The sequence below is a fragment of the Alteromonas sp. MMG017 genome, from assembly GCF_018100795.1.
In the GTDB taxonomy this organism is placed as follows: Bacteria; Pseudomonadota; Gammaproteobacteria; order Enterobacterales; family Alteromonadaceae; genus Alteromonas.
This window is the reverse complement of the sequence record NZ_JAGJDY010000003.1, coordinates 403,701-519,043: the sequence shown is the minus strand read 5'-3', so window position 1 is coordinate 519,043 and position 115,343 is coordinate 403,701. Positions and strand designations below refer to the sequence as shown.

The following is a 115,343-nucleotide window of genomic DNA, read 5'->3' as shown; positions in this document are numbered from 1 at the left end:
ATCAACACCAGGGTTGCGCTCAAGTAACGCGGTCATTAGCGCGGCAGACATCGTCTCTGCACGAACATTTCTAAATACACCGGCTTTCGAGCGTCCCATAGGGGTACGAACACAATCGATAACTACGACTTCTTTCATTATTAGTCTCCTTGGGAATTAAGCGAAGTAAGATTTACCTTCAGCGGCCATCTTGCGAACGCCATCTGAAATTTGGTAAATCGGGCCAAGACTGGCGTATTTGTCGGCTAGTTCGACAAAGTTCGCTAATCCCATTGTTTCAATCCAGCGGAATACACCACCGCGGAATGGAGGGAAGCCTAAACCGTAAAGTAAGGCCATATCTGCTTCAGCTGCAGTACCTACAATGCCTTCTTCTAGGCAACGAATTGCTTCGTTAGCCATAGGGATCATCAAGCGTGCAATAATATCTTGCGCGTCGAAGTCTTTGGTATCGGCAGTAATAGGAGCAAGCAAGCTATACGCTTCTTCAGCGGCCACTTTGGTAGGCTTGCCGCGCTTGTCTTTACCGTAGTTATAAAAGCCTTTGCCATTTTTCTGGCCTAAGCGTTTTTCTTTATAAAGCACAGTTACTGGGTCGTCGCCAATACGTGCCATACGCTCTGGAATACCCGCAGCCATAACGTCTGCAGCATGGTCGCCAGTATCAATACCAACAACATCCATTAGGTAAGCAGGGCCCATTGGCCAGCCGAACTGTTTCTCCATTACTTTATCAACGGCAACAAAATCAGCGCCATCTATTAGCAACTTACTAAAGCCTGCAAAGTAAGGGAACAATACGCGGTTCACTAAGAACCCTGGGCAATCGTTAACTACGATAGGGGTTTTACCCATGCGAAGTGTGGTTGCCACTACGGCATTGATAGTGTCTTCCGAGGTGTTTTCACCCCGAATAATTTCTACCAATGGCATGCGGTGTACTGGGTTAAAGAAGTGCATACCACAGAAGCGTTCTGGCTTGTCTAAGCTTTTCGCTAGTTGGTTAATTGAAATAGTAGAGGTGTTAGAACAGATGATAGCGTCATCGGCCACTACGTCTTCTACTTCTTTAAGCACTATGCCTTTTACTTTCGGGTTTTCAACAACCGCTTCAATCACAAGGTCTGCGTCTTTAAGCGTGTTGTAGTCAAGGGTAGGCGTAATAGCGTTAAGGGTTTTTGCCATGGTTTTGGCATCAACTTTACCGCGCTGCATACCTTTACCAAGAATATTGGCGGCTTCGTTTAAGCCTAGGTCTAGTGCATCAGTGTTAATGTCTTTCATTATCACTGGCATGCCTTTAACGGCACTTTGATACGCAATACCGCCACCCATAATACCTGCACCCAGTACGGCATTAAGTTTTACATCTTTTGTGGCAGCTTTAGCTTGTTTCTTACCTTTACCTTTTACTAGCTGGTCGGCTAGGAAAATACCAATTTGCGCTTGCGCTGCATCGGTTTTAGTTAGGGCTACAAAGCCTTCGTTCTCAAGCTTAAGTGCGCCGTCGCGGTCAAGGCCAGCGGCTTTTTGAACGGTTTCTACCATTTTGTGCGGAGCAGGGTAGTGTTTACCTGCTTGGGCAAATACCATAGCTTGCGCCGTAGAAAAGCTCATCATGGCTTCGTTTTTGTTCAGTTGTAATGGGGCTTTTTTCTGAGCACGACGTGCTTCCCATTTAAACTTACCATCTACTGCATCTTTCAGCATAGAAAGCGCGCTGTCACGTAATGACTCAGGTGCAACTACGGCGTCAACGGCGCCTTCAGCAAGGGCTTTCGCACCTTTGCGATCTTTACCCGTAGTCATCCACTCTAGTGCGTTATCAGCACCAATCAAACGAGGTAAACGTACTGTGCCACCAAAGCCAGGCATTATGCCTAGTTTAACTTCTGGTAGGCCAATAGAAGCTGTTGTATCTGCAACGCGAAGGTCACAGGCTAGTGTCATTTCACAGCCGCCGCCCAGTGCGAAACCGTTAATGGCAGCAACGGTAGGGAAAGGCAAATCTTCGAAGCGGTCAAACACTTGAGATGTGTTTGCTACCCAGTTTAGTACTTCGGCTTCATCCATCGCGAATAAGCCGGTAAATTCGGTGATATCAGCACCTACAATAAATGCAGATTTTGCGCTGCGTACTACTAAGCCTTTAACACCGCTTTCTTTAAGCAGTGCTTGGGTTGCTTCATCAAGCTCGGTCACGGTTTGGCGATCGAACTTGTTTACTGAACCTTCGGCATCAAATACCAGTTCAGCAAAGCCGTCATCTAACAGACTGACGGATAGACTCTTGCCTGTGTATATCATTATCATCTCCTTCGGCGTTGGCCGGGATATTAGTGAAGCAATCTAACCATTCGCTATAAGCGTATAAACCAATCATACATTCTGGTCGTACCACAACACTAATGCATTAGGGTGGCTAGCTTTTTAACTAAACTTAAACAAAATATCAATGAAAAATTCAAACGAGTGTTTCAATTGTTAAAAATGGTGGCCATTCATTGAAAATCAAGCTCGATTTCAATAATAGTGTTTGTATAATGGGCACTATTGACGCAAAGCGCCAATCCAGCATAAGAATAATCTACAATCATGGCATTAATGTTTGTAAGGTATAACTAACAGCGCTGGCACTTTTTTACTTCTGTGGCATGGAGCCACGCCGATAATTTATCGGCTTTCAAGCAAGCATCGTTCTATAATTACACCAACTCTGGTGTGTTTGAATGCAACAAGGGGTAGGAGTTCACATTGTGTCGAATAAAGTAGGTATAAGTTTTCTTTTAAAAGCGATAATGCGCTTAAAACGATTACCCGTGCATAAGTCGTTTCACGTTTTCACGTTGGTGGCTATATCAAGCTGCTTTCAACACAGTCATGCGCAAGTTTCACCGCTATTCCCTGATGACATCTACGCCGATGAGCGAGCTCGCTTCTTAATGTTAGAAAAGAGCCTGCGTACATTACCGAAAAGACGTTTAGAAGATTTAGACGCAGAAATTTACGGGTTGGCGAATTACCCTCTTTATCCGTACCTACTTCGTTTGCGATTAGAACGTACCATGTCGCTTAAAACCCAGCGTGAAGTAGAACAATTCTTAGAGGATTACGCGGGGCAACCGGTTAGTTATGGTTTGCGCTATCGCTGGTTAAATTACCTAGCCTCTCGTGGTCACGAAAATGCGTTTTTAGACAGCTATCGAAATGGCATGGGGGCCAAACTTACCTGCCAAGCGTTAGGTTACAAGTTAAAACGTACCGACGATCCTAAACCTGTGCTAACCGATGTAGACCCACTTTGGTATAGCGGTCAATCACAGCCCGATGAATGCGACCCATTATTTGCAAAGTGGCGAAGTAATGGCCTCATGACGCCAGACAAAGTAGTTAAGCGTATAGCCATTGCAGCGAAAGAAGATAACCGCCGTATTATTCCTTATTTAAAACGCCAATTGCCCACCAGTCATCAGTATTTAGCTGATGCGTGGTCATCGGTATCACGTGATGTAAGTTTAGTTAATCGAACTCGTCTGTTTCCTATGAAGCATAAGCATAACGAAGCTGAAATTCTAACCTGGGGAATTGAAAAGCTGGCGTGGAGAAACCCTAAAGCGGCGATGAAGGCATACAATACTTATGCCCCGAAAAACATTTTTTCCGTGCCTGAACTACATATTATACAGCGTGCTATCGCGCTAAGTGCCACGCTCGACTTTTTGCCTGAAGCCCATGAATGGTTAGATAAGGCCGATATCGCAGGTGCTAGCGATGATGTGAAATTATGGCATGTGTCGTTTTTGCTTCGCGCCAAGCAATGGCAGCGTGTAGTGGATGTCATCGATGCCGCCAGCCCTGAACTTCAGCAAGAAGAAAACTACCGGTACTGGAAAGCGCGCGCCCTCGAAGAACTAGGGAATGTGATGCAGGCCACGGTGATGTATCAGCAGCTAGCCAATGAGCGCAATTATTATGGCTTTATGGCCAGTGCCCGTATTAATAGCCAGCCAAATTTGTCTCATACGCCAGCACCTCGGGTACAAAGTGCGGTGCAAGCCATTGCCAATACCCCAGCTACCCAACGAGCGATGGAGTTTTACCGTTTAGAACGTTCAACCGAAGCGCGTCGAGAGTGGCGCTATTTATTGTCGAATTTACCCGACTCACAAGTAACAGACGCCGGTGTGTTGGCTTACGAGTGGGGGATATACGACCAAGCCATCATCAGTTTCGCTAAAAGTGGTTATTGGGACGATGTTGAACGTCGCTTCCCCTTGGCGTTCGAGTCACAGTTCAGTGAAAAGAGTGAAACCTACGACGTATCAAAAGCGTTTGCTATGGCAATTGCCCGTCGTGAAAGTTCGTTCATGGTAGATGCGGTATCGCCGGTGGGCGCGGCAGGGTTAATGCAACTTATGCCAGGTACAGCGCAGTATTTGGCTAAAGAGAAAGTGAGTCGAAATACCTTGTTTCAAGTTGAGAATAACCTCGACTACGGCGTGCAATATTTGCGTTATTTAGGCGATAAGCTAGATAATAATCCGGTATTGGTGTCAGCATCGTATAACGCTGGTTGGCGTAAAGTGTTGGAATGGTTACCTGCCGGCGAAGCGTTGCCTGTGGATATTTGGATTGAGAATATTCCTTACAAAGAAACCCGTAGTTATGTGAAAGCGGTGTTGGCTTATCAGTATATTTACGAGCATCAGTTGGGGGAAAATAAAAATGTGTTTCCGCAGCTTACTCGAGATGTTATTCCTTCTTCAAGTGCAGTGAGCACCCATCCTGTAACGGGAACCTTGCAATTGGCGCCTCGCTAGCGCCGATGAATAACTAGTTATACAAGCCGCTCGGTGAAAGCCGAGCGGCTATCGTGGTACACTCTTTGCCTTAAACATAAGCGCACGTAAGAGCAAGCGCACTTAACGACAATGGCTAATATTTTTCTCTTCTCGCGTAGTAGCGACGCTAGCTTGGTACCAGCGCAATTGAAATGGCTGGTAACCCCTTGCTAATTGAAGAAGACCAATTAGCCATGCAAATCAAAAAACTTAAATGAGGTGTTATGTCAAAACATCAGGCAAGCTATCAGCAACATATCGAGGAACTTCAATCTCGCACTCGCGAAGCACTTCAGCGTGAAGGGCTAGAAGGGTTAGTCATCCATTCAGGGCAAGGCAAGCGCTTGTTCTTAGACGACAACCATTATCCGTTTAAGGTAAACCCACAATTTAAAGCATGGGTGCCGGTTATCGATAACCCCAATTGCTGGTTAGTGGTTAATGGTGAAGATAAGCCCACCCTTATTTTTTACCGCCCTGAAGATTTTTGGCACAAAGTACCGCCAGAGCCACAAGATTTTTGGACCGACAGCTTTAACATCATTCTGCTTCAACAAGCCGACGCTGTTGAAAAGCACCTGCCTTACGATAAGCGCGGTTTTGCTTATATTGGTGAATACATTGAAGTAGCCAAAGCGCTAGGGTTTGAGAACGTAAACCCAGATAGAGTGCTGCATTATTTGCATTACCAGCGGGCGTATAAAACCGATTACGAACTAGAATGTATGCGTGAAGCAAACAAGCTAGCGGTAGCGGGGCATAAAGCGGCAGAGCAAGCCTTTATTGAAGGTAAAAGCGAATTCGATATTAATTTAGCGTACAGCGCAGCGTGCCGCCAAGGCGATAACGATGTGCCTTACACCAGTATTATTGCGCTGAACGAACATGCAGCCATTTTGCACTACATGCAATGCGATACCACTGCGCCTAAGCAGTCGCGTTCATTCTTGATTGATGCAGGCGCGAATTATCACGGCTATGCTGCCGATATCACGCGTACTTACAGCCAAAACTCAACGTTGTTTTCCGATCTTATTCAGGCCGTTGATAAAGTAACGCTAACTTTGGTTGATTCTTTAAAGCCAAGTGTGGCTTATACCGATATTCATTTGCTAGCCCATGCGGGTATCGCCCAAATTCTACAAGACACTGGCATTGTGAATCTTCCTGCGGCAGATATTGTAGAGCAGGGCATTACACGAACCTTTTTCCCACATGGCATTGGGCACTTCTTAGGGCTACAAGTGCATGATGTAGGTGGTTTGGTCAATGACGACAGAGGTATACCTAAACCTGCCCCTGAAGATCATCCATTCTTACGCTGTACGCGCATGATTGAAGCGCGTCAGGTATTTACTATTGAGCCTGGTTTGTACTTTATCGACAGCTTGTTACGAGATTTAAAAGCAACCCCAGCGTCGAAATACATCAACTGGGATACTGTAGATACTTACCGCCCATTCGGCGGAATACGCATTGAAGACAATATCATTGTGCACCGCGACAAAAATGAGAACATGACCCGAGACCTCAATTTAAAATGATCTCATCGCGGCGCATTACTCTATGATTAATAGCGTAAGGCTTAAAAATTTATAGATGCGCTAAGCAAAAAAAGACAGCCAATTTCGAGCTGTCTTTTTTTATGGATATTGAGCATTTTGCCAGTAGTGTTAGGCCAAGTAACGGAACAACTCAAGGCAGAGGGAGCCAACATGCAAGACCCCGATATTGTAAATTTGATTATTGTGGCCACGTTAGCTGGGCTAGCCATGCCAGCTGGTGCGCTATTATCTAAGATGAAAGGTTTGCGCCCTAAGTGGTTAGAACAAGAATTACGACACGGTATTCTTGCGTTGGGCGCTGGCGCATTAATTTCAGCGGTTGCTTTAGTATTAGTGCCTGAGGGTATTGAAGACGTATCGGTACTAATGGCGTGTAGCTGCTTTATCGGCGGGGCACTTGCCTTCATGGCGTTGGATATCTATTTGGCTAAGAAGAAAACCGCAGGCAGCCAACTTGCCGCCATGTTAAGTGATTTTGTGCCAGAGTCTGTGGCACTAGGCACCACTGCTGCATTAGGTGGCGGTACTATGTTGTTAGGTGTGTTAATTGCGGTACAGAATTTACCGGAAGGGTTTAATGCTTATCGTGAAATGACCCCAACGAATAAAAACCGCAGCACTAAGCTTATTTGGATTTTTGTACTAATGAGCTTGCTTGGGCCGCTCATGAGTGTGATAGGGTTTTATTATTTGGCAGATTTTCCCGTCATCATGAGTGGCATTATGCTATTTGCTGCGGGGGGAATTTTGTATTCTGTATTTCAAGACATCGCCCCAGGTATTCGTATGGAAAACCATTGGTTACCGCCACTAGGCGCTATACTCGGCTTCTTGGTGGGGCTGGTGGGCGCGATGCTTGAAGGGGGCTAACGAACGCACTAGCTAGTGCGTTCTACCGAAATATGAGCAAGGGCAATCAATGCCTCTTTATAAGGTGAATCTGGAATAATAGACAAACTATCAATAGCCATTTTCACTTCGTTGTTGGCACACGAACGGGTATAATCTAATGCCCCAGTGCTTTCCATGATTTTTTGAATACGAGTGAGGTGAGGTAAACCGTTGCTTTGCTCTATCGCATCGCGAATAAGCGCTTTATCTTCTTCACTGTCGGTATTCCACATTGCGTATAGCAAAGGTAGTGTTGGCTTTCCTTCCGCTAAATCATCGCCCGCGTTCTTACCCATTTCATCACTGTCGGCCATGTAATCTAGAATATCATCGGCTAACTGAAAGGCGGTCCCTAAGTGCTTGCCGTATTCTTGCATGGCATGCTCTACGTTTTCTGGTTGGTCGGTTAATACCGCCGACAGTTGCGTAGCCGCTTCAAACAAACGAGCGGTTTTACCGTAAATTACGTCGAAATAGCGTGCTTCTGTGGTAGAGGCATCATTGCAGTTCATTAGCTGCAATACTTCACCCTCAGCAATTTGGTTGGTCGCTTCAGATAAAATGTCCATCACACGCATGCGTTTCAAACTTACCATCATCTGAAATGAGCGGGTATATAAGAAATCACCTACCAAAACCGATGCTTGATTGCCAAATACGGCGTTAGCGGTTTCACGTCCGCGTCGCATGGTCGATTCATCAACCACATCATCGTGCAACAAGGTCGCTGTATGTATAAATTCAACAATAGCGGCGAGGGTGTGATGGTCTGCATTTTCAATTCCCATTGCACGTGCACTTAGCACGGTAAGTAATGGGCGAAGGCGCTTACCGCCACTGTTAACAATGTAGAATCCCAATTGATTAATAAGCGCAACATCAGAGTCGACTTGCTGTTGAATCAATTGGTTAACCGCTTGCATATCATCATTTGATAGCGCGCGTATTTGATTTATATCCATCGGCATGGGCGTAAAAACTTATTTATTTCTTAGGCAATTATAGGGGCTGATTGTACCTGAATGCGCGGCACTATCCACCCAATTCAACGTATTGCCCACCGAATTAAACATATTGGTGACAGAATTGAACCGATTAACAGCCGATTTGTTTTTAAAAAACGACGGTTATTATATTTAACGGTAATTCACGGACCACTTATCGTTACTTTCATCGTAATGATATGTTCTATTATAGGCGCTATCGGTTAATATCGACCTGAAATGTGTATTTTCAGAAAAATTCTTTTTGCTAGCTGCGCAGGCTAGATCAAAATGCTACAATCTCGGATCTGTTATTCGATCGTTTTGATCATTGTGATTAAAAAGCGCGTTTTAGGTGCGTTTTTCATGATCAGATCGGCACGATTGGATCGTATTCGATTTTCCATCTACAGATATCGCATTCCATGCTTTTTTAGCAATAAATGCTTATCGAATTTGGCGGTTATCATCTTCAATTTTACCGTTTGTCATTCACTTAGTGTTGTTTTCTAAGTGTGACATCGTGCATTTTTGGGTGAATTCACGCAAAAATTCACCCATGTTGGAAAAATAATCTACTTTTATCAGAATCGGGGTTGTGATTTGCGGATGTTTCACGTACAATTCGCGCCCTGTTTTTTGAATTGATTGCGTCAGTGACGCAGAGCGGAGTTAACTATGTACGCGGTTTTCCAAAGTGGCGGTAAACAACACCGTGTGGCCGAAGGCCAAACCGTTCGTCTAGAAAAAATCGAAGTTGCCCCAGGTGACACGGTTGAATTCGACAAAGTTTTAATGGTCAGCAATGGTGACGATGTAAAAATCGGCACACCAAACGTTGCTGGTGGTAAGGTGACTGCTGAGGTGGTTACACACGGTCGTGGCGATAAAATTAAAATCGTTAAGTTCCGTCGTCGTAAGCATTCACGTAAGCAGATGGGTCACCGTCAGTGGTTCACGGAAGTGAAAATTACTGGCATTAACGCTTAATAGGAGCACGAACACATGGCACATAAAAAAGCTGGTGGTAGTACCAAAAACGGTCGTGATTCAGAGAGTAAACGCCTAGGTGTTAAACGCTTTGGTGGAGAATCTGTTCTTGCTGGTAACATCATTGTTCGTCAACGTGGTACTCGTTTCCACGCTGGTGACAACATGGGTATCGGTAAAGACCACACGTTGTTTGCATTAAAAAGCGGTAAAGTTCAGTTTGATGTTAAAGGACCGAACAACCGTAAATTTGTAAGCATCGTAGCAGAGTAAGCGCCTTAGCTACTCGCCGAACAGGCTTAGAAAAACCCCGCGCTTGCGGGGTTTTTTGTTTTATGGAAACCCGAGCTTTAGTATTCGGGCAGTACATAACAATTTGGTGTAAACTTAGTAGTTAAATACTGAGTGTAAATAACCCCTACGGCAACCATGCCCGGAGTGATAAATGAAATTTGTAGATGAAGCTGAAATTCGTGTTGAAGCCGGTGACGGCGGCAACGGCGTAATTGGCTTTAGACGGGAAAAATATGTTCCCAAAGGTGGCCCTGATGGTGGCGACGGGGGCGACGGCGGTAGTGTTTTTCTTCTTGCCGATGAAAACCTGAATACATTGATCGACTATCGTTTCGAGCGTTTTCACCGTGCAGAGCGCGGCCAAAATGGTCAAGGCGCTAACTGTATTGGCCGTGGCGGTAAAGATTTAACCGTAAGTGTTCCTGTAGGAACCCGCGCTACCGATAGCGATACCGGTGAAGTACTTGGCGACCTTACTCGTCACGGGCAACAGCTTAAAGTGGCACAAGGCGGATTTCACGGTTTAGGTAATGCGCGTTTCAAAAGCAGTACTAACCGTGCACCACGTCATAAGACCAATGGTACACCAGGCGAAATTCGTAATTTAAAACTCGAATTAATGCTTCTGGCCGATGTGGGTTTGCTAGGTATGCCGAATGCAGGTAAATCTACCTTTATCCGTTCTGTATCTGCCGCTAAACCTAAAGTGGCTGATTACCCGTTTACTACACTAGTGCCAAACCTAGGTGTAGTACGTCAAGACGCGCAGCGCAGCTTCGTAGTAGCCGACATTCCCGGGCTTATTGAAGGTGCAGCTGACGGTGCAGGTTTAGGAATTCGTTTCCTTAAGCATTTAGAGCGTTGTCGTATACTGCTTCATGTTGTAGACATTATGCCAGTGGATGAAAGCGATCCAGCTGAAAATGCTAAAGCTATTGTTGAAGAACTTGAAAAGTACAACCCTAAACTTGCAAGTAAGCCTCGCTGGTTAGTGTTTAACAAAGTTGATTTGATGCTCGAAGAAGAAGCCGACGAGCGCTGTAAAGAAATTGCCGCACAACTTGGCTGGGAAGGCCCGATTTATCAGATATCTGCTTTCCAGAAAATTGGCTTAGAACCGCTTTGTCGAGAAATTATGAACTTCATCGAAACGCTTCCCACCGAAGTTATCGAAGAAGAAGAAACGAAAGACGTTGAGTTTAAGTGGGATACTTATCATCGTAATACGTTAGAAGCACAAGACGCCGATTTAGGCGACGACTTCGAAGACGATTTAAGTGATGACTTAGACGATGATGAAGATTGGGACGATGATGACTACGATGTTGAAGTCGAGTACCGTCGCTAATTGAACAACATTAAAACCGCTAGTTTGCCAAAACTAGCGGTTTTTTGTTAAAAGCTTCTGATTTCTCGAAGACGAAGTAAATATAACCTTTCCAATAATGTCGCTTGGCTTTATCCAGCCCATTGCCAACGTGCTCACACTTTCTAGTGCATTATCACCTTGCAGCATAACGCCTTTAATAGCGCATACTTTGGTAATGCGCTTTACAATTACACCATATTTATCGCTTTTAACTACCACCACATGGCCAATTTGCAGCCACGCTTTTGGCCACTTGCAGGTTAAAATAAAGTCGCCAGCAAACAGCATGGGTTGCATACTGTTTCCTTCAATCGCTAATAATCGAAGCATGATTAAAGTTTAGGGTATACCACTTGTTCCGCAGGCGGATAAGGGCACGTGGCTGTCTTAGTTTCAACACCTTTAGTGGCCCAGAAACTTTCAGCGAACTCATTCACCAATGTGAGTAGTGCTTCTGCTTTCTCGCGTGAAACATGCTGCTTACACGCCGATCCGGTAAGCATAATATTGTGGACCAATTCGTTAGTATCTGGGTATTTCTCAAATTGAGGCGCTTTGAAGTAATCACCCCAAATAACCCTGACTTCATGTTTTACTTTTTCTGCATGGGTCTCTTTTTCGCTAATTAGGCGACTGAACTGGGCATGATCAGCAAACGAAAGGTTTTCTTTTTCACTTAACTCATTCAGTAAATCAACAAAACGAATAACACTTAATGCAGCGAGTTGGGCTGAAATAGGATCGTAGATTTTGCATGGAATATCGCAGTGAGCGCTCGCGGTAGTTAAGGGGTTTCTACGGTGAAGCGTCGTAAGTAAGCTGTTTAGCATGATAACTTCCCTATTTAGATGAAGATTGTTTGCGAGAATAGGCCTTGTAGCCTGCGAATAAGCATGCAGCACCTACCGCAGCAAGTGACAAATAGAAAAGCCCGTGCATGAACTGGCTGCTCCAGTGGTTATGATCGTGTCCAGCATGTGCAAAGGCGGGGGAAGAGGTTACAGCCACAGACGCGACGGCGTAAATGACATGGTTTATCGTATTTTTCATATAAACTCCTAGTTAATTGAAAATAGAATCAGTTAATGACTAACTTTGCCTGCGGTAGCAGCAAAGACAGTGAATGAATTGTCGATAGTGGGGGGATTATTTAGCGCCTTCTCCAACTCGGGATGCTGTTTTAATAATAACCATCGCTGTTGATGTGCAATTCGCCTAGCGCGCAGCACATCAGTGTTATCAGGCAACAGCATTGCTTGCGTATCAAAGCGTGTTTGTACTTCAGATAAAGTAGCAAGTGCCATGTGATAAATAGCCATTCTTTCTTCAGACGGCGCCTCACTGGCGTACTGCAAGTAGGTGTCGGAAAGATTGTGAAAGCTCACCAATAACGAAAATGTGGCTTCTTTGCGGTAGGGTGATATCGCTATTAACTGGTTGGCAAGCGCTATAGCTTGGTTGTACAACGCAAGTGTCGAGAGCCATTGCCTATTTGAAAATGCGTTATTGGCATTAAGAACTTGCCGCTCCCATTGACCTAATAATGCTTTAAAGTCACTAGTGTCGTGCTGCTTAACGTTGCGTTTATGATTTGCTGCAAGATAAGTATGCATAGTATTTTCAACTTATTGATGCACAGATTTAAGCAAAAAAGCTGACAACATTGCCGATTCTGTGGCGTGTAAGACGGAGCTAGCTCTATCTAAAATAGCGTTTCGATACTCTGGCAATTTCAAGTGGTAATAGGTTTCTTCAAGTAATCCAGCTAGGCTCTTAACTTTGCTTTTCATCGCTTCATTCTCGCCTCCATCTACTTCTAAAAGAATAACCGCAATATCAAAAGCGCAGCCTAAATAAGGAATGGCTTCTGTGTATTGGCCGCAATGCAGTAAAAGCGTGCCCTGCATCTCGTCTCTGGCCATAAAGTGAAGCGCTTGCTTCGGGTTGCTGTAAATCCAATCTTCGTGTTTTGCACACAAGTAAGTTATTTGCATTTGCTTGCCCTCCTGAATACACCCTAGTCGATATAAAACATAATCGCAAATGATAATTGTTATTATTTGCATGTGTAATTTAAGTCAATCAACTAACAGTGAACAGAAACAAGATAGGTAAACACAATGGGCATGGCGTTATGAGAAGAACAGTTTAGCCAGAAAGGTGAGGAATATTGGATTGTTACTAACGCAAGAGTTATCGCCATAGGCCTAATCAGTTATCATAGGCAAAATAACAACGCATTGGTTAAAATTAGTATGAAAATTGCCATGATTGCCGCAATGGCTAATAATCGCGTTATCGGTGCAGATAACGACATGCCCTGGCACTTGCCAGCAGATTTAAAACATTTTAAGCAAGTAACCATGGGCAAGCCTGTCATTATGGGGCGTAAAACCTATGAGTCAATTGGCCGCGCTTTGCCGGGAAGACCAAACATTGTAATCACTACAAACAGTGCTTACAGTTTGCCAGATGCAACTGTAGTATCGTCACCTGAAGCGGCTATAGAGCATGCTTCGGCGCTAGAGAGTCAGTCGGACGAGGTGATGATTATTGGCGGTGGGACAATTTATCAGGCGTTTTTGAAAAAGGCTGATACTTTGCACCTAACATTTATCGAACTAGCGGTGGAAGGTGATACACAGTTTCCTGATTATGAAGCCCAAGATCATTGGGAAGAGATAAGCCGGGAAGCGCATACCGCTGATGAGAAAAACCCACATAACTACACGTTCGTGAGCTTGGTTAGAGGGTAGTACTACAAATAAAAATGCCGAGGGCAAACTGCGCCTCGGCATGGTGTCATATCACTTCGCTATTAATTCATTTGATTAAATAAATTCTCTAACGATAGGCCTTGGTGGCCTAGAATGTCTCGCAATCGACGTAGTGCTTCTACTTGAATTTGACGAACTCGTTCACGAGTAAGACCAATTTCAGCACCCACATCTTCAAGCGTTGAGGGCTCATAACCCATTAATCCAAAGCGTCTTGCCAATACTTCACGTTGTTTAGGGTTGAGCTCTTCCAACCAGCCAACAATATTTGATTTGATGTCTGAGTCTTGCAAGTTCTCTTCAGGGCCGAATTCTTTTTCATCGGCTAGAATATCTAACAACGCTTTATCGTTTTCGCCACCAATTGGGGTATCTACCGACGTAATACGTTCATTAAGTCGCAGCATCTTGGTCACATCTTCGACAGGTTTGTCTAAGGCAAGGGCGATTTCTTCGGCAGTAGGTTCGTGGTCAAGTTTCTGAGATAACTCACGAGCTGCGCGTAAATATACATTAAGTTCTTTAACGACGTGGATTGGCAAGCGAATAGTGCGCGTTTGGTTCATAATTGCGCGTTCAATGGTTTGTCTTATCCACCACGTTGCGTACGTTGAAAATCGAAAACCCCGTTCGGGATCGAACTTTTCAACAGCACGTATAAGTCCTAGATTCCCTTCTTCGATTAGATCTAACAGGGCAAGACCGCGGTTGTTATATCGACGCGCTATTTTCACAACCAGGCGTAAATTACTAACAATCATGCGCTTGCGTGAGGCTTCACATCCACGTAGAGCCTTTCTGGCGAAAAATACTTCTTCTTCTGCACTGAGCAGAGGCGAGAAGCCGATTTCACCTAGATATAACTGTGTGGCATCTAGATTTTTTGGTTGGTCGTCTTGGCTTAACACTAATTCTTCTGAATCGGTGTCAGTGTCATCAGATATTGTTTTATCTGTTTTCAGATCGGCTGGCATATCAATGACGTTTAAGTCATCTTTCGTATTTGATTCTAGGCTTTTATTTATATGACCCACAATGAATCTCCTGCTTCAAGGTTTACCTTTCGACGTTTCTCCTTTATTCGTTTCTTATTGTTATTTATTATTATTATGGTCGTGTAGCTGGCAGATAACGCAGTGGATCTAAAGACTTTCCGCGATACCTAACTTCAAAATGAAGTTTTACCGAATTTGTTCCGCTGTCACCCATGGTGGCGATTTTCTGCCCCGCAGACACCCAGTCTCGTTCTTTGACGATAATGGTGTCGTTGTATGCGTAGGCACTTAAAAAGGTGTCGGTATGTTTGATGATGACCAATTTACCGTAGCCTCTTAAGGCGCTTCCTGAATAAACAACTTTTCCATCTGCTGCCGCGTGTATCGATGTACCTTTAGCGGCAGCGATATCAATTCCTTTATTGCCCGACTCCGATTTACTGAACGTTTCAACAACCTTGCCCTTCGTTGGCCAAACCCACTTTTTAACCTTGTCAGGAAAATGGTTGGGTGTCGTTATTTTGACGCTTTCTGACGGCCTCTTGACGCTCGTAACGTTTTGTCGCTTAACAACTTTTTCACCTTCACCATACCCCTGTGATATAGGGGGGTCAATCAAACTTTTGTCTACTGAGGTCGTGGTCGGATCTGCTGACCGAATGGTCTGCGGCTTAGATTTCGGCGCAATTTTTACCATTTTGGGCGGGGGAGAAATGCGTAATTCTTGACCGGGGAAAATGCGATAAGGCGCTGATAAGCTGTTAAATTTCGCGATATCCCGATAGTCATTGCCGGTGTACCAAGCAATGCCGAAAAGGGTATCGCCCGGTTGCACTTTATAAGTATCTGATGTGAATCCACCAGACTCTTGATCTGCTTGACTATTTAATAAAACAACAGGGGCAGGGGCGGTTCGGCTACTGCAACTTTGGAGTAGCAGTAGCACAACACTAATTAGAATGATGCGGTATGACATCGCTGCGCTATTACCGCAAGATGAGGTATGCGGCAACGGCCAGTAACACAACTCCCCAACCCAATATTTCTACATACTGACGAAGCTTAGCTTCCATAGGAGCACCGCCCCAACGCATAAGTCCTGCGACCAAGAAGAACCTTGCGCCACGGCCCACAGCAGAGGCAATAAGAAAGGGAAAGAAGGCCATTTGAAGAAAGCCAGCGCTAGTGGTGAAGACTTTATAGGGAATAGGGGAGAAGCCCGCAACAAACACCACCCATACGCCGTAGTCGGCAAACCACTGCGTGGCAGTTTCTATCTTGTGGGTATAACCCCAACTTTCGATAATAGGCGATAGCCAAGCATCAAATGCAAAATAACCTAGCCAATAACCGGCTATGCCCCCAAAAATTGATGCAAGTGTAGTAATTAGCGCAAAGCGCCACGCTTTGTCGGGTTGAGACAGCGACATGGGCGCAAGCATGACATCGGGCGGAATAGGGAAAAATACTGACTCAGCAAAGCTTAGCCCCCCTAGATATTTTACCGCATGGCGGTGTCTAGCCCATCGAAGTGCCATGTCATACATTGGCTCAAACAATTTCACAATAGCTCTCCTGCTACTAAGGGAACAAAACGCACCGCTTCTATGGTGGTGGTTTTTAATTCGCCTTCTATCCTGTCGATACACAACAGAGACTGCTGTTCATTTCCTACGGGAATGATCAGGCGGCCTCCTTCTTTTAATTGATCGCATAAATCTTGCGGTAAACTACTGGCCGCAGCCGTCACAATAATGGCATCGTAAGGACCTTTGGATGCCCACCCTTTCCACCCATCGCCATGTTTCATAGCGATATTGTGTAAATCGAGTTGGTTCATCCGTCTTTTAGCATGAAACTGTAGCGATTTGATTCGTTCTACGCTGAATACAGCCGAAAAAAGCTGTGCAAGAATAGCGGTCTGGTAACCAGAGCCTGTACCAATCTCTAAGACTTTTTCAGGCTTATTCGGACTATCTAGCAGCAGTTCAGTCATTTTCGCAACAATATAAGGTTGCGAAATAGTTTGTCCCTGCCCGATAGGCAACGCTGTATTCTGATAGGCTTTATGCTTAAGCGCATCAGGTAAGAATGTTTCCCGGGGTGTACCTGCAATGGCATTGAGCACCGGCTGCGAACGGATTCCTTCGTCATAAAGCAGCTGTGCTAGCGCATCCCCTTTTCTGGAGGCTCTCATGGTGGTGCTTGTTATCCTTATTATCGGCTGCGCACTATTGGATTACTTGGCTAACCATTCTTTCATATTGTCTAAGCTCTGGTATGCAGTCATATCAACGCTAAGTGGAGTCACGGAGCAATATCCGTTTGCCACTGCGTGAAAGTCTGTACCTGGGCCTGCATCTTGTTCTGAACCTGCTGGACCGTACCAATAGATGGTTTGACCAAACGGGTCTTTATCTTCAAACATAGGTTCAGCACGATGTCGGCGACCCTGTCTGGTAACTTCTATACCTTTAAGCTCATCATAGGGTATATCAGGAACATTTACGTTCAAAATTTGATTTGCAGGTAAAGGATGAGATTGAAGTTTACGGATAATATCTAGCACTACCCGCGCTGCCGTTTCAAAATTCTCACCTTTCTTACTGGCAAGCGACACGGCAATGGCAGGCAAGCCCATATATCTGCCCTCTGTCGCCGCGGCTACCGTACCAGAATAAACGACATCATCGCCTAAATTAGCACCATGATTAATACCAGATACCACCAGTTCGGGGTCATCTTTTAAAATTCGGCTGATACCCAAGTGTACACAATCTGAAGGGGTACCATTAACAGAATAAAAGCCACTGTCCATTCGTTGAATGCGAAGGGGTTGATGTAACGAAAGGGCGTTACTTGCGCCGCTACAGTTACGATCGGGGGCGATAACAGTAATATCGTGCTCGCTGGCAATGGTCTCGTGCAAAACAGCCAAGCCTTTTGCAAACACACCATCGTCATTACTCATTAGGATCTTCATGCAATCTCAACTAAATACTGTGAATGGGGGAAACGGTTTCAACACATTCCCTAAGTACGGATGTAGCAAAACAACCGCTAGGCAATGAAAACGATAGCGTTAATGTATCACCCTTACTTTGCCATTCAAGTTGCGATGGCCATATTTTTATAGCACGACGTTCTTGCTCGAAGCCACATTGCCCTAAAAAGTCGATAACTTCAGGGTGACTCGATGCAACCTGCTCTTCGGTGGCGTTTGCTTCTGACGTGGTGATTAAATCTCCCTTGCCCCATAGCGGTGCCGAAGGACATACATCTTTATCTTCATAACGTTGCTGACTGTCTTGCTGTTTATCATCGTCAATAAAGAAGCTGTTTGAGCCGGTTAATACCAGTGCGTCACCGGTAAGTACCTTATCGAAGGTCTCGTTTTCTAAACGAATAGAAATGACCTCATTAAATAACCAGCTACGCAAGGCTGACAGTGCCATAGAGCGCTTATTGCGGTGGCGAATGGTTTCACCGTTTATCATCCGTTCAGCCATAGCAAGGTTACCACCGCGCTGAACTTCGCCTTGCTCGTTCACCCGCATCACGCCAAATCGCTGTTCGCCATAATAATTCGGCACACCATGTTTGGCGATTTCCAGAAGGCGTTCTTCAATAGCTTCTGGATGCACAACTTGACGCAGCGTAATGGTGAAGGCATTGCCTTTTAATTGGCCTGTACGAAGTTTTCTATTGTGGCGAGTTTGCTTAATAACCCGTACACCTTCTAGCTCAAAATCGCTGAAGTCGAAATCAGCTTGTCCTGGTGCGTGTAAACCGAACCACTGACGAGTGAGGGCATATTTGTCTTTCCTACCTGCATACGTCACTTGGCGAAGGGGTAATTTGGTGTAGCGAGCAAGTTGCTCGGCAACAAATGCAGTATTGGTATTAATTTTTTCAACAAAGACAAACTGGTGCTCGCCTTCACCGCAGGGCTCGTAGCCTAAATCCTCAACCACTTGAAAGTCATCGGCTTGAAACTTAAATAAGCCGGTAGAAACGGGTTTACTGTAATAGTAATTCCAGTGTTGGGTATGTAATGGTTTCATATCTTTTCCAGTAACACTACCGCGTGAGCAGCAATGCCTTCCTTTCTGCCTGTATATCCTAATTTTTCTGTCGTGGTAGCTTTCACGTTGATAGCATCAAGCTCGCAATGACAGTCTTTGGCTATGATTTCTCGCATGGCTTGAATATGCGGTGCCATTTTTGGGGCTTGCGCCACTATGGTCATATCAGCGTTGCCTAAGGTATAGCCTTTTTCATTTACTACGTGCATAACATGCCTAAGCAGTACACGGCTATCGGCACCTGAATAGGCATCATCAGTATCCGGAAAATGCTTGCCTATATCACCTAAAGCCGCAGCGCCAAGTAATGCGTCGCATAAGGCATGTAGTAATACGTCGCCATCAGAATGGGCGACTAAGCCTTGTTCATAGTCAATATTTACACCACCAATAACAATGGGGCCGTCGCCACCAAATTTATGAACGTCGAAACCGTGTCCTATTCGCATTCTGCTTGTGCCTTCTGTCGTTGATGTAAGTAAAAATCTGCCAAGGGTAAGTCCCCAGGGTGGGTTATTTTAATATTCGCTGGGTCGCTATCAATAAGTGCAACCTTACGGCCGCTGTATTCTATGGCTGATGCTTCATCGGTAATGGTTGCGCCTGCAGCTAGGCCATCTTGCAGCGCGCTTTTAAGCACCGCTGTAGGAAACAACTGAGGCGTAAGGGCATGCCATAAATTTTCTCTGCTTTCAGTATGAAGCACAGTGGGGAAATTGATATCAGCCCCTTGGCTGGCAGCGCCTCGTTTCATAGTATCTCTAACCCGAGAGGCTAAGATGCCACCTGCGACCTGTTCATTATCCATCACCGTTAGTAGTTGAGTAATGTCATTGGTATTTACGCAAGGGCGCGCGGCATCATGCACTAACGCCCAAGTATTGTCTGGCAAGGTGTTTACAGCATTTAGCACAGAATCAGCCCGTTCATTGCCACCCTCTACCACTTTCACCTTAGGGTTATTGGCAATGGCAAGCGATGGGAAATAAGTATCGTGAGGACTAATGGCTATAACAAGGTAATCAATGGCGTGATGGTTAAGAAGTATTTCAACGGTGTGTTCAAGAATTGTTTTTCCTTGAAGGGTTAAATACTGCTTTGGGCGATCAGCCTGCATTCGGCTGCCAATTCCAGCTGCGGGAATAACCGCAACCACAGAGGAGGATGTCATGTTACTCACTTAGTTTCTGGCGGTAAAATCCGGTAAAAAGTTTCCCCTTGCTTAATCAGGCCTAGTTCATTGCGAGCGCGCTCTTCAATGGCTTCTAGACCTACTTTTAGGTCGGTGATGTCTGCGTTTAATAGGGCATTTCGCTGTGCAAGGTTTGCGTTTTGCTGCGCTTGAGTTTTCACTTCCTGCTCTCGACTTAGGTAGTCAGGAATACTGTTTTTTCCAAACCATAGCCGATACTGCAACAACCCTAATAGGGTGATGAGTACAATAGGAAGCCATTTATCTTGCCACACAAAATCACCTGAAAACTGGTAAGCGGAGGAAAATTTAAAAAGGGCAGTAAACTGCCCCTTACGTTATTACCTATTATGCCGCGAAGGGCTTAGGAATCAAAGGTGCTTTATTCACCTTGCCCTAATTTACCTTTTAGTTTGTCGAACAGTTTATTCTTTTGTTCTTCAACCACACTGCTTAGCTGGCTTTGCAGTAATTCTTGTAAGGCACTGCTATCACCCTGCGCTGCACTTAGCATTGAATTAATATCAACCAATTCACCAGAAAGGGCATCTTGTTCACTGGCAACCATCGCATTCAGCTTGGTATTAAGTTCATCAAGCTTATCTTGCTGAGATGCGGTGAGTTGAGAAATCGCGGCTTGGGCCAGTTTGTTGTCTAAATCTGACTTAATGTTAAACCCTGGGTTAGCTAAGGTGCCATCAAGTAGCATGGTCATCGATAAACTGCTTAACGATTGCAGTGCAGAGGCAATAGCGCTTGTTACGTCGCTGGTACCTGTGGCTTCCATCACTAGCTCTTGTAAGTTAACTTTACCGTTACCGCTTAACTGATTATCAACCACTTCCATTGAGCCTGTAGTGGCCATGAGTGCAGTTTTCATCACCGCGTTAAGGGTTTCATTACCGCTTACTGGAATATTCGACATATTCACCCCAGCTAGCTCCCAAACTTGGCTGGCATCTACGCCACTTTCATCAATCCAGAATTCACCGCTTGAGGTAAATTGCTTCAGCATGTCGCCAGCCGCTTCAATGGTAAAGGTTGTTGGGTCACCAAACACACTGTGGGTGTTGGTAATGTTCTGCCACGAACTGCTTATCGACTCGTTTTGCCAAAGTACAGACACGTTAGCTTGCTTCACCAAAATAGAAGGCATGTCGGCTGCAGGTTCTTCGGGCGTATCTCCGCCTTGCAGTAGTGGCATCACAATTTGCATGGCAGACATCAAGTACTCGGTGTATTCAGCGGCTTTGTCGCCAAATACGAAATAAGTCACCTGAGATAGTGCAGCTTCATCGCCCGCAATCACCCCTTTAAGTAACGCATAGTCTTCACTGGGGGCTTCTTTTAAGGCTTTTACCGATTGGCTTAATGCACTCTTAGCATTCGACGCTTTGTCGGTAAAACTGCTAATAAGCGCACGATCTGCACTCATCTCTTCTTTTAACTTATCTAACGACGATTTAGCTTGAATAAGAGCTTGAGGATCTTTGTAATTCGTTTCTTTAAGCGCAGCAACTTGGGTTTTGTAATAGTCGATGCGTTCTTTATCAGGCAAGTTTTCATAATCTTGCTTTAAGCCTTCTGAGTAGGTGGCATAGGCTTCTTTTGCTTCGGCAACGGCGGCGGTAGTTTTAAGGGGGTTACGAGCAAGCATTTCGTCAACAGAAGGCACGGCTTCTTTGGCTTTTGCTTTAATTTCATCGTAAGACAGTGAGCTTTCTGGCACCCGATAAACTTCACCTTCATGCTCTCGAACTTGGTCAAATTGCACATCAAGTAAATTGAGGTTGTTTACCACAACTTGATTAGACAACAGCGGCATAAGGGCAACGTCAGCATTTGCTTCGCCAACTAACACTTGATTATGCGAAGGCTTAGTGGCGTTGGTTAAGCCAATGCCTTTAAGGGTGACAGTGGTAGGGTATAAAGAGTGATCAAATTCGTCAATGTTGACTTCTGCGCCATAAGACTCGCCTAATTTCGACTCTAGTACGGCTTTAATAATGGTATTAGCAAATAGAACATACACTAAGATAAGTAGAACAAAAAAGCCCAATACCCAATATTTGATTGGGATCCCTTTACTATCACTGCTCATATATCACTCCTTGTAAACGACGTTTAGCTGGTTATCTAACGATGTAGATAACCAGTCTAAAGCACCGCTTTAAATACTTCCATACGCAGGAAGTAGTATAAACCTGTGAATACCTTCCTTTTTACGACTAATTTGGTTCACTAAAGTTTAAATTTGCTGGCAATTTCTTTTATAGCCACACAGCTTGCTTTGAGAGCCTGACTGGCACTAGCCAATTTTTCTGCCGTTTTTAAACTGCTATCAGCTGCACCAGACAAAGCGTTGATACGAATATTGGCCTCATTCGCGGCTTCAGCCTGCTGTTCTGTTGCCCGGGCTATTTGGCTACTCATACCTGAAATCTCATTCATAAGCCGGTCGGCTTCTTTTAAGCTTTCGTTCGCTTTAGTGGCATTGTCCACCGTACTTGCTGAAGCACTTTGACTCACTTGCACGGCGTCTACGGCGGCTTTTGCATTGCTCTGTAGCTTTTCAATCATAGCTTGAATTTCATCAGTACTTTGGCCTGTGCGACTGGCTAGGGTGCGCACTTCATCGGCCACCACGGCAAACCCTCTCCCTTGTTCTCCGGCACGAGCAGCCTCAATCGCAGCGTTAAGTGCAAGTAAGTTAGTCTGATCGGCAATGCCACGAATAACGTCTAGTACTGCGCCAATACTGTTGGTTTGTTCAGCAAGCTCGGTAACCACATGGCTCACGCTCTCAATATTCGACGTTAATGAGCGAATATCACTTACGGTACTTTCTACTACGCTGCTGCCTTGTTCTACATTGGCTCGTGCGCCGCTGGTGCTGGTTTCAGCCGTATCTGCATTTTCGCTCACTTGCTGGATTTGGGTGGTCATTTGTTCCATGGCCACGGCAACTTGCATCATATTTTCATTTTGGCTTTGCGCCTGACCGTTGCTGTCTTGGCTCACGCTTTCAACCAGTACGGCTTGCTGGGTAAGGGCGGTGATATTTTCGCGTATACCTAACAACGATTGGCGCATTTTATTGGTATATTCATTGAAGTAGCGAGCAAGTCGCGTTATTTCATCATGGCCCGACTCAGGAAGTGAACGGGTTAAATCCCCATCTCCCATGGCAATATCTTTCATTCGTTCTGTGACTTCCTGAACTGGCTTAACAATACTGCCGCCAATGTAGAAGATAAGCGCTACCACCAGTAGCACGCTAATAATACAAATAACGATAAGCAAATTACGTAAGTGGGCGTATTCAGCTTCAAGGGTAGATAAGTAGATACCTGAACCTACAGTCCAGCCCCATGGTTTGAACTCTTTAACATACGAAATTTTGTCGACCGGCGTTTCTTCTCCCGGAAGCGGCCATACGTAATCAACAAAGCCACTGCCTGTAGACTTTATCTTTTGCGCCATTTCCACAAAAAATGCTTTACCGTTGCCGTCTTTAAAGCTGCGTAAATCTTGCCCGTTAAGCGATGGTTTGATGGGGTGCATGACCATAGCGGGGGTGGCATCTTGAATCCAAAAATAGTTGCTCTCATCGTACCTAAGGCGGCTAACCGCGGTCAGCGCCATCTGTTTAGCAGCGTCTTCGTCTACCCCTTCCAAGGATTCAAAGCTTGCAAGCAAGGTATGAACAACTTCTACGAGGTGTTGATTTTCTTTATAGGACTTTTCTTTCAGTGCCTTGTAGTGCTGGTTTAATACCGCACCGGTTAGCACCAAAAATAGCAACGCCGTAAGCGCAACAATGATACTGAGCCTTTGAATTAAACTAAAATTGCGTAACCACATCAGCGTAAACCTCCACTTTTTATATTATCTAGTGTAGACCTTATATTGGAGATGTTGACCTCGATGCATGAATTTTTAAACATTTAATTAACATTTCCTGAAGCACCGCCTTATATAAAAATACTTAAGAAATGTTATTCACCCGCGTTCTTAGACGCCCTATCACAGTGGTGCAAAAAGTTGACAGCCAGGGCTTGGCGAAACAGGCAATTATGCTAGTATCCGCGCAATTTCGGCGATATCGTGATCTTCATTGAGAAGATCGAAGTTTAAATACTTAGATTCGCAAGCGCGGCACACTTTAGGTGGGGCGCATCAAGTAAAGCTAGGCTTTACTTGTTAATTCATTTTTTCCATGTAACGTTATTCTTGTATTCCGTTACCGGAACCATTTTCTACAGCTTTTCGAATAAAGGGTTGCAATGCTCATTAACGACACACTTCATACTACATCTCCCCTACGCCAGCGCATTCGTGACTACTATCGAATTAGTGAGTCTGTGGCTGTGGATCAAATTTTACCAATTGCTGAGGTAAATCCTCGTGCCAGAAGCCGTGCGTGGGAACGCGCTCGTAAAATGGTATTACAGATTCGTCGCGACCAAGAAGGTCATGGTGGTGTAGATGCATTGCTAAATGAGTATTCATTATCCACCTCTGAAGGTGTGGTACTGATGTGTTTAGCCGAAGCCTTACTACGTGTTCCCGATGGAGATACGCAAGACGAACTTATTCGCGACAAATTATCTAAAGGGCAGTGGACACCACACCTTGGCAATTCAGATTCTTTATTCGTGAACGCTTCGGCATGGGGCTTATTGTTTACCGGTAATATGGTGAATTATGCCGATAAGCGTAAGAAGGAACAGTTTGGCCTGTTGAAAAAAACTTTAGGTCGCTTAGGTGAGCCAGTTATTCGCCGCGCAATGAACATTGCCATGCGCGTAATGGGTCGTCAGTTCGTTATGGGTGAAACCATAAAAGATGCGGTAGAGCGTGCGAAGGAAAAAGAAACCAAAGGCTATGTATATTCCTACGACATGTTGGGTGAAGGCGCCCGTACAATGGAAGATGCAGATCGCTACTACGATGCTTACGTTAAAGCTATTGAAGTGATTGGTAAAGCGGCTAACGGCCGTGGGCCTAAGCGTTCGCCGGGTATTTCAGTTAAGTTGTCGGCAATACATCCACGTTTTGAGTTCTTACACAGAGAACGCGCAATGCGTGATATTCCGCCGCGCTTAAAAGCTTTGTGTATGCTGGCCAAAGAATACGATATTGGTTTAACGGTTGACGCTGAAGAAGCCGACCGTTTAGAGCTTTCCCTCGATATTATTGAAGCGGTATTCCGTGATGAAGATTTAAATGGCTGGACAGGCTTTGGTCTTGCGGTTCAAGCCTATCAAAAACGTGCTATTCATGTAATTGAACATTTACGCGTGCTTTCATTAGAAGTTGGCCGTTCGTTAATGGTGCGATTGGTAAAAGGCGCTTACTGGGATACGGAAATTAAGCTTACCCAACAAGCGGGCTTAGAAGAGTTCCCTGTGTTTACCCGTAAGTCATCTACTGATGTGTCTTACCATGCTTGTGCTAACCGCTTATTAGAATACCGCGATACCTTGTACCCGCAGTTTGCTACTCACAACGCCTACTCTGCATCAGTAATTATTGAACTTGCAGGCGATGATAAAGAAGGGTTTGAGTTCCAGTGCTTACACGGCATGGGTGATACGTTGTATGACAAAGTAGTGACGGAAGAGAAAATTCAGTGCCGTGTTTATGCGCCGGTAGGCGAACACGAAGACTTATTGGCTTATCTTGTACGCCGTTTGCTAGAAAATGGAGCTAACTCTTCATTTGTTAACGCGATTGTGGATGACGAAAAACCGGTTGAGTCATTACTTGAAGACCCAGTTGAAAAAACTCAGCGTCTTAAAGTTCGTTTCAACAAATTAATTAAAACCCCTCGTGGCTTATATGCCCCTGAACGTGACAACTCTCGAGGGTTAGATTTAACCGATGTGAATGCGGTTAGTGCACTTCAGCATGAACTTGAGCGCTGGCAAGAATATTACAGCGTGACTGACGGTGTACCGGAAGGGGCAACGGCGGTTCGTAATCCAATGAATCACAACGATGTGGTGGGTTACCATTATTACGCACAACCTGATGATATGCGCAAAGCACTAGATGATGCAGATGCGGGCTTCGACGCGTGGTCTAAGCGCGATGTGTCAGAACGTGCTGAAATTCTTAATCGTTCAGCCGATGCCCTAGAGCGCCACATGGCAGAGTTGATTGCTATTTGTATGCGTGAAGCGGGTAAAGTAGCGCAAGACAGCATCGATGAAGTACGTGAAGCGGTCGACTTTTGTCGTTACTACGCAGCCCGTGCTCAAGATTTGGCAGAAGATAAGCGCTTGTTACCTCGCGGTGTGGTGCTGTGTATTAGCCCGTGGAACTTCCCGCTAGCAATATTTTTAGGTCAGGTATCAGCAGCACTGGTTACTGGAAATACGGTTGTTGCTAAACCTGCTGAACAAACCAGTATGGTGGCTAAACGTGCTGTAGATATTATGCAGTCGGTAGGCTTACCTGAAGACGCGCTAAAACTTATTATTGCACCAGGTAAAGAAGTGGGCGAAACCTTACTTTCTGACGAACGTATTAAAGCAGTGATGTTTACCGGTTCTACCCAAACGGGCACGCTTATCTCGCAAGAACTTGCCAACCGTGGTGGCGAGCAAGTGCCGCTCATTGCCGAAACCGGCGGGCAAAACTGCATGATTGTGGACTCAACTGCCCTGCCAGAGCAGGTGGTTGATGATGTTATTCATTCTGGTTTCCAAAGTGCGGGGCAACGCTGTTCAGCCCTTCGCGTATTATTCGTGCAAGAGGAAATTGCAGACGATCTCATCAGTATGTTAACCGGAGCCATGAAAGAACTAACCATTGGCGACCCAACCCTGTTAGCAACTGACGTGGGCCCAGTGATTGACGAAAAAGCACTGAAGAGCCTTACCGATCATGTCGACTTTATGGAAGGAAAAGGAAAACTGCTTTATCGAAACGAGCTGCCGGAAGGTACTGAAAACGGCACTTTCTTCCCACCTACGCTTTATCAAATTGATAACTTAGATGTACTGGAAAAAGAAGTCTTTGGCCCAGTAGTGCATTTAGTACGCTTTAAATCGAAAGAGTTAGACAACGTTCTTGAGCAAATCAATGGTACAGGTTATGGCCTAACCATGGGTATTCATTCGCGTATTGAAGAACGTGCGTACGAACTTGCTGCGAAGAGCCGTGCAGGTAATGTGTATATTAACCGCAACATGATTGGCGCTATTGTTGGTGTACAACCATTTGGTGGTCGCGGGTTATCAGGTACGGGGCCAAAAGCCGGTGGGCCAAATTACTTGCCTCGCTTAATGATGGAACGTGCTACACCAAAACCCACGTTAATAGACGATGTAGATGGTACTGATAATGCGCTAATGGGTGATGATAAAATTGCCGAACGTGCCCATGTGGTGATGGATCAAGCTAAGGATGTTGAAGCCCAGTGGCGTCATATGGCCTTAAATGATCGTATTTCCATGGTGCGTCAGTTACTGGCTAAAATTGCTAAGGTCGACATTGTTGACGACCTAGCCGACGATTTAAACCGCACCTTAGCCACTGCCCGTCAGCAGTTAACCAGTGTTGAGCGTAAGTTAGCGAAACCCACAGAACTTCCTGGTCCTACAGGTGAATCTAACAAACTTTATCTTGAGCCTAGAGGCACCTTGGTATGTTTCGCAGATAAAGATGTATCGTTTGAGTACTGGATGCTTTCTATTGTGACTGCGCTTGCCACAGGTAACACGGTGGTGTCTGTTGTATCTGAAATCTTCTACGAAGAAGCCATCGAAATTCAAAACAAGTTTGAGTCTACTGGCGCACCTAAAGGGGTATTCCAAGTAGCACGATTAGGTCACTTTGATGCCTTGTTAATGGATGAAGACTTAGCGGGTGTGGTTGTTGATTCAAGCACAGAACGTACTGCGCGTATTACCGCAATGTTGTCATCACGTGAAGGGGCTATCTTGCCAGTGATCACCGCAGAATATAACGATAAGTTGATTCAGCGTTTAATGACGGAAAAAACCATTAGTATCGATACTACGGCGTCGGGAGGGAATACATCTCTTATGACGTTAGTGGAAGACGATGAGTAATACCACAAAGTAATTTAGTACAAAGTAATTTAGTACAAAGTAATTTAGTACAAAGCAACTTGCCTTATAGTAATTGGTAACGCTGAAAAGCCAGTCCTTGTGACTGGCTTTTTTTATGTTGTTTCATAGTGCATTAGGGATTCGCTTATTTGCGCGCGATAAAACAATTCAAACAAAATTAAGACCGTTAACCCTGCCTTAACCCTCGTTATGACATGCTAAATTCATGGTAGGCAATAATCGAATTTCAATGATCGGGTTACGTAAAACTTCATTCATACCACTTATGGCAATTGTACTCACGGGGTTGAGCGCTTGTGCTAGTCACCAAGACCCTTCGTTAAGCGAGACGGCTTCTGAGATGAAGGGAGACGGCATAATCTGGCAAGCACAATCAGATGAAGCTGTTTCAGCCACGGCATTAACCGATTTAGTTGCTGTGGAGGGGTTACAAAGTTACATTGATGAAGCACTTAAAAACAACGCCAACTTGCAACAAACCCTGATTACACTGCGAAAAGCGCAGGTCGCCATTGCTTCGGCAGAGGCTGCAGATAACCTTAATGTGGATGCAAATTTTTCAGGAAGTAAAACCGAAAACAGTGATGAAAATTACTCGGCAGGCGTTACCGTCAGTTGGGAGTTAGACCTGTGGCAAAAAATCAGTGATAGCGTAACGGCCGCCAGTTTTGATGCATCCAGCGCTCGCGCCGCTTACCAGTCATCCCGTGATGCGTTAGTAGCCAGTGTTATTCGAAGCTACTTAGATATTATTACCCAGCAACAACTTCTTGCCATTGAACATGAGCGCTTAAGCGTTTACGAAAATAGTGAAGGTATTATTTTAACACGCTATCGCACTGGGTTAGGTACGTTAGATGACTTAGACAATGCGCAAACTAGCAGCGCAACAACCCGAGCCTCAATCGCGCTTTATGAAAACAGTATAAGTACCGCAAAGCGCACTTTGGCGGTCTTGCTAGGCCGTCAAGATCAGTACTTGTCTGATTTCCCTTCAGTGACTGAGTTTCCAGAAGTGCTGGAGCCTTTAATCAACTTACCAGAACAAGATCTTGCCCGACGTCCAGATTTACAAGCCGCGTATTACAATATAAAGGCCAGTGAAGCGAACGTGAAAGTGGCTTATAAAGCGTTGTTGCCCAGCATTAGCCTATCTGCTGCTCTCACCGACAATGGCACTACACTGTCTCAGTCGTTATTAACAAATCCGTTGTGGAGCTTATTGGGTCAAATTACCGCTCCTTTGTTCCAAGGCGGCGCACTAAGAGCACAAATTGATGATGCCGAGTTAACCGCGTTAAATAGCTGGTGGCAATACCGTGAAACACTCTTAAACAGTGTTCAAGAAGTACAAGATGCTTTGGATAACGAGAAAGCGTTTACACAACGTCAGCACTACATCGATATTGCCTATCAGAAAGCGCTAAGTAGTGCGGATACTTTTTCCGGCCAATACCGCCAAGGATTGGTAGATATTTTAGATTTGTTGTCAGTTTACGACACCACTTTCAATTTGCAGGCGCAGCGCGTCGAGCTTCAATATTCTCAGCTAAGTAATCGTATTGATTTAGGCCTTGCCCTAGGCCTTGGAGTATCACAATGAATAAGAAAAAAGTTATCGTTACCTTCGCAGCAGCAATGACCATTGTTATTGCTGTCGTTTTTACCATGAGTCAAATGGGCGATGAGGGCCCTAGCATAGGTGGAAAACGCGGTAAGGGCCCAAGATATGGTGGTGGTGGCCAAGTTGTTCAAAGTGAAGAGCGTGGTGGCGAGCGCACTAAGACTGCTAACCGAGAGGGCGGCGCACCTACGGGTGATCGCACAACTGCGCGTCTTGAAAATCAAGGCGAAAGTGAAAGGCCAGCGAAAGGTTCGCAGAATACTTCTCAAGCTCAGCAAACTGTATCGAGTCGCAGCAGTGCAGTAGATATTGCAGAAGTGGGTGTGGTTAATGTCACGCCAGCCAGCTATCACGCAAAGGTAAAAGGCTATGGGCAAGCCAGCGCCACTCATGTATTGACCTTATCAGCGCAAGTGAGTGGTCAAATTACACGGTTGTCGTCACAATTTGAAACCGGAGCGTTGTTATCGCAAGGGGAGGTGTTGGCCTATGTAGACGATACCGATTATCAACAAGCATTAGCGTCAGCCGAAGCGACGTATGAAGCGGCCTATGTGGCACTTGAAGAAGAGCGCCTTCAGGGGGTACAAGCGCAAGATGAATGGATACGTTCAGGCTTATCCGGTGAACCTGAATCTGAATTAGTGCTACGTGCACCACAGCTAAAATTAGCTCAAGCAGCGCTGCGCGAAGCTCAGCAAAATGTAAAAGCAGCAAAGCGCGATTTAGCGTTTACTAACATAACTGCACCTTTTGATGCGCTAGTAGTCAGCCGCAGCATTCAGCCAGGAAGTTATGTACAGGTGGGGACAGAAGTTGCCAGCTTGTATTCTGCTAATTTAGCCGAAATATCTATTCCACTTTCACCCAGCCAATGGGCGCAACTGCCAGATGCGACAGTGGGTGAAAAGCCCGGTTGGAAGGTCACGCTAATCGACACAACAGGTGCCCATCAATGGCAAGCCAGTATCGAACGAATTGAGCTTCATCAAGATGAAGATACGCGTCAACGTAGAGCTATTGCGGTAGTTGAGAATCCGTTAACCCTAGCGAGTCCACTGTTTTTCGGTACATTCTTAGTCGCTGATATTGAGGGTAAAGCGCTAGATAACGTATGGAAAGTCCCGTCGTCAGCCATATCGCAAAAGCAAGAAGTATGGTTTGTTGTGCCAGAAAGAAATGTACTGAATAAATTTACCCCGACCGTATTGTTTGAGTATGAAGGATACGCTTACATTGAACCTTTAGCGGGTAAATCCCAGGCTCAAATTGTGGCACGTCCACTTAGCAATTACCTTGTGAACACCCCAGTAACGCCTGTTGTTGAGGAAAACGCCGATGAATAGTCACAAAGGCATAATTGCATGGTTTGCGCAAAATTCAGTGGCAGCAAACTTGTTGATGGTCGGTCTTATCGTGCTTGGTATGGTGTCATACGGCGATATTAGAAAAGAAGCCTTTCCCAGTATGGAGCCAAGGTTTGTCACTATCTCTATGGTTTATGATAGTGGTGATGCAGAGCAAGCCGAAGAAGGCATTGCGATTAAAATTGAAAACGCCTTGGAAGCGGTCCCAGGTATCAAGCGTATTACTTCTACGTCTAACTCGAACGGCGCCAGTGTTCAGTTAGAAAAAGAAACCGATTACGACTTAGATGTACTGTTTAATGATGTAAAAACAGAAGTCGATAGCATATCAAATTTACCTTCTGACGCCGAAAACGCCATTATCGATAAGGCCACCCGTGAAGAGCATGTGATTTGGGTACAGCTTTACGGTGATGCAACGCATGCACAGCTACAGTATTTAGGCGAGCAATTAGAGCGTGACTTGTTAGCCAAAGACGACATTCGTGATGTAAAAGCGGGAAGTTTTGTCGACCCCATGATGTCGATAGAAATTGATGAGGCGAAGCTGCAAGCTTACGGTTTAACCTTATCTGATGTTGCTTCTCGTATTAACGAAGAATCATCTACAGCATTAACCACCAGTTTACGTAACGAAGAAAAAGTCATTCGCTTAAAAGCGTCTGAGCAAGCTTATTATGCTGCAGACTTTGCCAAAATTCCCCTTGTTACTAGTGCAGGTGGTGCAGTGTTAACGGTGGGTGATGTTGCTGAAGTAACCGACACGTTCGCCGACGATAGCTACTCATTGGCTAGATACAATGGCCAAAATGGGTATGGCTTACAAATATTAATGGACAAATACGGTGATGTCACCGACATGGTGGCACAAGCGCATGCCGTGGTAGATGACTGGCATGAAAGAGGTGTGCTTCCCGAAGGTGTAGAGCTTGAAACCTGGTATGACAGAAGCACGCTTATTACTGAACGCTTAGACTTACTTACCAGTAACGCCCTAATGGGTATTGTGCTGGTGTTTATTACCCTAGCGATATTTCTTAATCTGCGGGTCGCGTTTTGGGTAGCGGCAGGTTTGCCGTTTATTTTCTTTGGCACGCTGTATTTCATGACCGACTCTTACACCGGCATGACGTTAAACGAAATGACAACCTTCGGCTTTATTATGGCGTTAGGTATTGTGGTGGATGATGCAGTCGTGGTGGGTGAGAGTGTGTATTCCACTCGGCAACGGTACGGCGACACCTTAGCCAATACTATTGAAGGCACACGTAAAGTGGCTGTGCCTACCATCTTTGGGGTACTGACCACGGTAGCAACCTTTTTCGCCTTGTCGAACGTATCAGGCGGCTTAGGCACGCTTTATTCGCAGTTTGGTACTATCGTCACCCTTTGCCTTTTATTGTCGGTCGTGGAATCTAAATTAATTTTACCGTCGCACTTAGCCCATTTACCGACGAAGAAAACACCTAAAAAAGGCATTGCTGGGTGGTGGGGCAAAGTACAAAACGGTGCCGATAGAGGACTAAATTGGTTTAATGAGAAGCTCTATCAGCCAGCATTAAGTGCGACAATTGCGTATCGCTATGCCGCGGTATTGTTATTTATAACACTGTTTATTGTGGTCATGAGTTTGCCGCTTACCGGTGTAGTGCGAGTCGGATTTTTCCCTAGCATGCAAGGGGATACGGTATCGGCCAATATGGCGCTTTTTAGCGATGCAAGTTTTGGTCAAACCGAACGTAATTTATTGCGTTTAGAAAATGCCGCGCTAGAGGCAGATAAGCAGCTAGTGGAAGAAAAGGGCGCTGATGAGAGCGGTTTAAAAAGCCTGCAAGTGACGGCTAATGGCGATCAAAGTGGCACTATTATTATTTCATTGGCCGAGGCTCAGCCATACACCCTTGACGAATTGGCAGCACGCTGGACTGCACTAAGTGGCAATTTAGAAGCCGTGAAAAAACTAAAAATTCAAGCCCGTCGCGAAATGGTGGATGCGTTTAAAGTAGAGTTGAAAAGCATTGATGATGCAACACTTACCGCTGCCAATATGGCCTTCCAAGAAGCGCTGGCTGACATTGATGGGGTATTTGGTGTTGAAAGCTCTCTCACCCCTGGTGAAGCCATGATGCGCTTCGAACTGACCCCAGAAGGCCGTGCCATGGGCATGGACACACAAAGTTTATCGCAACAGTTATTAAAAGCCTTTGGTGGTGAAATAGTACAGCGCTATTTACGCAACAAAAATGAAGTGAAAGTGCGTGTGCGTTATCCTGAAGAAGACCGCATGGACCCCTCTGATGTTATGAATACGCGGGTTCGTTTAGACGATGGCACGGTTGTCCCATTAAGTGTAATTGCGACCATGACCCCTGATGTGCAACAAAAGCAGGTGGTACGTATAGACGGGCTTAGGGCGTTAACCGTTAGTGCATCGGTAGATAGCGATGTGATAACCGCTACCGAATTAGTCAACCTCTTAAACGAAAGTTTTGTCCCTACTTTGTCTCGTCAATATCAAGATTTGTCGTTACATTTTGCCGGTGAAGCAGAGCAGCAAGAAGAAACACAAAGCTCAATGGAAAGTGTGTTTATATTGGCGCTCATCTCTATTTATGCCTTGCTTGCTATTCCGCTTAAGTCTTACATTCAGCCGCTTATTATTATGACGGCTATTCCGTTTGGTATTGTTGGCGCGGTGTTAGGACATTGGAGTAATGGCTTGATGCTGAGCATACTGTCACTAAACGGAATTTTGGCATTAAGCGGTGTAGTGGTGAATGATAGCTTATTGCTGGTATCGCGATACAATGCGTTAAAAGAAGCGGGTATGCGTGTGCAAGAAGCGGTAGTAGAGGCATGTTCTAGCCGCCTTCGCGCCGTTTTGCTGACCTCAATAACGACCTTTTTAGGTCTGTATCCCATATTGGGCGAAACCTCTATTCAAGCACAGTTTTTAATACCTGCAGCAGCATCGTTAGGCTATGGAATTTTGTTTGCTACCGCCATTACACTAGTATTAATTCCGGCATTGCTGTTAATTTATGAAGATGTAGCGAAGCTAGGCAAGAAAACCAAAGACGCTGCCATGCAAGTGACGGGTTAAACTTAGGTGAAAACAATGAATCGGGTGTTGTTAGTTGAAGATGATATTGGATTGGCTGGCAACGTCCTAGACTACTTGGAGTTAGAGGATATGCAGTGCGATCACGCCAGCAATGGGGTGGCTGCGTTGCAATTCATTAATCAGTATCAATACGATGTACTCGTGCTTGATATCAACTTGCCGCGTTTAGATGGTTTTAGCGTTTGCGAGCGTATGCGCAACGATGGTAACGACACGCCGGTTATTATGCTGACAGCGCGTGACCAGCTTGAAGATAAGCTCACTGGTTTTAAAAAAGGCGCTGACGATTATTTAATTAAGCCTTTTGCCATGGCTGAACTCGTCGCAAGGGTAACTGCTCTAGCAGGTCGGCGATCTGCGCAGGTAAATCAAACCGCTATGGGTAATGTGACACTTAACATGAATACGCAAGAGGCTCATGCAAATGGCAACCTTATTAAACTTAGCCCTATCACCTATGCACTGCTTAAAAAACTGTTGTTAGCCAAAGGGGAAGTGGTTAGCCGAGAACGGCTTATTGAAGCCGCTTGGAAAGATAGCGCGCCGGAAAGTAATGTGCTTAAAGTGCACATGCATCATTTACGAAAAAGTTTAGAACAGGTGAATGCCTCTATTTCGGTGCTAAGTAAGCCAAACAGTGGTTTTTACCTCACTGAGGACGGCTGATATGGTTAAAGGCTTACACCTGAGTTTACGTCGCTATGTGTTGTGGACCTTGCTTGCCGTGGGGAGTGTGCTGATCACCTTGTTTTCAATGTTTTCCTCTGAACGCTTTTTTCAAGGTATGGACGGTATGTTACGCGGTACCATGGTAAGGATGGCAAGCAACACCGAATTAGTTGGTAAGTCGCCACAGCGTGTTTTGAATTTCTATATCAGTACCGAATTTGACCAACAACCAGAAGAAATTCTTGCGTCATTCAAGCAAGATGAACTTATTCCTTTTGTTTTAGTTAAAGATTTAAAGCGTGATTGGTTTTTCACGCGCCCATACGCCGCACGATTTTTGGTGATGGTGCCACTTGAAAGCGGCGAGGTAAGGTATATTTCTCAAGTGTTTGGCGAGCCCAAAGGACGTGGTCATCGGCCGGTGTGGTTAAGCCATGAACTGGTAAGTATCATTATTGGAGTAGGTGCACTGGGCGTGTTCGCAATCGTATTGTTGCTTATCATGCGAAGCGTGACCAAGCCCGTAGAAATGCTTCAGGATTGGGCGGCGGCGCTAGATGAAAAGCAACTTGATGCACCTATCCCAAGGTTTCGCTACAAAGAGCTCAACGCGCTTGCGTCACTGATACACAACAGCCTGCAAAGCGTGAAACAAACCCTGGAGCGAGAGCGTACTTTTGTTAATCACGCCAGTCATGAGTTGCGTACTCCCATTGCGGTTATTCGAAGCAGCACGGAATTGCTACAGCGTGTTTTAGAAAAAGAGCAACTACAACATCAATCACATACAATTGGCAGTAAAGGAACAAATGCCTTAATGCGGATTGATAACGCCTCTAAAACAATGACCGATTTAACCGAAACTTTATTGTGGTTAGCACGCGAAGACAGTCAACCTTTGCCTCATCATCCCGTGGACATTGCTACCATGGTTGAGCAACTTTGTGATGACTTGAGATACTTATTAAAAGGAAAAACCGTCACCGTCGATGTGAATGTGCCAAGTACGACACTGTATCTGCCGGATACGGCGAGTAGAATAATTATTGGAAATGTTATCCGAAATGCCTTTCAACATACCGACAGCGGTGTAGTGTCTATTTCACTAAATGAGACTACCTTAACCATCGAGAACCATGAGTTAAAATACAGCCAGAACCAGAGCCTAAACGAGAATGACGCAGAGGCTTCGCCACTATCTAACGTTGAGGATAACGGTTACGGGTTGGGACTTAAGCTAATTACTAAATTAACAGAACGGTTGGGATGGCAGTTCCAGGCCGGTGCGGTCGTAAATGGTTATCACGTTACACTTACTCTTAATGAACCTGAAGATACCGAAGTGCAGTCGTGAGAGCCATTTTATATACCTAGATATAAAAGAAGCGGCTAACAAGCCGCTTTTTTTTAACATCGACAATTTTACCTTATCGATACAACAGTATCGGTAATTACATCCACTCTTTACTGCGATTACGCTTTTTCGGCATATAAGTCAGAAGTACGCCCAATAAAATACCTGCGCCGGCAACAATGCCGCCACGGGTGAACCAGGTGACCAGTTCATCTTTATCTGCACTTTCTACTTGCGCACTTAAGAGTTTAATATCGTTGCTTTGTTGTTCAGTATCCGTTGTGAGTTGCGTAATTTGCTGGCGCGCATCATTAAGCTGCTGGCGCAGGTTCGCATTCTCGCGTTGGGTAGTTTGTAAGCTGGTTTGGCTTTGTGCTAACTGCTCACTTAACATAGGTAGTTTTTCAGCTTGTGACATCTCTGTAGTCACATACTTTGATTCAACCCACCCCTTACGACCTTCATCATCGGTCACTTGCGTGAACTCTGCATCAGCATCACGGTCTAGCACAGTAATCGGTGTGCCTGCCTCTACAGACCCTAGAATACGGTAGTTTCGGCCTGGGCCCGTGTGTAAAAAGATAAATAAATCATCGCGAATATAGTGCGACGACGACGCTTCTAGCGTATCGCTCTCTTGAAGAGCCAGCGCTTGGCAAGAGCATGCAAAAAGGGCAACTGCTAACCACTTTCGAATCATAGGTAGTCCAAATACTCGTCTAAAACATGGAGATGGTATTGGTTGACCGCGATAAAGGCAAGTTTGTTCCACTTTTGTCTACTGGTTAATTTCATCGCAACCAGTTAACAGTGTCATTGCGAATTAGTTTGGACACAGGTAAGGTTGCATCATTATCACGTGTGCCACTGCGCAAATATGTCTGAAATTGAACTAAAATTTGTTACTCAAGATGGTGCGCATCAAGCATTTAAAGACCGCGTACTCCCTCTTTTCGAAAAAAATAATATTACCCTCATTTCCCACACCGAACTGCGGCTTGAAAACGATTATTACGATACGGTAAATCACGATTTTCAAGAAAGTAAGATGGGTTTTCGTGTACGCGGCAATAATGGCAGCTACGAGCAAACCTTAAAAACCAATGGGAAAGTCAGTGGTGGGTTACATCAGCGTGCAGAATACAACATTGATCTCAATGCACCTGACCCCGACTTAACCCTGTTTGATACCTCAGTGTGGCCTTCTAGCTGGAATATTCCCAGCATGAACAGCAAATTGGAAAAGCAATTTAGTACCCACTTTACTCGCCATGCTTATATTGTAGAGGTAGAGAAGAGTCGCGTAGAGGTAGTACTTGATTGTGGTGAAGCCGCCACTGATAAAGCGAGTTCACCGATTAATGAGATTGAACTTGAGCTTCAAAGCGGCGATCTAGATAGCCTATTCATATTGGCCACTCACATTAACAGTTGCATGGATGTGAGGCTAAGTGATGTGTCTAAAGCGGCGCAAGGGTATCAGCTTCTGCACGGTTTTAACGCCAAAGTAAAACCCTTGCCAGACTTTTTGCCGCTAAATCCAAAATCGTCTACCGAAGAAGCCTTTTCAAGTGCGCTTCAATTGGCTTTAGCTCATTGGCAGCACCATGAGCATGTGTTTATTGAAAGTGGCTCTATTAAAACCCTAGCAGAAGTGGCCAAGAGTGTGCGCTTGCTGTTACAAAGCGTGTCTTTGTATTTACCCGTACTACAATGCCCAGAAATGCTTGCGTTACATAAAAAGCTCATTGCTTATGCGCAGCAATGGGCTTGGCAAGACGATCTGCAAAGCTTACGGTATTTATTATCTAAAAAGAGCCTGTTTCACAAAACCTTAAGCAAACACCCTGCTATTGTCAGTTATTTGCAGGGGCGTAAAGCAGGACTGTTGCATGCCCATGACCCCGCCAGTTTATTTTTCGACAGCATGGCGACCGATATCAAGCTGCAAGCTATCGACTTAATTAACGCAAAACCATGGCGTAGAGAGGCCACAGGGTATGATTTGCTGGTTTTAGATCATGCCAAAGGGTGGTTATCTCAGGGATGGCAAACGGTGCAGCAAAGTATGCCAGCCAATAAAGCCATGGGCCCCGCCAACTACACCTTAGTAGAGGTAGTACTTCGACAAACTTTGTGGAGCGGTTTTCTACTTGGGGATTTGTTTTTAGAAGAGCGGGGTAACTTTAGAGCGCCTTGGTTAGATTTGTTAACCGGTATTGAGGAACTCAATGCGCTGTTAATGCTTCGCCAAGCCGTACAAGATTCCGAATTAGAAACGCAAGACGAACTTAGCAAGTGGACAAGCAGCAAGTTGACCGTGCTCGTAAAAGTGATGGAGCGAACCCGCGCTGTGGCATTAGAACGAGATATTTACTGGTAATGTTGCCAAGTAAATCGCGAACAAGGATGTAGTAAGGTGAAAGCAGATATGGTGTATGACTACGCCCTTTATGCGGCGCTGTTTTTCTATTTTATTGTGGTAGCCAGGTTTGTTTATTATCGTCAGCGCATACCTCAAGGGCGTTGGCTAGCGGCTGCCATTCTGTGTTGGCCTGTTTTCATGTTAGATGAATGGATGCGGTTATGGCAGTTAACCCAACTGGCGCCTCTGTATGGGTTGTCAGACGTATTTGCGGTACTGCTAATGACGTGTAGCTATAGAATGGTTAAACCCATGTTATTAGCTTACCCGTCTAAACGTTCTCGATTGTGGGTGCCTTTTTGGGTAATGGCCGTGCTGCAATTAACTATTTTGCTTATCCCCACCGAAGACAAGCTATTGTGGCTAGAAGCCTCTCCGAGTGGCGAGCCATTAATGCTATGGCCAGCTTATTTAGCCTCGTTAACAACGGGGTTCTGCGTGTTGCTCATTGGTATTCTCATCACTGAACACATTCAAATGTATCATAGGCATTTACCCGAACAGGCGGTTGATGTTCAAGAGTTTCGCGTACCAAGACTTGCCAGCGTCATGGCAAATACGGTTGTTGTGGCGTTTGCCAGTATTTTGCTGGTGACTGCTGCCACCTTTGGCTTTTTTACCGTGCCTTTTTGGGAAAGCCTACATCATACGGCCCTCGGCGTTTCTCTGCTTGTGGTGCTATTTAGCCTTACTTTTCCTAGGGTAACGTCACCGTCGCCTTTAGATTACGAGCGGCTGGATGAAGGCGCGGTAAAGCCAGCTGAATTGCGAGCGGTCATTGGTCAAGCTAAGCGCACCATGATTGATGGTAAAAACTACAAGAAGCTTGGGCTAACATTGAAAGACTTTAGCGATGAGGCAGGAGTCGAACCCACCACCCTGGCGATTGCCTTGCACTTAGAACTTAAGAAAAACTTTCGCGGCTTTGTGTATCAGTACCGGCTGGACTACGCCAAAAATGTACTGCTGCGAAGTGATGCCAAAATAGCGAAAGTGGCAAAACGCTTAGGTCTTAATTCTGAAAAGTTTTTAGGCGATGTGTTGGTAAAGCATTTCCGCAGCTCTCAAGAGACACGCTAGTTTAACAGCCTCTATTTATCCAACCGACATCACCATGCTAAACGTAAAGTTAGCTAAACGCGTTATAAAGCACCTGCTGGGTAAAGGTTTTACGCAAGTAGAACCCACGAGGGCGCGTTTTGATTCGCTCGCCTTGCGGACCTAAGGCATCAGTTAATACTTTGCCGCTGGCAGCCTTAGGGCGAAGGTGCAACGCCTCGCCTTGGCGAGAAGTGATTGATTCTACATGCCCTGTCAGTATTTGCTCTGTAAGCTCTTCCCAGTCTTGTTTTAATATCGCATCTTCTAGTGCACTCGGCTGCCAATAAAACGCACTGGCGACTCTGCGCTGCGCCAATGGAATGCGCCTGTCTCCCTCAATAGGTAACCACAGCACTTGTTGAATTTTGTTGCGTACATTGCTTGTTTCCCACGTTAACCCTGGCTGCATCAACAAGGGGGCATAGCAAACATAGGTGGTTTCAAGGGGCATAAAATTGGCATCGATGGGAATAGTTTTAAGTTCAATACCCAGCTCTGGGAAGTCTTGCTGAGGTTTAGATCCGGCACTGGCCCCTAACCAACGTTCAATCAACATACCTGGCCAGCCTTTATGACGCTGTAAATTTTCTGGTATGGCAACGTCAGCCATGTGGGCTAATTCTCCCAAGGTTAAGCCCGCAATGGCGTCACAGCGTGCTAATAACGCAGTTGAATTTTCAGGTGGAGACTCGGGTGGACGCATAGTTCAGCTCAGTAATTTTCTATAAGGAAAGCATGAATTTCGATTAATGCTTTGAATGGTGTATATATTATGGAAGAATGCAGAGATATAAAAGTATAGTGTGCCCGGGAGTCTATGTGATAGATGCCGATGGATTCCGTGCGAATGTGGGCATAGTGATTTGCAACAAAATGGGTCAAATATTTTGGGCAAGGCGTTATGGTCAACATTCATGGCAGTTCCCTCAAGGCGGAATTGATGAAGGGGAATCTGCCGAACAAGCTATGTACCGCGAGCTGCACGAAGAAGTGGGACTGACACCGAAAGATGTCACCATTTTAAGTGTTACACGTAACTGGCTTAGATATAAGCTTCCTAAGCGATTAATTCGTCAGGGAAGTAATCCGGTCTGTATAGGCCAAAAACAAAAGTGGTTCCTGCTGCAGCTTGACTGTAATGAGCGGGACGTGAATGTATTGAAAACAGGGCACCCAGAATTTGATGATTGGCGTTGGGTGAGCTATTGGTATCCAATTAGAAATGTCGTGTCGTTCAAGCGAGACGTCTACCGTCGGGTTATGAAGGAATTTTCCCCTGTTGTAATGGCTGCTCAACAGCGTCCACAACAGCGCCATAATACGTCGTCGCAAAAGCGCGGTAAAAAGCGCAGGCGAGGCTAGGCGAACGAGCAAAGTATAGGGAGTAGCGATTGGACACTCAGGGTCAAAAAGGCGCAATGTTAACCACGCTTAAACGTATCGTGCAGGAAATGAATCAAATTCCTGCGCTAGATACTGCCTTGTTTCGCCTGGCATCTCGCGTTAAACAAACGCTAGATGTCGACTCATGCTCCATATATCTAGCCGATTACGAGAAACAAACCTTTATTTTAAAGGCTACCGACGGTCTGCACCCTGATGCAGTAGAGCAAGTTCATATTGGCTTTTCTGAAGGCTTAATTGGCTTAGTCGGTCAGCGTGAAGAACCGCTCAACATTGTTAACGCCCAGCATCATCCTCGATTCAAACACTATCCTGAAGTTAAAGAAGAAAACTACAACGCTTTTTTGGGTACGCCCATTATTCACCAGCGTAAAGTGTTGGGGGTAATTACCCTGCAGCAAAGCGAAATGCGCCGCTTCAGTGAAGACGAAGAAGCTTTCTTAGTTACCTTAGCAGCACAGCTTGCGCTTGAAATTACCAATGCTGACATGCGCGGGGCACTAAACAATACCGCCAATGTGAACAGTATTGCACTGCAAAAAAATGTCTCTGGTATTGCGGGTTCGCCCGGCTTAGCTATCGGTAAAGGCTTTTCCCCTGATAAGTCACTTAATTTAAAAAACTGGGTTGTTAAACGCAGTAAAAATCCAAACGACGAAATCCAAACCTACCGCAAAGGCGTGGAAGTCACGCGCCAACACGTAGATGGATTATCGAAAAGTTTAGATGACGATATTCCTGATGACGTTAAATCCATCTTTCAGCTTTATCACCATTTGCTTGATGCCAATAGTTTAGGCCGCGAGGTAGAAGAGAAAATTAGGCAAGGGTGGGATGCTGCGTCGTCACTTAAGATGGTTGTCGAAAATTACGCCGCACGTTTTCGTGCGATGGACGACCCTTACATGCAAGAGCGTGCCATCGATATCGTCGACCTTTCAGATCGTATTCTGGCTAATATTCTTACCGAAGGCCAAGGCCAAGGGCAAAAGCTGGTAGAAAAACTCGCCACCGAAGACAGTATTTTGGTGGCCGATGAAGTATCGGCAACCATGCTGGCAGAGTTTCCAAGAGAAAAGCTCAAAGGCATCATCTCTATCCGTGGGTCGAACAACTCTCATGCCGCTATTCTAGCAAGGGCAATGGGGGTGCCTGCGGTGATGGGGTGTCAGAATGTGTCTCCTGCACTGCTTGAGGGTAAAGAGCTTTTACTCGATGGTTATGCAGGTGAGGTAATTGTTTCCCCCGAGCGGAACATTAAAACTGAATTTATTCAGCTTATTGAAGAAGAGTCGGCAATAACCGAGCGCATAGACGCCGAAGCCGGGCAGCCTTGTGAAAGCGTAGATGGCTGTCGCATGTCGCTATATATCAATGCGGGTTTGTCTGCTGAAGCCGAGCTTAATGCTGGCCATATTGGCTCGGGTATTGGTCTGTACCGTACTGAAATTCCCTTTATGCTACGGGAGCGTTTTCCTTCTGAGCAAGAGCAAGTCGAGCTTTATCGCCAAATCTTAGAGTCGGCACCCGATTTGCCGATTACCATGCGTACCCTTGATGTGGGGGGCGATAAGCCACTACCTTATTTTCCCATCAATGAAGAGAACCCGTTCTTAGGGTGGCGGGGCATACGATTAACACTCGATCACCCTGAGATATTCTTGGTACAAGTACGGGCCATGCTAAGAGCCAGTATTGGGCTTAAAAACCTACGCATTATGCTACCCATGATATCTACGGTGGCAGAAGTGCAAGAAGCCAAGCGCTTAGTTAACCAAGCCTACTTTGAGATATGTGACGAGGTTTGTGAGTCGGGTGAAGTACTTCAGCGACCTAAGTTAGGTATCATGTTAGAAGTACCCTCGGTATTGTATCAACTGCCGCAGCTTGCGAAACACGTAGATTTCTTCTCGGTGGGCAGTAACGATTTAACCCAATACTTGTTGGCGGTAGACAGAAACAACACCCGTGTGGCAGGGCTGTACAACAGCTACCATCCTGCGGTATTAGCTGCACTCTACGACATTGTGCAGCAATCAAACGAGAACCAAATCCCTGTTACCATCTGCGGCGAGATTGCCGGTGAACCGGCAGGTGCTATTTTATTAATGGGCATGGGGTATCGTCGTTTAAGTATGAATGCGTTCAATATTCGAAAAATTAATTGGCTTATTCGTAAGGTTTCGCTGGCGGAAAGCAAACAGCTTCTTTCTCTCGCGTTAACGTCGCAAAGCCATGAACAAGTATTCGGTCATTTAAACGAATATTTAGAGACAAAAGGCTTAGGTGGGTTAATACGGGCGGGTGCGTAAAATAGGCATGGCGCTAGCAGTGTAAATGCTAGATTCTGCTGTGTGATAAAGGATTTTGAATGGAACCGTTAACCATCATTTTTGTGAGCTGCTTAGTCCTTGGCGTGATCGTCGGGTTATTAGCAGGAATGTTAGGTATAGGTGGTGGTCTTATCATCGTTCCTGTACTCTCCTACTTACTGATTCACTTTGCTGGTATGACCGTTGAGACTGTGATGCCGGTGGCCATAGCTACCTCACTTTCTACCATTATTTTTACGGGCATGTCGTCTGCGTTCGCACACTATCGCTTAGGTAATATCCATAAACCAACAGTGCTTTATACTGGGTTTGGTATAGCAATAGGTGCTATCTTAGGGGCGCAAATTGCCAGTCATATTTCCGGTGCGCTATTAAAAGATATCTTTGCGGTTCTGGTTATTATTATTGCCGCACAAATGATATTCGGTAAGCAGAAAACATCAGACAGCGAAGCGTCACCATGGGTGCTAAGTTGCGTAGGTTGTGGCACAGGTTTAATTAGCGCTCTGATGGGTATTGGTGGTGGCGCTTTGTTAGTGCCAGCCTTAGTCTGGTTCAGAATTAATATAAGATTGGCGATTGGTTGCGCGGCATTTAGTGGCTTGTTAATCGCAATATTTGGCACCGCCAGTTTTGTTGCTGCAGGGTGGCAGCAAGCAGGTATGCCACAGTGGAGTTTAGGTTACGTATATTTGCCCGCCACAGCAGGTATTGTCACCACATCAATATTTACCGCAGGTATTGGCGCAAAGCTGGGCCAGCGGGTTAATACTCGAGTTTTAAAAGCAATGCTAGCGTGTTTGTTAGTGTTGGTAAGTATCAAAATGTTTGTAGGAATTAATTAAGCGTATGGCTGAAAGCAGTTATTTGGTTTTTCCCAGTATAGACCCTATTATTTTTAGCCTCGGGCCATTAAGTGTCCGTTGGTACGGCATGATGTACCTCGTTGGTTTTATTGCCGCATATTTGCTAGCGCAGAAGCGTTTGTCTCGTACTGAATGGACGCGAGATCAACTAAGTGATTTATTGTTCTGGAGCTTTGTTGGTGTGATTTTGGGTGGTCGCATTGGCTATGTGTTCTTCTATCAGTTTGGCATGTTTCTAGAAAATCCCCTCTACCTGTTTAAAATATGGGCCGGTGGTATGTCGTTCCATGGCGGACTTGTTGGCGTATTAGTGGCCTTAATGTGGCAGGCTAAGCGAATGAAAACCACGTTTTTACGTTTAGGTGATTTCGTGGCTCCCTTAGTGCCCATTGGCTTGGGCGCAGGACGCATTGGAAACTTCCTTAACGCTGAATTATGGGGCCGTACCACTGATGTGCCTTGGGCAATCATTTTCCCAAGTGCCGGTAATGTGCCTCGCCATCCTTCCCAGTTATATGAATTTGCCTTGGAAGGCGTATTATTGTTTGTTATTTTATGGCTTTATTCTGCTAAACCTCGACCGGTTGGCGCGGTAAGTGGTGTCTTTTTACTTGGCTATGGGAGTTTCCGTTTTATCGTGGAGTACTTTAGAGAGCCAGATGCTCACATTGGTTTATACCAAATGGGGCTAAGCCAAGGGCAGCTATTATGTTTACCTATGATTGCATTAGGCATAGGGCTATTAGTGCGCGCCTACACCCGCCAACAGCAACAAATTAAACAATAAATAAGAAGAAAGATGAAAGAATATCTCGCATTGATGCGCCATGTACGTGATACAGGTGTAAAAAAGGAAGACCGCACTGGAACCGGTACGTTAAGTGTATTTGGCTATCAAATGCGGTTTGATTTACAACAAGGCTTTCCGTTAGTTACCACTAAAAAATGCCACCTTAAATCTATTATTCACGAGCTGCTATGGTTCTTGAAAGGCGAAAGTAACATCGCTTATTTGAAAGAAAATGGCGTGAGCATTTGGGATGGTTGGGCAACAGAAGAGGGCGAATTAGGCCCTGTCTACGGTAAGCAGTGGCGCAGTTGGGACAATGGCGATGGTACAACTATCGATCAGATAGCCGATGTGATTGACCAAATCAAAACCAATCCAGATTCTCGCCGTCTTATTGTCAGTGCATGGAATCCGTCTGTATTGCCAGATACACAATATTCGCCAAGTGAAAATGCGAGTATGGGTAAGCAAGCATTGCCACCGTGTCATACCATGTTTCAATTCTATGTGCTTGATGGCAAATTGAGTTGTCAGCTATATCAGCGCAGTGGTGATATTTTCTTAGGTATTCCTTTTAATATTGCTAGCTATGCCTTACTCACTATGATGATCGCCCAAGTATGTGACCTAGCGCCGGGTGATTTCATTCTGACATTGGGTGATGCGCATTTATATAGTAATCATCTAGAGCAAGTTGACCTGCAATTAAGCCGAGAACCTTTCGCGCCGCCCGTTATGGAATTAAACGAAAGCGTGAAAGACATTTTTGATTTTTCATTTGAGGACTTTACGCTTAAAGGCTACCAGTCTCACCCTCACATAAAAGCACCCGTCGCAATATAAGGAGGTTTTGTGTCTACACCTATTCTTATATGTGATGATTCAGGCTTTGCGCGACGTCAGATGGCGCGCAGTATCCCAGATAGTTGGGACGTAGAGATTTCATTTGCCGGTAATGGACAAGAAGCCCTTGAGGTTATCCGTGCTGGTAAAGGCGATGTGGTCTTTCTTGACCTGAATATGCCCGTCATGGACGGCTATGAAACCATGGAGGCCATTCGTAAGGAAGACTTACCTTGTTTGGTTATTGTGGTATCAGGAGACGTACAAGCGCAAGCGCGAGATCGAATGTTGGCTTTAGGTGCTATCGATTTTATTCGTAAACCTATTGATAACGAAAAGCTCACTAACATTCTATCTTCTTACGGTATCTATAGTGGCGTTTCTACAGCAATACAGCGAGAAGCCGTTGCAAGAGACACCGATGCGTCCTCGTTGGACGATAAGCTAGATGCTTATCGAGAAATGGTGAATATCGCTATGGGCCGGGCTGGTGAAAGCCTAGCACAGCTTATGGGCGAGTTTGTCGACCTGCCTATTCCCAATGTAAATTTGCTAGAAAGTAATGAGTTGTCGATGGCCATCGCCGAGATAAATCGCAACGACTGTGTTTCAGCCGTGTCGAAAGGCTTTGTTAGTGCCGGAATTCGCGGCGAGGCGCTGGTTATTTTCAATGATACTAACTCGCAAAACATCGTTGAGTTACTAAAATACGATGCTCACCAGTCTACGGGAAGCTTAGAGCTTGAAGCATTAATGGATGTGTCGAATATTCTCATTGGTGCATGCTTAAATGGATTGTCTGAACAACTAAACGTGTCATTTAGTCATACGCTTCCTGTATTACTCGGTCGACATCAAGGGCTAGCTGCGTTACTTAACGACAATGTTAAGAAGTGGGGCAAGGTAATGGCAATCGAAATTGGTTACGCCATTAAAGCCAGAGATATTGCATTCGATTTGTTACTCCTATTTCCCGATGAAGCGATGAACCATATTTATGGGCGTTTAGTGGATGTCGAAAAGGAGGCTTCATAATGATTTCACTGACTGCAGGTGGAAATTTACCCGCTGAACTGCTCGACTCTATCGAAGTGGGTATTGTTGTACTAAACCGAGATTTCGTAGTGGAAGCGTGGAATAAATTCATGGAGAACCACTCTTCAATTCTACCCCACGATATTAAAGGTACCTCCTTATTTACCCATTTTTCAGAGATTGATGAAAATTGGCTGAGGCTTAAATCAGGACCGGTCTTTAACTTAAAAAGCCCAGTATTTATTATTTGGGAACAGCGCCAATACTTATTTAAATTTGGCGGCAATAGACCTATTACCTGCCAAGCCAGTTTCATGTATCAGAACGTGACCATGTTTCCACTAATTTCTGAAACCGGTGATGTTGAGAAGTTCTGTATCGTCGTTTATGACGTAACAGACCAAGCACTTAGCAAAATTGGTATGGAAAGGCTGAATGAAGAGCTTAAAACAGCCAGCCGAATTGATGGCTTAACGGGGCTGTTTAATCGTCGATACTGGCAGGAGCGTTTTGAGCAATCTTATAAGTTAGCCAAGCGCCAAGAAAAGGCGAGTACCGCAATGATGTTAGACATCGATCACTTTAAAAAAGTGAACGATACTTATGGTCACCAAGCAGGCGATAAAGTGATTCAGATGCTGTCCGCGCTTATCACGCGCTGCGTCCGGGAAACTGATTTAGCAGGCCGTTATGGCGGCGAAGAATTTGCCGTGATTCTTACCGACTCACCCGTTGAAAAGGCCGTTATAGTGGCTGAGCGTATTCGTCGTTTAGCGGAACGTTTGGTGGTAGAGCACGATGGTGAAGAAATTACTTTTACGGTGAGTTTGGGTTTAGCTGAATTCGACCCTCATAGTAAAAGCTCTATGGCTTGGCTTGAAAAAGCCGACCAAGCGCTTTACGAAGCTAAAGAAAGTGGGCGGAACAAATACTGTATTAGCGCGCTAGCCGGAGTGTAAGCAACTATTTGCAATGCAACTACATGCATAGTCTTTTTCGGTAGCTTCAAACAGAGTTGGTAGTGCGCTTATTACACCAACTCTGCGTTTACTCTTATAGTTTCAATAGGGTTAAATCTAAGGTGTTTTTCAACTCTTGGAAGGTAACAGGTTTAACTAAGTGGTAGCGAATACCAGCAAGTTCAGAGGCTTTTTTGTCGTCTTTATGTGCGTTAGCTGTAATAGCAACGATGGGAATGTTTGGCTTTTTCTCTTTAATAATTTTTGCCACCTCTAATCCGCTAATATCAGGTAAATTAATATCTAACAAAATAGCGTCGTAAGACTCTTCACTGGCTTGAATGATGGCATCGTTGCCAGTGGTGACAGTTTTAGGTGAGTGACCCATGCATATCAGCATGTTTTCCAGCATTTGGGCATTGATAGGCTCATCTTCTACCACCAACACTTTGGCATGATTCACTGTTTGGTAAGCTGATTTGTTCGGTTGCGCCAAATGATGGAGTGTATCCACAATACGGTTTTTATCAACCGGCTTAACAAACGATTGCCATACTTCAAGCTGACTGTTTGCAATAACATTGGCAATATCTGGTGTAGCCGATAACACCACAATAGGTGGTGTACGTTTTCCGTAAATAGCATGAAGTGTTCGAGTTAGCTCTAAACCATCGATGCCAGGCATGTAGAGGTCGGCGAAAATGGCGGTGTATTGTAGTAACTCATCATGCAAGCTTAGTAGGTCTGAACCTGAAGCAAAGCAACGGGCGGAAAACCCTTCGCTAGTAATAATGTTTTGTATATGCAGTCGAGAAATTTCTAAATCATCAACAATAGCGAAACGCGCATTGCTAGTATTAATTTTGGGTGTTTCGATATCGGATAAAGGCGTAATAGGAATATTGGCAACAAATTCAGTACCAATGCCCTCTTGGCTGGTAAACGAGAGGCTTCCACCTAGTTGATCAATGCTTTTTTGCACTACGGTAAGCCCGATACCAGCACCTGGAAACCGATGATCTAGCGGCTGTTCGCCACGAAAAAAACGTTCAAAAATTTTAGGCTTTATGTCATCTGCAATGCCGAGTCCTGAGTCTCTCACTTTTATGACCAAGCAAACCTTTTTGTTTTTCACCAAGGTGGTGACATTTACATCAATAATGCCATTGGGTGTGAACTTAACGGCATTGTCTAACGTGTTGCGGATGACTTTAGATAAGTTTGTGGCATCCCCTTCAATAAAGTGGGGAACGCTATGGTTGCAATGCATCGTAAATTCGACTTTTTTCCCTCTAACCTGAACGGAGTAAGGGGCAATACATTCGTCGAGCAAACTGATAAGGTCAACCCGGCCAATGTGTTTATCTTGTTCGCTACCAATCGATAAAATATCGAGCAAGTTATTGGTTAAGTTCAATAGCCGGTAGCATGATTGTTCCGCTTGTTGAATAAGCTTTCCTTGCTGCTGCTTCATGTTAGGAATAAGTTCTAGTGCAGTAATAATGGCACTAATTGGCCCTCTAAACTCGTGGCTCATTAAGTTCAGGAAGTCGCGCTTTTCATTCTCAAGTAAGGCTTCAGATTCTTGATTTTTCGAAGAGGTATGCGCTTCTTTCTTAAGCAGACGAGTTCTATTTTGGTTAATTTTTGAGAAAACATATAGCCACAGCGCCATAAGAGAAAGTGCTAACAAGGCGGTAATCACAAACAAGCTTACTTTGAGATTTTGAGCACTGTGGCTTAACCGATTTAAGGTAATTTGTTCTTGAAGCCTAATATCTCTAATAAGTGGCGAAAGCTGAAGCGGGGGGGATAGATAACCCGCTACTTCACTAGGGGGTAAATCAACAATAGTACGGAGCAAATACAAAGTAACTTTAACCTGCTCGGGAAGTGAAAGTGAAGTGCTTCTTTGTTGTTCGCTGATATAGGCATCTAAACTGAGTGCCTGGGTATTAAAGTCATCGAAATGCGCATCGTCAATTAAAAAAGCATGTTGAAAGTGATACTTTGCTTCAACGGCAAGGGGCATTAACTCCCTCTGGATAGTGGCTATTTCATCTGAAGGTTGTGGCTTAGCAAGTGCCTCAATACGTTTTTCTATTTCAATGAGTGCATGATGCAGTGAGTTGCTCGCATTTAGCGATTGCGACAACGTATAGTGGGTGTGTAAAAAGTGGTATAGGTAGGCGAAAAAACACAATATTACTACGGCAAACCCTGTCGCGATGTATAAATTCCGATGCGTTGCTTCGTTTAATGGTACTTCATTCTTGCTCATAGCGACTCCATGCTACTACGCCTACTATTGGCCTATTCTTGGTTTTTTCTTAGCCGTTACTGATTTTTCACTTAGCCATTGGGCTGTCGCCAAGCCTACTACTGTATTTTAATCAGCTATCTTGAAGCCAAGTGAACGCTTATTGTATGGCTAATTTAGGCTATCCTTTTACGAACTCATTTCCTCATCATTGCTTATATGCACTGTAGTTTAACTTTAGATGGGAAATGAGTTATTGCAACGTTATTGCTCAGAAGTTTTAGATTTTTCCAAATGAGTGATTTTGTGTCGAATATTGTGTAAGAACAGCAAGCTGGGAATAACCATAAGTGCTGTAATAACAAAGAACTGGCTCCAATTACCGTCAAGGAAATCAACCACGAAACCACTACTGGATGCCACTAAGGTTCTCCCCGCTACACTTAGCGATGCCATAAGGGCGTATTGGGTGGCACTGAAAGCGCGATTACACAACAGAGAAATAAAAGCGACCATGGCCACGGTGCTCCAAGCAGCCGTAAAGCCGTCGATAATAACCGCAGCGGCCAGAAGTGTAACATCAGGCCCAGTGGTAGCAATAAGGGAAAACATAAGGTTAGAAGCCGCCATAGCAATACCGGCGGTCATTAACCCCTTGTAAATGCCGTAGCGAATGTTGACTAGCCCACCTATCAGAGAAAAGATAATGGTCACCCACCAATTGAGCAGCTTTGAGTAAGTGCCTATATCACTATTTGAAAAACCAATTTCTTTGTAAAAAACGATACTCATTCTTCCTAAGAAGGCTTCTCCAATTTTAAACAAGAATATAAACAGCAAAAAAGAGAGGGCGAGCTTGACGCCATTACGGGAGAAAAATTCTGAAAAAGGGGCCACTAAGGTTTGTTTAAACCAAAACGCTATTTTAGAAGAGCCTTCTCCGGCACTGCCCTGTGTTGGGCTCCCCACCACTTGGCTACGCAGTAAGTCACGATCTATGTCAGGCTCTTTGGCAAACACCGTGGTGACCATAAGTACAAGCATAAAAAGGGCGAGTAAGCCGTAAATATCAGGCCAATACCAGCTGCTGTTGTCTGCAATAAAAAATGGGATGGCTCCAAGTCCACCATAACCCGTCCACCAACCAGCGGTGGCTACAGATGATGCTGCCGACAAACCGTCGTTGTCATTTTCTTCAATGACATCAATTCGATAGCCATCTATCGCAATATCTTGAGTTGATGAAAAGATAGCAATGAGTAAGCCCACCAATGCTAAGTAAAACAAATGACTATTAGCAGAAAGTTGTGTCATCAACGCACAACACAGGGCAATGCCGCCTTGCATGATGAAAATCCAGCCTCGACGCTGGCCAAGAAAGCGAGGTTTTACGCGGTCAATTAAAGGAGACCAAAGAAAATTGAAGGAATAGACCGCAAAGATAGCACCAAACAAGCCAATGGCAGACCGAGATAGGCCTTCATCTTTTAACCAGGCTGAGAGCACCGAACCAATCATAATCCATGGAAAACCACTGGTAATGCCAAATAGAAAAATACTAAGGTAACGTCTGTCTTGATAAGTTTTGAGAGAGTCTAACAAATGCGTTCCATGGCCAAAGCGTGATCCATTCATATTGAGCCATGATCACGCTTCAGTTTCAATGAAAACGAACGATAAAGGGTTGAATCACTAATAAATTGATAAATAAAGAAAGTTGCTAGGGGCGTATACCAACACAATCGATGGGGCAGTGCCCTTTGCCTTCTAAAAACAATACACAGTTCATTAACTCATCGACAAGATATTTATCTGAACGTAACTTATCTTCTTGCCAAAAATGGACTTGATGGAGCAAATGCCAAAAGACCCGTTCCTTATAGGTGTAAGGTTGGGTAAATGTGTACTCTATCTGGCCCCACTCTTCCATACTATCCCAAAAGAATAGCTCAATCTCCTCGACTGGAAGCTCTCCTTGCCAAAATGACCTCAGATAAAAACACAGCTGCTTGGCCTTTTTGTTTACGAATGTTTGAACAGTCATAGACACACAGCCGCCGTTATTAAAGATTAAAAAGAATTATAGTTCAGAACACCCAGTGATACCTTGTAAAACCCAAGGCAAATGAGATAGGTTACTGTTTTAAACTGTAAATTAGACTAATTGGTTTAGATTCTAATTACCAGCCTAAATGTTGAGCCCATCCAAGAACGCTGCCAGCAATTAGCTGAATTTTAGCGCTATTCTCATTGTCCATTAGACCAAAGGTTGAATTTTGCGTGAATAGAGACTGTTGTCTGTAGTGAAGCTTAAGGGAAGTGGTGGCAAGTTGCTTTCGTTTTGCTTGCGTTTGCAACGCCCATGGATTGGTGCCGTTAATCGATAAGTCTAACACCGGAAATTCAGTGCCTGCAATAAATTCTGGTACAGCGCGGTTTATGTCGTCATTCGGCCAAAAGGGGGTGATGGCGACTAAAGTGTCTGGTGAGGGAATAATGCCTTTAGAACCTAAATCCAGCAATTGTGCAGCCTGCATTCCATAGGCAATGTTCATTCTAAACCCTTGATGACTTTCAAGGTGAGTATTAAGCGCATTGATTAAGATGGTTAGATGCTGGCTGGACGATACGTAATTTTGTCGTTGAAGCCGACTGTCAGCTTTCGGGTGAATAGCCTCATCGACGGGTAGGTCAGGGTCTTCCTCTAGCGTCAATGAAACTGGGCTAACCACCACATGCCAACCTTTTTCATTGAGTAAGCTGGCTAATTGACGTGCATCCCCAATGGAGAGTCCGGTGGGCGAGGCATCAGCTAAAATAATGGCCGCACCGCGAGAGATAGGCAATGCTGAAGAGCTCTCAAAAATAGGCACGCGGATTTCCCCAGCCATTACATAGGTAATGTCGTCGGGTAAAAAAGCGTGGGTGATATCCTCATACAAGCTTTGGGCTTGCGCACCAGGCACAAAATATCCCATCGAAAACATAAAGCTGCAACCCACCACGAGAAAACGAAATAAATGTAACATGGTGTACCAATAAAGCATTCAACACTTTAATTATCGGCTAAACCTTTGAAAACTTCAGTTCGAACCAAGAGTATTTTTTAGCGCTGGGTTAATTAACCGCTTTAATGAAAGCAGGTGAAACAGATAGGTAAGAAGCGCCACAAAGTCTCAATCTATAGCCCAGAATTTCAATCGATAGATAGTGGGGCGGGGGAGTAGTGGGTATAACCAGTAAACGGAATAGGCGTTTGGAACGTTAGCCAATCTTCAGACGAAGGATGCGCAAAGCTCAAGCTTTCTGCATGCAGCTGTAAACGTTCGGCCATACCTAGGGCTTGTGGATGCGCATAAAGCCTATCACCTAAGATAGGATGACCTAACTCAAGCATGTGCACACGGAGTTGGTGGGAGCGCCCTGTAACCGGGTACAAGGCCACTAACGTTTCGCTTTGCTCACTCGTAGTGCTAAAGCCGGGGCTTATATCAGGGGGAGTATTAGCGCTAGTGGCTGAATTAATGGTGATACGCGATGCTATTGGCGTTACGTCTACCACTTCATAGTGGGTTAGGGCTTTTTTGCCTCGCTCATAATCAACCATTTGCTTTGGGCGATTAGGCCAATCACAAATAAGGGGTAAGTTCACTTCCCCCTTGTTACTTTTCACGTGGCCGAAAACACGAGCAAAATAGCGCTTCTTGGTTTTGCGTAGTTCAAATTGCTTTGAAATATGCCGATGGCTTTCTTTATTGAGCGCCATCACCATAATGCCCGATGTCGCCATATCTAGCCTGTGCACCACAGTGGCAGTGGGGAACACGGTATTTACTCTGCTAATAAGCGAGTCTTTATGTTCTTGTGCCTTACCTGGCACACTTAACAGGCCGCTGGGCTTATTCGCTACCAAGATGTCATCATCTTGGTAGAGAATGGTTAAATAGGGCTGTACGGGCGGGTTATAAACAAACGCTGGATTAGCCATTAAGGGTTATTCACCACTAAACGAAGGGCATCAAACTGCACGTCAGCACCTTGTATTACTTTGTCTAACGCGTTCATTTGATTTTCAATAAACTCAATTTCACTGTCACGCACTGACGGGTTACGCTTTTGTAAGTCGACTAAGCGCTGAATTTCACTGTTTAGGGTTTTATGCATGTCTTGCAGTGCATCGTGTAGCTTTTGATTCGCTTGTTGATGCGCCAGTTTCCGGCTGTTCTCAATTGCTAAGGTAAGCGGTTGATGCAGTGCTTTAATCAATTGATGCGAAATTTTTCGATTCACTTTGCGTTTAACTTCAAACGTTAAGTCAACCTGATTACCTTGTGCATCTAAACAAATACGCAGTGGCGTTTGTGGTAAGAAACGACCAAGCTGAAGTGCTTTAGGGGCGTTGGCATCTAACACAAACAAGGCCTCTAACCAGTAAGCGCCCTTGGGAAGGTCAGGATCGGCAATAAAGCCAATGCTGCTCTTACCGTGCACATCACTAAGTACTAAATCGATAGCGGTATGTACAAGGGGGTGATCCCAACTTAAAAATTGCACATTTTCTAAGGTGGTAGCAACGCGACGTTTATAGGTTACCGTCATGCCTTCAGGATCAAGACCCGGTAATTGGCTAACCATAGATTCGGTTGGCATGAGAATAAAGCAATCGCTGCCTTTTTCTTCCTGCTGAACGCCAATGGCATCAAACAAACGACCCATAAAACGAGATAAATCTTGCGAGTTATCAAGCAATATGATGTCTTCAAGTAACTGTTCAACGCGGCCTTCACCAGACGCATTAAGTTCTAATAAACGGTCACGACCCGCTTCTAACTGCGCCACTAACTGACTATTTAACGTGGTACTTAAGTTAATAAGTTCATCACGAGTATGAAGATCGTGAGGGTGCAAACACGCGCCAATCAATAAGGCTTTTACGTCGTCAAACACACCTGAGCCAGTCGGGCAGGTTTTCTCGAATGCATTCAGTCCTTCATGATACCAATCCACCAACACATGCTGAGCGGTGTTTTTCAGATAAGGTACGTGAATTTCAACGGTTTGAGTTTGACCGATACGATCTAAGCGTCCAATACGTTGTTCAAGTAAGTCGGGTGTTACTGGTAAATCGAATAACACCAAGTGATGGGCAAACTGGAAGTTACGCCCTTCACTACCAATTTCGCTACACAGTAATATTTGTGCGCCGTCTTCTTCATCAGAGAAATAATGAGCGGCTTTGTCTCGCTCAACAATGGTCATGCCTTCGTGGAACACACTATGACGTACACCGGTTTGAGTGCGAATGACTTCACCAAGTTCTTGCGCGGTGCGCGCACTGGCACAAATCAGTAATATCTTTTCTGGTTTTACCGACTGCATAAAATCAAGTAACCAACCAACCCGAGGATCTTCATCCATCCAGCTATTCACCACGCTTGGCATACGCTCAGGATATAACGCATGGGTTAAATCACCACCGGTTACCGCACTTTGATATGCCTCTGGCAGTTCGAGTTGGTAGCCAAGCAATACGCGGTCAGGGAAGCCTTCAATATTGGCTCTGCGGTTTCTAAACAGCATTCTGCCAGTGCCGTGGCAATCAATAAGCTGATGTACTAATTCGCGGCGTGCTTCAGGTTGTGCTAAATCACCTGCATTTTCCATCACATCCGGGGCGAAGTCGGTTAGCTTAGTGCGCTGCTTTTCGTCAGGTGTGGTGTCTGAAAGTAACGGGGCTACCGCGTCGGCAAGCTGACTGTAACGCGACTCTTCGGTTAAAAATGCTTCGTAACTATGGAAGCGAGCAGGGTCGAGTAATCGCAAGCGGGCAAAGTGGCTTTCATGGCCAAGTTGATCTGGTGTTGCGGTTAATAACAATACCCCTGGGGTTTCATTGGCTAATGCTTCCACGCAAGTATATTCAGCAGAAGGGGCATCGGCAGACCACGCAAGGTGATGGGCTTCATCAACCACCATTAAATCCCACGATGCCGCTTGAATTTGTTGCTGACGTTTTTCACTTTGACTCAAAAAGTCGATGCTACATAGCACTAACTGGTCGTTATCAAAGGGGTTGGTTTCCCCATCATCATCTAAAGCTTCGCATCGGCTTTCATCAAAAATAGCGAAAGGCAGATTAATTCTGCGCAGCATTTCAACCAACCACTGATGTACCAATGAATCTGGTACTAAAATGAGTACTCGCTGAGCGCGCCCCGTGCGCAGTTGCTGGTGAATAATAAGCGCGGCTTCAATGGTTTTACCTAAGCCAACTTCATCGGCAAGTAAAACACGTGGTGCGTGGCGTCCACCCACTTCAGAGGCAATATGCAGCTGGTGGGGAATGAGCGAGATACGAGCACCCGCTAAGCCCAAAGTGCTCGAGCGTAAATAATCGTATTGGTGATTCAGCGCATTAAGGCGTAAGTCGAACCACTTAGGGTGGTCAAGTTGCTCGCTGAACAAACGTTTTTCAGGTTGGTTTAATCGAATATGGTGATCAAGCAAGGTTTCAGATAGGCGTACCTGTGCTTTGGTGTCTTCGCGGATACCGAAGTAAATGCAAACGCCTTGGCTTTCTTCAATTTCAGAAATTGTCATTTGCCAGCCGTCTTGGCTTTTTATGGTTTCGCCAATATCGAACACTAAACGGGTAAGGGGGGCTTCTTGCTTTGTATACATTCGCGCCTCTCCCGTAGCAGGGAAAAACACCTCAACTGAGCGAAAATCAACACTAATAACAGCGCCTAAACCTAATTCGGTTTCAGTATTACTTAACCAACGCTGACCAATGGAAAACGGATTTCCTGAACTCATAAATCACCAACCTTTTTTGCGGGGGCGGTATTGTACGCATTGTGTATTAATAAGTCATTAATACTAGCCCATTTGTGCGTTTTAATCTTGGGGTGGAAAATGTGGTTGGAGGAGGAAGGAAAAAACAGAAGAAAAAAAATTTAGCAGAAAAACAGTGCTAATAATGAAAATCTGGATTAAGGTGGATTTAGCGCTTGTGATTGTTTGTTGGGCAAGCGTGTGAAGTGGCGGTGTTTAGGTAACTGCCACTTTTCGGTCGACGCGACAAGGAGTGGAAGTCCTGTTCGAGCGACAACTTCTTCTCCTTCAGCGGAACTGTTCCTAGCACGCTAATTTGTTGTGTGTGCCTGGCCTTATTTACCGGAGTAAAGGATGCCAAGAAAAAATTCCACTGATACAAAAATATACGTCCTCGATACCAATATTCTGCTGCACGAACCTCACGCATTTCTCTCCTTTAAAGAACACGATGTCGTTGTACCAATGACAGTGCTTGAAGAACTAGATTACATCAAAGATAGTAAGAAAGACGTTGCCCGAGATGCGCGAGTATCTATTCGTGCAATGGAAGACTTATTGCACGATGCGTCACCTGACAATATGGTGGCGGGTGTGTCTATGGTGGGAATGGGTGCAGGTGAGACAGCGCCCACAGGTTCGTTGTCTATTTATACTGATTTGGGCATGGCGCAATCGCAGCAAGTGTTCACCAGTAATGAGAATGACAACCGCATCATTAACGTGGCCCTGCATTTACAAAAAGCAAATGCACCGCAACAAGTGGTGTTGGTCACCAAAGACCTCAACATGCGCCTCAAAGCCAAAGGGGCAGGTCTTGCTCATGTAGAGGATTACCGCACCGACCAACTTATCAGTGATATTAAATACCTCTCTCGGGGTTTTCATCGGTTTGAGGGCAATTTCTGGGACAAGGTTAAAAGTGTAGATAGCCGCACTGAAGGCCGCGATACCATTCACACCATTCCCAAAGCCATGCTGCCAGAAGCTTACATCAATGAGTTTTTACTTGATGAAAGCAACGACTTTGCTGGACTCGTTGAAGCGATTAACGGTGACTCTCTTGAAGTGCTCGATTTAGGCTATGAGCGCTTAATGGGCCGCCATGCGTGGGGAATAACGCCCAAGAATATCGGTCAAGCCATGGCGCTTCATGCGTTACTTGACCCACACATCGACTTGGTGATCCTTACAGGCCCCGCTGGGAGTGGTAAAACCCTATTGGCCCTAGCCGCCGCCCTTGAAATGGTGGTAGAGCGTAACATGTACGATAAGATAATCGTGACACGTAGCACGCCAGAAATAGCCGAATCGATAGGCTTCTTGCCGGGTACGGAAGAAGAGAAAATGCTGCCGTGGTTGGCGGCCATTACAGACTCTTTAGAGGTGCTACATAAGCACGATGAGAATGTGAAAGGCTCTATGAATTACATCATGGAAAAAGCCAATATCCAGTATAAGTCGGTTAACTTTATGCGCGGGCGAAGCATTCAAAATTCTATTGTTATTTTGGATGAGTCTCAGAACTTAACTGCGTCACAGCTTAAAACTATTATCACCCGATGCGGTGAAGGTACCAAAATTATTGTGGGCGGAAACTTGGCCCAAATCGACAGTAATTACTTAAGTGCCGTAACTTCAGGTCTTACTTACTTGGTAGAGAAGTTCAAAGACTTTTCCGGTAGTGCGACACTGAACTTAGATGGGGTAGTGCGAAGCCGTTTAGCCAGCTTTGCAGAAGAGAATCTATAGTGTGGTAGCTTGCTAATAATAGTTTGCCTTGGGGGGATATTTCCCCAAGGCAAAATTATTGATAAGCGTAGAACAACCGTCATTTTTGCGTGGTATTAAACAGCGCGACACCGCTTATATTATGCTTAAAACTTACCTCTCACACCTACATTGTAGCGGGGGCCATATGTTTCATAGTCGATAAGCTGATTGCTGAAGCGACCATGTCTACGGGTACTTTCATCGGTTACGTTAATACCATCTAGGTACACAGATACATGGTCATTAATATCGTAACTTGCTGAGATATCAAGTTGGCTGTACGCCTCGGTAAAGGTAGGCTCTAAACCACCAGAAAGTAAAAACTCATCTCGCCAGTTATATGCTGCTCTAACCTGATAATAGTCCTTTTCATAAAACAACACGAAGTTGGCTGAATCGCTTAAGCCGGTAAGTGCAAAGTTGTTTTCCAAAGAATAAACATCATATTCATCTGCACTATTTACCATAGTGTAGTTAACCACTGTGCCAAAACCTGTTTCACCAAACAGATGCTGTACGTTGAACTCCCAACCATAGACACGCGTAGCATCAAGATTTAACGGCGTAGAAATTTCCCATGCGATAACAGGATCGCCCGGTTGGGAAACACAGGCAGCTACTGGGTCAGTAACCGTGCCATCTGGGCAGTTTGCTCTTGCGCTTACACTTGGGTCAGTTAGTGGGCCATTAGGGCCTTCTATTTCGCTCTCTAGCTGGCCAGTAGAAATAAAGTTATCAACTTGTTTACGGAAGTGGCCAACGGAAACATAGCTACCATCGTCGTAGTAGTACTCTAGCGATAAGTCCACGTTTTGAGACTCGAAAGGAAGTAGATTAGGGTTTCCTTGAGATGCACGAAATGGCCCCCCTGCACGGTGTAAGTTTAAGCTGGTCGCTGGGAACATAGCGCCAATACTACTTCTTGCGATAGTTTTACTGTAAGAAAACCTAGCGACTAAATCATCAGTAATTTCCATACTAATATCTAAGTTGGGCAAGAATTGTTCGTAGTCTCCTTCTAATGTTTCGGTTATCTCCTCGTCTGCCAATACTTTAGCCAGTTGTATTGGCGTAATCCAATTAAAGCCTACCACTGGGCGTTGTACAGAGTAGGACTCAACGTCAGTCTCTTCGTATCTCACACCAAAGCTAGCGTTGATCGGCATGTTGTTAAAATCGGTGACGAAATCAAAGGAGAGAAACACCGCTGTTGTTTCTTCTGAAATACCATTACGACGAACATCGGCTTCATTATAAAGGGATTGTTCCCTTACGAGATCAAGAAAGTCATTGGCACTATAAATAGGAAGAAATTCAAAGCCTACGCCACCAGGACGAAACGTATAGTCGAGTTCACTAATGTCCAACGTGCCATTGCCTAGCGCAAAATTATCACTATAAATATTGTTACTATCTACATCATATTTGGTATGAGCAAAACCGAAATTAATGGCATCTAATGCTCCTGTTTCCATATTTAGCCATTTACCGAATAACTGTATTTGCTGAATATTATTTTCAATTTCGTAACCACGCTCCTGATAAAGATCTGCCTCTATATTTTCAGGCGCATAGGCGCCACCAGGTACCCCAGTATCATCATAATATGCAATAGGAGTATCGCCGCTGAAGTCAGCACTGATATGGACAGGTGCCAGATCGCCAAATGGATTTTTTAAGTTAGCGATCCGTTCAGCAGGTAGACCGCCGGGATTTGAGTGTGATGTTGAATCATGCAAATCTAATTCGAAGCTTAGTGCGTCGGTAGCCCGCCACTCAAAATTAACGCCATAGGAGTCATTTTCAGTTTCAAAATTGTATTCCCAAGCCCAGAAATTAAGCTCGTCATTCATGCGGCTAGGATTGATAATGGTGCCGTTTTCGTCTGCCGCACCTTCTTGTACGTTATCAAACCAAAAACTCATACGGTTCATTTTACCGTTTTCATCTAAGCGAGATATAACATAATCTAACGTAGTGGTAAGTGAATCTGTGGGTCTGAATTGAAGCACTACCTGTCCATTTATACGGTCACGACTGTAGTTAGACTCTTCTAAATCAACGGTGGGTGTGCGCCATGTTGCCAAGGTAGGGTTTTTTGAAGTATCGATAGCACTGGTATCTGGGTTCGCTTGGCCTGGGTAGCCACGACCCCACCCTTGAGTTCCAATACGATCCACATGGCTATCTCGTTCAGCATAGGAAAACGACGCCAGTACCCCAAACCTTTTATCATCGAATGTTTTACTCACCATGCCAGAGAGCTCAGGCGTAACACTATCTCCATCGGTTACACTGGTGTCCATTACCGCTTTTGCACTCCACGCAGCCATGAATTCATCCATTTCAAAAGGACGAGCGGTATTGATGTTTATTGTAGCGCCTAGGCCGCCGGAACTGACATCGGCTTTACCTGTTTTGTGTACTTCCACACCAGAAACACTTTCGGCCGCAATCTCCCGGAAGTTAAAACTCCGTGATATGCCGTTTGTAAGCAAAGAGGATGAGTTTGGCATCTGGCGGTTATTTAAAGTGACTAAGTTAAAGCTTGGTCCGAAACCTCGAACGGTAACCTGATTACCTTCATTGTTAGTTCGGTCGATAGATACACCGGTGATACGTTGCAATGATTCTGCAAGGTTGGTATCTGGAAATTTTCCTATGTCTTCAGCAGATATGGCTTCTACAACGCCAGATGATTCTCGCTTGATATCCATCGCTGAGGTGAGTGAACCTCGAATACCCTTCACTTCAATAACTTCGACTGACTTATCTTCTTGAGCCATTAAACCATTACTTAGCAGGGCGCAGGCTACTGCAGCCGAGACCGCATTAAACTTTTTCGTTTGCATAAATATTCCCGTCACTATCGTGTAAAAGCTTTGTTAATGGGATTTATTATTAATGTTCTAATGTTAATTGTCAACAATATGGTGTCGCGATTATGTAAAGCGACCTATGAAGTCCCGTTTTTTAAAAAGCACAGCAGAGTAGATTTGGACGAAACGAGTACTTATTGTTTGAGGTTAGTGACTGATGATGTGGTAGATAGCAAGGCTGGATGTATTATAAAAGTTGGCGTGTTAGATCATGGAAATTAAAAAAGGTAACTTATGTAAGGCGTTTAAGGCGCTGTTTTTATCTTGTTTTTGTAAAATACAGAATTGTCTTTTAGCACTGCTATGGCTTAAGTAGCAATCAGAAAAAAAGCTGATATTGAGAAATTTGCTGAGGGTAAGTAGGAAGGTAAAAAAGGAAATCATTTTCAATGGCCGCTAATTTATTAAGCGGCCATTATTGTAGTGCTGGGATTAATTTAAGGCTGATAGCCTAAGAATAGGGCTATTTAATATTTTTACGGATGGCGACAATAGCGCCTTTAGCGTCACCTTCTCGAAATGCGTTTACGATATCTCTGTGTTCATCTACTAACTTGTTGGATGATTTGATGCGTTGATAGTTCATACGCATACGGATAACAATGGGGTACCACAAGTTAAGTAGGCTTTCACCGCCAGCAAGTTCAACAAAGTATTCATGGAACGCGATATCAGCTTTAGTCAGTTCAGTGTACTCATCGCGCTCAAAATGCTCCTGCATATTGTCGATAAGTTTATCCATATTAGCCAATTGCTCAGGGGTTAAATTTCCCGCCAATTGCTTAGCCGCATACTCTTCAATCTTCTTTCGCAAATCAATACTTAGTTTTTGCAGTTCAGAAGGAAGTGGCGTATTTACAGACGCGCCCACATTGTTTTTACTTACCAATAAACCTTCTTTGGTAAGTTTTAATATGACGTCACGAATAGGGCCTCTGGACACATCAAACCGGTCCGCTAGTTGAATCTCATTTAGCTTAGTGTTTGGCGCTAGTTCACCGGAAATTATATCTGAACGGATAAGGTCAGCAATTTGATCACGAACAGAGAGAATTTTCGGTTTCATGGGAACTCCAACTTTTATAGCAATAAGATTGGCGAATTGTTAACGTTTTTCTTTAAATTGTCCAGTAAAAAACCAAGTGAGAGCACAGTACGAATGCTAAATACCAAGGTGCCATTCACTTCGGGGCAACGCTAAAATGGTAAACCAATAACCGATACTGAATAAGCAGATAGCCGTGCAGAATGGCTACAAGGTTAATGTGGTTTGTCAAAACTACGCTGGTGGTCCGTAATACCAAACAACGACTGCATTGTTCATTGCAGTCGTTGTTTAACCAGCATTTTACGAGTAAAAGCGCAGCGAAAAAAACGTAGGCGTCAATTACAAATTGAAACGTTGTGGATTAGTAACGCCAGGTTGAGGGATAAGATCGCTGGGGATATCGATTTTTTTGTCATCGGCACCGTCTGCAAAATTGCTAATATTATAGTTATTGACCGTGTTCCAATCCATTTCAACCCGGCCATCTCCTAACACAATACGTCCGAGTTTTTGACGAAACCATTCTGCAAGTTTTAAATACTCAACCGTATACGCAACGTTTTGCCTCTCAAGAGGGTCGACTCTTAAGTCATACAGCGCTAAGTCTACTTTTAAGGGGTGTGCAGTTAACGCCCACGTAATATCATCGTTTAGATAGGGCGTAGTAGCAGGTTCTCGTCTGTCTCGGGTTCGCATTGAGAACGCAAAGTCTTCAGTACGTAAGTAAGCTCTATGGCCACTGACTAAATTCATTTCCCCTAAAATATACTCTCGGCTAAAACCATCATCCTTGGCAATGCTCGCTAGGTCGACACCATCTAGGTAGTCGTATTGGGTAGTCTGAATATCGATTTTTGCGCCAGCCATAAGGGTAGGGGCTAAGTCTACGTACTCCACTAACTCATCGACTACCTTACCGGCAGGATAGGTTTCTTTATCTGATGATACGACAATAACGGCACCATTGAGCGATTGTTTCCAAGGACCAAATTTCGCCATTATGCCTTGCTCACCTAAATGCCAACCGTGGTCGCCTACAGTGAAGACAATCAGGTACTCCCGATTTTGTTTGGCTGAATAAGCTTTGAATGCATCTACCGCTTCACCGATAAGTGCATCACCAAATGCGGTAAAAGCGTAATAGTCGCGTACAGCCTGAAGCTTGTCTTCTTCTGACATACCGTCGGTTTTAGATTCATTGTAAATTTGCTGAAGCTGGGTAGGGAAACTAGCAACTTCATCAGCACTAAATTCGGGTAATTTATAGGATTTGTCTTTGAATTTATCTCTAAAAGACTTAGGCGGAAGCACCGGTGTATGAGGTAAGTGAAAGCCTAGGTTTACGAAGACGGGTTTAGACGCGTCTGGGCCGTTAACCTTTTTCCCTGCAAGGGTAGTGTAACTTTGACTTGCATTGGCTAAGTGGTTTTCAAATTCTTCAACAATGAGTGCATCTACTGTTTTATCGGCGGGTTGAGGGTTGACGCCGCCAAGAATTAACCCTGTGTTTATACGTGTGTAGGCACGCAAAATATCAAACTCGTCTTCTACTGCGCTTTTAATAGCCTCTTCTTCTGCGCTTAAGTTTCGGTCAGCTTTCGAAAGCACATACTGCTTTTTCGTACCATCAGGGTAGAACACGGTTTCAGTCGCGTCTTGGCGCAATAGTACGCCATCAGTTAGGCCGTGTGACCCCGTTGAATATAAACCGCCTAAATCCGCCCTGTGAAGGTCACGATTGTATTCTAAGGCAAAGTCGAAAATAGTGCTCGGCTCTCCCAGCTTCTCTGAAATACCATGATGATGCTTGCCAATTATTGCCGTGTTGTAACCTGCATTACGTAGGCTCTGAGATACTGCTGGACGGGTAAAGTCCGCTTCTTGATGGGTATGTTCCCATGCATATTTACCGTTGCGAAATGGGTAACGGCCGGTATGCATTGACGTGCGGGACGGTCCACACGCCGGAGAGTTATTGTAAGCGCGGGTAAACATAACGCCTTCCGCTGCCAGTTTGTCGATATTTGGCGATGACACGTAACCCAACGCACTTTCGCTTTTACCTGTTGTCGCACGATTGTATGCTTGAACTGAGTCTGGCCGGTGGTCGTCAGTAATAATCCACAAAATGTTAGGTTGCTCATTTTGCGCAAAACTATACGTGGAACTCACCACTATGGTAGTAATAAAAGCTATTTTGGATATCGTCGTTTTAATCAATGTAGGAGCCTCACTGTTAAGTGCCAATACAGCGAAATTTATGGCGGCAAAAGACTCCCTATCTAGAAAAAATTTAGATAGGGAGAGTTAGTAACTAGGTGATTCTAGTGTGTTGGCTGAAGCGTGATTAGGTTGGTTCGTGCATATAAATGGTTTTTTTATCTAGGTACTGCTCTAGACCGTACAAGCCATCTTCGCCACCCATCCCACTTTTTTTCCAGCCGTTATGAAAGCCTTGGTGCTGTTCTCCAATACCACGGTTTACATACACTTCACCCACTTCCATCTCGGCAATAGCTTGGTTTATATACTTTAGTGAAGAGGTATAGAGGTAGGCGGAAAGGCCATATTCACTGTCATTGGTATATTCAATAGCTTGCTCGATACTGGCTATTTTCATGACGGGCAGGATGGGGCCGAAGGTTTCTTCATGCATTAACACATTGTCTTGAGATATATTACCTACCAGGGTAGGTTCATACCAATGGCCTTTTTCAAAGCCATCAACTTTTGCTTCTTTACCACCGCACAAGATTGTTGCACCTTGGTTTAGCCCGTCTTTTAAAAGATTGTTTATATTAGTAATCTCACGGGCATTAATTTTTGGCCCCATCTGGGTATCAGGCTGCATAGGGTCGCCCACCTTAATTGACTTCACTTTTGGTAAAAGCGTTGCAATAAAAGCATCGTATATATCTTCATGTACATAAAGACGTTCTGCGCAGGTACACACTTGGCCACAGTTGGCGAAGCGAGTGTCGATCAGGTCGTTGGCTGCTTTTTCTAAGTCTGCATCATCCATGACAATGAAAGGCGCTTTACCACCAAGTTCTAACATCACGGGTATCATATTTTTACCGGCAGATTGATAGATTTTTTCACCGGCTCGGGTACTTCCCGTCATGGTGATAAGCTTGGTAATAGGGCTCTCACAAAGGAATTGCCCAACCGAAGCACCCGTACCATTAAGAATATTAAGAACGCCTTTAGGTAGCCCAGCTTTTATGGCTAATTCACCTAACATAAGCGTGGCAAGTGGCGTTTCTTCGGTGGGTTTCAATACCAGTGTGTTTCCGGTGATAAGGGCTGGGCCTATCTTCCGTCCGGCGAGTGCCAAAGGGAAATTCCACGCGGTAATTGCCACTACAACCCCACGAGGCACCTTATGAATGTATATTTTTTCATTGTCATTGTCTGAAGGAAGAATATCACCGCGAATAGTCAGTGCATTGTCACACGCATAGTCGATAAAACTTGCGGTTACTGCCACTTCCATTTCTGCAACGCCAATTAGTTTGCCTTGTTCACTTACTAGCAAGGGCGCTAGGGTGTCGGTGTGCTCCCTGATCAGCTGTGCAAATTTACGTAACACAGTGGCTCTTTCTCTCGCGGTCTTTTTAGCCCATGGACGTTGCGCTGTTTGCGCTGCATCTAGAGCACTCTGCGCGTCTTCTTCACAACCAAAAGGAATGTCACCCACTCGCTTACCGGTGCTCGGGCTCGTAATTGAGATATGCTCTTCAGAGGCAGAGCTTACGTATTCACCATTAATAAAATGTTTCTTGTTATGTGGGTACATGTTTACCTTCCCATCCAGCCGCCATCAACAAGAACGGTAGCGCCGTTCATATAGTCTGATGCCTGCGAGGCTAAAAATACGGTAGGGCCAATAAAGTCTTCTGGTTCACCCCATCGCCCCTGAGGAATTCGCGCCAATATTGATTCAGCACGACTTGGATCATTACGTAGTGCTTCTGTATTATCAGTGGCAATGTAACCGGGCGCAATAGCGTTAACATTGATACCTTGTCCCGCCCATTCATTGGCCAGAGCCTTGGTAAGTTGACCAATAGCACCTTTACTAGCGGCGTAACCTGGTACGGTAATACCGCCTTGAAACGTCAGTAATGACGCGGTAAAAATAATTTTACCCTGCTTATTAGCCACCATTTGTTTGCCTATTTCACGGCTTAACACAAATTGTGCATTTAAATTGACTTCGATAACCGTATCCCAAAACTCGTCGCTATGCTCAACAGCAGGGTCACGCATAATAGTGCCCGCGTTGTTAACTAAAATATCAATAGTCGAATGCGCTTCCTTTACTTCACTAATGAAGCGATATAAGTCTTTTCGGTTACTAAAATCACATTGATAAGCACTGAATTCACGGCCTGCGGCCAGTACACCTTTTTCGGTTTCGGAACCAGAAGAGGCTAAGCTAGCTGATACGCCAATGATGTTTGCGCCTGCTTGTGCTAGCCCGATAGCCATTGCTTGGCCTATCCCGCGGCTACACCCTGTTACTAAGGCAGTCTTTCCTGATAAATCAAACAACGATGACATCTTAGAATTCCTCACTTAACGACACGAGTGCTTTCATACCAGAAGGGTTACCATCCATAGAAGCAAAAGCACTACCAATATCATTGATTTTGCTTACCGAGCTAATAAGCGGCTCAAGATCGAGTGAGCCATCTGCAATTAGCTTAATCGCTTGCTCAAAGTCTTCATGCTCATATACCCGAGCACCTAGCAGTTCTAATTCTTTCCAAAAGAATTTGAAGAGATCAACCTGAGGTTTTTGTGAGTGGATGGCCACCATGCAAATACGACCACGCACTGCCGCGATTTCTGTCATCACGTCTACTGCTGGCTGAACGCCTGAAACTTCAAAGACCACATCTGCGCCTTTTCCGTTAGTCACTTTCGCGATCTCGGCAACCGGGTCTTGGTTTATTGGATCAATCGTATTAATACCATTATCTTCTGAAAATTGTCTGCGGGTGGCATTAACTTCAGAGATGATGACATTCGCCCCTTTAGCTTTAGCTACCATGGCGACAAGTTGACCGATAGGGCCACCTCCAATAACCACAACGTCCTCACCTTTTGCTACACGTGCTCGAGCAACATCGTGACAAGCCACTGCAAGAGGCTCAACAAGGGCGCCCATTTTTAAAGAAACATTACTAGGAAGTTTATGCAAGGTACGTGATTTCACTGTCCATGAACTTTGGAATGCACCAGGAGTATCAATACCCATAAATTTAAGGTTTTGGCAAACGTGGGAATGACCCGCATCGCAAGCGGGGCAATTCAAACAATAATCTAGCGGACGAACAACGACATGATCGCCAACAACCACATTTTTCACGCCTTCACCTATCTCGGCTACCACCCCAGACATTTCATGACCGATAATTTGTGGAGGGGCAACACGGGCGTCCATTACGCCGTGATAAATATGCATGTCTGTGCCACAAATTCCGACATAACCTACAGAGAGTCGAACTTCTCCTGGGCCTGGTGGAACTGTAGTTCCAGGTTGAATGTTAAAGGTTTTTTCACCTGCGTATTGTGCTGCAAACATAGTCAAATTCCTTACTTTATTTGATAAGGTGAGAGTTTCACGTCGTCGAAAGTTACACCCGTACCTATGGCGTTCGGTGCCAATGCATAGCCTTGCTTATCAAGGGAAACCGGGTGTGTCGTATATGTGTCTATAGGAAAGGAGTGATACTCCATCATCCCTGCATTAGGTTGTGATGCCATTAGTGAAACATGCAGCTCTTGCATGCCGTGGCTACAAACTTTTAAGTTATTAATATGGGCAAGAGAGGCCACTTTAAGCCAACCTGTTATACCGCCTATATTCGATGCGTCGGGTTGTAAGTAGGCGAGTTTTGATTGTTGAATGGCATAATTGAATTCGTACACGGTATGTAGGTTTTCACCCATAGCGATGGGTATGCTTGTAGCCTCAGCTATTCGTGCGTAACTTTGATAATCGTCGGGAATAGTAGGCTCTTCGAACCAATGGATATCATACTGCTCGATGGCTTTGGCAAAGCGAATAGCTTGAGCAGGGGACATAGAATAGTTCGCATCCACCATAAATTTGATATCGCTGCCAATATGCTTTCTTATAGCGGCGACTCGGGCAATATCTTCTTCTACATCATCTTTGCCGACTTTGATTTTTACGGCAGTAAAGCCCTTATTTAAATATCCTTCGATATGGGACTTTAGCTTATTCTCATCAAAATTTAGGTCGATGCCTCCAGCATAACAGGGGGTGCGATTGTCAAAGCCGCCAGCAAGACGCCATAGTGGTTGATTTATTCGTTTGCAGCGGATGTCCCACAAAGCAATATCAATAGTTGAAATTGCGAAACTCGCTAACCCACCACGACCGACATAATGTAAGTGGTATTGCATTTGTTCCCAAATAGCTTCCACACAATCGGCATCTTTGCTTTGTAAAAAATTGGCTAAATCGTCCTTTACAAGGCTATAAATTGCTTTCCCGCCCTTGCCCCCTGTGTAGGTATAACCCGTTCCAGATACGCCGTCATTGCAAGTGATTGTGCAAGTAACTAGCTCGAAGTGTGTGTGATCACCATGTTTGGCATCACTTAAGACCTCTGGCAAAGGAATAAGGTAGTAGTTGACTTGAACGTCTTTGATACTACTTGCAGAAAGCCTCGATGTGTTGATAGGGACTGCGGTCACGTTACCATCCTTACATATAACAATTTATTAATTGTACATTGTTAACAATTAATAGCAAACTTTTATCCGTAAGGGAAATGTTAATTTGAGAAAACTGAGGTTCAAATAAAGGTTGGAATAATAAAAATAACATTGAAGTCATGGAGTAAGAACAAGACTAAAAACATCATTATCAATGAAGAAAAAAACGTATTAGTGCTATTGGAAGATAAGCCCATTCGACACTTGTAGCTTTATATAGCAATGAGTGAATATAAAAAGCGATGTAACTTAGCGCATACGATTACAAATGAGCTGGGGCTAAGAAAATTGGAATAGTTATCACTGGGGCGAATAGGAAATACATTAACAAAATCTTTTTGTATATATTTTATTGTTAACAATTGTTGTTAGTTGAGTTAGTATGTATGTTAATTCGGGTTTGCGATTTTTAACGTCGACTTAACAACTATAAAGATGAGTACTGATGAACACCAGACAAATTTTTGCCAATGCGATCATTGTAGCCCTCGGTGGTTTTATTTTTGGATTAGACGCCGCGCTTATTTCAGGTACGGTTAAATTTATTAGCATGGAATTTGGCTTGGGAGACCTTGAAATTGGTGCCGTAGTGAGTGCGCCAGGTTTTGGTGTACTGTTCGCTTTATTAGTAACGGGTCATCTGTGCAACAAATTTGGGCGTCGAACTACGTTAATTGTTATTTCGTTTCTTTATTTGTTCTCTGCCGTTTTCTCAGTAATGGCATTTTCTTTTGAATCCTTAGTGGCGGCTCGCTTTATTGGTGGTCTTGCTTTTACCTCGCTATCAGTGGCAGCCATGTACATTGGTGAAGTGGCGCCATCGAAGTGGCGAGGGAAGCTGGTCTCTATGATTCAGATAAATATTGTTGTAGGGCTCTCATGCGCCTATTTTGCCAACTATGGCATTGTGCAATTAAGTAAATCTGAACTTGATTGGGTACAGGCAATGGCGATAGACACCGCAACGTGGCGGTGGATGCTAGCGGTAGAAATTGTGCCTGCAATTATATGGTTCTTTCTTTTGTTTAAAATTCCACGTAGTCCTCGTTGGTTAGTGATGAAAGGGCGTGATGAGGAAGCGTTAGAAGTTATGCAAAGTATGATGCCAGCAGCGCAGGCAAGTGAAGAACTGCATGATATTAAGCGTAATCTTGCTAAAGAAGGGGGCAGCAGCGCAACATTAAAAGAGTCTTTTAAAATTTTATTCTCGGGCCCAGCTAAAACTGCTGCATTAGTGGGGTTCACGATTGCGATTGTTCAGCAAATCACGGGAATTAACGCCATTATGTTTTATGCGCCTACTGTTTTTGAACAGGTGGGAATAGGCTCTGATGCGGCCTTCTTTCAAGCTGCAATTATTGGGTTAATCAGTTTGTTTTTCACAGCATTAGCTATCATGTTGATAGATAAATTAGGTCGCAGGCCGCTTATCATTTGGGGGCTTGCATGGGCGGCCTTAAGTTTATTTGCATGCTACATCGGTTTTGAAAGTGCGATTTATGAAGTGAATATCGAAGCGTTATCTCAGCTGCACACCAGTGACAAACTTGCGGACCTTAAAAGCTTAGAAGGCATTGTCTATCAATCTGATATCTCGTTTAAACACGCGTTGCAGCAAACCATTGGATTTGATTTGGCTAAAGAATTCGAAAGCGAGATATTACAGGCCTCAACCACCATGAATAGTATGTTGGTGCTGGTGGGCATTTCTAGCTTTATAGCCGCATTCCATTTCTCAATAGGGCCGGTGATGTGGGTATTGTTCTCTGAAATTTTCCCTACTCGTATCCGTGGCATCGCGATTCCTGTATTCGCATTAATAGCGAGTTTAGTCAGCTATTTAGTACAACAATTCTTCCCTTGGCAACTGAGCAACATGGGGGCTGCTGATATCTTCCTGTTTTATACCATATGCGGGGTAGTGGGCTTCCTTGTGCTCTTTAAATTGATGCCGGAAACAAAGAATAAAACGATTGAAGAAATAGAAGCTTATTTTGCCAATAAGCAATTTGCAAAGGGCTAATTTGATGAACGTCGATAAAGGTACTCAAAGCAAGCGATTGATGGCTGTAGGGGAGTGTATGGTCGAACTTATCCATACGGGAAACGATAGCTGTAAATTAGGTTTTGCCGGAGATACATTGAATGCATTGATATACAGCAAACGATGGGTACCCGAAATAGATTGCATATTCTTTAGTGCGGTTGGGCTTGATACTTTCAGTACTAAAATGATGTCTTTTTTCGAGCAAAATGACATTAATACTGTGGGAGTAGCCCGCAGTAAAAATAGAAACGTAGGTTTATATAGTATTGTTACCGACGAGTCTGGCGAGCGAAGCTTTGATTATTGGCGCGACCAGTCTGCGGCTAAAGTAATGATGTCACTGCATAAGATCGAACCGCCAGAATTAGGCCCCATCGACATGGTTTATTTTAGTGGTATTGGCCTAAGTATTTTAAGTGATACCGATAAAAATGAACTACTCACACTTATTCAGCAATATCGCGATCGAGGCGCCTTGATTGCGTTTGACTCAAATTACAGACCTTCAATGTGGAATGGTTATCAGCATGCACAAGTTTGGTTTGACCGTGCTTACCGTGTTTCAGATATTGCGCTGCCTGGCCTTGACGATCATAAGAGCGTCTATCATCACGGTTGCGTGCAAGATGTGGTGGATTATTTAAGTAGCGTAGGCTGTAACGAATACGTGGTTAAGGCTGGTGCGCAGGGTATGTTTGGCTATCAGGAGGGGGGCTTAGTGCATTATCAAGCTTTTAACCCCGCGCCCAGCCAAATAGATACCACTGCCGCAGGTGACTCATTTGCCGGAGTGTATCTGGCAAACCGACTGGCTGAAAAAAGTATCGAGTTTAGTATTAAAGCAGCAGACGCTGCCGCAAGAGAAGTTGTGCAACACGCAGGCGCGATTATCAGTAAAGATGCACTGGCTAGCGTGAAGGCGCGTTTCCTAGCCAATTGCAATGAAGGAGTATTAGTCGATGGGTGAAAAACTAAGTTTAGCCAGCAAACGTGCTTTAGCGCGAGGGTATGATTCATTAGGTCCTGATTGGATGACTGAGTTTGATGTTACACCACTGAAAGGCGACTTCGCGTTTGAAGAAGGCGTAATAAGACGTGACCCGTCGTCTGTCATTAATGTTGATGGTGTCTATCACTGTTGGTACACACGAGGTACAGGAGAAACCGTAGGCTTTAATTCGAGTAATTCCAACGACAAAGTATTTCCGTGGGATTTAACCGAAGTATGGCATGCGTCCTCTGAAGACGGTGAAACATGGAAAGAGCACGGTATCGCAATTGGCCGCGGCGAATCCGGTGATTATGACGACAGAGCGGTATTCACCCCTGAAGTCTTAGTCCATGGCGATAAGTTCTATCTCGTTTACCAGACTGTTAAGGCGCCTTATACCAATCGACAGTTCGAGCATATCGCTATTGCGGTGGCCGATACGCCTTTTGGGCCATGGCATAAATCGAAAGCACCAATTTTATCGCCCGCTCAAGATGGCGAGTGGAAGGGCAGTGAAGACAATCGATTTAATGTTTTGTCGAAAGGTAGCTTTGATAGTCATAAAGTACACGACCCCTGTTTATTAGCATTTAAAGATAGATTTTATCTCTACTATAAAGGTGAAACCATGGGGGAGGAGATGAACATGGGCGGGCGTGAAATTAAGCATGGCGTTGCTGTCGCTGATTCTCCGTTTGGGCCTTATGAGAAATCAGACTATAACCCTATTTCAAACAGTGGGCATGAAGTGGTGGTTTGGAATTACAACGGCGGTATTGCTTCATTACTTACCACCGACGGCCCTGAAAAAAACACGATTCAATTTGCTGAAGACGGTATCAATTTCGATATTAAAGCCTACATAAAGGGGGCACCTGAAGCGATTGGGCTTTTCAGAGACGGCACAAATGAAAGCCAGGCGCCGGGTCTAACTTGGGGGCTATGTCACAAATATGATGCTAGCTGGAATTGGAATTTTATCTGCAAGTTCAAAACCCGAAAACAGATACTCGATGCAGGCACGTTTCAAAATGAAGCCGGTTAGTTTGTTTAGTATTGTGCGAAATACAAATTTGGTTAAGGGGAAGATGGTATCAACGACGAGATATGATTGTCGCCTCTTGCCACTTGAAATAAAGTTTTCAGCCCGATACTACTGTTGATGGGGGCATTTATATGATTCAAGGTGTTTACTGCGAACCTTATTGCATCGAGCAGGGGGAGGAGTTTGAAATTCATCACGTGGAATTTGCAGATAACGAGGCTTACGACTGCGCTACCCATTTCCACGAAGTTCACGAATTTATAATATTTGAAAAAATTGAGGGCAGTTACTTTTACAGCCAAGGCGAGTCGTCCTTGAAAGACTCCGACATTGTTTTTACGCCAGCGGCAGAAACACACAATTTTGAGTGTACTGCTCGAGGAAAGTCTTGGTTTATCGTACAGTTTAAACCTCACGTGCTGGAAACAAAAAACATGTCTAACGTACGTGCTTTTTTTGACCACGGTTTGCATTTGCGATTACCTGCTCGTCGCATCAACGAGATTCAGCAACAGGTAAAGTGGCTTTATGAAAGTTATCACCACGACCCCCTTAGCCCACGAAGCATCACGCTCTTGAATCTGTTAATTTGTACCATTGCTGAATATGCAACCTCTGTGGAAGCAAGTCAGTCACAACCCATTACACGTTCCCCGCTTTACGAAAAAATGCTGCCTGTCATCAATCAATTTAAGAACAGTACCGCGGTAGAATTATCGGTAACAGAGGCGGCTGAAGCATGTCATTTATCGCCTTCGCATTTCTCTAGAATGTTTAAACATATTTTCAGGGTTAATTACTCTGAGTATACGATGAAGCATAAGCTATATAGTGCCGCGCGCTTACTTAGCCAGTCGGGTTTAACTGTGACCCAAATAAGTTACGAACTAAATTTTTCTAGTCCTTCTCATTTTATATCCCAATTCAAAAAACACTTCTCAGTAACACCAAGGCAATACCGCACCTCTTTTTCCAGTAAAGCATGGTAATGCTATTTAAAGCCCATTTAAGAAGCGTTTTTCTACTAATTCGACATATTTTTGATATTTCTTTGCATTGAGGTGCCATTAATACCCAATCGATATTGCTAAAGTTTATTCGTACTGCACTTCTGTTTAACAGGGTATTAAGGAGCACGGAGAATGCAAACGAAGAACAGCAATGAGAGCCATGTAACGCCCTCACATCAGCAATGTGAGAGCGAGAATTCAAAGTGCCCTATGTCTGAACATGTTATGGGCAATGTGAGTCAGTTTGACGACCCCTTTACTGCGTTGCGACAAGGTGATGGCGTACTTGATATAGACGATCAGGGCGACCCGGTAAAGATGCTACTGGGTTTGAAAGACGTTAGAAAAGCGGCTCACAGTTGGCAACTGTTCCAGTCGGGGGCAATTCCCGGTCGCATTGTTGTACCTTCAGAGGTGGCAATTCGTGATATACGTCAACTCCCATTTGAACTAGACCCGCCAGCCCATAAAGGTTTTAGGGGGCTACTAGAACCCTGGTTCAAAAGGCCTGCAGGGCAAGCCTACCAAGACAAACTGACTGACATTGTTAGCAGTATGTTCGATAGCATCCTCGACAATCATACTGCTATAAACAAGCTCTGCTCTCCCGAAATGGTTACTCATGATGCGGTAAACGATATTGCCTTGGTTTTACAGTCACGGGCGCTAACCGTGCTCATTGATGTACCTATGACAGAAGCGCAAACATGGATTAATTGGGGAACACATGTATTTAGAAGTGACGATAACCCCTTAGATGCGAGCAAAGCGAATGTATTGTACGACTATCTCGACGAGCAAATAGCGCATGCCAAAAAGGCGCCAGGTGAAGATATCTACACCGAATTACTTCACGCCGAAGTGGAAGGTAAACCGCTAACTGAAGAAGAAATCAAAGGGATAATGATACTTACTTTTGCAGGGGGCAGAGACACAGTCATTAATGCCCTTACCAATTCCCTTGCCTACTTTTCAGAAAATCCTGACGCGCTGAATTTTATTAATGAGCACCCTAAAAACCTCAATAGCGCAGTAGAAGAATTGCTGCGCTATTTTTCACCGTTAACCCATATGGGGCGAGTAGCCACAAAAGACACCCAAGTTGCGGGGCATGATGTGGCGAATGACTCTCGCATTTCACTGTGTTGGGCATCAGCAAATCGTGATGAATCCGTATTTGAGGCACCCAATGAAGTTGATCTAACCCGTAAAGCGAACCCTCACGTCGCGTTTGGTTTTGGCATTCATAACTGTTTAGGGGCTACCCATGCAAGAGCATTACTCAGAATTTGGGTGGGACAATTAGCCCAGCGCGTAGCAAGAGTCGAGGTGGTTGAAGCTAATGAAAATATTGAGCAGTGGGGAGAGGTTGCTCGCAAAGTTGGTTTTCATAAATTGCTAGTACGATTACACAAGCGCGCATAAAAATGTTTAAAACCCGTAATTGAGCGAAGGCTTACCGCTTATTTGGAGAAGATAATGATCAAAGTAACATTCAATACTGCCGATGGCGAACAAATAGTCGCTGAAGGCACAGGCGGTTCTATGATGGAACTGGCCTTAGAAAACAATGTGCCTGGCATTGATGGTGATTGTGGGGGCGTGTGTTCTTGTGCTACCTGCCATGTCCATATTGCTCAAAATGACTTTGCCAAAGTGGGCGAGCCCAATGAGATTGAAAAGGACATGTTGGAATTAACCGATGACGTCTCAGGCACGAGTCGCCTTTGCTGTCAGGTGCCCTTATCAGAGGATATAGATGGCATTAGCGTGACTGTAGTAAGGGACTAGGTGATGACGTTTTTGGCTACTGCTGAAGAAAATTCAACGCAACAAACCTGCATTATTATTGGTGCAAGTCATGCAGGCGTGACGTGTGCTTTTGAATTGCGTAAACAAGGTTTCGCTGGGCGAATTCTCCTCGTTGATGGGGGGAAGCACCTTCCCTACCATCGACCTCCATTATCAAAAGCCTACTTGAGCGTGCCAGTGGGTGAACCTCCACCGAAGCTCAAGTCACAAGCCGCCTATACCAAGGCTAACATCGAACTGTTATTGGGTGTGAACGCTACCTATATCAGTACTGATAAGAAAGTGGTTTATGTTAAAAGCATTAGTGCACCTTTCGAGCAGCGTAAATTAGTATTTACTCATTTGGTTTTGGCTACAGGGGCTACACCAATCATTCCCCCTATTGATGGGCTTAACGGGTGTTTTGAAAACGCGAGAGAAAATACGCAAAACAATGTACTCGTGATGAGAAATGCCGATGACGCAATGGCACTGAAAGCATTAGTGAATAATCCAAATAAACCCATAGCTGATTTCCACACTGTTGTGATTGGCGCAGGTTATATAGGGCTTGAAGCCGCAGCATCACTTCGAAAAGCGGGAGCGCAAGTAACCGTGATTGAGCGAGAAAGTCGGCCACTGGCTAGAGTCGCTAGCGAAGAGATTTCACAATTTGTCGAAACCTTACATAGGCACCAAGGTGTTAATGTCATGTGCAATGAATCTGTTGTATCTGTCGCGCCGAGTGCTTCGCAAGTAAACCTAAAAAAAGAAGACACTGCGCAATATGACGTTGTGTGTAATAGCGGTAAACGCCTTCTTGTAGATTGTATATTAATTGGTGCTGGAGTTTGCATAAATACTGAGTTGGCGGCCAGTGCAAACTTGCAAATAGAGAAGTGCGCGATCCGCGTTGATGGTCGCATGCAAACAAGTAACGATATCATTTGGGCGATAGGTGATTGCACCGTATTTCCCCACCCTGAGTACGGAAACGATACACATATTGAATCGGTACAAAATGCTTTGGATCAAGCCAAAATTGCAGCCAAAAATATTACGCTAAAAACGAATCTAGATACTAATTGTAGAACCGACATAACGCCTTCAGCATACTGCGCCATACCTTGGTTTTGGTCAGATCAATTCGATATCAAATTGCAAATAGCAGGCCTCATGCAAAGCGCTGACACCCGTATTCTGCGAATAGATTCAGAGCATGCTCGTTCAATTTGGCATTTTAAAGGGGATACCTTGTGTTGCGTTGAGGCAATTAATTCTCCTAAAGCTTATGTGTTAGGCAGTAAATGGATTGCAGCCCATGCTGTTATAGACCCGCAAAAACTTATCGACCCTTCAATTGACTTAACCACGCTTAATTCTGACTAACAATTTATCGAAGTAGTTGACCAACCATCGCACTCACAGAATACGAGAGTGGGTGAAATTCTTGTCACTCCAATGTATATTGTAAATTGTAGACAATTTGTTTTAATGGAATAGCGTATACCTTCGATGAAAGGCAGTGATACTCGAAAGGCTGATTTTTAACCCAGAGACAACGAGATTGCTGAGCTGTTAGATAAAGGATGCAGACGCGTGACACCTGTTCACCGTTTATCAGTAAAGAGGCATGTAAGATGATCAAACAAAAATCAATAATGGCATTCGCGTTTTTTTGGGGGATGTGTGTACTGCATGGTTGTGGCACATCACAACCGACCACAGTCACCGCCAACAATCCCTTAGTGCTGACACCAGAAGCGCCAGTAGAGATTGTGGTTGTCGCCGATACACTCGGGCCTAAACGTATTACCTTTATCGTTGATAATCTTAAGTCTTACGCCAACCTTTCACTTTATCAGGGGACAAAATTACTCGCCGATAACCTTAATGTGCCAGTGCAAGGCGAGCAGGTGATTAGTGCGTTAGTCGATGTGGATCAAACGGGAGAAATCTCGCTGTCGCTGCGCACGTTAAATGCACAAATAAACATACTTTCTTGGCATATCGATGATGTGGAATTCGGTGATTTGCCACAGTTTGAAGATATTACCGAGACGGCGGGTTTAGACAAAGTAACGTCTTTGAAGTATGGCGGCCCAAGTGTTGCTGATCTTGATCAAGACGGAGACTACGATCTCGTACTTAATAATCATAACGCTGAAACCAGCAAGATATATTTGAACAACGGCGATGGCACTGTCGTTAAATATCACACTAACTTATCTCGTTGGTTTATGCAGGATTTACATGGTACGGCGCTCGGTGATTATGACCGAGACGGCGATTTAGATTTGTTGTTAAGCCGAGGCGGTGGGAATGGCAAAAACCCTTCGGTGTCTTATTTTTACCTTAACGATGATATCAACCTTGTGCGTTTTACCGGTGATGCAGGAATAAATAAAGGTGGTCGAGGTCGAGGGGCTCGCTGGATTGATATGGATTTAGATGGTGATCTCGACTTGTTCATCATGAATGAAACCAGCTTATACAAACAGTCACCGCAGCACCTATTTTTTGAAAACATGGGAAAGGGCCGATTTAACCAGCGCCGTGTGAAAGGCCTAGAAGATATTACCGCGTCCCGTACTTTGGTGACCGATTTTAACCGCGATGGTATAGACGATATCGTCATGTATAGCCCACTTTCTCTTTGGCAAGGCAACGGCGACTTTGGGTATGACAATGTTACTACAATGCTGCCCTTATCAGTGACTGACGCTGTAGGTGTCATGGCAATGACTGACATTGATATTGACAACGATGGGGACCTAGACCTTTATTTAGCCCGCGGTAAGAAATTTGAGCATGGTTTTGGTGAAAGTCCCTCCGTTGATTTCGACCCAGTTGAAAAGACCTTCGCAATAAAAACCCGTGGGTATAAAGGTATCGATGAATTCTCATTTAATGCTGAAAGCGAGATCACCTTAACCAATTATTATTTTCTCGGGCAGTCTGGCTTTAGAGGAAAAGACTATCCGGTCTTTCTTGGAAGTAATAAACAGCCTCATAGGGTGCCCTCAGGTGGAGAGTTTAGTTTTAATGCTTCTATGGCGCAGGGTTGGCCTTCTGAGCGCAATGCGAACGGTGTGTACTTGGGCCACACCGGTAAAGGTAAATGGAAAGCTGAGCTGGTAAGAAACGGCAATATATTTTGGTCTTACTTCTTTACGCTCAAAGGTATAGATGAGGCCAATACGGCATTTGAGCCAGATAATCGAAATGAGCAGGATATCCTCCTTGAAAACAGAAACGGGCAATTTGTGGATGTTTCTAACCAGTGGCAAATACCAGTAGGCGGCAACGCATTAGGCGTAACAACAGGGGATTTTAATAACGATGGTTTTCAGGATCTCTTTGTGTACCGATGGGGGCGCGTAGACAGGCGTATTGCCGACAACATGTTTCTTAATACCGGTAAGGGTTACTTTGAGACTACGACCATGCATGGCGCTAGTGACCATGGGGGCCCTGGCTTTGGAGACATGGGACAAGCCTTTGATTTCGATTTAGATGGAAAGGTAGATTTACTATCTGGCAGTGAACATGGCTATTGGAATTTATACCGCAACACTTCCAAAAATGCAGGAAGGCATACCCTTGTTAAGGTAGGTTACTCACCCAATGAGCAGGTAGACGCCTTAGGCGCACATGTGGAAGTTGAAACATCTGAAGGAAAACAGTTTCGGCGAATTGGTTCAGCTGGTGAAATATTCTCCCAAAGCTTCCTCAACATTGTTCATTTTGGCGTGGGTACTGCTCAACAGATAGAACAAATAACCGTGCGCTGGCGAAATGGCGAAACACAGAAAATTTTGCATCCAGACATTAATAAGCGCGTAAATTTCGGTCTTGCCAAACCATCAATATCCTCAGTACATCCAGTAGTGCATCAACTTGAAGAACCCCATTCAAACTCTGACGCTGCACAGGCTCCTTTCATCAAAATTAAAGGTAAAAGTGCACTTGCCAAGCTAGGGATTGCGATTGGCGAGCCAATAGCGCTAACGGCTGATTACCATGCTGGCGGGCAGCACCAAGTAATAGCCGCCGATGAAGGTGGGGTACAATTTTGGTTGCGTCACCAAACGTCGAGTCATGTTCCAGTAGAAGACCGCGTTGTAGTAGATGATAACGCACTATACAGCAGAAAAGGTAAAGCAACCGCACGCATTCAAACGACGGGCTTAGCGCCAACATCATTGTTGCCCGAAGGGCATTTCTACACCTTGCGCGCCATTTTTACTTCAAGTGACGGAAAGATGTACGAAGACGCATTGGGCGAAGTCATTCTGTATTAAATTATCGAGAAGGAGATAAACCTTGCTAGGACAAAACGATTGGACTTATCAAATTGATGAGATGTGGGGCGAACAAAATCCTGCGAAACCCAAACCTGAAAATGCGCATGCGTTAGCGTTTTTAGACGATAGGCTTTTACTGGTTACTGATAATCTCGACCACAATGTTATTGAATACGATAGTAACGGAAAAGTGATTGATGCATGGGGTAAGCAATGGCCAGGCGCTCATGGCATCAAAGTAGTGCCTGATGGCGACAGTACCGCCATTTTTATCGTTGATAGCGGCTGGGTATTAAACAGTAAGTGGGACGGTACAAGTTACGATAAATGGGACTCACCGTTTAATAAAATGCGCCAGCAAGCTGGTTCTGTAGCCAAGCTAGATAAAGATGGAAAGGTGCTGTTTTCCATAGGGCACCCTCAAACAGTGGGGGCCTATCGTGATGGCATGCCATTTAATCCAACCGATATGGTGGTTACCGAAACCGGCGACTTTTATGTTGTAGACGGATACGGCAGTGACTACATCTTGCACTATGATAAGCATGGACGTTACTTACAAAAGTTTGGAAAAGAGAATGCCAATAGTGCTGAAAATATCAATAACGGACATGGCATTACGCTAGATTACCGAGGTGAGACGCCTTTATTGTTGGTGAGTTCAAGAGCTGACCACTGCCTGAAATGGTATACTCTCTATGGTGAGTTTATACGTACCCTACACGTACCCGGGGCATTTATTCATGCGCCTCTTTTTAATGGCCAGCATATGATAGCTGCAGTATGTTGGACAGGCGACACTTCAGCTCCTGAATTGAACTCAGGTGTGATATGTATCTTTGATGAGAACGAGACTTTGGTATCGGTTTTAGGCGGTGAGCTGCCTGAGCATGGCGCGCCGGTAAGAAGCGATAAAAAACACTTCTATCATTGTCATGGACTCGAGCAAGATAAAGACGGTAATTTATATTTAGCACAGTGGAAGGCGGATGCAATGCATCCCATACGTTTACTCAAATGCTAGCATGACGGGGAGTTAAGCAAACGTTTTAAGTAAACGTTTGCTTATCACTTTGTTAGAACGGATTGACTGTGCCAAGGCTTATATCAAGGCTAAGGCGTAGTCTGGCTAAGTATTAAAGTGACGCGATGTCAGGCCATAACGCAATAGCGTCATCATCAATCTTATCTAATGGTCTATACACGAGTGAATTTTCCTTAAAAGGTTTAGCTGATTCGGCGCAGTAGGCGGCAATCATCACCCACCTTGGATCTTTAGATTTATTTTGATTTGATTTGTGCAGTAAATTGCAATGAAAGAACAAGGTATCTCCGGGCTCAAGCTCAACATTGACCAGCTCTAAATGTTTTAGTGCCTCGTCTACAAAGGTCATGTCAGCCCCTTTTTGGTCTCCAGTTTTTGTATGATTGATTCGGCCGATATGATGAGACCCTTTTAACACCTGAAGGCAGCCATTTTCAATCGTTGCACGGTTAATCGCTATCATGCAGCTAACTAACTTGGGGTACAGATGGTAATTATCATTCGCCCAGTAACCATAGTCTTGATGCCATTCCCACGCGCCACCTACAAAAGGTTCTTTCATCATAATTTTAGTTGTGGTGTGAAACACAGGTTCTTGCAGTATGTCTTCAGCAGCATCAGCAAGGCGTTTACCGCGAGAAAACATGGAGTAAAAATCATCCCCAAGTTCTTGCCACAAACACACTTTACTCACCGTGCCTGAAGCATCTTTTTTGTCCCACGCTTTGTCATAAAGACCATCATCATTGAAAACGGTATCTTGCAATTTTTCAATTTCTTGTTGGCTGTAGTACCTACGAGCAATTACGTATCCGTCGCGGTGAAAATCAGAAATTTGCTGCGGTGATAAGTTTATTTGACTCATTTTTTGCCTCTAATACTATGTGTTTAATGTTGACAATATTGAGTAAAATTGGCATTAATGCAATGGGTAATTCATATAAAAATATGGCTTTTATATATGAATTAATAAGTCCATTGTTTTACATGGTTTCAAGACACAAAAATTATTTTTAATTCACTGGTAAATAACAGCAGGGAAAAGTTATGGAAAAGCAAAAGTACGCCGTTCCAGCATTAGATAAGTGCTTTGAGATTATGGAGTTTTTAGCCAGTTCTGGTAAGGCTAGTACGCAAGCGGAAATAGCCAAAGGTATCAGTCGCAGTACGAACCAAATTTATCGTATTTTAGTAAATTTAACGGAAAATGGTTACTTAACGAGAGATGAATTTAATGGCAAATATGCATTGTCATTCAAACTATATAATCTTTCCCGTTCTATCTCTCCATTAGATGAAATACGTAAACAAGCGCTGCCCTTAATGGAAGATCTTGCTGTACGATGTCATTTGTCCTGCCAGCTTTTTGTTTTGTATCAAAGCCAAACTATGGTGTTAGTGCAGGCTAAAAGCCCATACAGTGTTTCTCTCAACTACGCTGAAGGAAGTCGTTTTTCTTCACTTATATCGAACCCTGGTAATGTACTGCTCGCCCACAGCAATAAGGATGTGCAACAAATGATTTTACGAAATGAGCCAAGTTGGCAAACATTTTCAGAGAAAGAAAAGCGAGCGTTTGGCAATAAACTAGACACCATCGCCGAGGCGAAGCAATTGGATGCGTCGAGCCAACATATTTTAGGCATTAGAGAGTCAGTATGCTTAGTGGGGCAGCATGAGGGTAAACAAATTGCTGCGTTGATGATAAGCCACTTGAGCCATGTTAACGAAGTGACTGATAATCGAGAAAACCTGACTTTACTTCGAGAAACGGCGAACCGGCTCACCACTAATTTGGGCCTATAAATACGATAAACATGAGTGAACAATCCCTAAACGAGGTTATTTGTCCATTGTTTGCACTATTTTATATTCTTACGTATTGCCGCGACAGCTTGTTTAACATCACCTAATTTGAATGCCTCAACAATATCACGATGCTCCTCTACCAGCTTGCTAGAGGTTTTGATGCGCTGATAATTCATCCGCATTCTGATCACAATGGGATACCAAAGGTTAAACAAGTTTTCTCCTCCTGCGAGCTCGATAAAATACTGATGAAACGCAATATCAGCTTTGGTAAGTTCTGTATATTCTTGCTTTTCAAAATGCTCTTGCATGTTATCGATGAGAATATCCATATGGGCAATCTGTTCTGCGCTTGCACTTCCAATGACCTCTTTTGCCGCGAATTCTTCAATTCTCTTTCTGAGGTCGATACTGAGCTTTTGTAATTCAGGAGAAAGGGGGCTATTAACCGATGCACCCACATTGCTTTTACTAATTAGTAACCCTTCTTTGGTCAATTTTAATATGACATCTCTAATAGGCCCTCGTGATACTTCAAAACGTTCAGCCAACTGGATCTCGTTCAGTTTCGTGTTCGATGCGAGTTCTCCAGAGATGATATCTGAGCGCAACACATCTGCAATTTGGTCCCGAACAGAAAGAATCTTGTTTTTCATAAACCTCATCATAATTAAAAGTAGTAGGAGTAATGGTAAATTGTTAACTTTATTATGTGGAATGTCCAGTTTTTGAGGCGTTGGGGCTAGTATTTGCAGAAAATTTACAGTGAAATAGCTTTTACTATGGTAAATAGGATTTATTTATATTGTTAACAGTTTAATGTTTAACCTGATGTGGGTATACTGATTTCAATTGTTAACAAAGTGTGAGATATAGGATGAATAAAACAGCAATAGCTTTGGCGCTTTCTCTCAGCTTACTGGGATGTCAAAAATCAGAAGAGGCGCCTACGTTTACTGCCAGCAAATCTGACTCAATTGAAGCTAGCGCTTCATTGTCAAAAGAGCAGCCTCTAATACAGCTGACCAAAGAGATCATCGACTCTCAGGTAGAACTGGTGAACGCAAAGGCTAACTTTACAAGTCGCGGTATGAAGGTCACGTTGTTAGCCAAGGACAATCCTAATTCAGGGGTCAATATAAAGCCCAGTGAACCTTGGGACTTGAGTGAATTTGACGACTTTAACCTTGCAATGGATATTGAAAACCCTGGGCCCCATTCGGTACAGCTGTTTTTAAATATTACCGATATAGATGGTGCCACTTATACGCGAAGTGTGGCCGTTCCTGTGGGCGAAAAAGCAACATATTACGCTAAGATGCGCGGTCATGATCTTGCTACCCCTGATGGCGATGTGAACCAAGAGCTCAATTTTTTATCTGGCTTACGCTCTAACCCTGAAACATGGGAGTCTGGTGATGTGCAGTTTATCTCGATGTGGGGGAAGAAAAATCTAAACCTTAAAGGCATTACCGAAATCAGTTTATCGGTACAGAGTGCGTTATTCGACAAGCATATTGAGCTTAGCAATATTCGCCTGCGACCAAATCCTGAGATGAATACCGACTTCTTGACGAAGATTGTAGACAAGTATGGTCAAAATGCCACCGTTGAGTTTCCAGGTAAAATCCACTCTCAAGAAGAGCTTATTCAAGCTAGAGAGACGGAAGCAAAGCAACTTGATAATAAACTCATGCCAGACCGCTCTCGATTCGGTGGATACAAAGAGGGGCCAAAGTTAGGGGCTACGGGGTACTTTAGAACCGAAAAGATCGACGGTAAATGGGCGATGGTTGACCCAGAAGGCTACCTTTATTTTGCAACAGGTTTAGATATTATAAGGCTGTCTAATACGTCGACTATGACAGGTTATGGGTTTGACGATGGATTAGTTGACCTCGGCGGTGATGGTGTAACTCCAGAAGATTCTAAAGGGCTAAATCGAGTAAATGACGAAGCCATACCCAGCAGACACATAGTGTCTGATGTTAGAGCGAATATGTTCAACTGGCTACCAAGCTACGACGAGCCATTAGGTAAGTGGTTTGGGTATCGTGCTAGTGCACACTCTGGGCCAGTTAAAAAAGGCGAAACCTTTAGCTTTTATGCGTCCAATTTAGAGCGCAAATACGGTGAGCAAGACCCCTTAGAAGCTTGGGAACAAGTTACGTTAAAACGGATGAAGAATTGGGGTTTTAGTTCATTAGGAAACTGGACTGATCCTCGTTTTTACCAAAATAATGAAGTGCCTTACTTCGCTAACGGTTGGATCATTGGTGATTTTAAAACGGTATCTAGTGGTAACGACTTTTGGTCACCACTACCAGATGTGTTCGACCCTGAGTTTGCTAGAAGAGCCGATGTTACCGCCTCTAATGTGGCTGAACAGGTCAACAATAGTCCTTGGTGTGTAGGGGTATTTATTGACAACGAAAAGAGCTTTGGGCGCAGTGAAAGTAATGAAGCGCGTTACGGCATCGTCATCAATACGTTAACGCGAGACGGCAAAGACGTACCAACGAAAGCTGCATTTACAGGGTTAATGAAGAAAAAGTACGGCAGTATTTCAGCACTAAACGCGGCTTGGGGAACTAAGATTGCCTCTTGGGGGGCTTTCAATGCGGGTATAGATTCCAGTATTCGAAATGAAGTACAACTGGCCGATTACAGTGAAATGCTGTTTCACTACGGGGAAAAGTATTTTAGCGTAGTGAATGCAGCTTTAGATAAACACATGCCTAATCATATGTATTTAGGCGCGCGCTTTCCAAGTTGGGGCAAACCAATGGAGATTGTTGAGGCTGCTGCTAAGCACGTTGATGTGATGTCGTACAATGTTTACAAAGAGGGTATTCATCCGAAATCGTGGGAATTCCTCCAAGACATTGATATGCCCAGTATCATTGGTGAGTTTCATATGGGCGCGCGTGACAATGGTTTATTCCACCCAGGCTTAATACAGGCTGCGACTCAAGAAGATCGCGCACAAATGTACATAGACTACATGCACTCAGTAATCGATAACCCTTACTTTGTTGGCGCGCATTGGTTCCAGTACATGGACTCGCCCATTACCGGCCGAGCGTATGATGGTGAAAACTACAATGTGGGATTTGTTAACGTAGCTGATACGCCCTATGCGCCTATGATTAAAGCGGCTAAAGAGGTTAATAGTAAAATGTATCCACGCAGATTTAAATAATCTACAGCCATACATCACGAGCCAACAGCCTTAACAGCGAAACCCGTAGATAGCAAAACTTCATGTAGCTAACGGGTTTCAAACGCCCTAGTAGGCTCGTTATTCATAGCTTGGCCTTGTCTATACAAGGCCAAGCTTTTTTATACGTGTTAATTGCGTGAAAGCGGTATAGGTATTACTTAAGCAAAATAAGTGAATTGCAGAGTGAACAGATAGGCTTAAGTGTATTTTTAATGTGTTGGGTAGAGCTTGGTGGGGTATTTGGGTTATACGATTTCAATGGGTAGAGAAGTGTCATTACATAAAGCGAAGCATTCACTTTATGTAATGACATGAAAAGTAAAATTAATCCGTGGTATAGCGTTTATTGGCGGTAAGGTTTTTCAGTTCAATCTCCTCGCCATTTCGCCACCTTATAGTGGCGGAAGTGATGTGTGTATCGACTCCTAAACCGAAATGCACGATATCCATTAAGCTTTGAGAATGTACTTCACCGGCTGAACCCACTCGCTTTTGATAGGTTTTACCTGATCCTGTCTTAATACTCACAAGTGCGGAGTATGGGTCGACGTTGTCTTTGGGGCTGTAGTTAACATCAATCAGAATATAGTTATTTGCGGTATCTGATTGGTTTTTGTAAAGATACCAAGCACCTTCCTCTTCGCTTCCATTGAGCAAATCAACCTGTCCATCATTGTTAAAATCAAACGCCTGACCCATATCGCCGTGACCTGTATCGGTTATGGCCGATGCTCCGTGTGTCATCAAGTTTTCAAAGCGGCCTTTACCATTATTTAGCAGCATCAAGTCAGCAACTCTCTCAGCCAAAAATCCGTAACGGTATAAGAATAAATCTTGCCACCCATCATTATTAAAATCTCCACGGGTGACACCCCAGTGATTTCCGCCAAGTGGAATATTCCAATCCGAAGTACGGTCAACAAAAAAGTCACTACGGTTAACTAATAAGAGGTCTTGAACGTTCCTATTATTGGGCTCCCAATCATACTTAATGTCTTGAAGTCCAGTCAGTGAAAAGGAAACCTTCCAATAAATATTTCTATCTCTGACCCACTCAGCCTGCCATTGGTTATTGCCTAAATAGCCGATATACAGGCCATTGACTTTACGCTCCTCGGGCCATCCCACAGCATCATTGTTATTAATCGTAAGTTCTGATGGCGCAGTGCGCATTTCCATGGGTCGTTGAGAGGGCATAAAGCCTTTAGCGTTTACCACCATTCGCTTTTTGTTCTCACCTAAGAATATAGCAAAGCCCTCATTGTACTGACGGTAAGTAAGGTCTAAGTCAGCTAATACGATGGCATCATCGGCGGTAAAAGACACGGCAGTGCTACCCATTTCGCCATCATCACGAATGTCGAGGCGGGTGGTTTTTGGATTGAAATCAATAGACTTTCTAGAAATTTGATAATGTGTTCGGCTGCCTGCAAAGTATAAATCTAGTAAGCCATCATTATTTACATCAATATCGGTAGCCGCATAGTATCCCATTTTCCCCTGAAGACTCGGAGGAAGCTTAGTCGCGGTAACGTCTGTATAACTGAAATCGCCGTTGCCTTCCCATAAGGTAATGGGTGAGAACATGACAAAATCATCAATGCCGTCGTGGTTAAAATCGGTGACTAAAACACGTTCACCAGCAGCATCTTCTAGCCCTTTTACCCGCTGCTGACTGAAGGTGCTATCGCCATTATTTTTGAAAAAGTACTGAACGGGGTTTTTACTGAAGGGGGTAGGCGCATTGAATAAGGCGACGTCAAGATCACCATCTAAATCCATATCAACCCAACGTGGAGAGCGCCCACGAGCTGGGGTAAGGATACCAGCTTGTGCTGATACATTGGTGAAGGTTTGCTTGTCATTATTAAGTAAAATATACGAGGTAGGGTTGGTACCGTTGGCGCCGCCTTGTGCCACCATAATATCCAAATCACCATCGTTGTCGTAGTCGCCCACAGACGAACCGTGAAAATCTAGCGGGTAGTCAAATAGGCGCTCCAATTTAACAGGATCATCACCATTGTAGGTGACTAATTGAGTGGGTACATGATTGTGATTATTTAACACATAATCGTAGTCTCCATCCGCATCAATATCGCCTATTGCGGGCCCACCATATTTGTAACTTATCTCGGTTTCTAATTGGTACTGTTGTGAAGCGTCGACGAAACTTGGCGTCTTCAAATCTCGAACGTCTTCAAAATTAACAGTGTTAATCGCAATGTCGTTGCTTCGGCGAACGAAGGTTAGGGTATGTTGCCCCAGTGTCTTAAAATCAACCAAAACATTTAGGTTATGACTTCCTTTTGCGGGAATGTCTAGATTGTCTACCACCACACGTTGTCCATCCATGATGGTGAGCTGGGCATAATTTGCATCGATTTCTACAGAAAGGTTAAGGCGTTTTAAGGCGCTGCCGGTAACATCGTAATCTAAAGTGAAATCTTGGGAATTAGTCAGTATTACCGGTTTATCTAGGCGCTTTTGAAACTCACTAGCAGCATATACACTAGTTTCATTACTGGCCATATTTTCGCAACCAGCTAATAATCCCATACAAATACCGCCACATGCCATGTAAAAGTAATAGGGCTTTTTCTTGCTAAGCAACATATTAGGTTTCCAACTTTTTAACTAAAAAAGTAAATCGTTATTTCATATTTACCATAAAATTGTTAACATTTAAACTTATTGTTAACAAAGTGTGGGCACTGGTCATTCGTGGAACGCTTTCATTATGTAAGCTTTTTGACGAAAGAATGACGTGTGTATTTACGCAAAGGTAGGCGGGTGATAATGAGTTCTATGAAAAAAATGGTCTATATATTTGTGGCTGTTTCAACAGCTGTTGCAGCGATTCCTTTCATCAGCAAGGCCACTGAAAAAAGTTTTAATGTTGATGAAGCAAGCCCATTAATGCCATCGTTTGTCGCATTCGAAGATACAACGCCCGCCGGTATGGCATGGCAAAAAGTTGACGCACTTTCCGATGAGTTTAATCAGTCGTGGGACGCGTCAAAATGGAAAAGATCCAATTGGAATTATTCTGACACTCCTGTGAATATGGTTGATACAAACTCAGGGGTGAAGAATGGCTACCTTTGGATTAGTGCTACGCTGGATGATTCAATAGAAGAAAGCTGGTTTAAAACGTCACGGGTACATTCTAAAGCGAAAATTAGCTTTCCTATGTACACAGAAACACGTTTGAAAGTAGCCCATATAGCGGCTTACAACACTTTTTGGTTGAACAATGGTGATGCGGATAATCGAGATGAAATTGATATTATTGAAATTAATTCTGATCCAGCTTGTGGGGAAAATAATGAGTATCCTTGGCAGATGAATTCTCAGTATTTTATTGTTAAAAATGGAGAAACAGAGCGCAATAAAGGGCCTTGGAGCACGAAAAAATTATCGGATGCCAATACCCGTAAAGGCGTGACGTGGAACCAGGACTATCATGTATTTGGCGCATGGTGGAAAGATGAACACAATGTACAGTTTTACCTGAATGGGGAACCGGCGGGTCATGTAGTGAGCAGTCAGCCTTTCACGTTAAAGCAAGAGCTGATTTGGGATCTCTGGACGCAAGACAGTTCTTGGGTTTGCGGCCTGCCAGAAAAAGAAGACTTACTAGACCATAAGCGCAATACAATGAAGGTTGACTGGGTAAGGACATGGAAGTTAGTGTCCAAATAAATGAGCAGAAAACTTGCAGCCTAAATAAATACCTTTACGGTAAGCTTGCGTTAAACTATCAATGCAAAAAGCTGCTTCATTTTCAGCTATTAGTAAAACTATAACCGTCGAGCCCTAATGAAGTATTTTACGTTTTATTGCTTATTCATACTTAGCCTGCTGTTACTTTCACCCTTATCCGCAAAGGGAAATACAAACTGCATTGGTTGTCACCAGCAAGCCGTGTCTAACTGGCAACAATCTGATCATGCGAAAGCCATGGATGTAGCAGAAACACACACTGTGTTAGGCGACTTTTCAGGTGTGGAAGTTACCCACTATACCCAAGTTGCTAAATTCTACCGAAAAGACCAAGGCTTCTATATCCACTTTACAGAAGCTGGGAAAAGTACTCAGTATCGCGTGAAGTACACCTTCGGACATTATCCATTACAGCAATATTTGATTGAAGGAACTGACGGAAAAGTCCAAGTGTTCCCTTTCGCTTGGGATTCCCGAGTTGCAGAGGATGGCGGGCAAAAGTGGTTTCCTATGTATGAACAGGAAGATATCCAGCCAGCCGATCGACTGCATTGGTTACAGCCACTGCAAAATTGGAATGGTATGTGTGCCGATTGCCATTCAGATGGTTTAACCCGTAATTACGACGTTGAACACAATCAATTTGACACCAAATGGGACAACATTAATGTGGGCTGTCAGTCATGTCACGGTAAAATGCCCGACCACGCTGAAACTGCCTCATCAGGTCAGCTGTCTTTGTCGTTAGGCGAACAAAAAGCTATAGGGCAGTGGCTGTTAGATGACGGAGAAAAAATTGCTTCTTGGCATGGAGAGCCCAGAGATAACACCTTTATGGAAACGTGCTTTGCCTGCCACTCATTACGCACGCCAATCACTGATGGAATAACGCCGAATGTCGCCTTTCTCGATCAGTTTTTGCCATCGCTGTTAGCCCCCCCTATGTATCATGCAGATGGCCAAATTAAAGAAGAGGTGTACGTTTACGGTTCTTTTTTACAAAGTAAAATGTATGCCGCGGGCGTTAATTGTCTCGATTGTCATGACAAACATACGATGAAAATTAAAGTAGAGGGTAACGGGCTATGTTTGCAATGTCATAGCGCGGAGGTTTATCAGCAACCTAGCCATATTCGTCATGAGATTGATTCATCGGCGGGGCAGTGTGTGAGTTGTCATATGCCAGAGACAACGTATATGGGCGTGGATGCTCGTCGTGATCACAGTTTTAAGGTTCCACGTCCTGACCTCAGTATTAAGTACGACACGCCGAATGCATGTAACGGATGCCACCTTTCTGAAACACCAAGTTGGGCTGTAGATATTATTACGCAATGGCGTGGTGCGTCTGTATTTTCAGCATCTCAGGGTGAAGATTTTCTTGCGCTTATGCATGAAGGACGCTTACCGGTATCCGCGCACTTTGCCCTTATTAATAACGCGGAACTCAGTGAAATAGTGCGTGCCAGCGCGATAGCGATGTTACCAAGCAGTGTTGCCGAACTTACTGACAAGGATATAAAAGCGTGGGTAAATTCACAGCATGATCTTATTCGGTTCGCCGTTGCTGGTGTAGGGCAACTACTACCAGTAAAAGAGCGTTTAAAATCTTATCGAACACTGTTAGATGACAAGTTAACGGCGGTGCGACTGACCGCAGCCAATCATTTGCTGGATGCGGGTTTAAGCCACAACGACAGTTTCAAAAATGCATTGCAGATATTATTAAATGCTAATGAAGTCTCAATGTGGCGTGGGGAGTCTGCGCTTAACCAAAGTATGGTATACCTGCAATTAGGTAAGTTTAAAGACACGGTGAAAACGTTACAGCATGGTATTAACGTTGACCCATACTTTGTGCCGAACTATGTAAATTTAGCCGATGTGTATCGCAATACCGGGGAAGGAAGCAAAGAAAGCCTGATCCTCGAAAAAGGCTTAAAAGCGAACCCTACGTCGGCGGTTTTGCACTACGCCCAAGGTATGTCTCTTATACGCCAACAGAAAAAGCCAGATTCTATTCAAGCATTTCGTCAGGCGGTTAAATTAGCACCTGAAAATGTACAGTACGTATATGTATATTTCCTAGCCTTGGATGGCACTGGACAAACGCCACTAGCCCTACGGGAGCTGAAGCTGGCTTTAAGTCGCTACCAATATCATCCACAATTACAGCAGTTGGGTTTCAATTTCGCACAGAAAATGAATGATCTTGAAGCTCTTGCGTATTTTCAGAATATAGCAAGAAAAACGGCAAGGTAACTTGCCGTTTTAGAAAAACATATAACCTTCACTATTTAAGCTTATCGCTGATTAAATCTTGCTGGATATAAGGTGGTGTTAAATTCTCTTGCGGCGTTTACGATTTCTGTATAGGGGATATCTGTAACAGAAACAAAGCCTACGTTATAGTTCTCTCCGTCAAATGCTCGACCACTAATAGGTGAGTCTACATATTGGAACCAGTGAGCGCCTACCATGTTAGGATGGTCGACCACAGACTGCATATACTGCTGATACATTTTAGCCCGATCTTTTTGGTCGGTGGCGGCAACCAGGCCTGGGTGAAATAAACCCGAGTCAGTATTGGTTCCTATATGAAATTCGCCGATAATACTTGGCAGGTCTATATCTTCAATAAAGCGCCATTGTGAAGGTTGTACGCCCTCTTTGTAAATATTAAAACTAAGTACATCGCTGTATCGTGTGGCTGCGCTAATCGTTTCATCTGGCATGCCCCAGCTGGCCATACGTGCGCCCATATATAGGTGCTGTGGTAACGCCGTTTCAAGTGCATCATGTACTACTTTAAAGTATTGCTCAGATAGCATTTCAAGCATCATAGACAAATCCTTCTCGAGCGCAGCTGTAGGTTCTTGTGGCTGCCACGCATTATTCAGCGCTTGCCATGAGGTGAATGAGGTGCCCCAACCTTGATTCAGTGTGTTCAATGATGAGTATTTTTGTTTTAACGCGTCAACAAACGCCTTTTTTGCAGGGCTTTCGTCAATGGGGTGAGATAGTGCATCTAAAATAAGCCCGTAGCGTTGTTCAAGAGTACCTTCTGTTCGACCCCAACTTTTTTCATTATCGACAAAAATTCCGATGCACCATGGTGAAGATTGTATTTCTTTTGCTATTTGATTGATGGTGACTTGTGCTCGACGTACAAATTCTGGGTCGAAGGAGTCGGGCATTGAGGCCCAAACATCATGGACAGAACTGAGGGTTTTGAAGTCGCCGATAATCCATCCATTGGCAAAATACGGAACTTGCTCATTAGGGTAAAAGGCGGGATCCACCCAGTTCCCCATAGACGTAAATCCCCAGTCTTGAAACCGGTCTAGGGTAACTTTTTGCCACTTGTCTTCGTATGCTCTTGGGCTTGATTCACCGTATCTGCGTTCTAAATTTGCGCGATAGAAACTAAAGGTTTCCCCTGAAGTTAATGGTCCTGCGTGCACTGAACGCCTATAGCTATAATGGTCAGCTAAGGCGTCGTCGTAGGAGGGGAGCCAAGAAAACATCTCGTGGCGTACATCAGAAGCGATATAACGAGTATCCCGTACCGCATCTGAAACGTTCACTATACCCATAGAATCTTCAGGCGTTACTGCTTCTGGGTCTACATAGCGCACCGATTCATCTTTAAAATCAACGCCTGTTAGTGTGGTTAAGTTTGCCATACGAACGTTCGCTAACCCGTTGGAGAAAAAGAGGTAGCCATCTGGGTCAACCAACCACCATTTACCCTGCATTTTATGAGTACGAAAATAGCCCGTAGCTTCTAGTTTTGGGCCCGCTTTCCAACCTCCGAAACGCGAGCGATCGGGCAGTGGTCCTGACGCATCTAACCGGGTTAACTCTTCGTTGGCTTTTTCTTTTAGCTCTGCGTCGGAATGAATTTTTAAGGGAAAGTCACGTTTAGCGTTTTGCCCAAATTTATCAACGATGTTTTGACGATACTCATCGCCATAGTCAGGGTTCTCTCGTAGCCTTAGATTATCAATAGTAAGGCGCTTACTTACCATATTCCCCCGAGTATATAGACGGATAGCCTCAACCGAGCTTAGATCAAGCTTGATGCTGCCTATGCGAAAATGTGCCATTTGCTCGTTACTCTCCCACGCCTCCATTCGAGAGCGCTTGTAACCTAGGTCCGTATCTAGAACTTTACCATTTAGGACAAAATAGTAGGTGGATGTAGAGCCCGGGGGAATGATGACACTATGGCTAGCCTGATTTCCGCTTTCTGTCATCACACCAATATAAAGTTGGATAGATTCGTCTTCAGGGTTAGTCGCTTCAAACGCCAAATTGATTTCTTTATGGATACTCCAATCCCAGTTTTTCTCTGGAATAAGTTTGACCGATGCTTCAGCAACGTCTCCTTCAAAGTTTACTTGCAACGCCTTCTCACTTTCAGACGACATTGGTTGCACGGTGGCCGATGCGAATTCTGTTTCTATTTTGCCATTTATTGGCTCATCAAAACTATAGAGGTTGTCTATAACATTCTGAGTACTAGATGAAGGTAAAGCGGTTTGATTTTTTTGAGTATTGCAAGCGGTTAAGCTCAAACAAGCCACCGCAACTGCCATGGAGATACTATGAATTTTCATCGTTAAATTTCACCTTATTGTTTACAGTATATTGTTAACAATAAGTAAAGCAGAGTTTAACTTTTATAGCAATTGTTACCTACATGGTGTTCAGTATCCCGAACGAGTTTTTGATGGTGTTTGCGATAAGTTGGCTGATACTAAGGTAGTGCTCGTAAAAGTTACTTCTTTTTGAAAATAGATAAGAAGCCAAGCGATATACTAAGAGGCTAATTAGCTAAGCAAGCGGTGCCGAGATACAAGATACTTGGCACCGTTTATAGCGGCTTAATATCAATTAAATGTAGCCTAGGTTAAGTTGAGCTTAATAAGGGTCTTTGGGTTTAAGCTCAATAATATTAGAGTAATCCACGATACTGTTTTCTGCCTTCCATCGTTCGCACATTGCAACTAACTTCTCGACTAACTCGGGGTAGGATTTTGCTAGGTTGTTTGACTCCCCAGGATCTGAATTTAAGTCGTATAGCTCATGAGCAATGCCTGGCTTTACTAAAGTTTGTAAATACCAACCTGGCTCTATGAGTAGTTTCCAGCGGCCCTGATACACCACGCTCTGCTGACCTTTATCATTAAAAAAGATAGCTTCTGGTGGAGCCTGTTTTTCTCCCTTTAGCGTGGTAAAAACACTTCGTCCATCGGGCTTTCTCGGCGTGCTTCCATGAAACTTGTCTGGAAAAGAGGTTTGGGTAATGTCCAGTAGTGTTGGAAGTATATCGCCAACCCAAACAAGGTTGTCAGAAATACGGTCTGCCGGAATAACACCAGGCCAGCTTGCAATTGCGTGGGTTCGAGCACCGCCTTCCCATAACAGTGCTTTAACGCCACGGTAGGGCACATTGAACAATCCATCGGTATGCGCTGCGGCGCCATTGTCTGAGAAATACAAAATTAATGTGTTGTCGTATTCGCCAGACGCTTTCAATTCATTAATTATTTTACCGACGTTTTCATCTATCTTTTCCATCATTGCAGCATGTACCGCACCAATAAGTCGAAGCTCATCTCTTTTTTCATCCGACATCGAGCTTAGTAACTGTTTTGCACTTTGAGACGTAGCTTCTTCAGGAAAAAGACCAGAGGCAATCAAGCCTTTATAGCGCTCATCAACAAGTAGCTGTAAATCTTGATATCGCTCTAGGTATTTATCAACTAGTTCCTGAGGCGCTTGTAAGGGTTTATGGGGCGCCCTAAATGCGGCGTACATGAAGAAAGGCTCTGGTTTTTGTGATGCCGCTTTGAGCATATCAACAGCACGATCGCTCATACCATCGGTAGCGTAAAACGCTTTCTCAGACTTGCCATGGCACGCGCTGTACTGGCGTTTTTCAGCAGGACTTTTCGCATAGCAATGCATGTTATAGGTGTTTGAAAATACTAAGTCAGCCTTTTCATTTGATTCATAATAAGGGTGATTATCTTTTGGGGTATAAAACAAGTTTCCTTGTGCACCCAGAAAGACGAAACTTTTTTGAAATCCTCGTTGAGGGGGCAGGGCAAGGTAATCTAGCTCCATTTCCTCTTGAGTTAATTCCATCGCGGTGTGCGTTTTATGCCATAGTGGTGCCAGTTTTTCTGGGTCATTTTTTATGTAGCTTCCACCAAGGTGCCATTTACCGACCATCATAGTTTGATAGCCATTGTCGCCCAACAGTTCTGATATAAGCGGTTGCTCATAAGCAATACGCCCACGGTGAGCAGAAAAAGGGAGTTCACGGCTCCAGTCACCTACCACGCCTCCGCCAAAGCCAACGTGGGCTGCATCGACGCCGGTCAACAGCGATGCTCTTGTAGGACTGCACCTAGCATTACTGTAGAATTGGCTAAAACGCATTCCGCCTTTTGCTAACGCATCTAAGTTGGGAGTATCAATTTCACCGCCAAACGTGCCTAAATCCGAATAGCCTGCATCATCTGACAAGATGACTAAAATATTTGGGCGAGTGTCTTTGGCGAAAGTTGCAGCCGACAGTAAAGTGAGCATCGCTAGCACTGTGTTTACTATGAATCTGTTCATTTTAAAATTTACCTAAATCTCGAAATCTTTATATGTAAGCGTTTATCGTCACTATGATGCGGGTGATAAAGTAGATGGGCGCCACGTTCTTATCCAATCGTATCGTGTAGTACGTTGCTCTTTTGTGCCGGTCACCACCATCCCCCCGTCTTCAGGAACGGGGTTCCAATCGTAGGTTTCAATCGCCATTTGATAGAAGGCTGGTACATCCCAATCCACACTTGGTTCAATGGAATAAACGTATTTCCCGTCAAGGTAAAAACGAACTTCTTTGGCTGACTTCCACCATGCCGCGTAAACAAAATAACGTTCATGATTTTGTTCGGGCAAATACTTAATGCCTTGAATTTGGACCTTTTCAGGATTGTGTTTATTGACGCGGTGGATCGCATTGGAATGAAAGATGTGATCCCAGTTTTTAGCCCACTCGGTAGCGTCTGGTGACATCTTCCCCACACACTCTTGAATATCTAATTCAAGTTTCTTGACACCATCAGATTTTGTCATCAGCCAGAATGTAGAAGACATTTCCGTAGCATTCGCTTTCATACGGGCTTCGTAGTACCAGCCTGGCTGGCCGGCTTCAAGAGAACGCACGATGGCGCCCTGATATTTATATTCCCTTCCTTTAAGTTCAGTGGTTTTTTCTAACGGGCTCACTTCAACATTCATTGAACCGTTAGATACGCTGACATTCTCAGGTTTAAACAAGCCAGGGGGACGACCAATCCACATCCAGCCATTCCCCACGGGTTCTATTTGCCATTTATCAAGGTTAATGGCGTTGCCGTTAAACTCATCTGACATGGCATCTACCCGTGACCATTGCATGCGTTCAATTTGTGGCGCGTGACCGGAAACAACAAAAGGGGCAGTGGCAGCACTGTGGTGCTTGTCGCTGTGTGGGCTAAGGAAAGTGACCGAGTCGGCGCAAGCTGCTAGAAAGCCAATCGCGGTACTTAATATTAAAAGTTTTACTCTGCGAGCGACTAGTTGAGTTCGCTTAATGGCTAGTGATGGATTCGCTTGCCTAGTATACATTTTGCACTGCTCCTTGTTGATCTGCTGACTCGCTGGATTGAAACTGCGCTACGCAGTGATCGAAAAAAGCCTTCATGCTGGCTTTTGATGTCTGAAATTGTTTCTTGAGAGATGGGTCTTGATAATAGGCGGCGGGGAAAATCCCCATGCCTGTTAAAATCACATGCCATGAAAGCGAAGGGTAATATTGACTAATATTTTGACGTTGTAATTCTTGCTCTAGATCTCCGCCTTGGCTCCATATTTCCAGAATACTTCTTAGGGAATCAGAAATGGCCACATCTCCTCGACAATCACGCCAGTACTGAGTGTCGTTACGGTTATTGGCCAAATAGTGCAACAATACATAATCACGAATATGGTCGAAGGCGGCATTGATGCCGTTATTTACATTTTCTTGATAGCGGGAAGTGAAATTTCCTTTTTCAAAGTGCGCGATAAACTGCTCTATGGTGATAAGCGTCATTTGTAGGGCAGTTGCTTCAAGGGGTTCAATAAAACCCTGTGACAAACCAACAGCTAGGCAGTTACGTTTCCAATGGGCCTGATTTCGACCCACTCTCATCTTAATGTGATGGGCAGCTGTTCTGGTATTATTAATACCCGCAGCATTTCTTAGTTGTTGCTCGGCTTCATCGCCGGACAGGTGGTCACTGCTATAAACATAGCCGTTACCGGTACGGTGAGTAAGCGGAATTTTCCACCGCCAACCACAGGGCATGGCCGCTGATAAAGTTTGCGGTAACAGGGGGGCTTCTGCTGCAGTTGGTATCGCGACAGCGGCATCGTTAAGCAACGAATCACGGTAGCTGATAAAAGGTACATCGAGTGCTTTTTGCATCAGCAATGAACTAAACCCACTGCAGTCCACAAAGAAATCGGCTTCAATGCGTTGATTGGAATGGGTGTGTATTGCGGCAATATCACCGTTAGGATGCTTTTCTACCTCGAATGCCTTATCGACTAGATGTTCAACACCAGCACAAAGCGCCCGTTTTTTGAGAAAATCTCCTAGCAATTTGGCATCGAAATGGTAGGCGTAAAAAAGCGTATGTGCGAACTGTTCAGTGGGCAAGGGGAGCTTTTTACGTTTTGTCATGTGGGTCATCAAAAAGTAATCGTCAGGGTGGACTGATATATTCAACCCTTGTCTTCTCAACGCCACGTGCTTTTTGAACAAATTAAAGTGGGTGTTATCTATGCCGGTAGCGAAGGGGTGAAAATAGCTTTCAAACCCTGGCTTTGTTGTCCAATCGGTAAACCTAATACCATTCTTATAGGTGGCGTGACATTCAGGCATCCATTCACTTTCGGGTATGTCCATTTGCGAAAAAAAACGACGTATGTAAGGTGTCGAGCCCTCTCCCACACCAATGGTAGGTATATCAGGTGACTCCATTAAAGTAATGGAGAAGCCCTGCTTACTCCATGATTTAGCCATGAGATTGGCGGCCATCCAGCCCGCCGTTCCACCGCCTAAAATCAATATCTTGTAGGTCTTTGCCATTAAAAATGCCCCTGTAAATAAAAAAAGAGCCCCAGCGACGCGGGGCTCCAAAGGCCTACGGATTAGTGTTTTGGTACGGGGTACATAGAAATGTTGTCGATTTGTAGTTCATCGCCAGGACGGATATATAAAGCTGGCTGCACTATTGTCGAGGTCCAATCAAAGTTAACATCACTGTTAATATTGCCACCAAAATAGGCACTGTCAGACGTGGTATCAATATGCATATAGTAGGTTGTCCACTCGGTAGGACTACGATTTGCAAAGTCGACACGCTTACTAAAGTTGTTGCCACCGACCTCGAAAATACCGAATTCGATAGGGATAGCACCAGTGTCAGAGGTATAAGAAGGGGTTCTCATATCAAACTGGATAATATAGCGCATTCCATTTTTAACCGCGCCTTGAGGGAAGAAGTTAGGATCTAACTCAATACGCTGGGTCTCTGCAGTATTATTAGTGATTTGCAGTCCATAATCTGCACCACTTGGGTTCGCAGCTCTGTTTGCATCTAATGTGGCTTCAATGCTCGCGCCCCCCGTTATGCTCCAACCTTGGGTAGAGGGACTTAGAAACCGTCCATTGGCTATCATCTGACGCACTTGACCGCCGCTTTTCACTTTAATCACCGCTAAGTCATCGAACTGAGTGTTCTGATTCATCAGTAGAGATAAGCTCACCGTTTCTTCGGTAGTCGGGGCGAAGTAGTCTGAGGCGCGCAAAGTGGTAATACGTTCAACCCAGCTATTAGTGACACCTAGCGCCGACTGGAACGTTAAGTTCTCAACCGCGTTATTACGGTCGAAGTTATCTCCACGATTCAGCAAGCCATTTAGTGTGTTCCATTGACCCGCTGCAACCTTGGCGTAAAGACTGATATAAAACAGATCATTTTCATTAAGCTGATTTTGTTGAATACCCGTTGTGCCCAGGGTGGTGAACATTCCATCTTGCATACTGCTAAGGCTGTAGTCGCCTGAGTGCTTTTCAGCATCAGTTACTATCAAGTTCTCTTCAGTGGCTGCTGAAGCAGGATCGAGTTGAAACTTCCAAGCACTTCCTTCCAAAGAGCCTGACTCAAAGCCCGGATCGCTCTGTGCGCCCCTTGCTGCAAGGTTTGCACTTACACCATTAACGGTGATATCAACACGGCGTTCTTCAGAAGTCATCGACCCATCGGTAATCTGATAGGTATACGAAAAAACTTTAGACTCACCAGGTGCTAAATAAGAGAAATGATAGGGGTCGATAGTAATGTTACTCGTACCAAAGAAAACGCCATACTCGGCTTCGGTAGCGCCTACAGGTGTTATCCCAATTGCAGACATTTCATCTCCGTCCAGCTCTATTGCCCCTTCTAACAAATTAATGGTGGTAGGGTCGCCAGTCGTCTCAACGGTTTTCTCAATGCCTTCAAAGAAGACTGGGGCGTTCTCTTCGTCGGCGCCAAGTACAGTAATTTCAATTTCTCTTGAGGTTACGTTGTTGCCATCTGTGATATCAAAACTGACAAGTACATCTACCACTTCACCAGCGCTTAGGACATCAGCTAAAACGGCGGCATTAATCGTTAGATCAGCACCTGTGACTAAACCTGTGACAGGGTCTACACGCTGAACAAAAGACGCAAAGCCATCCGGTATTTCCATACCATTTGATGCCGTTACGGTGAAATTCGTAATACTAAGGTTTTCTCTGGCGTATAAGTTGTTGATGGCACTATAAAACGAAGCCAAATCGCCAATTTCTCGTTGCCAAGCTAAAGCATCGTAGATGTCTTGGTCGTATAAACCCGCTGTCATATCAATGGTAGTGATGCCTGATTTTTCAGAAACCAAAAGCGAAGGTGGCTCAATAGGTATTTGATTGCCATCAGAGTCTAAACGCGGTGTTCCATCAGGGTTGGTTTCAATGAACGAAGGAGCTTTATCTTCACCGTTTACGATGGCAACTACTTGACGACGTAACGTGTTTTCTCCATCAGTAATTTCGTAATTAATTCCCAGTTCTGCGGTTTGTCCTGTAAGTAGAATGGGTGCAAAATTTCGAGGCGTTACACGTAAGCTATCTGCAAGAAACTCGAAGCCGAATATTGCTTGGTCAACAATCGGTAGATTTTGATATTCACGAATATCGGCAGCGATGTCAGGGGTAATAGTATTGCCTGACTCTACGCCAAATTCTGCAAGGATAGGGTCACAAATATCAGGGAAGTTAACAGCATCAACCGTGGTATTCGCACAATTAGGACCAGGCCATATGAAGGTCACATTCGTTACAGACAAGGTATCACCATCAGGGTCGGTAACCCCAGCCAGTAAATCTATGTCAAAGAAGTCTACTGTTGCGTTGGCATCATACGGGTCTGTAAATGTGTTTTCAGATTCATTAAAACTAACTTCCCATCGTACCACTTCTTCATTTTCAGAAGTCACGACCATAGCTTGGCCGCGATCAGTGTTTAAGGCTTCAGCATTTAACTGCGGTGCGCGGTTTGCGCCGCTTGCACCTGAACTATTTGAACCGCTGTCGCTGTCACCGCCACAGCCTGTTAAGGCTGCTGTAATAGAGAGCGCAAGAAGCGCCGGTAGTTGTCTTTTCATTATCGGTACTCCTAGAAGTCTATGCGCAGGTCTAAACGGAACGTGCGACCAGTTTTGTATAATTGTTGTGTTCTTGATTGTGTCACGCTGCTGTCTTCCAATGGGTTACCTTCGTCATAGAGCACGGCGACTTCTTGACCATCGATAATCTGGGTATCACCAAGGTTAATAGTGCGACTAGTAAAGTAGTTACGGGTTTCTTCATCCGTTAAATTGATAGCTTGGAAAGAGACACGCATGGTCTTAGAAATTTGATAACTTGCCGTTAAGTCAAAAAGAAGACTCCCGTCTCGCCACAGCGAACCTTCGTTCCACGTTCGCTGAATCAATTCATCTGATTTACCGCGCATTGCTAAGCGTATTTGATGACCCCCTTTCTCCCAGAAAACAGTAGCGTTGTAGCTGTGTTCTGGAGTCCAAGCTTGTGGGTACTGTGGCAGTGCTTGGGTGGAATCAAAAGAGGAAAACTCTGCATCTGTTTTACTATCTTGATAGGTATAGTTAACCTGAGCGCCTAGCCCAGACCAAATGCCGGGTAAAAAGTCGTAGGTTTGTTGATAGCTTAACTCTAGCCCTTTTATTGACGCTCCAGCGCCATTTCTTAAGCGCGTAGCGGTAAATTGTGAACACCAGCCAATTAAGTCATCTGATTCGTCAAACCACCAATCTGCTTGAAGGTCGCTAACGTTGCCTCGATCTGGGAAGCAAGCTGCGTAACCTACACCGTCAATGGCGTCAGGGTTTTGAAGATTTTCGCGTACTTGAGCTTCCGTAAGAATTAACCCGCCCACATCATAAGGTTGGGTTAAGTCGACGTGGCGTAAATCTTCGGCGTAAACAAGCGCAGCTTCACGTTCTTCAAAATTGGATAGGTCTTTATAGAAGAATGCTGCCGACAGTAAACTCGTATCGTTAAAGTACCACTCTAAAGATATGTCGAGGTTGTTTGACTCTTGAGGCATAAGCTCAGGGTTAAACAAGTTGATGTTACCGCTTGCTGCATCATTTGGAGACCAAAAGTTTTCATTTAGGCTGAAGCCCGGGCGCAAAGAATCAATGTTAGGCCGTGAAATAGTTTTCGATACTGCAAAACGGCTGATTAAATCATCACTAACCTGATAGTTAATATTAAGGCTAGGTAGGAACATGTCATATTCGTTGGCGCCTTCAGTGGCAAACGAAACTAATGAGCGGTCTTCAGGGTTATTAGGATCGTCACCCCACACATAAAATGGATGTCTGGAAATGTCTTCATGACGGCTTAAGAAAAATGAACTTGCCGCACCTTGCAACGCTAATGGGTCGTAACAAGGGTAACCTGAAGGGTCTGCTGCCAATCTAACGGGGGTATCTCCAGTTAAATCCCAACCCAATCCGTCTAGTCTGTTGTAACCTGCGAATTGATCAACAATTCTAGGATTACCTGGAATTTGGCACTCAGGGTTATTCACGAAGTCACGTAATTGACGAAACATAAAGGGGTCGAATACACGACCAAATACGTTATCCCCAGCAAAGCGTGCACTGGAGTTACCAAGGCTACTGGATTCAGTTTTTATATAACGTACACCTACATCACCCGTTAATCGGCCATCTAGATACTCATAATTAAATTTCACATAAGCCGCTTGATGTTTTAGCTCTGTTTCCCGATAGTTGCCTGGGTCTGGGTTCAGGGCAAGGTTATCAATACCAAATGCTTGCTCTTGAAGTAACTGCGCTGATACCAAAGGCCAGCCGTCAGTTGCAGCACTCATAGGAACACCTAAAGATTGCATGAAATTATCGTAGGGAAAAGCATCTGATAGGGTGTAATTTGCTGTTGGGACTGTGCCTAAACTTTGTCCTTCTTGCAGTACTTGTTGCCCCACTAAGTTACCGTCTGCGTCGAAGATATCTACGGTTACCGCTCGTGATGTATTGTTGAGATCGTAAAATTGGTCATCGACCGTTTTCACCCGTTTACGATACTTGGCGCCAAACTCCACTTGCGTAATACCTGCAAATTCAACATCCCAATCAAAATCGACGAAGAACGTCTCTTGCTCGTCATCTACCTCTCGGTCTAGCAAACGGAAGTTGTTGGTATTGTGCGAGGCAATGTCATCTGGGTTCCACGCGGTATTAGAGGTATTATCAAATTGATTAAATGGGTCATTTTCTGAAATTAAACCATCACCAAAAACCATCTGACATACGCCAGAGGTGCAATCGTAACCAGCCGGTTGAATACCAGTATGAGGCTCTCCTTCTGGGCCAGCGTATAACCGCCCCATCGCTGGGTTTGCACCATTGAGCAAATACACAGTAAAACTCTGGTCGGGGCGCTCTGAAGTTTTTGAGTAGTTTGCGCCTGCTTCCATACGTAAATTGTAAGTAAGCTCTTGTTCAAGAGTCAGCCCAAGTTGAATATTAGAAGTATCTTCACCTCTATCGGTGTGTCGGTAGCCACCGTCTGCAAAACGTCTAAGTTGACGAGTTACTGTGCGAGTATCTGTGTCGACATTTGTCCAATCTAGGGTGGGATCTGAAAACGTAGGGATAAAGTCTTGGCCATCAATTTGAACTGCACTGGCTTCTCCCTCTACAAAGTTTTCACGTTCGGGAAAGGCGTTACGGACAATAATGCCGTTGGTGTATTGTTCGCTGCTAAATTCGCTGTAATTGAAATCTAGAACAATATTAGTGGTGTCAGTGGGTAAATACTGAAGGCTTCCGTTAACGCCAAATCGATCTCTATCGTTTTGGAATAGACTATACTCCACCTCTGTAGGGGCGATAGCGGTATAGTCGGTAACAATATTACCATTTTGATCGTACGCGGCAGTAATATCTCGTTTTTGAAAATCGTTAATTCTCATTTCATCGCGACGAACCGAATTCGTTTCTGTGTAACCCTGAATAATAAAGCCGAATCGTTCGTCTAAGAACTTTTCAGAAAACACGCCTGAGATTTTATAATCTTCGTTCTCTGAAAAATCATTATAGCGCCCTTGTATTGTCAGAGCGCGTCGGTCATTTTTAATGTCCAGAGGGCGAGCAGTATTTAGGCTGATGGACGCTCCAAGCGAGCCTTCATCGTGATCGGCACTGGGAGTTTTAACAACGTTGATGCTCGATAAAATATCTGATGAGAAAGCACTTAAGTCAACAGATTGGTTGAAGTCTGAACTGGTAAGTTGAACACCGTTTAGGGTAATCATATTCTGGTTAGGATTGGCGCCACGAACCGTAATTCGTGTACCTTCCCCATCGTCAGACTGCACGGAAACCCCGGTAACCCTTGAAAGTGCATCAGCAATATTTTGGTCGGTAGATTTACCAATATCTTCTGAGAATATAGAGTCAGAAACGTTTTTAGAGTTGCGCTTCTGTGACATTGACTTAATCAAGCTTCCTTTAAAACCGCTTACGGTAATAATTTCCACCGACTCTTCGTCTTCTTTTTTATTCTCTTTCTCTTTCTCTTTCTCTTTTTCAGAGACTTTGGTCTCACTTGATGAAATTTGGCGTTCAATATCGTTATTTTCTTGCGCGCCAACATATGCCGATGGAGTCACCCCCAGCATTGCGAGCGCGAGAGCACTAAGTTTGAACTTTGGTCCTGAATTAATCACGCGTACCTCCCATAGACGACATAAAGTAGCTTGGTTTTTATGAGCACTATACTTCGTCCTAAGTTTCTAATGGTTTTCATCCCAGCTTCGCTTGATGCCTATCCCGTGCTTACTGCAAATTACGGATTCTACCTCAGCAAAACATGTGTATAACAATTGTTTTACAATTATTTCGTTAAACCATAATACTTAATTTTAACAATGTAAATGGTAAATAGTTTTTTGTTAACAATCTGGGGGTTTTCAGAATGGTTTTTTTGAATGGTTTTGCATTTAATAATCTGATTTTTATTGGTTTTATAATCAATAAGTTTAATGTTATGTAATTTCAAAAATTAACAGTTTCATTTGGATTTTCTTTAAAGTTGAGCGTTATTCTAGACTTTAGTATTAATGAGAGCCTTATAGGCTATGGTTTTTGGAGCGTTTTATGGACTAGGCCATACAGAATTAGGGATGTTGGTATCGCTGAACTCGATGCGTTGCTGGAAGGCACGCTAAGAGGAGCGCTGAAATAGGATTCGCTACTTTAACGGGAGAAAGCGTTAATCATGATTAATTGGTGTTTGTCTCAAACTAATTTAACATTTGATAAACATTTAATTGTTGACAATCTGGCGAGGTGAATGGTTGAATTACGTAAAATAAATACAGCAGTTACTACAGATAGCTGAGAGAACTCTATGACAAAGCCATTTTCTCGTCGTGATACCTTAAAGTTGGCTGTTGCCGGCTTAGCGACAACCGCAGTGGGTTGCAAATCAACCGAAAGCCACATTCAACCGCCACCTTCAAACTCTTTGCAGACAAAAGTTACCGATGCGTGGAGCAATACCCATGACCGAGTTTGGTTAGGCGGTGAATATTGGGCGAACCCAATGGAAGACTGGCGTGTTGTAAATGGCGCTGCTGAATGCATTAGCACGGGTGGTAACCGAAGTGTGCACTCTCTCACTACACAAATTGTAGATGCTAACGGCACTATTAATATGTCAGTTGTTGTTCATCGTACATCTTCAGGGGGAAACGATGGCGGTGGCGGCCTGAGGCTAGGCGCAAGAAGCGACATTAATGAGTATAAAAGCAATTGCTTTGTACAATCAGGTATAGACGCAGGAATTAAAGACGACCAACTTATTTTAAATAACGAATCGGTTAAGTTGTCGCGCTTTCCAAACAATAGCAAAGTTCGTATTAAGCTAGAGGGAAAGCCCTACAACGGCACCACAAAGTTGACGGCTAAAGCGTTGGATCTCAATAATTCTGAGGTATTAGCGCAAGTTGAAACCTGGGTTGATTCCAGTTTATTACTGGGAAATGTAGCGGTGTCGAGCAACTTTACTATGTCATCAGACATACCTTCGCCAGAAAACGGAACACGGTACGGCTTTTCAGATTGGCAAATCAAGGGGTCAGCATTTGTATATTCACCGGAACAGAAATTCGGCCCACTTCTATGGGCCATGTACACGCTAAGCGATACTCGCACCGAAGAAGGCTTCGTCCTTAAACTCAGTGCCTTTACGGGGCCTATGGGTAAACACGATAATCATCAAGTCGAGTTGCAAGTATTAAAGAATGGCAATTGGCATACAAGGGCGATGGCACCTTTAGATCCTGATGCATGGGTGGCTACATTTCGAATTCCTAATTGGAAGGAAACTCAGGCTACTGAGTACCGACTCGTTTATGCAGAGAAACGACGAGACGGAACCGTCGCAACAGATACGTTTACAGGTCTAATTAGGGCGAACCCTACAAAGCGTAATCTGCGAATGGCAGCATTAACGTGTCAGAATGATTATGCTTTCCCCTATGAACCCGTTGCCAACAATGTTGCCAAGCTACAGCCCGACCTTATTTTATTTTCCGGTGATCAAATGTATGAGAACCATGGTGGCTTTGGGTTTGTTCGTGCACCGGCTTTACCCGCCATTCATTGTTACTTAAGAAAGTACTATCAGTTTGGCTGGGCGTTCAAAGATGCCATGCGAAATGCCCCCACCGTGTGTTTGCCAGATGACCATGATGTGTTTCAGGGCAATCTGTGGGGAGAAGGCGGTGCAGCCATGGACGAGAAGTTTGTGCAAACAGGTCGCAGTGATGGCTGGGGCGGGTACATTCAACCTATTCCGATGCTTGAAGTGGTGCACCGCACCCATACTGCTCATCATCCAGATCCTATAGAACCTACCCCGTCAGAACGTGGTATCAGCGTTTACTATACCGACCTAGTGTATGGCAATGTGAGCTTCGCTATTATTGCCGATCGTCACTGGAAAAGTGGGCCAGAAAGATTAGATATCATTGTGGGAGAGACAGGCGAAGGAGAAGCCCCTACTTATATCAACCCCAAATACGACAGAAAGGATTTGCAATTACTGGGGCAGCGTCAAGAGGGCTTTTTACGACAGTGGGGACAAGATTGGCGAGGACATGAACTTAAAGCTGTACTGAGCCAAACCGTATTTGCGGGTATCTCCACCCATCAACCTCTACCTGACAGATATCTAAAATACGATTTTGACAGTAGTGGTTGGCCAGCAAGTGCCCGAAATCGAGCTATCGACATCATGCGTGAATCAAAAGCGTTGCATATCTGCGGAGATACACATTTGGGCACGCTGTCGCAATACGGTGTGCATGAACAAAGGGACAGTAATTGGGCGTTCTGTACGCCCGCTATTGCAGCCGGGTGGCCAAGGTGGTGGCGCCCTGACGATCTAGGTTTGCCTTATCAACATCGCCCGTCTCATGGCTTAGCCCAAACCGGTGAATATTTAGATAGTTTCGGGAACAAAATATATGTTTACGCCGTCGGGAATCCGCTGGTGAGTAAAGCGGAAAACCGCTATATCGAAGCACACGAAAAGGGTAGTGGCTTTGGTTTTATTACATTTGATACAGACGCTAAAACCTACACCATAGAGGCTTTTCGATTTCTTGTAGATGCTGCAAACGCTAGCCAAGACGATCAATTTTCAGGTTGGCCCGTTACTATCCATCAACAAGAAAATATGGGTAAAAATAGGCTCTCTTAATCGTCTTTATGCACGAGTAAATAGCATGAAAAAAATCCTCTGGTTCAAATTAGTGTTGTGTACGGCGCTCATGATTAACATGGTCACTAACGTCTATGGCGACGAAAATGGTGAAAAGACCAATATTGTCCTCATCTTAATCGATGATTTAAGTCACTATGGTGTTACCGCTTATGGGGCGAATCGATTAACCAGTGATGATGGTAAATTTACCAATAAAGAATTTGCTACCCCTAATATAGATGAGCTTGCTCGGGAAGGACTCCGTGTAGACCACGCTTATGCGTACCCTCTTTGTGAAAATACGCGTGTCGCATTAATGAGTGGCAAACGCAATGACAGAAATTATCTAAGACCAAAGTCACTGCATGCCTCAGATATCACCTTTGGTGATGCCTTTAAAAATGCAGGTTACGCCACAGGGTTGTTCGGAAAGTGGAAACAGACGCGCGGCACGACAGAGATATCCGGCGAACGCTATATTTCTGAGTTTGGTTGGGATGAGTACGCCGCTTTTGATGTTGCTAAACAAGGCCAGCGATACATTAATCCTAATCTGGTCATTAATGGGAAGGAATACAATTACAATGGAAGGAACGATCTGGATCCCAACACAGGACGTCGTTGGTATGGGCCTGATATTGTCAATCGTCATGCACTTCAGTTTATTGAAGATAACAGAGATAAACCGTTCTTTTTGTATTACCCGATGATTCTAGTACATGACGAACACAAACCTACTCCGCTAACTCAGCCTGCCAGTGCGTTTGATAATTTTCCAGAAATAGCACAGTACAACAATCAAGGAGGGGACGATCGCCAGTACTTCCCCGATATGATTGAATATATGGATCACCTCATTGGTAAGGTCGTGATAAAACTCGATGAAGTCGGTGTTCGTGACAATACCTTAATTGTGGTGATGGGGGACAACGGAACAAAAGAAGTCTTTGGTCATGTTTTGCCTGATGACACGGTTTATCCAGGAAGAAAAGGGGGCAATGCCGACAATGGCCTGCATGTTCCATTAGTATTGAATTATCCGACCGTGGTTCCAGGGTCTAAAAAAGGGAGGTACCGAGCATATAAAGGGTTGGTCAACCTTACTGATATATATCCCACCATAGCGGAAGCCGCTGGCATACCTATGCCACATGCAGAGCAGGTGGATGGTATTAGCTTTTGGTCACAAACAAAAGGGGCTGAAGGCGAACCTAGGAAGCATATTTATACATGGTTTATTGGCAATAACAGCTATGAAGAAGTCGATGAGGTGGGCATCATCTATGCGTTCAATAAGGCGTTTAAACGGTATGCACCCACTAAAGAATTTCCCAAAGGTCGCTTTTTTGATTTACGCACCGACCCACTTGAGCGTGTGGGAAATAAAGTGGTTGAAGCCAAGTTTGGCAAGTTACGATACAGTGGAATACCGCTAGACTCTCTCACCAAAGAACAGCAGAAAGCCTACGAGGTGCTAGGTGATGTACTGAAAAAAAACACCATGCGCCCAGTTAGTGAAGTGCAAATTGTAGCGCCGAATAAAACGTTAAACGTTAATCAACACATCCAACTTTCTTACCACCTATTTCCTGCTAATGCACAAAGAGCCGGTGTAATTTGGCATTCTGATAATCCTCTTATCGCGTCTGTTAATAAGCTTGGGCAAATTACCGCTCACAGCAAAGGGCGAACAACAATTCGATTGTACTCTTGGCAAGATGCTTATCCTGTAGCAAATAACCGCAACCCCTCATACCTTACAAACGGTATACAAGATGCCATTGTTGTAGAAGTGAAATAATTCCTAGGATTCAAAGTTTCTTTCTATTTAGGCCGTTTACATAGCGTGGCCTACATTAGGTGAACCTACCTCGCTATGTGGAATTAAAAAAACGAAGTTGCAACATTTCGTTTACCTAAAATGCAATTTACTATGTTCCTAGCTTACATTAATTGTTACTATTTGATTGATGATTGTTAACAGGGTGGTTCGGTTGGAACTTAATTGAAGTGTCTAGGGAGAAGTCATATGCGCATTGCGACAAGCGCGACAGTATGTTTATTTTTATATTGTGCTGGAATCAATGCTAACGAAAAGGAAGATGACGAAGTTATTGAAATTTATGGTAACTTTCAACCTTCAGCCGTTAGCCAAATGGTCAGCCCAGTATTTGTGCTATCAGCACAGGATATCCGCTCTATTGTCGGCGCCACTGCATTGGATGTATTAGCTCAAGTCCCAAGCGTCACCATTAAAAAGTCCGGTGCCGTGCAAGAAATATTTTTGCGTGGCGCAGAAACCAATTTTGTCATCGTTCAAATAGATGGGGTTCAAGTTAACAACCCTCTTGATACTCGAGGGGGCAGTTTTGACTTAGCTTCGATATCGAAAAGCGCGCTGCAACGTGTTGAGGTTATAAAGGGCGCCCAATCTTCTATTTATGGTTCAGACGCAATAGCTGGTGTTATTAACCTTGTTACATTTACGCCCGGAGACATTGGGACAGAGCTATCAGTAGGTGTTTTGCCGAAAGGTCAAAAAGTAGCTAGCGTAAATGTTGGCGCAGATAATCTTCAAGGGAGATTTAGCTATTTAGATACTGATAGGCAAGCGAATGGTGATCAACAAGAATCCTTAGAATTCGCGCTACAGGGAGATTTTGTGTTGATGGATAACAGCAGCACGCGACTAAATGCGCGATATAGCGACTATAAACAATGGGCATACGCAGATCAAAGCGGTGGAATTGTATATGCGCCAACAAACCCTCGTGATGAAAAACGTGGCGAGTTAATTACCGCAAGTGTCCGCCATACTCATGAAATTAACTCATGGTACGAATTAGCTGCTCAGGCTGAGCTCTACCACATCGATGACCAATTAGTATCGGCCGGTATTGCTCCTTATACCAACGCGCCGCCGACAGAATCACAAAACCAATATGATTATTACAAGTTACGTTGGTTGAATATGATGTCATTAAACAGTGTGCAAGTTACTGCTGGAGTAGATTACAAAAGTGAGGAAGGGGATGCTTCGGGTTTAGTTAGCCTATTTGGTACTGACATCCCCACTGACTATGGTATTGAACGGGATACGCTAGCGGGCTTCATAGATGCGCAGTGGTCTTATGAGGCATTGACCCTATTTTCGGGTCTACGTCACGATGATGCCGAAGGTTTTGCCAGCGAAAATACATGGAAAGTTGGTGGTGTCTATCAACTCTCAAAGCAAATACGATTTTTTGCCAACATAGGGTCGGCGTTTAAGTTACCGAGCTTATATGCATTAAGTAACAATATGATTGGTAACCCTGATTTGAAGCCCGAGCAGGCTACCAACAAAGACATCGGTATTGAATGGCAAAGTGACTCGAGCGAATTAAACGCTTCTATTTTCTTTTACCACTACAAAAATCTCGTCGACTTTGATGGGCAAACCTTTTCGTTAGTTAATAGGTCAAACATCGAAGGCAGTGGTGTGGAGCTGTTTGCCAGTCATCAGCTATCAGAAAACATCGCCGTCGAAGGAGATATCACCTATGTCAATCTTGATACAGAAAATGGAGAGATATTAACGGGCAGACCGGAGTGGCAGGGTAGGCTGGCAGTAAATTATCAAGTTACTGACAATATAAAAACCATAGCAAGACTCAATTATGTTGGCGCTACCGAGTCTACAAGCCTGTATTCGGGAGAATTTGAGCAAAGTGACTTAGCCGCTTTCAATAAAGTGGATGTTACGACCACATGGGCTATTTCCAATCAGCATACCCTCGATTTCTACGTACAAAATATCTTCGATAAAAATTATCAAGTGGCCGTTGGCGTTCCTGGGCCCGAGCTAGGTGTAGGGCTACAGCTTTCGTGGCATACAAACTAACAAGGACTCAGCAATAATGAAGAAACTCACTTACGCAATAACGGTGTTGGTAGTTACGATGGTGTTTTGTGTCAATGGAAACGAATTGGACACCACGCTAAGGTTAAAAAGTCAGGACGTAAAAGTAACCCAGCAAGGCCAAAAGCTGTTCGAGCAAATATGTGCTTCTTGCCACGCTAAAGACTTAAGTGGCGCGACAGGCTTTAACTTGAAAGACGGCGAATGGGTACACGGAAGTGCGCCTTCTCAGATACTCAGTAACGTAAAAACAGGTTTTCTCAATGCAGGGATGCCGGGGTTTGAGCAGGTATTTGATGCCGCGCAAATTGAAGCAATAGTGGCCTATGTCTTGTCTAAACGGGAAGGGTGGGACAACCTAACTTACAAGCTATATCAATTAAACGGTGCAGACGATACGGATGTTACAGCCGATAAGTTGATAAAGTCGGGTGAGTTAGCAAAGGGGCTTGCAGACTTTGCTATCCCTGAGGTTCAACACTATTTTATTGAGTTCGAGGGTGACTTTTATGCACCTAAAGACTTAGATACACAAGTATGGTTACAGTGGGGGTTCCCCCATGAGCTGAAAGTTTACATTAATCACAAACAGGTGACGAAGGGCGGTACTGCATGGTTCCCTACTTGGCGTTTGGAGCGCGGTAAACAACACTTAAAAGTGACTTATCGTTCCGGCGACACAAAGCCAAATCAACGAGACCTCATACTCATCGGTACGAATCTAGATTTAACGGTAAAGCTCTTTCCATTATCGAGTAAAGCCAAAAATATAGTGGAAGAGAAGAAGTTTGAATTAAAAGCCTCTGACCAGATACTCATTCAGCGAAAGCGAATTTTAGACCTACCCCCTTCCACTATTTCCGTTGGTTTCCCTACAAAATTAAACTATGGCTTTAACACAAAGACATGCGCCGTAGTCGGTTTATGGCAGGGCGATATGTTGAATGTTGGGCCCAATATTGCTGGTCGTGGTGAAGATCCTAGTTTGCCTTTGGGCGAGTGGGTATTTCACGCACCTGAGCAGCTTCAGCACGTGAACGAAGAACACAAGTGCCACTACAAAGGCTATCGATTAGAAAACGGTAACCCCGTATTTTCCTATACATTGGGTGGACAGCAGTATGCTCTTTCAGCGGAAGCTAAAAGCAGCAATACCCTCAACTTTATCTATTCGATAACGGGAAACCAACCCATAAATCTAAAGATTCCTGAAACCTCAAACTGGCAATGGACACATGAGCTGCAGCCTATTGAACGGCAAAGCGGGTTATTAACCCCGAAACAAAATGGGCGTGTCGTGGTTACGGCAACCGCAACCGCAACAGTGAAAGAGTAAAACCAGCCATAAGTAGGAATGACAATATGAAATTCAATGGATTAAAAAAAGTCGCACTCTGCCTAGTCGGTGCAGGTTTAGTGAGTTCGCTGCAGTTGGAAGCCGCGCAAGCGCCAAAGCAGGAATATAAACCTGATGGTTATGACATTGTCACCATAGAGACTCCCAAAGATGAACGCTTCCATGTCACGGGAATAGACAGTGATAGTGAGGGGGTTATCTGGGTAGCTACCCGCTTTGGGGATGTATGGTATTACAAAAATGATACTTGGTTTAAATTTGCGCAGGGCTTGCACGAGCCCACTGGATTACTCATAGACAGTGACGGAAGCCTTCTCGTTTCTCAAAAGCCAGAACTCACTCGCATTGTAGATAGTGATAAAGATGGTGTTGCCGATATCTATCAGCCTGTCGCGAGCGATTGGACATTCAATGATAACTATCATGAATTCGTCTTCGGGCCGGTTAAAGATGAACAAGGAAACCTATACGGTACGCTGAACTTGAGCCACAATAATCCTGATGCCTTTACAATGGGGGCGATGGGCTCTTCAGGGGGATATCGTGGATTTGCTTTTCAAGTGGATAACAAGGGAGTCTTTACACCCTACGCGTGGGGGTTGCGCTCTCCGGCTGGACTTGGTACCTCGCCGCAAGGGGAAATCTTCTTTACCGATAATCAAGGTGATTGGGTCCCGACATCTAAAATGCACTTGCTAGAACAAGGTAAGTTCTACGGTCACCCTGTTTCGCTAGTTGATGTAGAAGGTTACACGCGAGAGTCTATCAAGGAAATGTCTGTAGAGACATTTGCACAAATGAGTGAGACGCCTGTAGTGTGGATCCCTCATGTCGAAGTGGCTAATTCGCCAGGTAATCCAGAGTGGGACACCACCGAAGGTAAATTTGGACCATTTAAAGGCCAAATTTTTATTGGCGATCAAACTCAGTCCAACCTATTTCGCGTATTGCTCGATAAAGTCAACGGCCGATATCAAGGCGCAGTCATTAACTTTATGAACAAATTCCAAAGCGGCAACATTCGCACTGAGTTTGATGTAAATGGTCAGCTTTGGGTTGGACAGACTGCTCGCGGGTGGGGGGCGCAAGGTGGTAAACCATTTGGGCTACAA

General features: G+C 44.4%; 84 protein-coding genes (2 of these 84 cut by a window edge). 41 read left to right on the top strand and 43 right to left on the bottom strand.

The features are described 5' to 3' along the window. Both fadA and fadB read right to left on the bottom strand, forming a co-directional pair. A protein-coding gene (fadA, locus tag J8L84_RS06855) for an acetyl-CoA C-acyltransferase FadA (protein WP_211070024.1) crosses the window boundary here: on the bottom strand, positions 1-138 show its beginning. It extends 1,026 nt beyond the left edge of the window; the window shows 138 of its 1,164 coding nt (coding positions 1-138); it begins with the start codon at positions 136-138; the stop codon falls past the left edge of the window. 18 nt (positions 139-156) lie between these two features. Continuing rightward, the gene (gene fadB, locus J8L84_RS06850; protein ID WP_211070023.1) at positions 157-2,307 is read right to left on the bottom strand and encodes a fatty acid oxidation complex subunit alpha FadB; all 2,151 of its coding nucleotides are present in this window, start codon (positions 2,305-2,307) and stop codon (positions 157-159) included. A 449-nt stretch (positions 2,308-2,756) separates the two neighbouring features. Between fadB and J8L84_RS06845 the strand changes: the two genes are divergently transcribed. The 3 genes from J8L84_RS06845 (at position 2,757) to J8L84_RS06835 (ending at position 7,276) form a co-directional block, all read left to right on the top strand. Next, on the top strand, positions 2,757-4,820 hold the full coding sequence (locus J8L84_RS06845) for a transglycosylase SLT domain-containing protein (protein ID WP_348771821.1): 2,064 nt from the start codon (positions 2,757-2,759) through the stop codon (positions 4,818-4,820). Positions 4,821-5,065: 245 nt separating this feature from the next. After that, a complete protein-coding gene (gene pepQ / locus J8L84_RS06840) occupies positions 5,066-6,385 on the top strand; it encodes a Xaa-Pro dipeptidase (RefSeq protein ID WP_211070021.1) in 1,320 nt (439 codons plus the stop codon). A gap of 171 nt (positions 6,386-6,556) precedes the next feature. Next, a complete protein-coding gene (locus tag J8L84_RS06835; protein ID WP_211070020.1) occupies positions 6,557-7,276 on the top strand; it encodes a divalent cation transporter in 720 nt (239 codons plus the stop codon). 8 nt (positions 7,277-7,284) lie between these two features. Here the strand turns inward: J8L84_RS06835 and ispB are convergent, their stop codons facing one another. Next, on the bottom strand, positions 7,285-8,259 hold the full coding sequence (ispB, locus tag J8L84_RS06830; protein ID WP_211070019.1) for an octaprenyl diphosphate synthase: 975 nt from the start codon (positions 8,257-8,259) through the stop codon (positions 7,285-7,287). A 699-nt stretch (positions 8,260-8,958) separates the two neighbouring features. Between ispB and rplU the strand changes: the two genes are divergently transcribed. The 3 genes from rplU (at position 8,959) to cgtA (ending at position 10,912) form a co-directional block, all read left to right on the top strand. Next, positions 8,959-9,270, top strand: a complete 312-nt coding sequence (gene rplU, locus J8L84_RS06825; protein WP_211070018.1) for a 50S ribosomal protein L21 — start codon at positions 8,959-8,961, stop codon at positions 9,268-9,270. 15 nt (positions 9,271-9,285) lie between these two features. Then, positions 9,286-9,543, top strand: coding sequence for a 50S ribosomal protein L27 (gene rpmA / locus J8L84_RS06820; protein WP_013785541.1), 258 nt, complete (start codon positions 9,286-9,288; stop codon positions 9,541-9,543). Between the two features lie 172 nt (positions 9,544-9,715). After that, positions 9,716-10,912 (top strand): Obg family GTPase CgtA, encoded by a 1,197-nt coding sequence (gene cgtA, locus J8L84_RS06815; protein WP_211070017.1) that lies wholly within the window; start codon positions 9,716-9,718, stop codon positions 10,910-10,912. 33 nt (positions 10,913-10,945) lie between these two features. On the opposite strand, the gene J8L84_RS06810 is transcribed toward cgtA, so the two are convergent. The 5 genes from J8L84_RS06810 to J8L84_RS06790 are packed head-to-tail and all read right to left on the bottom strand — an operon-like array spanning position 10,946 to position 12,927. Beyond that, positions 10,946-11,263, bottom strand: a complete 318-nt coding sequence (locus J8L84_RS06810; protein ID WP_282100404.1) for a S24/S26 family peptidase — start codon at positions 11,261-11,263, stop codon at positions 10,946-10,948. A gap of 2 nt (positions 11,264-11,265) precedes the next feature. Next, positions 11,266-11,763, bottom strand: coding sequence for a superoxide dismutase, Ni (gene sodN / locus J8L84_RS06805; RefSeq protein ID WP_211070015.1), 498 nt, complete (start codon positions 11,761-11,763; stop codon positions 11,266-11,268). Positions 11,764-11,773: 10 nt separating this feature from the next. Beyond that, complete coding sequence (locus J8L84_RS06800) at positions 11,774-11,983, bottom strand: hypothetical protein (protein ID WP_211070014.1); 210 nt, start codon at positions 11,981-11,983, stop codon at positions 11,774-11,776. Between the two features lie 32 nt (positions 11,984-12,015). Next, a complete protein-coding gene (locus J8L84_RS06795) occupies positions 12,016-12,546 on the bottom strand; it encodes a hypothetical protein (RefSeq protein ID WP_211070013.1) in 531 nt (176 codons plus the stop codon). Between the two features lie 12 nt (positions 12,547-12,558). Beyond that, a complete protein-coding gene (locus J8L84_RS06790; RefSeq protein ID WP_211070012.1) occupies positions 12,559-12,927 on the bottom strand; it encodes a hypothetical protein in 369 nt (122 codons plus the stop codon). Between the two features lie 273 nt (positions 12,928-13,200). On the opposite strand from J8L84_RS06790, the gene folA reads away from it, so the two are divergent. Next, the gene (gene folA, locus J8L84_RS06785) at positions 13,201-13,689 is read left to right on the top strand and encodes a type 3 dihydrofolate reductase (protein WP_211070051.1); all 489 of its coding nucleotides are present in this window, start codon (positions 13,201-13,203) and stop codon (positions 13,687-13,689) included. A 62-nt stretch (positions 13,690-13,751) separates the two neighbouring features. Here folA and rpoS read toward each other — a convergent pair whose 3' ends face one another. From rpoS to J8L84_RS06730, 11 genes are all read right to left on the bottom strand, one after another. Beyond that, the gene (rpoS, locus tag J8L84_RS06780) at positions 13,752-14,744 is read right to left on the bottom strand and encodes an RNA polymerase sigma factor RpoS (RefSeq protein ID WP_082604976.1); all 993 of its coding nucleotides are present in this window, start codon (positions 14,742-14,744) and stop codon (positions 13,752-13,754) included. A gap of 73 nt (positions 14,745-14,817) precedes the next feature. Next, the gene (locus tag J8L84_RS06775) at positions 14,818-15,681 is read right to left on the bottom strand and encodes a peptidoglycan DD-metalloendopeptidase family protein (protein ID WP_211070011.1); all 864 of its coding nucleotides are present in this window, start codon (positions 15,679-15,681) and stop codon (positions 14,818-14,820) included. A gap of 10 nt (positions 15,682-15,691) precedes the next feature. After that, positions 15,692-16,270 (bottom strand): YqaA family protein, encoded by a 579-nt coding sequence (locus J8L84_RS06770; RefSeq protein ID WP_211070010.1) that lies wholly within the window; start codon positions 16,268-16,270, stop codon positions 15,692-15,694. Then, positions 16,267-16,902 (bottom strand): protein-L-isoaspartate(D-aspartate) O-methyltransferase, encoded by a 636-nt coding sequence (locus J8L84_RS06765; protein ID WP_211070009.1) that lies wholly within the window; start codon positions 16,900-16,902, stop codon positions 16,267-16,269. The genes J8L84_RS06770 and J8L84_RS06765 overlap by 4 nt, the downstream gene beginning before the upstream one ends. A gap of 42 nt (positions 16,903-16,944) precedes the next feature. Then, the gene (gene surE / locus J8L84_RS06760; RefSeq protein WP_057794115.1) at positions 16,945-17,688 is read right to left on the bottom strand and encodes a 5'/3'-nucleotidase SurE; all 744 of its coding nucleotides are present in this window, start codon (positions 17,686-17,688) and stop codon (positions 16,945-16,947) included. A 10-nt stretch (positions 17,689-17,698) separates the two neighbouring features. Next, positions 17,699-18,769: a tRNA pseudouridine(13) synthase TruD gene (truD, locus tag J8L84_RS06755; RefSeq protein ID WP_211070008.1), complete on the bottom strand. Its 1,071-nt coding sequence runs from the start codon at positions 18,767-18,769 to the stop codon at positions 17,699-17,701. Beyond that, on the bottom strand, positions 18,766-19,239 hold the full coding sequence (gene ispF / locus J8L84_RS06750) for a 2-C-methyl-D-erythritol 2,4-cyclodiphosphate synthase (RefSeq protein ID WP_211070007.1): 474 nt from the start codon (positions 19,237-19,239) through the stop codon (positions 18,766-18,768). The genes truD and ispF overlap by 4 nt, the downstream gene beginning before the upstream one ends. Continuing rightward, on the bottom strand, positions 19,230-19,961 hold the full coding sequence (gene ispD / locus J8L84_RS06745; RefSeq protein ID WP_211070006.1) for a 2-C-methyl-D-erythritol 4-phosphate cytidylyltransferase: 732 nt from the start codon (positions 19,959-19,961) through the stop codon (positions 19,230-19,232). Before ispD ends, ispF begins: the two co-directional genes overlap by 10 nt. Before the next feature lie 5 nt (positions 19,962-19,966). Then, positions 19,967-20,257 (bottom strand): cell division protein FtsB, encoded by a 291-nt coding sequence (ftsB, locus tag J8L84_RS06740; protein ID WP_013785529.1) that lies wholly within the window; start codon positions 20,255-20,257, stop codon positions 19,967-19,969. Between the two features lie 107 nt (positions 20,258-20,364). Next, positions 20,365-22,083 (bottom strand): TIGR03545 family protein, encoded by a 1,719-nt coding sequence (locus tag J8L84_RS06735; protein ID WP_211070005.1) that lies wholly within the window; start codon positions 22,081-22,083, stop codon positions 20,365-20,367. Between the two features lie 140 nt (positions 22,084-22,223). Further along, positions 22,224-23,846, bottom strand: coding sequence for a methyl-accepting chemotaxis protein (locus tag J8L84_RS06730; protein WP_211070004.1), 1,623 nt, complete (start codon positions 23,844-23,846; stop codon positions 22,224-22,226). A 422-nt stretch (positions 23,847-24,268) separates the two neighbouring features. Here J8L84_RS06730 and putA point away from each other — a divergent pair, with 422 nt between their 5' ends. The 6 genes from putA (at position 24,269) to J8L84_RS06700 (ending at position 36,225) form a co-directional block, all read left to right on the top strand. After that, a complete protein-coding gene (gene putA / locus J8L84_RS06725) occupies positions 24,269-28,066 on the top strand; it encodes a bifunctional proline dehydrogenase/L-glutamate gamma-semialdehyde dehydrogenase PutA (RefSeq protein ID WP_211070003.1) in 3,798 nt (1,265 codons plus the stop codon). A gap of 250 nt (positions 28,067-28,316) precedes the next feature. Continuing rightward, on the top strand, positions 28,317-29,690 hold the full coding sequence (locus tag J8L84_RS06720) for a TolC family protein (RefSeq protein ID WP_211070002.1): 1,374 nt from the start codon (positions 28,317-28,319) through the stop codon (positions 29,688-29,690). Next, a complete protein-coding gene (locus J8L84_RS06715; RefSeq protein WP_211070001.1) occupies positions 29,687-31,057 on the top strand; it encodes an efflux RND transporter periplasmic adaptor subunit in 1,371 nt (456 codons plus the stop codon). Before J8L84_RS06720 ends, J8L84_RS06715 begins: the two co-directional genes overlap by 4 nt. Then, positions 31,050-34,181 carry an efflux RND transporter permease subunit gene (locus J8L84_RS06710; RefSeq protein WP_211070000.1) on the top strand — a complete coding sequence of 1,044 codons (3,132 nt, stop codon included), beginning with the start codon at positions 31,050-31,052 and terminating at the stop codon, positions 34,179-34,181. The genes J8L84_RS06715 and J8L84_RS06710 overlap by 8 nt, the downstream gene beginning before the upstream one ends. Positions 34,182-34,196: 15 nt before the next feature. Next, on the top strand, positions 34,197-34,868 hold the full coding sequence (locus tag J8L84_RS06705; protein ID WP_211069999.1) for a response regulator transcription factor: 672 nt from the start codon (positions 34,197-34,199) through the stop codon (positions 34,866-34,868). Position 34,869: 1 nt separating this feature from the next. Next, complete coding sequence (locus J8L84_RS06700) at positions 34,870-36,225, top strand: HAMP domain-containing sensor histidine kinase (protein WP_211069998.1); 1,356 nt, start codon at positions 34,870-34,872, stop codon at positions 36,223-36,225. Between the two features lie 97 nt (positions 36,226-36,322). Here J8L84_RS06700 and J8L84_RS06695 read toward each other — a convergent pair whose 3' ends face one another. Next, the gene (locus J8L84_RS06695; protein ID WP_211069997.1) at positions 36,323-36,925 is read right to left on the bottom strand and encodes a TIGR04211 family SH3 domain-containing protein; all 603 of its coding nucleotides are present in this window, start codon (positions 36,923-36,925) and stop codon (positions 36,323-36,325) included. 177 nt (positions 36,926-37,102) lie between these two features. Here J8L84_RS06695 and J8L84_RS06690 point away from each other — a divergent pair, with 177 nt between their 5' ends. Both J8L84_RS06690 and J8L84_RS06685 read left to right on the top strand, forming a co-directional pair. Then, entirely contained in the window at positions 37,103-38,608 is a 1,506-nt protein-coding gene (locus J8L84_RS06690; RefSeq protein WP_211069996.1) for a CYTH domain-containing protein, read from the top strand. 36 nt (positions 38,609-38,644) lie between these two features. Beyond that, entirely contained in the window at positions 38,645-39,730 is a 1,086-nt protein-coding gene (locus J8L84_RS06685; RefSeq protein ID WP_211069995.1) for a DNA mismatch repair protein, read from the top strand. Positions 39,731-39,779: 49 nt separating this feature from the next. On the opposite strand, the gene mutH is transcribed toward J8L84_RS06685, so the two are convergent. Continuing rightward, entirely contained in the window at positions 39,780-40,454 is a 675-nt protein-coding gene (mutH, locus tag J8L84_RS06680; protein ID WP_211069994.1) for a DNA mismatch repair endonuclease MutH, read from the bottom strand. 116 nt (positions 40,455-40,570) lie between these two features. On the opposite strand from mutH, the gene rppH reads away from it, so the two are divergent. The 7 genes from rppH to J8L84_RS06645 are packed head-to-tail and all read left to right on the top strand — an operon-like array spanning position 40,571 to position 47,981. Further along, positions 40,571-41,113, top strand: a complete 543-nt coding sequence (gene rppH / locus J8L84_RS06675) for an RNA pyrophosphohydrolase (protein ID WP_041453052.1) — start codon at positions 40,571-40,573, stop codon at positions 41,111-41,113. A 56-nt stretch (positions 41,114-41,169) separates the two neighbouring features. Next, entirely contained in the window at positions 41,170-43,467 is a 2,298-nt protein-coding gene (gene ptsP, locus J8L84_RS06670; protein ID WP_211070050.1) for a phosphoenolpyruvate--protein phosphotransferase, read from the top strand. Between the two features lie 59 nt (positions 43,468-43,526). Then, complete coding sequence (locus J8L84_RS06665; protein ID WP_211069993.1) at positions 43,527-44,333, top strand: sulfite exporter TauE/SafE family protein; 807 nt, start codon at positions 43,527-43,529, stop codon at positions 44,331-44,333. Positions 44,334-44,337: 4 nt separating this feature from the next. After that, positions 44,338-45,141 carry a prolipoprotein diacylglyceryl transferase gene (lgt, locus tag J8L84_RS06660; RefSeq protein ID WP_211069992.1) on the top strand — a complete coding sequence of 268 codons (804 nt, stop codon included), beginning with the start codon at positions 44,338-44,340 and terminating at the stop codon, positions 45,139-45,141. A 12-nt stretch (positions 45,142-45,153) separates the two neighbouring features. Next, the gene (locus J8L84_RS06655; RefSeq protein ID WP_057794082.1) at positions 45,154-45,987 is read left to right on the top strand and encodes a thymidylate synthase; all 834 of its coding nucleotides are present in this window, start codon (positions 45,154-45,156) and stop codon (positions 45,985-45,987) included. A gap of 9 nt (positions 45,988-45,996) precedes the next feature. Continuing rightward, on the top strand, positions 45,997-47,022 hold the full coding sequence (locus J8L84_RS06650) for a response regulator (RefSeq protein WP_211069991.1): 1,026 nt from the start codon (positions 45,997-45,999) through the stop codon (positions 47,020-47,022). Then, positions 47,022-47,981 carry a sensor domain-containing diguanylate cyclase gene (locus J8L84_RS06645; RefSeq protein WP_211069990.1) on the top strand — a complete coding sequence of 320 codons (960 nt, stop codon included), beginning with the start codon at positions 47,022-47,024 and terminating at the stop codon, positions 47,979-47,981. Before J8L84_RS06650 ends, J8L84_RS06645 begins: the two co-directional genes overlap by 1 nt. Positions 47,982-48,075: 94 nt before the next feature. Here J8L84_RS06645 and J8L84_RS06640 read toward each other — a convergent pair whose 3' ends face one another. The 6 genes from J8L84_RS06640 to rapA all read right to left on the bottom strand — a co-directional run bounded on the left by J8L84_RS06640 (position 48,076) and on the right by rapA (position 57,057). Continuing rightward, positions 48,076-50,262 carry a response regulator gene (locus J8L84_RS06640; RefSeq protein WP_211069989.1) on the bottom strand — a complete coding sequence of 729 codons (2,187 nt, stop codon included), beginning with the start codon at positions 50,260-50,262 and terminating at the stop codon, positions 48,076-48,078. Between the two features lie 243 nt (positions 50,263-50,505). Then, positions 50,506-51,876, bottom strand: coding sequence for an MFS transporter (locus J8L84_RS06635; protein WP_211069988.1), 1,371 nt, complete (start codon positions 51,874-51,876; stop codon positions 50,506-50,508). An 85-nt stretch (positions 51,877-51,961) separates the two neighbouring features. After that, positions 51,962-52,285, bottom strand: coding sequence for a hypothetical protein (locus J8L84_RS20645; RefSeq protein WP_013785507.1), 324 nt, complete (start codon positions 52,283-52,285; stop codon positions 51,962-51,964). Positions 52,286-52,421: 136 nt separating this feature from the next. Beyond that, a complete protein-coding gene (locus J8L84_RS06625) occupies positions 52,422-53,270 on the bottom strand; it encodes a DUF3530 family protein (RefSeq protein ID WP_211069987.1) in 849 nt (282 codons plus the stop codon). Positions 53,271-53,437: 167 nt separating this feature from the next. Then, on the bottom strand, positions 53,438-54,229 hold the full coding sequence (locus J8L84_RS06620) for a pseudouridine synthase (protein WP_211069986.1): 792 nt from the start codon (positions 54,227-54,229) through the stop codon (positions 53,438-53,440). Continuing rightward, positions 54,229-57,057 carry an RNA polymerase-associated protein RapA gene (gene rapA, locus J8L84_RS06615; protein ID WP_211069985.1) on the bottom strand — a complete coding sequence of 943 codons (2,829 nt, stop codon included), beginning with the start codon at positions 57,055-57,057 and terminating at the stop codon, positions 54,229-54,231. The genes J8L84_RS06620 and rapA overlap by 1 nt, the downstream gene beginning before the upstream one ends. A 372-nt stretch (positions 57,058-57,429) precedes the next feature. Between rapA and J8L84_RS06610 the strand changes: the two genes are divergently transcribed. Next, positions 57,430-58,827, top strand: a complete 1,398-nt coding sequence (locus J8L84_RS06610; RefSeq protein WP_057794064.1) for a PhoH family protein — start codon at positions 57,430-57,432, stop codon at positions 58,825-58,827. 125 nt (positions 58,828-58,952) lie between these two features. Here the strand turns inward: J8L84_RS06610 and J8L84_RS06605 are convergent, their stop codons facing one another. The 7 genes from J8L84_RS06605 to J8L84_RS06575 form a co-directional block, all read right to left on the bottom strand. Continuing rightward, positions 58,953-61,700 (bottom strand): TonB-dependent receptor, encoded by a 2,748-nt coding sequence (locus J8L84_RS06605; RefSeq protein ID WP_211069984.1) that lies wholly within the window; start codon positions 61,698-61,700, stop codon positions 58,953-58,955. Between the two features lie 490 nt (positions 61,701-62,190). Then, complete coding sequence (locus J8L84_RS06600) at positions 62,191-62,793, bottom strand: GntR family transcriptional regulator (RefSeq protein ID WP_057794060.1); 603 nt, start codon at positions 62,791-62,793, stop codon at positions 62,191-62,193. Between the two features lie 321 nt (positions 62,794-63,114). After that, complete coding sequence (locus tag J8L84_RS06595; protein ID WP_247670596.1) at positions 63,115-64,995, bottom strand: sulfatase-like hydrolase/transferase; 1,881 nt, start codon at positions 64,993-64,995, stop codon at positions 63,115-63,117. A gap of 127 nt (positions 64,996-65,122) precedes the next feature. Next, positions 65,123-66,574 (bottom strand): aldehyde dehydrogenase, encoded by a 1,452-nt coding sequence (aldA, locus tag J8L84_RS06590; RefSeq protein WP_211069983.1) that lies wholly within the window; start codon positions 66,572-66,574, stop codon positions 65,123-65,125. Positions 66,575-66,576: 2 nt separating this feature from the next. Next, complete coding sequence (locus J8L84_RS06585) at positions 66,577-67,341, bottom strand: SDR family oxidoreductase (RefSeq protein WP_211069982.1); 765 nt, start codon at positions 67,339-67,341, stop codon at positions 66,577-66,579. A gap of 1 nt (position 67,342) precedes the next feature. Continuing rightward, on the bottom strand, positions 67,343-68,368 hold the full coding sequence (locus tag J8L84_RS06580; protein ID WP_211069981.1) for an alcohol dehydrogenase catalytic domain-containing protein: 1,026 nt from the start codon (positions 68,366-68,368) through the stop codon (positions 67,343-67,345). A gap of 11 nt (positions 68,369-68,379) precedes the next feature. Further along, complete coding sequence (locus tag J8L84_RS06575; protein ID WP_348771819.1) at positions 68,380-69,510, bottom strand: mandelate racemase/muconate lactonizing enzyme family protein; 1,131 nt, start codon at positions 69,508-69,510, stop codon at positions 68,380-68,382. A gap of 466 nt (positions 69,511-69,976) precedes the next feature. On the opposite strand from J8L84_RS06575, the gene J8L84_RS06570 reads away from it, so the two are divergent. The 9 genes from J8L84_RS06570 to J8L84_RS06530 all read left to right on the top strand — a co-directional run bounded on the left by J8L84_RS06570 (position 69,977) and on the right by J8L84_RS06530 (position 81,746). Continuing rightward, a complete protein-coding gene (locus tag J8L84_RS06570; protein WP_211069980.1) occupies positions 69,977-71,554 on the top strand; it encodes an MFS transporter in 1,578 nt (525 codons plus the stop codon). Between the two features lie 4 nt (positions 71,555-71,558). Then, entirely contained in the window at positions 71,559-72,545 is a 987-nt protein-coding gene (locus J8L84_RS06565) for a sugar kinase (protein ID WP_211069979.1), read from the top strand. Beyond that, positions 72,538-73,614 (top strand): family 43 glycosylhydrolase, encoded by a 1,077-nt coding sequence (locus J8L84_RS06560; RefSeq protein ID WP_211069978.1) that lies wholly within the window; start codon positions 72,538-72,540, stop codon positions 73,612-73,614. Before J8L84_RS06565 ends, J8L84_RS06560 begins: the two co-directional genes overlap by 8 nt. Before the next feature lie 131 nt (positions 73,615-73,745). Then, entirely contained in the window at positions 73,746-74,603 is an 858-nt protein-coding gene (locus tag J8L84_RS06555) for an AraC family transcriptional regulator (protein WP_211069977.1), read from the top strand. Between the two features lie 231 nt (positions 74,604-74,834). After that, positions 74,835-76,049 (top strand): cytochrome P450, encoded by a 1,215-nt coding sequence (locus tag J8L84_RS06550; protein WP_211070047.1) that lies wholly within the window; start codon positions 74,835-74,837, stop codon positions 76,047-76,049. Between the two features lie 54 nt (positions 76,050-76,103). Next, a complete protein-coding gene (locus J8L84_RS06545) occupies positions 76,104-76,415 on the top strand; it encodes a 2Fe-2S iron-sulfur cluster-binding protein (RefSeq protein ID WP_211069976.1) in 312 nt (103 codons plus the stop codon). 3 nt (positions 76,416-76,418) lie between these two features. After that, positions 76,419-77,804 (top strand): FAD-dependent oxidoreductase, encoded by a 1,386-nt coding sequence (locus J8L84_RS06540; protein ID WP_211069975.1) that lies wholly within the window; start codon positions 76,419-76,421, stop codon positions 77,802-77,804. A gap of 251 nt (positions 77,805-78,055) precedes the next feature. After that, entirely contained in the window at positions 78,056-80,719 is a 2,664-nt protein-coding gene (locus J8L84_RS06535; RefSeq protein ID WP_247670595.1) for a CRTAC1 family protein, read from the top strand. A 22-nt stretch (positions 80,720-80,741) separates the two neighbouring features. Next, the gene (locus tag J8L84_RS06530; RefSeq protein ID WP_211069974.1) at positions 80,742-81,746 is read left to right on the top strand and encodes a 6-bladed beta-propeller; all 1,005 of its coding nucleotides are present in this window, start codon (positions 80,742-80,744) and stop codon (positions 81,744-81,746) included. Between the two features lie 112 nt (positions 81,747-81,858). Here J8L84_RS06530 and J8L84_RS06525 read toward each other — a convergent pair whose 3' ends face one another. Further along, the gene (locus tag J8L84_RS06525; RefSeq protein WP_211069973.1) at positions 81,859-82,632 is read right to left on the bottom strand and encodes a phytanoyl-CoA dioxygenase family protein; all 774 of its coding nucleotides are present in this window, start codon (positions 82,630-82,632) and stop codon (positions 81,859-81,861) included. Between the two features lie 182 nt (positions 82,633-82,814). On the opposite strand from J8L84_RS06525, the gene J8L84_RS06520 reads away from it, so the two are divergent. Continuing rightward, the gene (locus J8L84_RS06520; protein ID WP_211069972.1) at positions 82,815-83,573 is read left to right on the top strand and encodes a helix-turn-helix domain-containing protein; all 759 of its coding nucleotides are present in this window, start codon (positions 82,815-82,817) and stop codon (positions 83,571-83,573) included. A 56-nt stretch (positions 83,574-83,629) separates the two neighbouring features. Here the strand turns inward: J8L84_RS06520 and J8L84_RS06515 are convergent, their stop codons facing one another. Further along, the gene (locus J8L84_RS06515) at positions 83,630-84,241 is read right to left on the bottom strand and encodes a GntR family transcriptional regulator (protein ID WP_211070045.1); all 612 of its coding nucleotides are present in this window, start codon (positions 84,239-84,241) and stop codon (positions 83,630-83,632) included. A gap of 212 nt (positions 84,242-84,453) precedes the next feature. Here J8L84_RS06515 and J8L84_RS06510 point away from each other — a divergent pair, with 212 nt between their 5' ends. Further along, positions 84,454-86,778 carry a beta-galactosidase gene (locus J8L84_RS06510; protein WP_211069971.1) on the top strand — a complete coding sequence of 775 codons (2,325 nt, stop codon included), beginning with the start codon at positions 84,454-84,456 and terminating at the stop codon, positions 86,776-86,778. A 345-nt stretch (positions 86,779-87,123) separates the two neighbouring features. On the opposite strand, the gene J8L84_RS06505 is transcribed toward J8L84_RS06510, so the two are convergent. Then, positions 87,124-89,415, bottom strand: a complete 2,292-nt coding sequence (locus tag J8L84_RS06505; protein WP_247670594.1) for a CRTAC1 family protein — start codon at positions 89,413-89,415, stop codon at positions 87,124-87,126. Between the two features lie 183 nt (positions 89,416-89,598). Here J8L84_RS06505 and J8L84_RS06500 point away from each other — a divergent pair, with 183 nt between their 5' ends. Both J8L84_RS06500 and J8L84_RS06495 read left to right on the top strand, forming a co-directional pair. Next, the gene (locus tag J8L84_RS06500) at positions 89,599-90,504 is read left to right on the top strand and encodes a family 16 glycosylhydrolase (RefSeq protein WP_211069970.1); all 906 of its coding nucleotides are present in this window, start codon (positions 89,599-89,601) and stop codon (positions 90,502-90,504) included. A gap of 117 nt (positions 90,505-90,621) precedes the next feature. Then, positions 90,622-92,787 carry a cytochrome c3 family protein gene (locus tag J8L84_RS06495; protein ID WP_211069969.1) on the top strand — a complete coding sequence of 722 codons (2,166 nt, stop codon included), beginning with the start codon at positions 90,622-90,624 and terminating at the stop codon, positions 92,785-92,787. A 41-nt stretch (positions 92,788-92,828) separates the two neighbouring features. On the opposite strand, the gene J8L84_RS06490 is transcribed toward J8L84_RS06495, so the two are convergent. From J8L84_RS06490 to J8L84_RS06465, 6 genes are all read right to left on the bottom strand, one after another. Beyond that, a complete protein-coding gene (locus tag J8L84_RS06490) occupies positions 92,829-95,147 on the bottom strand; it encodes an agarase (RefSeq protein WP_211069968.1) in 2,319 nt (772 codons plus the stop codon). 304 nt (positions 95,148-95,451) lie between these two features. Beyond that, entirely contained in the window at positions 95,452-97,161 is a 1,710-nt protein-coding gene (locus J8L84_RS06485) for a sulfatase-like hydrolase/transferase (RefSeq protein WP_211069967.1), read from the bottom strand. Positions 97,162-97,212: 51 nt separating this feature from the next. After that, positions 97,213-98,202, bottom strand: a complete 990-nt coding sequence (locus J8L84_RS06480; protein ID WP_211069966.1) for a glycosyl hydrolase — start codon at positions 98,200-98,202, stop codon at positions 97,213-97,215. Beyond that, a complete protein-coding gene (locus J8L84_RS06475) occupies positions 98,192-99,709 on the bottom strand; it encodes a tryptophan halogenase family protein (RefSeq protein WP_211069965.1) in 1,518 nt (505 codons plus the stop codon). Before J8L84_RS06475 ends, J8L84_RS06480 begins: the two co-directional genes overlap by 11 nt. Positions 99,710-99,771: 62 nt before the next feature. Then, positions 99,772-102,312: a hypothetical protein gene (locus J8L84_RS06470; RefSeq protein ID WP_211069964.1), complete on the bottom strand. Its 2,541-nt coding sequence runs from the start codon at positions 102,310-102,312 to the stop codon at positions 99,772-99,774. Between the two features lie 11 nt (positions 102,313-102,323). Next, positions 102,324-105,929: a TonB-dependent receptor gene (locus J8L84_RS06465; RefSeq protein ID WP_211069963.1), complete on the bottom strand. Its 3,606-nt coding sequence runs from the start codon at positions 105,927-105,929 to the stop codon at positions 102,324-102,326. Between the two features lie 683 nt (positions 105,930-106,612). On the opposite strand from J8L84_RS06465, the gene J8L84_RS06460 reads away from it, so the two are divergent. From J8L84_RS06460 to J8L84_RS06440, 5 genes are all read left to right on the top strand, one after another. Next, complete coding sequence (locus J8L84_RS06460) at positions 106,613-108,970, top strand: alkaline phosphatase D family protein (protein WP_211069962.1); 2,358 nt, start codon at positions 106,613-106,615, stop codon at positions 108,968-108,970. A gap of 25 nt (positions 108,971-108,995) precedes the next feature. Further along, positions 108,996-110,774, top strand: coding sequence for a sulfatase-like hydrolase/transferase (locus tag J8L84_RS06455; protein ID WP_211069961.1), 1,779 nt, complete (start codon positions 108,996-108,998; stop codon positions 110,772-110,774). 228 nt (positions 110,775-111,002) lie between these two features. Next, positions 111,003-112,856 carry a TonB-dependent receptor gene (locus J8L84_RS06450; RefSeq protein WP_211069960.1) on the top strand — a complete coding sequence of 618 codons (1,854 nt, stop codon included), beginning with the start codon at positions 111,003-111,005 and terminating at the stop codon, positions 112,854-112,856. Between the two features lie 16 nt (positions 112,857-112,872). Beyond that, positions 112,873-114,210, top strand: coding sequence for a cytochrome c (locus tag J8L84_RS06445; protein WP_211069959.1), 1,338 nt, complete (start codon positions 112,873-112,875; stop codon positions 114,208-114,210). A gap of 26 nt (positions 114,211-114,236) precedes the next feature. Then, on the top strand, positions 114,237-115,343 hold the 5' portion of the coding sequence (locus J8L84_RS06440; protein ID WP_211069958.1) for a PQQ-dependent sugar dehydrogenase. 369 nt of this gene lie beyond the right edge of the window; 1,107 of the gene's 1,476 nt are visible here — the first part of the coding sequence; it begins with the start codon at positions 114,237-114,239; its stop codon lies off the right edge, out of view.

Excerpts from the sequence above, each read along its gene's own strand:
- fadB (WP_211070023.1), bottom strand. The coding sequence starts at position 2,307 with ATGATATACACAGGCAAGAGTCTATCCGTCAGTCTGTTAGATGACGGC.
- pepQ (WP_211070021.1), top strand. The coding sequence starts at position 5,066 with ATGTCAAAACATCAGGCAAGCTATCAGCAACATATCGAGGAACTTCAA.
- J8L84_RS06835 (WP_211070020.1), top strand. The coding sequence starts at position 6,557 with ATGCAAGACCCCGATATTGTAAATTTGATTATTGTGGCCACGTTAGCT.
- ispB (WP_211070019.1), bottom strand. The coding sequence starts at position 8,259 with ATGGATATAAATCAAATACGCGCGCTATCAAATGATGATATGCAAGCG.
- rplU (WP_211070018.1), top strand. The coding sequence starts at position 8,959 with ATGTACGCGGTTTTCCAAAGTGGCGGTAAACAACACCGTGTGGCCGAA.
- rpmA (WP_013785541.1), top strand. The coding sequence starts at position 9,286 with ATGGCACATAAAAAAGCTGGTGGTAGTACCAAAAACGGTCGTGATTCA.
- cgtA (WP_211070017.1), top strand. The coding sequence starts at position 9,716 with ATGAAATTTGTAGATGAAGCTGAAATTCGTGTTGAAGCCGGTGACGGC.
- J8L84_RS06810 (WP_282100404.1), bottom strand. The coding sequence starts at position 11,263 with ATGCTTCGATTATTAGCGATTGAAGGAAACAGTATGCAACCCATGCTG.
- sodN (WP_211070015.1), bottom strand. The coding sequence starts at position 11,763 with ATGCTAAACAGCTTACTTACGACGCTTCACCGTAGAAACCCCTTAACT.
- J8L84_RS06800 (WP_211070014.1), bottom strand. The coding sequence starts at position 11,983 with ATGAAAAATACGATAAACCATGTCATTTACGCCGTCGCGTCTGTGGCT.
- J8L84_RS06795 (WP_211070013.1), bottom strand. The coding sequence starts at position 12,546 with ATGCATACTTATCTTGCAGCAAATCATAAACGCAACGTTAAGCAGCAC.
- J8L84_RS06790 (WP_211070012.1), bottom strand. The coding sequence starts at position 12,927 with ATGCAAATAACTTACTTGTGTGCAAAACACGAAGATTGGATTTACAGC.
- folA (WP_211070051.1), top strand. The coding sequence starts at position 13,201 with ATGATTGCCGCAATGGCTAATAATCGCGTTATCGGTGCAGATAACGAC.
- J8L84_RS06775 (WP_211070011.1), bottom strand. The coding sequence starts at position 15,681 with ATGTCATACCGCATCATTCTAATTAGTGTTGTGCTACTGCTACTCCAA.
- J8L84_RS06765 (WP_211070009.1), bottom strand. The coding sequence starts at position 16,902 with ATGAGAGCCTCCAGAAAAGGGGATGCGCTAGCACAGCTGCTTTATGAC.
- surE (WP_057794115.1), bottom strand. The coding sequence starts at position 17,688 with ATGAAGATCCTAATGAGTAATGACGATGGTGTGTTTGCAAAAGGCTTG.
- truD (WP_211070008.1), bottom strand. The coding sequence starts at position 18,769 with ATGAAACCATTACATACCCAACACTGGAATTACTATTACAGTAAACCC.
- ispF (WP_211070007.1), bottom strand. The coding sequence starts at position 19,239 with ATGCGAATAGGACACGGTTTCGACGTTCATAAATTTGGTGGCGACGGC.
- ispD (WP_211070006.1), bottom strand. The coding sequence starts at position 19,961 with ATGACATCCTCCTCTGTGGTTGCGGTTATTCCCGCAGCTGGAATTGGC.
- J8L84_RS06735 (WP_211070005.1), bottom strand. The coding sequence starts at position 22,083 with ATGAGCAGTGATAGTAAAGGGATCCCAATCAAATATTGGGTATTGGGC.
- J8L84_RS06730 (WP_211070004.1), bottom strand. The coding sequence starts at position 23,846 with ATGTGGTTACGCAATTTTAGTTTAATTCAAAGGCTCAGTATCATTGTT.
- putA (WP_211070003.1), top strand. The coding sequence starts at position 24,269 with ATGCTCATTAACGACACACTTCATACTACATCTCCCCTACGCCAGCGC.
- J8L84_RS06720 (WP_211070002.1), top strand. The coding sequence starts at position 28,317 with ATGATCGGGTTACGTAAAACTTCATTCATACCACTTATGGCAATTGTA.
- J8L84_RS06715 (WP_211070001.1), top strand. The coding sequence starts at position 29,687 with ATGAATAAGAAAAAAGTTATCGTTACCTTCGCAGCAGCAATGACCATT.
- J8L84_RS06710 (WP_211070000.1), top strand. The coding sequence starts at position 31,050 with ATGAATAGTCACAAAGGCATAATTGCATGGTTTGCGCAAAATTCAGTG.
- J8L84_RS06705 (WP_211069999.1), top strand. The coding sequence starts at position 34,197 with ATGAATCGGGTGTTGTTAGTTGAAGATGATATTGGATTGGCTGGCAAC.
- J8L84_RS06700 (WP_211069998.1), top strand. The coding sequence starts at position 34,870 with ATGGTTAAAGGCTTACACCTGAGTTTACGTCGCTATGTGTTGTGGACC.
- J8L84_RS06695 (WP_211069997.1), bottom strand. The coding sequence starts at position 36,925 with ATGATTCGAAAGTGGTTAGCAGTTGCCCTTTTTGCATGCTCTTGCCAA.
- J8L84_RS06690 (WP_211069996.1), top strand. The coding sequence starts at position 37,103 with ATGTCTGAAATTGAACTAAAATTTGTTACTCAAGATGGTGCGCATCAA.
- mutH (WP_211069994.1), bottom strand. The coding sequence starts at position 40,454 with ATGCGTCCACCCGAGTCTCCACCTGAAAATTCAACTGCGTTATTAGCA.
- ptsP (WP_211070050.1), top strand. The coding sequence starts at position 41,170 with ATGTTAACCACGCTTAAACGTATCGTGCAGGAAATGAATCAAATTCCT.
- J8L84_RS06665 (WP_211069993.1), top strand. The coding sequence starts at position 43,527 with ATGGAACCGTTAACCATCATTTTTGTGAGCTGCTTAGTCCTTGGCGTG.
- lgt (WP_211069992.1), top strand. The coding sequence starts at position 44,338 with ATGGCTGAAAGCAGTTATTTGGTTTTTCCCAGTATAGACCCTATTATT.
- J8L84_RS06655 (WP_057794082.1), top strand. The coding sequence starts at position 45,154 with ATGAAAGAATATCTCGCATTGATGCGCCATGTACGTGATACAGGTGTA.
- J8L84_RS06645 (WP_211069990.1), top strand. The coding sequence starts at position 47,022 with ATGATTTCACTGACTGCAGGTGGAAATTTACCCGCTGAACTGCTCGAC.
- J8L84_RS06640 (WP_211069989.1), bottom strand. The coding sequence starts at position 50,262 with ATGAGCAAGAATGAAGTACCATTAAACGAAGCAACGCATCGGAATTTA.
- J8L84_RS06635 (WP_211069988.1), bottom strand. The coding sequence starts at position 51,876 with ATGAATGGATCACGCTTTGGCCATGGAACGCATTTGTTAGACTCTCTC.
- J8L84_RS20645 (WP_013785507.1), bottom strand. The coding sequence starts at position 52,285 with ATGACTGTTCAAACATTCGTAAACAAAAAGGCCAAGCAGCTGTGTTTT.
- J8L84_RS06625 (WP_211069987.1), bottom strand. The coding sequence starts at position 53,270 with ATGTTACATTTATTTCGTTTTCTCGTGGTGGGTTGCAGCTTTATGTTT.
- J8L84_RS06620 (WP_211069986.1), bottom strand. The coding sequence starts at position 54,229 with ATGGCTAATCCAGCGTTTGTTTATAACCCGCCCGTACAGCCCTATTTA.
- rapA (WP_211069985.1), bottom strand. The coding sequence starts at position 57,057 with ATGAGTTCAGGAAATCCGTTTTCCATTGGTCAGCGTTGGTTAAGTAAT.
- J8L84_RS06610 (WP_057794064.1), top strand. The coding sequence starts at position 57,430 with ATGCCAAGAAAAAATTCCACTGATACAAAAATATACGTCCTCGATACC.
- J8L84_RS06605 (WP_211069984.1), bottom strand. The coding sequence starts at position 61,700 with ATGCAAACGAAAAAGTTTAATGCGGTCTCGGCTGCAGTAGCCTGCGCC.
- J8L84_RS06600 (WP_057794060.1), bottom strand. The coding sequence starts at position 62,793 with ATGAAACCGAAAATTCTCTCTGTTCGTGATCAAATTGCTGACCTTATC.
- aldA (WP_211069983.1), bottom strand. The coding sequence starts at position 66,574 with ATGTACCCACATAACAAGAAACATTTTATTAATGGTGAATACGTAAGC.
- J8L84_RS06585 (WP_211069982.1), bottom strand. The coding sequence starts at position 67,341 with ATGTCATCGTTGTTTGATTTATCAGGAAAGACTGCCTTAGTAACAGGG.
- J8L84_RS06580 (WP_211069981.1), bottom strand. The coding sequence starts at position 68,368 with ATGTTTGCAGCACAATACGCAGGTGAAAAAACCTTTAACATTCAACCT.
- J8L84_RS06570 (WP_211069980.1), top strand. The coding sequence starts at position 69,977 with ATGAACACCAGACAAATTTTTGCCAATGCGATCATTGTAGCCCTCGGT.
- J8L84_RS06565 (WP_211069979.1), top strand. The coding sequence starts at position 71,559 with ATGAACGTCGATAAAGGTACTCAAAGCAAGCGATTGATGGCTGTAGGG.
- J8L84_RS06560 (WP_211069978.1), top strand. The coding sequence starts at position 72,538 with ATGGGTGAAAAACTAAGTTTAGCCAGCAAACGTGCTTTAGCGCGAGGG.
- J8L84_RS06555 (WP_211069977.1), top strand. The coding sequence starts at position 73,746 with ATGATTCAAGGTGTTTACTGCGAACCTTATTGCATCGAGCAGGGGGAG.
- J8L84_RS06550 (WP_211070047.1), top strand. The coding sequence starts at position 74,835 with ATGTCTGAACATGTTATGGGCAATGTGAGTCAGTTTGACGACCCCTTT.
- J8L84_RS06545 (WP_211069976.1), top strand. The coding sequence starts at position 76,104 with ATGATCAAAGTAACATTCAATACTGCCGATGGCGAACAAATAGTCGCT.
- J8L84_RS06540 (WP_211069975.1), top strand. The coding sequence starts at position 76,419 with ATGACGTTTTTGGCTACTGCTGAAGAAAATTCAACGCAACAAACCTGC.
- J8L84_RS06535 (WP_247670595.1), top strand. The coding sequence starts at position 78,056 with ATGATCAAACAAAAATCAATAATGGCATTCGCGTTTTTTTGGGGGATG.
- J8L84_RS06525 (WP_211069973.1), bottom strand. The coding sequence starts at position 82,632 with ATGAGTCAAATAAACTTATCACCGCAGCAAATTTCTGATTTTCACCGC.
- J8L84_RS06520 (WP_211069972.1), top strand. The coding sequence starts at position 82,815 with ATGGAAAAGCAAAAGTACGCCGTTCCAGCATTAGATAAGTGCTTTGAG.
- J8L84_RS06515 (WP_211070045.1), bottom strand. The coding sequence starts at position 84,241 with ATGAGGTTTATGAAAAACAAGATTCTTTCTGTTCGGGACCAAATTGCA.
- J8L84_RS06510 (WP_211069971.1), top strand. The coding sequence starts at position 84,454 with ATGAATAAAACAGCAATAGCTTTGGCGCTTTCTCTCAGCTTACTGGGA.
- J8L84_RS06505 (WP_247670594.1), bottom strand. The coding sequence starts at position 89,415 with ATGTTGCTTAGCAAGAAAAAGCCCTATTACTTTTACATGGCATGTGGC.
- J8L84_RS06500 (WP_211069970.1), top strand. The coding sequence starts at position 89,599 with ATGAGTTCTATGAAAAAAATGGTCTATATATTTGTGGCTGTTTCAACA.
- J8L84_RS06495 (WP_211069969.1), top strand. The coding sequence starts at position 90,622 with ATGAAGTATTTTACGTTTTATTGCTTATTCATACTTAGCCTGCTGTTA.
- J8L84_RS06490 (WP_211069968.1), bottom strand. The coding sequence starts at position 95,147 with ATGAAAATTCATAGTATCTCCATGGCAGTTGCGGTGGCTTGTTTGAGC.
- J8L84_RS06485 (WP_211069967.1), bottom strand. The coding sequence starts at position 97,161 with ATGAACAGATTCATAGTAAACACAGTGCTAGCGATGCTCACTTTACTG.
- J8L84_RS06480 (WP_211069966.1), bottom strand. The coding sequence starts at position 98,202 with ATGTATACTAGGCAAGCGAATCCATCACTAGCCATTAAGCGAACTCAA.
- J8L84_RS06475 (WP_211069965.1), bottom strand. The coding sequence starts at position 99,709 with ATGGCAAAGACCTACAAGATATTGATTTTAGGCGGTGGAACGGCGGGC.
- J8L84_RS06470 (WP_211069964.1), bottom strand. The coding sequence starts at position 102,312 with ATGAAAAGACAACTACCGGCGCTTCTTGCGCTCTCTATTACAGCAGCC.
- J8L84_RS06460 (WP_211069962.1), top strand. The coding sequence starts at position 106,613 with ATGACAAAGCCATTTTCTCGTCGTGATACCTTAAAGTTGGCTGTTGCC.
- J8L84_RS06455 (WP_211069961.1), top strand. The coding sequence starts at position 108,996 with ATGAAAAAAATCCTCTGGTTCAAATTAGTGTTGTGTACGGCGCTCATG.
- J8L84_RS06450 (WP_211069960.1), top strand. The coding sequence starts at position 111,003 with ATGCGCATTGCGACAAGCGCGACAGTATGTTTATTTTTATATTGTGCT.
- J8L84_RS06445 (WP_211069959.1), top strand. The coding sequence starts at position 112,873 with ATGAAGAAACTCACTTACGCAATAACGGTGTTGGTAGTTACGATGGTG.